Genomic DNA, 89,680 nt, shown 5'->3' with positions numbered 1-89,680 from the left:
CGTGAGGTGTCTGAGTGGCTGAAGGAGCACGCCTGGAAAGTGTGTATACGCGAAAGTGTATCGAGGGTTCGAACCCCTCTCTCACCGCCATATTCCAAGAGAAAGCCTGAACTTATGTTCAGGCTTTTTTGCTATATGCCCTACCGCACAGAGAGGGGTGAGAACCCTCGACTGGGTTCGACAAAACGCATTGCGTTTTGGACAGCCGCAGGCTGCCCGTAGGGTGAGCGCAGCGAATCAACCCCTCTCTCACCGCCATATTCCAAGAGAAAGCCTGAACTTATGTTCAGGCTTTTTTGCTATATGCCCCACCGCACAGAGAGGGGTGAGAACCCTCGACTGGGTTCGACAAAACGCATTGCGTTTTGGACAGCCGCAGGCTGCCCGTAGGGTGAGCGCAGCGAATCCCCCCCTCTCTCACCGCCATATTTCAAGAGAAAGCCTGGACTCACGTTCAGGCTTTTTTGCTTTATAGTCCGGCGTTAATGCCACGACGCCCAGACAGTCGCCACGGCTTTTTAGCGCTTAACCGCAACCACATCCTCATAACCGGCAAAAATCCACCTTCTGCCTGCAGTCAATCCTGTCCATACCGCAACAGTACTGTTCTGGTGAATAAAAACGCCCCGACAAAACCACACGCTGCGCCTTTGCAGCTTACCATTGACCCATATCTAGGAAACGCTGCAGCGGAAGGCGTATGCTGTGTTACAGCTTTTCGAGACGGACCTCATCTGGCCCGCCATTCCTTTCTTTTCTCAAAGTTGGTTTGCACCTTAGATGAAAACGCACGAAATTAACGGCATTCGGCCGTTCAGCGCACTGATTGACGCCTGTTGGCGAGAACCTTATAGCTTGCAACGCCTGCTGAAAGACGCCATTGCCGGCGTCACCGTCGGCATTATCGCCATCCCGCTGGCGATGGCGCTGGCCATTGCCAGCGGCGTACCACCGCAATACGGCCTGTATACCTCTGCCATCGCCGGGATCGTCATCGCCATCAGCGGTGGTTCGCGTTACAGCGTCTCCGGCCCCACCGCCGCCTTCGTGGTCATTCTGTACCCGGTTTCGCAACAATTTGGTTTGTCTGGCCTGCTGATCGCTACGCTGCTGTCCGGGATTTTTCTGGTCATGATGGGCTTGGCACGTTTTGGCCGCTTGATTGAATATATTCCGCTGTCGGTCACGCTCGGTTTTACCTCCGGCATCGCCATCACCATCGCGACGCTACAAATCAACGATTTCTTCGGTCTGCATATCGCCGATATGCCAGCGCATTACCTCGGTAAAATTTATGCTTTGCTACAGGCAATGCCAACGCTGAATATCGGCGACACGCTGATTGGCGCACTCACGCTGCTCACGCTGATTTACTGGCCGAAGCTTGGCCTGCGCGTTCCTGGCCATCTGCCGGCGCTGCTGGTCGGCACCGCGGTGATGGCATTGCTGAATGCGTTTGATCATCCGGTCGCCACCATCGGCTCACGCTTTGGCTATCTGCTGGCGGACGGTAGCCAAGGCCATGGCATACCGCCGATTCTGCCGCAGTGGGTATTGCCATGGCAGCTACCGGCAATCGACGGCAAACGGATGGTATTAAATTGGCAGACGCTGACCGCCCTGCTGCCGGCGGCGTTTTCCATGGCCATGCTGGGGGCCATTGAGTCCCTGCTTTGCGCTGTGGTACTGGATGGCATGACGGGCAAAAAGCACAATGCCAATAGCGAACTGATCGGCCAGGGAGCGGGTAATATCATCGCCCCCTTCTTTGGCGGCATCACCGCTACCGCCGCCATTGCGCGCTCGGCGGCTAACGTGCGGGCCGGTGCCACATCGCCGGTTTCCGCCATCATCCACGCCCTGCTGGTGCTATTGGCATTACTGGTGCTGGCGCCCTGGCTGTCCTATCTGCCGCTGGCGGCGATGGCATCGCTGTTATTGCTGGTGGCCTGGAATATGAGCGAAGCACATAAGGTGGTGTATCTGCTGCGCCGTGCGCCCAAAGACGACGTGGTGGTCATGCTACTGTGCATGTCGCTGACGGTACTGTTTGACATGGTAATCGCCATTACCGTCGGCATCGTATTGGCATCGCTGCTGTTTATGCGCCGTATCGCACGCATGACCAGACTGACTGAACTGAGCCGCGATAACGGGCGTCTGGTACTGCGGGTCAATGGACCGCTGTTTTTCGCCGCCGCCGAGCGCATCTTTAGCGACTTATTGACCGACAGCGAACCTTATCAGGACATCGTGCTGCAATGGGATGCCGTACCGGTGCTGGATGCCGGCGGCTTAAACGCCCTGCAACGTTTCATCGATGCCTTGCCGCAGGGAAAACGACTGATCGTCAGCGATATTCCCTTCCAACCGTTAAAAACGCTGGCCCGAGCGCGCGTGCAACCGATCGCCGGCCGGCTGCTGTTCTATTCGACACTGCCTGAAGCTCTGGCAGCGCTGGATGCGCAATAAAAAAAGCCCGACATGATGTCGGGCTAGCTTTGACCTGCCGGTGGGCTGGCAGGCTCAGTTGCTGGTATCCAGCTCCGGGAAGCTCTTGACCAGATCGTCAATCGCTTTCATTTGCACCAGGAACGGCTCCAGCTTATCCAGCGGCAACGCCGACGGGCCGTCGCATTTGGCGCTGTTTGGCTCCGGGTGCGCTTCGATAAACAGACCGGCCAGACCAACCGCCATGCCGGCACGCGCCAACTCGGCGACCTGTGCGCGACGGCCGCCGGAAGCAGCACCGAACGGATCGCGGGTTTGCAGGGCATGCGTGACGTCGAAAATCACCGGATGACCGCCGGTAACATTTTTCATCACGTTGATGCCCAGCATGTCGACCACCAGATTGTCATAGCCAAAGTTGCTGCCGCGATCGCACAAAATAACCTGATCGTTGCCGCCTTCCTTGAACTTATCGACAATGTTACCCATCTGGCCCGGGCTGACGAACTGCGGCTTCTTGACGTTGATCACCGCGCCGGTTTTGGCCATCGCTTCGACCAGATCGGTCTGACGCGCCAGGAAGGCTGGCAACTGAATGACATCAACCACTTCAGAAACCGGCTGCGCCTGAGCTGATTCATGCACATCGGTGATGATTTTTACGCCGAAGGTTTTTTTGATCTCTTCGAAAATGCGCATCCCTTCTTCCAAACCCGGCCCGCGGTACGAATGAATTGAAGAGCGATTGGCTTTATCAAAAGAAGCTTTGAAAACGTAGGGAATGCCCAGTTTTTGCGTCACGGTGACGTAGTGTTCGCAAATGCTCATCGCCAAATCGCGTGATTCCAGCACGTTCATGCCGCCGAACAGCACAAACGGCAGATCGTTCGCTACCTTGATGTCGCCAATGCTAACCACTTTCTGTTTCATGCTTACGCCTTTGTTAGTGATAAATCGAAGAAATTAATGCAGCGTAACCTGCTTCGGTTCAATCGCGTGGATCTGTACCTTGATCACTTCGCTGACCGGATCTTCAGGACACTGCTCGACAAAATAGTTCAGATCGGAAATGGCAATATGATTACATTCCAACTGTGCATAAATCAGCCCGCGATCGCGGATCTCGTACGGATCGTCGGGATCAAAGCACAGTACGGTCTCGCTGGCCCGCAGCGCCAGTTCCATCTGATTTTCCTCCATCAGCGAAGCCTTCAGCGTATCGAGCATTTTGCGTACCACCATGACATTTTCCGACTCTTCCAGATCGTCATCTTCCAATTCTGCGCCCAGGCCGAGATTGCCTTTGATCCACACTTCCAGCGTGTGTTCGTTCAACGTTTCACCATTGAGCGGATTAATCAGCCACATCTCTTCATCCATCCAGTCGGCCCGCAGAATCAACTGGGTCGGGAAAATCACCGGCATCAGCGGCAAATTCAACTGATGGGCGATATGCAAGAAAATGGTGCCAAGAGACACTGGCGTACCCTGACGGCCTTCCAGCACTTTATCCAGCCAGATAGCGTCGGACAGTCGGTAAATGCCGCTGGCGCCGCCGAATCCCCAGGTTTTATAGAACAGCTCAATCAGCGCCTCCAATTGCTGTTCCTGGCTGATATCACTCGGCACCGCCGCACGCGCTTCTTCGGTCAGTTGCTGCAACTGACGCGCCACGTCGGCGGCGGGATAATCACGGCGTACCGCCTGTGATACCAGCATCACGCCTTCGCTCAATGGCGAGGTGTTAAATTCAAACTCGGCAATACTACTCATAAATATCCCATCAAAAACGGTATTTTCGTCGTGGCAAGTTTAATTATCAGGTAGAGACAACCGAGCGCCAGAACAAATGCCAACGTGCGCAGGTTCCGGCTGCGGGTTTTCTTGCCCAATGCGACGTAGCCCAGCAGGATATAGATAATAACGCCAAACAGCTTCTCGGTCAGCCAAGAGTCCATACCCAGCAGTGGATAAAACTTGAACATCACCACCAGGGCAATCCCACTGAGAAACAGCACCGTATCATTAATGTGCGGCGCGATCTTCACCCAACGCCTGTGCTTCATCGGCGAATGGCGCCAATGCCAGAAAAAACGCAGGATGAACAACGTAATACTGATAGCGACCGTCAGTTGATGCAAATGCTTTAATGCGGCGTAGGCTGCCATACCGGTTCCCTTGTCCTGTCTGTGTCGTTATTTTTATGTCAAAGATATTGGCCGAGCGTCACGCGTAGATTGCCGCCATAATCGCGGCAACTCTCTATCGCGCTGAAGCCGGCCGCCGCCAGCATGGCGCGCACGCTTTCAGCCTGTTGCCAGCCGTGTTCCAGCAATAACCAGCCTTGCGGTTGCAAATAGCGCGGCGCCTGCTGCACGATGGCGCGTAAATCCGCCAGCCCATGCTCCTGCGCCACCAGCGCACTGCCGGGTTCAAAACGTACATCGCCCTGCGATAAATGCACATCGTCGCCGTCAATGTACGGCGGGTTGCTGGCGATCAGATCAAAACGACGACCAGCAACCGGCGTAAACCAGTCGCCCTGATGAAATTGCACATTGCCAATTGCCAGCTTTTGCGCATTATGCTGCGCCAGGGCGACCGCTTGCGGCTGTAAATCCACGCCGGTCACCATACAATCCGCGCGCTCGCTGGCCAACGCCAAGGCAATCGCCCCGGTGCCGGTACCCAAATCGAGGATCTCGCAGCGGTGTGCCGGCAGACGCGCCAACGCCTGTTCCACCAGGCATTCGGTGTCAGGACGCGGGATCAGCGTAGCGGGAGATACCGACAGCGGCAATGACCAGAACTCGCGTTCGCCAATCAGATAGGCCACCGGCTCGCCGCGTTCACGGCGCACCAGCAGTTGTTCCAGTTGTGCGCTTTCCTGCGTCGTCAGCAGGGTTTCGCCAAACGCCAGCAAAAAGGTTCTGGCACGGCCGGTGACAAACCCCAGCAGGATTTCCGCATCCCGCTTGGCGCTGTCACTGTGCGTCAAGCGCGCGGTCGCGGCCGCCAGCCAGCTGCAATAATCCATTACTCTTGCTCGGCAGACAGCGCGGCCAGCTGATCGGCCTGGTATTCCTGCACTATCGGCTGGATCAGCATATCCAGTTTACCTTCCATCACTTCGTCCAGACGGTACAGCGTCAGGTTGATGCGGTGATCGGTCACGCGCCCCTGTGGGAAGTTATAGGTACGGTTACGGTCAGAACGATCGCCGCTGCCCAACAGATTGCGACGGGTGGAGGCTTCCGCCTGCTGACGCTTGGCCATTTCTGCAGCGCGAATGCGCGCGCCAAGCACCGACATCGCCTTGGCCTTGTTTTTGTGCTGCGAACGTTCGTCCTGGCATTCCACCACGATGCCGGTCGGCAAGTGGGTAATACGAATCGCCGAGTCGGTGGTGTTGACGTGCTGGCCACCGGCGCCTGAGGAACGGAAGGTGTCGATCTTCAAATCCCCTGCATTAATCTCGGGGAGTTCGGCCTCCGGCACTTCCGGCATCACCGCCACGGTACAGGCTGAGGTGTGAATACGTCCTTGCGATTCGGTCTCCGGCACCCGCTGTACGCGATGCCCGCCGGATTCGAATTTGAGCTGGCCATACACCCCGTCGCCGGAAACCTTGGCGATCACTTCCTTGTAGCCGCCGTGCTCGCCTTCATTGGCGCTCATGACTTCTACCCGCCAGCGTCGCGCTTCGGCGTAGCGGCTGTACATACGGAACAGATCGCCGGCAAAAATCGCAGCCTCATCGCCGCCGGTGCCGGCACGCACTTCAAGGAAGCAGCTACGCTCGTCGTCCGGGTCTTTCGGCAACAGCAGCAACTGTAACTGCTGCTCCAGCGTTTCGGTGGTTTCTCTGGCCTGCTTTAGCTCTTCCTGCGCCATTTCGCGCATTTCCGGGTCGTCCAGCATCATCTCGGCGGTGGCAACATCATCTTGCACCTGGCGCCATTCCAGGAAACAACGGCTAACGTCGGTCAGCTGCGCATATTCGCGCGACAACGCGCGGAACCGATCCTGATCGGCAATAACGCCGGCATCGCCGAGCAGCGCCTGAACTTCTTCATGGCGCTCTTGTAACGCTTCCAGTTTGGCAACAATAGAAGGCTTCATGCGTGGTTATAAACCCTGTTAATAAGAGAAAACTAGTGCTGATCCAGCCCGAGGCTGTCGCGTAATATTTGCAACCGCTCCACGTCGCCGTCGCCGGCTGCCTGCTGGAGGGATTTGGTAGGGGCATGAATAAGGCGGTTGGTCAATTTGTGGGCCAGGTCGTGAATAACCTGCTCCACGTTGGCGCCCTGGGCTATGGCCGCCAAGGCTTTGGCTTCCATATCGGCACGGATTTGATCGGCCTGCGAACGGTAGTCGCGAATGGTTTCCACCGCCCCCTGCGAACGCAGCCAGGCCATAAAGTTGGTGCTTTCCTGCTGAACGATGGTTTCAGCCTGTACCGCTGCCGCCTTACGCTGCGCCAGATTGTGCTGGATAATCGCCTGCAGGTCGTCAACGCTGTACAGATAGGCGTTGGCCAACTTGCCGACTTCCGGTTCGATATCGCGCGGAACGGCGATATCCACCAGCAGCATAGGCTGATTGCGGCGCGCTTTCAGCGCCCGCTCCACCATCCCTTTACCGATGATCGGCAAGGGGCTGGCGGTAGAACTGATAATGATATCGGCATCTGCCAGACGCGCGTCGATCTCCGGCAGGGTGATCACCTCGGCACCGACTTCCTCCGCCAACAGCTGCGCGCGCTCGCGGGTGCGGTTGGCGATGATCATGTGTTTGACATTGTGTTCGCGCAGATGGCGTGCCACCAGCTCGATGGTTTCACCGGCGCCCACCAGCAGAACGTTCAGATCCGCCAGCGACTCAAAGATCTGGCGTGCCAGCGTACAGGCGGCGAAGGCCACCGAAACCGCGCTGGCGCCGATGTCGGTTTCGGTACGCACGCGTTTGGCGACGGAGAAGGATTTTTGGAACAGACGCTCAAGCTCGCCCGACAACGATTGGCCGCGTTGCGATTCGGCAAAGGCTTTCTTCACCTGGCCAAGGATCTGCGGTTCACCCAGCACCAGCGAATCCAGACCGCTGGCCACACGCATCAGATGGCTGACGGCGTCGTTGTCATGGTGCCAGTACAGGCTTTTGCTGACGTCTTCCGGGCGCAGCTTGTGGTATTCGCACAGCCAGGCGACCAGCTGTTCGTGAATATGTTCCTGTTGTTCAACGCTGAGATACAGCTCGGTGCGGTTACAGGTGGACAACACGACACCGCCCTGCACCAGCGGTTGCTGGAGCAAGCTGTTCAGCGCCTGATCGATTGACTCAGGGGAAAAAGTGACTTTTTCCCGCAAGGAAACCGGAGCGGTTTTGTGATTGATACCTAACGCCAGCAGGGTCATTGCTTCGAGTAATACTTATATTGGTACGGGTTCTCGTTGAACGGCATTCTACTTGATGCGCGGGATCAATAAAAGTAACAACCGCATCTTCCGTCCAATCGCTGTTATAGACGTTATAAATTGAGCAAAAAGTTCAATAAATGGCTAATATCATGATTAGACGACAAAAATACCGCAATAGCTCAACAATCACGCCGCCCATCTCTAACAGTCTAGTGGGTTTATCCGCCAATTGGGCACCGCGTGGCGATTATTGCGCATTTGCCTGGGGAAAGCGCCCGCGGTCTGGCCGCGTCTCCCGCATCGTCGGCCAACCGAACACCTACCCTCGCCTATTGACGCTACGCCATTCGCCCGCTAGCGTGGTGGCAGAATGGGTTGCATCACGTTAGCCCGCAAGGACAAAAGGACAAAAGTTATGCCAATCCGCAAAGTCAGTCTGCTCCGTCTGATTCCCCTGGCCAGCCTGGTATTGGCGGCCTGTACCACCACCCGACCTACCGGCCCGGCGACCAGTCCTACCTCGCCGCAGTGGCGCGCCCATGAACAGGCGGTCCAGCAGTTGAGTCAGTATCAGACCCGTGGCGCCTTTGCCTATATTTCCGATCGCAAGAAAGTCTACGCCCGCTTCTTCTGGCAACAGTATTCACCCGAACGTTACCGTCTGCTGCTGACCAATCCGCTGGGCAGTACCGAACTGGAACTGAACGTGCAGCAAAATGTGGTGCAACTGACGGATAACCAGGGTAAACGCTACGTCAGCGATAACGCCGAAGAGATGATCCGCAAATTGACCGGCATGTCGATCCCGCTGGATAACCTGCGTCAATGGATGCTTGGCCTGCCGGGTGAAGCCAGCGATTTTACGCTTGATGACCAGTATCGCCTGAGCAAGCTCAGCTATCAGCAAGGCGGCCAGAGTTGGAACGTCGACTATCAGGATTACAATAGCGACCTGAAACCTCAGTTGCCAAGCCGTCTGGAACTGCAACAGGGTGAGCAGCGCATCAAGTTGAAAATGGATAACTGGACGCTCAAATGATTCACCCGTGGCCCTCCCCGGCAAAACTCAACCTGTTTTTATATATCACCGGCCGTCGCCCCGACGGCTATCATCAATTACAGACGCTGTTCCAGTTTCTCGATTACGGCGACAGCCTGACCATCGTGCCGCGTCAGGATCAGCAGATCCGCTTGCTAACGCCGGTCGACGGCGTGCCGGATGAACAGAATCTGATCGTGCGTGCAGCACGTCTGCTGCAAGATTATTGCACCGAACAGGCGATTGACAGCGCACCGCGCGGCGCAGACATCAGCATCGATAAGGTATTGCCGATGGGGGGTGGGCTCGGCGGCGGCTCCTCCAACGCCGCCACGGTGCTGGTGGCGCTCAACAGCCTGTGGCAATGCGGCCTCAGCGATGAGCGTCTGGCGACGCTGGGTCTGACCCTGGGGGCCGATGTGCCGGTGTTCGTGCGGGGTCACGCCGCCTTCGCCGAGGGCATCGGCGAACGTTTGCAGCCGGCTGAACCGCAGGAAAAATGGTATCTGGTGGCGCATCCGGGGGTCAGTATTGCTACGCCGCTGATTTTTGGCGATGCCGAATTAAAAAGAGATACCCCGGTTCGCCCACTGGACGTACTATTACGGGCGCCGTACGCAAATGATTGCGAACCGATCGCAAGAAAACGTTTTCGCGAGGTTGAACAGCTTCTTTCATGGCTGTTACAATACGCGCCGTCACGCCTGACTGGCACCGGAGCTTGTGTGTTTGCCGAATTCGACACAGAGATCGCCGCCCGTCAGGTGTTAAGTCAAGCCCCGGAGTGGTTGCGTGGTTTTGTAGCGCGTGGCGTTAACGTCTCTCCACTACATCGTCGCCGTTCCGGGCAGTTTGAGTCGTAGCTCAACGTTTTGCTGTGCAGGGTCAGCCACACCTGACCCTGTCATCCCAGCGCTACCTACGCCTCATTGAGTTTTACACACCCGTATGTATATTGCGTCGGCGTCGCCAATTGCCCCTTGGCGAAGGCCGAATGACAATATCTTCTCTGGACGCAAGCCTGAGGTTCTTCTCGTGCCTGATATGAAGCTTTTTGCTGGTAACGCCACCCCGGAACTAGCACAACGTATTGCCAACCGTTTGTACACCAGCCTTGGTGACGCCGCTGTAGGTCGTTTTAGCGACGGCGAAGTGAGCGTGCAAATCAACGAAAATGTACGCGGTGGTGATATTTTCATCATCCAGTCCACCTGTGCTCCCACCAACGACAACCTGATGGAACTGGTTGTTATGGTCGATGCCCTGCGTCGCGCCTCCGCAGGTCGTATCACTGCCGTTATCCCCTATTTCGGTTACGCTCGTCAGGATCGCCGCGTGCGTTCTGCGCGTGTTCCGATCACTGCCAAAGTTGTTGCCGATTTCCTCTCCAGCGTAGGGGTTGACCGCGTATTGACAGTGGATCTGCATGCTGAACAGATTCAAGGCTTCTTTGATGTCCCGGTAGATAACGTGTTCGGTAGCCCGATCCTGCTGGAAGACATGTTGCAACAGAACCTGGTAAACCCAATCGTGGTTTCACCGGATATCGGTGGTGTAGTACGCGCCCGTGCTATCGCCAAACTGCTCAACGATACCGACATGGCTATCATCGACAAACGTCGCCCACGCGCCAACGTTTCTCAGGTGATGCATATTATTGGTGACGTCGCAGGCCGTGACTGTGTGCTGGTTGACGATATGATTGATACCGGTGGTACCTTGTGTAAAGCGGCTGAAGCGTTGAAAGAACGCGGTGCCAAGCGCGTATTTGCCTACGCGACGCACCCGATCTTCTCCGGTAATGCCGTGGACAACATCAAGAACTCGGTCATCGATGAAGTGATCGTCTGCGACACCATCCCGCTGTCGCCGGAAATCAAGGCACTGAAAAACGTCCGCACGCTTACGCTGTCCGGCATGTTGGCAGAAGCCATCCGCCGCATCAGCAACGAAGAATCAATTTCGGCCATGTTCGAACATTGATTCCTGGCTGGCACGCAACCCCCCGCGTGCCAGTATGGCGTTGACGCATAGCAGTAAAAGAAAAACCCGTTGAAGCGCAAGCGACAACGGGTTTTCTATTTAATGACGGACATGGCTCACAACCTGATTACACGGCATGATTCCCTTGCCGAACAAGCGCTTCCCTTTAGATTAATGTGAAGAACGGTGCTGATTACCGCGGCAGCGTTTATCAAAGTGCTTTACCCACCAGTAGCGATCCGCTACCTGTTCACGCCCGCCGACGCGTGCGCCAACCAGCCACAGCAGTGCGCCGACAAAGATGCTGAAGATTGCGCCGTGGGCAAAAAACTGCGGCAGATTCCAGCTCGATACTTCAGCCACAATGGAGTATCCAACCCCGCCGATCATCACTACCAGCCCCAGGCCCATCAGAACGTTGCTCATCAGCTGTGCATTTTTACGTTTCATATGTCACCTCCTCCATGCCAGAAAACCAAACGGGAGTAACAGATAAATTGTTAACCCTCTTTGATAAGTCAAGTATAGACACTACGCCAGCAAGGGTATTGAGTTGACGATCACAAATGAGCAATTAAGTCTGACAATTCTTTACTTTAAGGTAACTATTAGCGCTCAAATTGAATGATTACGCTAATGTATTATTCACTATTATAGGTAAATCAACCTGACGGGGCCGCTGGCAGCGCGCATTTTGTCATTCGGCGCGGCGGAAGGTAGACTAATGCCCTTTCCACTATTCTGAGCATAGCGAATCACTCCGTGAGCAGTATCAAATTGATTGTTGGCCTGGCGAACCCAGGCGCCGAGTACGCCCAAACGCGCCACAACGCCGGGGCGTGGTATGTAGACCTGCTGGCGCAGCGCCATAACCAGCCGTTGAAGGAAGAAAGCAAATTCTTTGGTTATACCGCGCGTCTGAATCTGGCTGGCCATGACGTCCGCCTGCTGGTACCCACCACCTTTATGAATCTCAGCGGCAAAGCGGTAGCGGCGATGGCGACCTTTTATCGTATCCAGGCCGATGAAATTCTGGTAGCGCATGACGAGCTGGATCTGCCGCCGGGCGTGGCCAAGCTGAAGCTGGGGGGCAGCAACGGCGGGCATAACGGCCTGAAAGACATTCAAAGCAAAATGGCCAACAACCCCAATTTTTACCGCCTGCGCATCGGCATTGGCCACCCGGGCGATCGTAATAAAGTGGTGGGCTTCGTGCTCGGTAAACCGCCTGCCAGCGAGCAGACGCTGATCGATGACGCCATTGACGAATCGCTGCGCTGTACCGAACTGTTGTTAAAAGAAGGCATGACCAAAGCCATGAACCGCCTGCACGCCTTCAAGGCCGGCAACTGATTGCTGCCCTTACCTGTCCGCCAGTCGGCAGGCCATGATATGGCGTGGCGAAGACTGCCCCATCACCGCCGCACGGCTGAAATTAAGTAACCGTTGCCCCGCCGACGCGGGGCATTGTTCAGGCCACTTAATCCGCAGCGACGCGGTAGGTCGGATCGTCCAGCTCGTGCACGCAGAACGGCCCGGCCTGGCGCAGCAGGCTGACGCAATCCTCGCTCAAATGGCGTAACCGCACCGTTTTGCCAGCGGCCAGATAGCGCGCCGTCAACTTGTCAATGGCTTCAACGCCGCTGGAATCCATAACCCGCGTCTGGGCAAAATCCAGTACGATCGATTGCGGGTCGCTGTTCGGCTGGAACAGTTCGCCGAAGGCTGCCGCCGAACCAAAGAACAGTGGCCCTTCCAGAGAGTAGATAACCGTGTCGGATTCCGTTTTTTTATCACGGATGGTGATACGAGCATGCTGCCAGGCAAACACCAGCGCCGATATGATCACACCGCTGATTACCGCCACCGCCAAATCGGCGAAAACGGTAATCAAGGTAACGGTCAGCAAGACAAAGGCGTCTTCTTTCGGCATACGCTTCAAACGACGCAATGAGCTCCATTCAAAGGTATTGTAACAAACCACCAACATGATACCCGCCAGCGCGGCGACCGGAATAACGCCAATATATGACGACAGGCTAACCACGAACAGAATCAGCAGCAACGCCCCCACCACGCCGGAAATGCGGCCACGGCCGCCTGAGGTGAAGTTGATGATCGACTGGCCAATCATCGCGCAGCCGGCGAAGCAGCCAAACAGACCGCAGATGGCGTTGCCCGCGCCCTGCGCCAGGCTTTCACGGTTGCCGTTGCCTTTTTTACCGCCCATTTCATCCAGCACCGTCATGGTCAGCAGCGATTCAATCAGGCCTACCAGGGCAATAATCAGCGCATACGGCAGCACCACTTTGAGCATCTCCAGGGTAAACGGCGCCATCGGCAGGCTGAAATGCGGCAGGCTGCCGGAGATGTCTGCCAGATCGCCTACGCGCAGCGTGTCGAGATTCAAGCCGACGGCCAGCGCCGATACCACCAGCAATGCCGCCAGCGATGCCGGAATGGCTCGGGTCAAACGCGGGAAAAACACCACCACCAGAATCGCCAGCAACACCAGCCCATACATCAATACCCCATGGCCGGCGATCATGTGCAACTGCGCCAGCATGATGACAATCGCCAGCCCGTTGACAAAACCGTGGATTGCCGGCAGCGGCACCAGCCGGATGAATTTGCCCAATCGGAACAGGCCGATCAGGATTTGAATAATCCCGGCGAATATCGTTGCCCAGAGTACATAGTCCATGCCGTGCTGAGCGGCAAGGCTCATCAATACCACTACAATCGATCCCGCCGCGCCGGAGACCATGCCCGGCTTGCCGCCGAACAGCGCGGTGGTCAAACCGATGATAAAGGCGGTATGCAGGCCGACAATCGGCGACAGGCCGCCCACCAGCGAAAAGCCGACCGCTTCCGGGATCATCGATACCGCCACAACAAAACCGGCCAGAACCTCATTCTTGACGTCCGCCAGCCTGAAATTGCTCAGGTTGAACATAAATTTTCCAGATAGTCTGATTTTGATAACTAACACGAATGCCCGATATGGGCAGCAGAAAACATCAACGCTGACGAGACGTCAGTGATGTAATAGGCAATTTAGTTGGCGGGAACACTCAGGGTGGACTAGGCAAGAAATACATCCGACACGTTTCCTGTTGGTTAACTATAACCACAAGTATGTTGAAATGTGAGCAGGATCTCAACACAAACCTTTGTCAGCCGCGTGCGCGTCGCGCAGTCAGCCCCCGACAACACGGCGGGATCGAGATAAATGTGCATTACGTGTATAATGGCGGCATTATTTTGCCCTTTATGCGGCCAGTTAAAGTTAACTGGCTGATAGTTAAGATATTTAAGGTGATAACAACATGGGATTCAAATGCGGTATCGTCGGTCTGCCAAACGTCGGCAAATCCACCCTGTTCAACGCGTTGACCAAAGCGGGCATCGAAGCAGCCAACTTCCCGTTCTGCACCATTGAACCGAACACCGGTGTGGTGCCGATGCCCGATCCGCGTCTGGATCAACTGGCCGAGATCGTGAAACCACAGCGCATCTTGCCGACCACCATGGAATTCGTTGATATCGCGGGCCTGGTAAAGGGTGCATCCAAAGGGGAAGGCCTGGGTAACCAGTTCCTGACCAACATCCGCGAAACCGAAGCCATTGGTCACGTGGTACGCTGCTTTGAAAACGACAACATCATTCACGTCAACAACAAGGTCGATCCTGCCGAAGATATTGATGTTATCAATACCGAGCTGGCGCTGTCGGATCTCGATACCTGTGAGCGCGCCATTCACCGCGTGCAGAAGAAAGCCAAAGGCGGTGACAAAGACGCCAAAGCCGAACTGGCTGCGCTGGAAAAATGCCTGCCGCATCTGGAAAACGCCGGTATGCTGCGCGCGCTGGATCTGAGCGACGAAGACAAGGCAGCCATCCGTTACCTGAGCTTCCTGACGCTGAAACCGACCATGTACATCGCCAACGTCAACGAAGACGGCTTTGAAAACAACCCGTACCTCGACACCGTGCGCGCAATCGCCGCGGGCGAAGGTTCGGTAGTGGTGGCAGTATGCGCCGCGGTTGAATCCGACATTGCCGAACTGGAAGACGAAGACCGCGACGAATTCATGGCCGAACTGGGTCTGGAAGAGCCAGGTCTGAACCGCGTGATCCGTGCCGGTTACCAGTTGCTGAATCTGCAAACCTACTTCACCGCTGGCGTGAAGGAAGTTCGTGCCTGGACTATCCCGGTTGGCGCAACCGCACCGCAGGCAGCCGGTAAAATCCATACCGATTTCGAAAAAGGCTTTATCCGTGCCCAGACCATCGCCTTTGACGACTTCATCACCTATAAAGGTGAGCAAGGCGCCAAGGAAGCCGGCAAGATGCGTTCAGAAGGCAAAGACTACGTGGTCAAAGACGGCGACGTGATGAACTTCCTGTTCAACGTCTAACGCAGCATGCCACAGCGCTAATGGCGCAACATTGGCGCACCACCATTATCAGCCCACGTTCCCGCGTGGGTTTTTTATTGCCCGCAGATCGCCCGTTGATGCCCGACCATCGCTCGGCGCGGGTCAACATAACGGCATTGATCGCCGATTGCAGCTGCACACTCGTGCCGCAATAACCTCGTCGCTTGCAGGCAACTAAAATTTTCACTCGCCGCATATCGCAACTGCCAACTCTCGCTACACTGTAAAAGGCGCGTGGTGCAAAAGCCGTCTCCCGATGCCGCTGAACCACGCGAATTATCACAACGCTCGTGGGTTGTGATGACAAAGTATCAATCGTTCCATACGGATGGTGCGGATAGCGATGAACAAATCACTTTCATGCCTGCTGTGTTATCTCCTGTTGTGTTATTCAAGCCTGTTGTGGAGCGCTGAACCACGCCAGACGCCCAGCGCGGCGGAGCAGGCGCGTACCCTGACGCTGCTCAACCAGCCGGTAGTGATGCTGCAGGCCAGGTTTGGCCTGACAACGCCGGAAGAACGGGTGCAACGCATCGTGCGCAACCTGCGCGCGCTCAACCAACAGGATCTGCAACAGCCGGTTGAGATCGTTACCATCACCCGCTACCAGCAGCAGGCAGTGGTATTTTCGGTCAATAAGAAACCGTTTATGCTATTGGCGCAAGGCGATCTGGATGAGGGTGACGATCTCAACCTGGCGCAGGCCAGCCAGTTGGTACTGCAACGGCTGGAAAACCTTCGCCACGCATTAATCGAACAGTATTCCCCGCACTATCTCCTGCTGTCCGCGCTGAAAAGCGTGGCGGGAGCCGCCGTGTTAGGGGCGGTGTGCTGGTTCGCCTACCGCTCTCTGGGGTATGTAAGACGGTATTACGCCGCCAGAAAACAACAAAACAAACCCGGTCTATTCCCACAGCTGCGCAGTTTCCTCGGCCAGTTTGAGGTACGACTCTACGCCTGGCTGATGGGTATCCTGTGCGTGCTGGGGTTTTATCTATGGATTAGCTGGGTATTGCGGCTGTTTCCCTATACGCGGATATGGGGGATGGAGTTGGGTGAATACACCCTGCAACTGTTCCAGCGCATTGGCCTGGTGATCCTGTCTGCCCTGCCCGGCCTATGCGTGGTGATCGCCATTTTTGTTATCACCGGTTTTATTGTCAAACTGATTAAAGTGGTATTGCTGCGGGTGGAACGCGGCACGCTGCATATTCCCGGCCTGCATCCACAAACCGTCGGCGTCACGCGGAAATTGATCAGCGTAGCGGTGTGGCTGTTTGCACTGTCCGCGGCCTATCCGTTTTTACCCGGCGCCAATTCGCTGGCCTTCAAAGGCATCAGCGTGTTTTTCGGCCTGATGTTGACACTCGGTTCAGCCGGCGTCATGAATCACGCCATGAGTGGCCTGGTACTGACCTATTCACGCGCGTTGCGTAAAGGCGACATTATTCGCGTTGCCGATAATGAAGGGGTGGTCAGCGAGGTCGGCATGCTGGCCACCAAGATCGTCACACGGGAAAACTACGAGGTCACCGTCCCCAATGCGGTGGTAGTCAGCGGCAGAATCATCAATCTCAGCACCCACGACGGTAACCCCGGCGTCAACATGACCACCAGCGTCACCATCGGTTACGATACGCCGTGGCGCCAGGTACATGCGATGCTGGAACTGGCCGCCAGTCGTACCCACGGACTGGATAACAGCCAGCCGCCGATCGTACGCCAGCTCAGCCTGATGGACTGGTATATTGCCTATGAGCTTCAGGTCAGACTGCAGGCCGGACAATCGCTGGCCGGAGTACGCAGCGAACTGCACGCGCATATTCAGGATGTGTTCAACGAGTTTGACGTACAGATTATGTCACCAAACTTTGTCAACCAGCCTGAACTGCCGGTACTGGTGAAAAAGGAACGCTGGTACAGCCCGCCGGCACAGCCCTGACGGGTCGGCATGCTCCTGCTATCGGGTTAGACTTGCCAACGGTCACGGCCGCCCTGTTTGGCGCGGTACAGCGCTGCATCGGCTTCTGCCAGCAGTTGCGCGTCGCTTTTATTCCCGCTCGAGGCGGCAAGCCCCATGCTGACGCTCACCACTTCGCCCACCTCTGACGCAGCGTGCGGCACGCCCTGACGGCGGATATTCTGCTGAATGCGCTCGGCCACCACCGTTGCACCGGCCAGCGACGCATCGAACAGCAACAGCAAGAACTCTTCACCGCCGTAACGCGCAACCACGTCCTCCGGTGAACGCACCGACGATTTCAAGATCGCGGCAATGTCACGCAAGCAGCGGTCACCTGCGGGGTGGCCGTAATGATCGTTGTAACGCTTGAAAAAGTCGACGTCGATCATGATCAGCGCAAAGGGGCGCTGGCGCTCGGCGGCAACGGCAAGATGGTGTTCCATTGCACGTCGATTGGCGGTTTCAGTCAACGCATCCTGATTGGCCATGGTTTCCAGACGGGAAATCAACAGTCGGTTATCCTGATATCGCTGCCAGTTTTCATTAAACCAATGCAGTAGAATGTAACGTCCGTACAGCAAAATGAACGCCAGCAACAGCCAGATAATCACAAAGCGCATATTCAGCCCGGCGTTGAGCTTTACGCTGGCCATCAGGCAGGTCAGCCAGATCGGCAGCAAAAACAGCAACAATCCCTTGGGGTAAAAATACAGCGCGCCAAGCGCCGTCAGCATTAAAATAATGGTCAATGGATAAGAAAACGGCAGTCGCCACACGGTGACGAAGTAAAAACAGCAAAAAGACCACAGACAGCTCAACGCAAACAGCAACAGCGCCAGCAACGTTTGCCAGGCGGGCGATAAGCGGGCTTCGGCGCGCATCAGGCTGCTCAGCATGCCCAGCGACATCACCACGATCGCCAGCATCAACGCATCGATCTCGTGCAGCATGTCGCTGCGCGTCGCCAGCGTTTGGTCAAAATGATCGAACAGCACATTACGAAACACGATAATCAGCGCAAAACTGATATTGACGAAGGCAAACCACGGTATGCTGCGCGCAAGCGCCTGGCTGACCATTTCTGCCCTGCTGCCCCAAACGGGCAGTGTTGAAGCGCTCGCTTTGCGTTGTTCGCGGGACATGGCTGACGGTTCCTTTTGCTACTGATAAGATATACAGCCGTATTATCAATCGGCTACGGCCATCGCAGCATGTACCAGAGGCGTAGTGGTTGCAAGCGTTCAACCGGGCAAACGTCGCCGCGACGGCAGCGATGTGTATGCCAGAGATGGCGTAAAATTTATAAATAAACAGTTTTATGCTGGCAGCGCGGCTGACTGTAAGGGTAAGTTTCCCGCAGTTTTACTTTACGGATACTTTCCTCATGTTCGCAGTCGTTAATACCCATCATGTCAAAAAAGTGCTGATTGCCACGCTGTTGCTGGCAGGATGCGCCAGCAACGCTAATCCGGTGGTCAGTGAAGTCAATGCCATCGCCTTTCCGGTGAACCTTGCGGCTAGCGGCAACAACGGCGACGCTGCCAGCTTGCAACCGCTGTACCGCGACAACAAACGCATCATTGACCAATTCAGCACTCAAATAAGAAAAACCTGTATCGACCCGATTAGCCAGGCGGAAGTATTGAATATACGCAGCCAGGCACGCCCGGCCTTCGACGCGCTGACCAAACTTGAACAGTTCGGCGAGTTGAACGAGATGTACCTTAAACAGCAGAATAAAGACGGTCTGATGCAAATCAATACGGCATTAAAACCGCTGATCCTCCCCCTTTCGTGATCTGCAAGGGTCCCCGGGCACCCAGCGTTGGGGCCGGGGGATCGTCGTGATGCATAATCCGAGCGCCTGCCTGTCGGTATGCGCCGGAATAAAATCCCGGTTTAGAACACCAGACTCACCGAGGTGTAAATGCCATCCGCCACGGTATTATTGCGGTGACCGTCTTTGCCTTTCATGTCGATATAACGATACCCAGCCTCTACCGCCATCAATGGGATCACCTGCCAACGCACGCCGGCATTGCCTTCGACATACTCCTCCACGCCGCTGGACAATGAATCCGGGGAATAGTAGGCATCGCCGAAGACGGTAACGTGCTCACCCAGCGGCAGTTGTGCACCGCCGCCCACCGCCAGCGCATAGCCTTCATCGCCATCGTCGGGGTTAAGGTACAATGCTTTACCACCCATGGTGAACAACACCGGCCCCAAGGGTAAATTCAGCCCCATTGCCAGCCCGGCGACGTCGCCGTCATCATCGCTGTGCGCCCAATTCGCACTGAAGGCCAGCCCGGGATCGCGAGTACCGAAATCAACGCCAACGTCAGTCCAGTTTTCACCGGCCCCGCCGTGTACGCCAACCGCCAAGGCCGACGCCGACATTAACATGCCCCCCAGTAAACACCCGGTTTTTATCCATTTCATAGTTATTCTCACCGTTGGCAAAATGCCTGTTACGAACGCAAAAAAAGCCCGACGGACAGCTCGGGCAATAATCAATAGTTTTATCTGACGTGTGGCTTAGGCCTGAGGTGCGTGCTGCCCGGCGATTTCAACCACTACCCGGCGGTCTGGCGCCAGGCAGTCGATGCGTTGGCTGCGCGCGCTGATACCATCACACTGGGTGCCCGTTACCGATTCGCTGGCACCACGCCCCTGAGCTTGCACATTGGCCGCCGGCATGCCCAAACCAATCAGTTCATCGGCCACCGCCTGAGCCCGACGGGACGACAGTTGCTGGTTATAGTCGGCGGACCCGATGCGATCGCTGTAGCCAATCACCATGGTGGTCTGGTTTTTGGCAGACTGGATTTCCGGACGGTTATAGAGATCTCGTACCGCGGCCTGCCCCTGCGGCGACAGTTCGGCGGAGTTATAACCGAACATCACGTCCGACTTCAGATTGAAACGCTGTGGTTCAGCCGGGCCGGCCACCGGCGCGGCGACAACCGCGGCGACCGGTGTCGCATGTTGACCGAAGCGATACACCACGCCCGCGGTCAGAGAACTGACGTCGGCGCTGACGCCAATCTGATTGACGTTGCCAACGTTGCTTACCCATTGATATTCGACGCGGCCTGCCCAGTTATCGTTAAAGGCATATTCCGTGCCCACCGCAGCCAACGGCCGAACGCCGGTTTCGAACGCGCTGTGGCCGGCATGCTCGGTTTCTGCCCGGTAGGCCATGGCCCCGGCACGACCATAAAGATCCCAGTTATCGGTCAGGCCGTAACTGGCTTTCATTGACAATTGCAGCCCCTGGCTGGCCAGTTTTGCGCCGGCAACGCCGTTATTGCCGTTGATCTGCATGTTACCGAGATAATCATAGCCACCTTCAACAGCCAACCATGAATTAATCTGGTAACCGGCAAATACGCCGCCGGTGGTGTTGTCTTTGTTAAAATCAAAGTCGGTGGCATGATCCAGATTATCGCTAAAGTCTTTATCCGCGCTGGCATCAAAATAATGTGACCAGCCAAGTTTCGCGCCACCGTACCAGGTGCCGGTATCCGCGGCGGCAAAAGCTGGAGTCACGGCGCAAGCATTTAATACAATGAGCGCGACAAGTGTTTTTTTCATAATATTTCCTGACTATAATTACGCTCGCCATCGATGAAATATTTACGGCGAGGTGGATTGTTAGCGGAAATAATAAAACACGCCCTGGAATGCCTCTATTATTTTATTGTTTAATTTTAAATTATCGGGAAAGAATAAACAGAAAATCACCTGAGCCCTGTGCAATAATGACCGCTCAACACCGGTCTGGCAACGTGTTCATATTCAACAGGTAGCCACCGCGCTTTATCTCGATGTGATGGTTGTTTTTCAGCTCTGTAATTACGTTCAATATACTGCTGCGCGAAAGCAACGTTCTGTCCTGCATATATTCTAATATCGAAATTCTCAAGCGCGTATCCAACGGCAACGTGATCAGTTCAAGCAGATGATCGCGAATGATCGAATAGGTACGCTGCTGCACCAGCAACGCATCGCGGTAAAACAGGTAGCTGGTGTAATAGGAAAGCAACACCGTGGCGTCCTGCCAGAGACCTTGCTCGGCAAATAATGCCTTGGCGTCATTGGCATTCAAGCGCAACAGGGTTGACGGCGTTTCCACCCGCAGAATGTGGCAGCGCAACGGCTGAATACTTTCCGCCAGGCCAAACAGCGTTTGTTCATAGGCCGTGGCGATCAGCAAACCGTCTGACGCCCGCAGTATCGACAGCTCACCACTCTTGAAGATGTAAAACTGTGACTCGCCCTTGTATTCCCAGTTCAGGCGCTTACGCGGCATCACGTTCATTGGCTTGGCCAGGGGTTCCAACGCGTCAAGCAAACGCTGGATCGACGCTTCGGGCCGAACAGGTTGCGTAATCATCACGGCTCCTCAGAAATATTGGGTTTAGTCTGCTTATCATGATTAAATTTATTGCTCACCGTTGTCCAGCGCTTTCGTTTGATCTTTAATCAGCTGGAATTTAATTTTAAACAATTTAACGCTGGCGCTGCGGGTTAATTGTATTTTGCTCTTGGTTATTACCGTCCTGGAGTTGGCGCTATGGCGGTCGGCAAAAATGCAGACCGAACGCCCCCCAAGAATGCCTGCAGGTAATTTCGGCGATAACCTGTGCGTACTGCCAGCCTCCTCAGGCCGTAACGCGGCGGATCTGGCGTGAAAAGTCTGCGTCAATCACCGCCTCAGGCGGGCGCACGATCAGGCTACGCTGCTTGAGTTGCTCAAACGGCAGCTCATTGTCCAACAGGCCAAGATCGTAGACGTAGCGATCGGCATAGCCGCTGACCAACACCCGCCAGTGGTAACGAATGGCCGGGGAAACGGCAGCGGCATGCCGCAGGATATTGCTGGTGCAATTGTTGGACAGCGTGTGATAAAACTCCGGCCGCTGGCTGAGTTGATCGATACGCCGCAGATACTCCAGCAACAGCTGACGCACGGTTGGCGCCGCGATCTGCACCGGGTAGAGATACACCTGTTCACGGCGCACGTCGGTTCTCACGCCGATCAGGTCGCGTTCATCGGCGACCACATATGTCAGCATGTAATAGTTGAAAAAGCCGCGCCAGGTGGAAAAATACTGGCCACGGCTACGGCGGGTTTCGATGGAGATCGCCAGATGGCGACCATCCTGAAAGCCAAAGCTCAAAAAAAGGTGGGCAATTGATTTTCCCGACCAATAGGATGCGATGACATCCACGGTGGCCGCCTGATTGAGATCGTATTCAGCGTCATACCAATCCGGCGAATAATCATCACGGGTGCGATAGGTGAAGTTACGCACGTTACGCAACGTCACCTTGCCCTGCTCCCCCCACTCCACCGTCGGCAATCTGGCATATTCCGTCAGCCAGTCGCGCGCGTTGCTTGGCTCTGCCGCCGGCCAGCGCCACAACGCCATTATTCCGCTCCCCCTTTACCGTCAGTCACCGGCTGCGCAGCAGTGGCATCGGGCTTCTCATCCCGCCATTGCTTGCGCAGCGAGAAGATTTTTCGCACCGCACGCTGCGCCGTGGTCAACCAGCCGGTAGGCCGCGGATCCGCCAGCATGCTGAGTGCGCGGGCATAATCCAGCGTCAGTCCTGGCGTCCAGGCCATGGTTTTTGCCCGCTTGCGGATCTGCACTGCTACCCAGAGTTCGGGGGTTGTCAGGATTTTGGTCAATGCGCGCCAATGCCTCTGCTGCCCCCAGATCTTGCCGACAACCCCTTCAAGTGCGGCCTCCAACCCGTTCGCCACGCTGCTAGAGCAGTTGCGGTGCGTCAGGTTATAGGTCTTGTCCTGGCGGTACACTTCCCAGAAGCGTTGCAGGCGGGCGGCGTCGTAATTGCGAATACGCACTCGCACCGTTGACGGACACCAGGCGCTGGACTCGGTCGGGTAATCCGGTTGGAACACCCCGGCGACGTTATTTTCCTCGGTGGCGCGCAACAGGCGGGTAAACTGCTCTGGAGAACGGTCAATGTCCTCGGCCGGGTACAGGCTGATATACACCCCTTCAGGCGCTTCCAGCGCGGCGTGTCCGGTGGAGATCACCCCGTCTTTATCTACTGCGGCAATATATCGGTCGATCACCGGGTGCGGGACCGTGGCGTTCTTTGACGAACCCACCGGCGTCCAGACGTGTACCGTCAGCGCCGGTTCATCATCGGCTGGCGGCCCATCCCAGGTGGTCAACTGCGGCCGGGTATTCGCACTGCTGGACTGTTCCGCCGCGTCATTGCCCTGTACCGCCGGGTTGATGTCCATGCGCCTGACGCGCATCGCCAACATCAGCATGTTCCAGCCGCCAAAAATCAGCCCCAGTCCGAGGCAATAGGGCACGGTGCCGACGTAATGCGTCGGATACGGCTGGTAGAAAAAGATTGCCAGCGCAATCTCTATCAAACCGCCCACTACCGCCAACTTCCAGTTTTTGTAACGCACCACCGTGGCGCTGATGGTCTGTAACAGGCCGTCGGCCAAAAACAGCGTGCCAAAGATCATCGACAGCACAAAATGGCCATGATGATGACCGGCCAGAATCAACACCGCCGCCAGCACAAAGGCTCCCCCCTTGACGTAGCGCAGCGTGCGCTGCCCGCCAATGCCGGTATGTGCCACCATCAGCGTGGCAATCCCCTCCAGCAGCAGCAGCCAGGCGAACGGGTTGAGCGGAAAATAGAGCGCATCGTCCAGCGCGTCGATGAAGATCACCATACCGGCCAGTATTCCCAGCCAGCCGATCACCATCAGACCGCGCCAGCGCGCACGTAGATAATCAACCCCCAACAGAATCATCACCAACTGAACCATCGCCCAGCATCCTCCACGTTAAAATGATCGTTAGCGCTGCGTTAAACGCCGCGACGCATATTTTTGAGGGCAAACAGCGTGAACACTGCACACATCAAGGCCGCCATCAACGGCAGGCCGTGGGTATTGAAGGCCATCGCTACGCCACCCAGCGTCGGACCAAGCAGCGCGCCCAGCCCCCAGGCCACCGACAGCAGCGAATAAATCCCCACCAGCTCGCCGCCGCTGAAACGTTCGCCAACCAGGGTAATCATCACGGTGTAAATCCCCACAAACACCCCGCCCCAGACGAACAGCAGCGTATAAGCCAGCCACGGATAGTTGAGCGACATCGGCCACAGCAACGCGCCCAGCGTTGACAACGCCGCCATTACCACGATCAACCGCTGGCGGTTGAAGCGGTCGGCCAACCAGCCAATCGGCAATTGCAGCAGGATGGCACCAATCATCAACACCGAAATCAGCGAGGTGGCGGATTGTTCATTCCAGCCCAAATTCATCGCATAAACAGAAAGCAGGTTCATGCCGGCCGACTCCAGGCCGGCATTCAATACCGTCGCCGCAACGGCAAGCGGCGCCAGGCGCAGATACATCATCGCCGGCTTGGACTGATGGGATTCTGCCGGTAAGGGTTTGATCGCCGAACAGGCCACCACGCTCGCCGCCAGCAGCGCAATCACCGCGCCAATAAAGAAGGCGATGGCACCATTGCTGCCCACGCTGGCCAAAATCAACGGCCCCAGCGCAAAACCACAGGATAGACTGGCGGTATAGGCGGCAAGCACCCGTGCACGTACCGCCTCTTCTGCCATAAAGTTCAGCCAGGTTTCGGTCACCACCAGCATGATTTCGCTCATTGCCCCCAGCAATAGCCGCAGCAAAAACCAGACGGCAATCGGCGTATAGGGAAACAGACACAGCACCAGCGCTGATATCAGCAACGCGCTCAGCATTAACGCCTTGGCGGAGTAGCGCCGACACAGCCGGGGCAGCAGTGGCGCGACAATAAACACCCCTACCGCATGCAGTGCCGCATTGATGCCGATAAAGGCTTCGCTGTAATTCATGTTCGCCAGTTTGATGGCGATCAGCGGCGCGCTCAGGCCATAGGTCAAACCAAAAATCATCGCCGCGAGCAGCACGCCGATTTTATTGCGAAGAAATGACACGGTGATTAACCCCTTGGCGTTTTTATGGTCGGAAACCCGCTGGCAGACGACGGATAACACGCGGGGTGAACGGCATTGGCCCCGCAGTAACGCACGGTGAGTCGCAGCAAATATCTTGCCCGGCGAAATCAGGTGAATTCAGCTAAAAATTAGCAGCTAATCCGTAATTTACCAGAAATCCGAGGCACGTTTTTGCGGGCACGCGTTCGGCAAGAACGCCGCCTGGCGAACCGTCGGCAAAATTGGCGCAATACATTACAACGGCTGCAGGGCTTGCTGGCGGGTTTATAGCGCTCGACAAATGCGGCCAACGACATTATATTCCCATATAAATAAAACAATGTTTCATTTTATCATTCAGCTCGAACACTACGAGGATTCAGCATGTTCACGTTCAAACAAGATACCCGGCTGGAGGATCTCGGCGGCGGCGTGTCACGGCGCATTCTGGCCCACGGCGGCACCATGATGGCGGTTGAGGTCAACTTCAGCGCCGGGGCGATCGGACCACTGCATAGCCACCCGCACGAACAGCTCACCTATGTGCTGTCCGGCCGTTTTGAATTCACCATCGGTGACCAAACCCATCAGGTAGCGGCAGGCGACACCCTGTATAAAAAACCCGACGTGGTACACGGTTGCGTCTGCCTGGAACCCGGTACCCTGCTGGATACTTTCACCCCACAGCGCGAAGACTTTCTGCCTTAGTTTGACCTCGGCGCCCTCCGCTATTTTCTCCGCGGCAGCAACGCCGCGGCTGATGCATTTGTTTTAACCTTCGTCACATTCCACAACAATTTTCGACCATTTTTTGCCCAACCCGATCACAAATCCCGTTGCCGCCAGTAGGCCAAAGAATCTGCCATGTTGTATACAAGTTGCAGCAAATGTTATCCATTTGTTTCAACCTCTGGTACTTACTATGAAAAATAGAAAAATCAAATTGTTAGCAGGTATCACTGCGGCCATCGCCGTAGTGGCGCTGGCTATCGCCGGCAAGGCGGAGAATGTCGACAAGACCTTTTTGTCAGTGGCTACCGCCTCTACCGGCGGCACCTACTACCCAATGGGCGTCGGACTGGCTAACGTCTGGAGCAACCGGCTGAAGCAGGACGGTATCCAGGTCACCGGACAGTCCTCGGCCGGCTCAATCGAAAACATCGATTTGTTGCAGAAAGATGAGGCGCAGTTGGCGATTCTGCAAAGCCTGATTGCCACCGAAGCCTATGAAGGCGTGCGTAATTTTGACCAGCGAGCCTACAAAGATCTGCGTTCCATTTCGATGCTGTGGCCCAACGTGGAACACTTCGTGATGCTGGAAAGCAAGGTGAAAGACGGCACCCTAAACGACATTGCCGGCAGCCGTTTTTCGGTGGGCCCACAGGCCAGCGGCACCGAGCAGTCCACGGTGGTGATCCTGCAAGGCATCAAGCTGAGCAAAAAATCCATTTCGCCTGAATACCTCGGCTATGGCGATACCGTTTCGGCGATGCGTGATGGCCGACTCGACGGCGGTGCATTGCCTGCCGGCGTACCGGCCGCCGCGGTCACCGACATGTACGCCAGCGGCGTTCCGTCGCGCATTCTGGACGTCACCGACCAGCAGTTGGCCAGTATCAATGCCATTGCCAATGCCTGGTTCCGCTTTGAAATAAAGCCGGACACCTATCCGCGGCAAAACAAGGCGGTCGCCACCATCGCCCAGCCGAACATTCTGGTTTCTATCCGGCAGATTGATGAAAAGATCGTTTATGACCTGACCAAAACCATGTTCGAAAACCTGCCTGAAGTGCATCAGGTGCACAGTTCTGCCAAATACATCTCGCTGGAAAATGCGCTAAAAGGCGTTTCCGTGCCGCTGCATCTGGGCGCCTATCGCTATTTCCGCGAAGTCGGCGTCAACATACCTGATTATCTGGTGCCGCCTGAAGCGGCAACCGCAGGCGATGCGTCTAAAAATACGGAGGCGTTATGAACGCTGAAAAACTGACACCCCCACCGGTGGTCGATCTGGATAAAGAAGCCGGCGCGGGCAGCCGACCGCTGGCTGGTATCGCCCTGCGACTGGCTACGCTGCTGGCGATAGCCATTTCGCTGTATGCCATTTATTCCAACGCGTTGGCCAATACCCAGGAATTCTATCGTAACACCACCTTTCTGAGTGGGATCCTGATCCTTGGCTTCATCCTGTTCCCGTTCTCCAAAAATCACGCCACCAGCGCGTTCAACCGCTGGGATTATCTGTTCATCACGCTAACGTTGGTGAGTTACGGCTATTTCTACTTTAACTATTTCGATCTGCACGTCGTGCGCAAAAGCATACCCAATACCACCGATTACCTGATGGCGGCACTGGGCATTGCGGTCTTATTCGAAGCCGCGCGGCGGACGACCGGCTATTTCATCCCCGGTCTGGCGACCTTTGCCATCGTCTATGCGCTGTTCGGGCAATATTTCATGGGCATATTCGGCCACGGCGGTTTTTCGGTGGAACGCTTGCTGTACCGGCTGTTTATGACCAGCGAAGGAATATTCGGAATTACCCTGTCCACCGCCTCAACCGCCATCGTGGTATTTATCCTGTTCGGCGCATTTCTCAGCGTCAGCGGCGCCACCCAGCTGTTTAACGATCTGGCACTGGCGATGGCCGGACGTCGCCGCGGCGGCCCGGCGCAGGTGGCGGTGATCTCATCGGCGCTGACCGGTTCGCTGAGCGGTAGCGCAGTGGCCAACGTCGCCACTACCGGCACTTTCACCATCCCCCTGATGAAAAGCATCGGTCTGTCACCGCGTTTCGCCGGCGCGGTTGAAGCCACCGCGTCGACCGGTGGCATGATCATGCCGCCGATTATGGGCGCAGCCGCGTTCATCATGGCCGGTTTCCTTGGCATCTCTTATACCACCATCGTGATTGCAGCCATCGTGCCGGCGTTGCTGTACTACGCGGCGCTGATCATGGCCATCGATCTGGAAGCGAAAAGACAGGGCCTGAAAGGTCTCAGCAAAGAGCATATTCCGCAGGTCAAAGCGGTGCTGAAGGCGCGCGGATTGTTGCTGCTGCCGCTGGTGATCGTCATCGGCACCCTGCTGATGGGTAAAACGCCGATTTATGCCGGCTTCCTGGGCATTGTTTCCATTATTGTCGCCAGTTGGATCACGCCGGACAGCACGGTGCGCATGACGCCGAAGAAAATCGCCGAAGCGCTGAACGAAGCGGCACGCGGTTCGATTCAGGTGACCATCGCCTGCGCCGCCATTGGCGTTATCATCTGCGTGGTGACCATGACCGGTATCGGTTCTACGCTGGCGTTCAATATCGTTTCAATGACCAATAACACCTTGTGGATGATACTGCTGGTGGTCATGCTGGTATGCATCGTGCTGAGCATGGGGCTGCCCTCAACCGCGCTGTATATCGTGGTGGCGGTTACCGTGTCGCCGATCCTGATCAAGGCCGGAGTGATGCCGCTGGCGGCACACTTCTTCGTGTTCTGGTTTGGCGCGCTGTCGAACATTACCCCGCCGGTGGCGCTGGCAAGCTATACCGCAGCCAGCATCGCCCGCGCCGATCCGATGCAAACCTCGTGGGATGCGGTGCGGCTGGCGCTGCCGGGCTTTATCATTCCGTTCATTCTGGTTTACAACCCGGCGCTGCTGATGCAGGGCGAGGATGTGGGCGTCTTTTCCATCATTCACATGATCGTCACCGCGCTGGTTGGCATTTATGCGCTGTCAATTGCCAGCGCCAACTTCTGGCTGATGAAAACCCATTGGCTGGAACGGCTGCTGTTTATCATTGCCGCCATCATGCTGATCAAGCCCGGCCTGTTGACCGACCTGGCCGGTGCAGCACTGATCGTCAGCGCTGGCGTGATGCACCTGCTGCGTTATAAACAACGTGCCCCGCTGGCCGCCAATTTACCGGAGAGCAATGAATGATTCACAAGGTTACCCGCCAGAAAGCATCGCATCAGGTTTTGGCTCAGTTAAAAGCCGGTATTAGTGACGGTACTTTTCCGGTGGGCGAAAAATTGCCCTCGGAAAATATCCTGGCCGACGCCTTTGGCGTCAGTCGGGTGCCGGTACGCGAAGCCCTCGGCGTGCTGGAAGTCAGCGGCATTATCTCCTCACGCCAGGGCGGTGGGCATCGGGTTGAGCAGCATTCGCTGCTGAGCAAGTACGAACCGTTAATGATGGAGATAGCCAACCGCGACGAAGTCGAAGCGCTACTGGAAATGCGGGAAGTCATCGAGCAACAGGCGGCCGGCATGGCCGCCGAGCGTCGCAGCGCAGAGGAATTGCAGGCCATCGAACAGGCATTTACCGCGTTTCGTGACGCCACGCTGCACGAAGAGCAGATCGGTTACCAGCAGGACTATCTGTTTCACCGCGCCATCATGCAGGCGTCACATAATCCGTTTTTCGTGCAGATACTCGACAACATGCATGAACTGTATCTGGGCGTGCTGGTTTATTCACTCAGCAAAAACCGTGGTCGCCTGGCGGAACGGCAACGGGTCATCGAGGAGCATCACCAGGTGTTGTTGGCGATCAAGGCCAGCGATCCGGCTGCGGCCATTCGCTGCATGCAACGTCACCTGAGCAACGTACGCGGCAAACTGCGCCGACTTGAAAATGAGAATATGGAATAAATCATGTATGACGTTATCGTGATTGGCGCCGGTCTGGTTGGGCTCGGCGTGGCCAATGCGCTGCAGGAAAGCAACCCGCAGCGGCGCATTCTGATTATTGACAAAGAAGCCGGCCCGGCAGCGCATCAAAGCGGCCACAACAGTAATGTAGTGCACTCCGGTATTTATTATACCCCAGGCAGCCTGAAGGCTCGGTTGGCTAAACAGGGCAATAAAACCCTGTTCGACTTCTGTCGCCAACACGACCTGTATCACGACCAGTGTGGCAAAGTGATTGTCGCCACCCAGTTGAACGAACTGGATGCACTGGAAAACATTTATCGGCGCGGACTGGAAAACGGCCTGGCGGTATCACGCCTGAGTCAGGCGGAACTCAAGCAGCGCGAGCCATACGTTAACGGCTTGGAAGCGCTGCTGGTGCCGGACGCTGGCATCGTCAACTATGCACAGGTGGCCGCCAAACTGGCGGAAATCATCCAGCAGCGCGGCGCAGAGATCGTCTACCGCCAGCGGGTCGAGGCCATCGAGGAATACAGCGACAGGGTCGAGGTGCGCACACCGAACGCCAGCTACCAAGGGAAATGGCTGGTAAACTGCGCCGGTTTGTTCAGCGACCGCATCGCCAAACTGGCGGGCTACCACACCGGTATGAAAATCGTGCCGTTTCGCGGCGAATATTACGTGTTGAACAGCGACAAAAACCACCTGGTCAACCATCTGGTGTATCCGGTGCCCAACCCGGACTTTCCGTTCCTCGGAGTGCACTTTACCCGCATGTATAACGGCAAACGTGATGTTGGCCCCAATGCGGTACTGGCGTTCAAACGCGAAGGTTATCGCAAACGTGACATCAATCTGAAAGACCTGGCTGAGGTGTTGAGCTACCGCGGCTTTTGGAAGATTGCCGGCAATTATCTCGGCGAGGGGGTGGCGGAGATCCGCCGCTCGCTGTCGCGCCGGCTGTTTACCGAAAACGCGCAGCGCCTGATCCCGGCGTTGCAGGCAAGTGACCTGCGCCCCGGGCCGGCCGGCGTACGCGCCCAGGCGCTGACCGTCGACGGCAAGTTGGTGGATGACTTCCATTTTGTCAAAGGCAGTCGTTCGCTGCATGTGTGCAACGCCCCCTCCCCGGCGGCAACCGCGTCGCTGGAGATCGGCCGCGAAATCGTGCGCCAGCACCTGTCGGCACTGTAACGGCGAACGGCATCGCCGAAGCCACCGCCATGCAATGCCATTCGCCGCTGCCGAATGGCATTTTCATCGTCAACGTTTATCCGCGGCCGTCATTACTTCACCACGTACTGCTGCCGATTGGCCGGGGTCACCAGTTCAAACGGGATCCAGTAATAAGGCTCCGTTTTCTCGCCCTTGATCATACGCTGCGCTACCGCCACCGCCGCCTTACCCTGGCCGATGGCGTCCTGGAACACCGTCACCTGCATTTTGCCGGACGCCATGGCTTGCAGACCGTCCGGGGTGGCATCGATGCCGCCAATCAACAGCTTGGCGTCCTTTTTACCGGCCTGCTGCAGCGCCATAATGGCGCCAATGGCCATTTCATCATTATTGGCCGCCACGATGTCGATCGACTCGCCGTTGGTTAGCCAGTTCATCATCAGATCCATACCTTCGCTGCGTGAATAGTTGGCGCTCTGTTTCTGCACGATTTTCATCTTTGGATACTTGGCCACCACCCGCTCGACGTCGCGAGTGCGTTGTAGCGCGCCGGCATCCGTCAGGTTGCCGATCATCACCGCCACATTGCCCTGGTAATTGGCCAATCGCGCCAGTTCCTCCATCTGCAAGGTGCCGGACTCTTTTTCATCCGAGCCGACAAACACCACACCGGGCGGTAACTGGCTGTCACCGGGAGTACGGTTGACATACACCAAGGGTATTGCCGCACGCGTCACCATTTTGCTGATCGCCGGGGTGCTGGCAGAATTGACCGGATCGACGATAATCGCATCAACGCCGGCGCTGATGAAGTTCTGCACCTGATCGGTCTGACGCCCGACGTCACCGCGCGCGTCTTCGAATTGCACGGTGATGCCGCGCGCCTTGGCCTCTTTATCAATCGAATGGCGAATAATGGTCAGGAAATTCTGGTCAAAATAGGCCATCGAAACGCCGATGGTTTCCGCCAGCAGCGGCGTAGAACAGCCCAATGCGGCAACCAGCAACAGGGTTTGCAATGATTTCATGATGGTTTCCCCACGCTAAAAAAAACCGCCGGCCAGACGGCATCGGCGGAAATTCACGGCAAAATCAGCTTTTCTTGCGATTACGGCGCATATCGATCGCCACTGCGGCAACGATAATGATGCCCTTGATAATGTCCTGGATGTAGGAGTCGACGCCGATAAAGGTGAAACCGCTCTTGATCAGCCCCAGGATCACCGCGCCAATCAGCGTGCCGGTGATCCGGCCGACGCCGCCCATCAGGCTGCTGCCACCGATAACCGCCGCGGCGATGGCGTCCAGTTCGTAAGACATCCCCATGCTCGACTGGCCGCTGCTGACACGCGCCGCCAATACCACGCCCGCCAATCCCGCCAGGCCACCGGCAATGGTATAGACGATCACCAGGTATTTATTGACGTTGATGCCGGACACTTTTGCCGACACCATGTTGCCGCCAATGGCATAGACATATTTACCGTAGCGGGTGTGCTTGAGCGCAATGTGGAACACCGCCGCAATCACCAGAAAGATAATCACCGGCATCGCGCCCTGACCGATGGCGGTAAAATCATCCGACAGGAAACTGATCGGATTGCCTTTGGTGTAATACTGTGCCAGGCCGCGTGCCGATACCATCATGCCCAGGGTGGCAATAAACGGCGGGATACCGGTGCGCGTAATCAAGAAGCCGTTGATAAACCCGCACAGTATGCCAATGCCGATCCCGGCACCGATCGGCACCGCCGCCGGCAAGTCCAGCAGCCCGGGATACATTGGCGAAATACTGTCGGCAGTTTGCGCCAGGCTGGCGGCCACCACCGCGCTCAGTGCGATCAGCGAACCGGAAGACAGATCGATGCCGGTAGTAATAATTACCTGAGTGACGCCAACGGCGATAATGCCGATGATAGCCACCTGCAACACGATCAGCAGCAGGCGGCTCGGGTTCATCAGAAACGACTGATCGCGGATATACCAGCCAAGCAGTTCAAAGATCAATGCAATGCCCAGCATGACGATGAAAATTCCCACGTCTTTGGGCATCTTGCCACTCAGGCTGGAAAACAGCGAGCCTTTGCGCGCCTGCTCGCCACTGAGCGTCTTTTCAATTTTTACGTTACTCATTGGGTTCACCTTTGCGTTATTCAGAGGCCAGCGCCATGATTTTTTCCTGATCGGCGTCGTCTTTATCCAGAATGCCGGTGATGCGCCCACCGTGCATCACCATTACCCGGTCGCTCATTCCGAGAATTTCCGGTAATTCCGAGGACACTAAAATGATGGCCACACCACGGTTGGCCAGTTCGCTAATCAAACGGTAGATCTCCGCCTTGGCGCCGACATCTATGCCGCGCGTTGGCTCATCGAGGATCAATATTTTTGGCTGTGCCAGCAGCCAGCGGGCAATTAATACTTTTTGCTGATTGCCGCCGCTAAGATTATTAATAATCTGATCCATGGTTGGCGTTTTGATGTTCAGCTTTTTGATTTGCTCCATACAGTCCTTGGCCATTTGCACATGACTGACGAAACCGTTTTTGCCGATGTAATTGGTGAGATTGACAATGCTCATGTTCTCCACCACCGACAACACCAGGAACAAACCGGATTTCTTGCGATCTTCGGTTAAAAAAGCCAGACCATGCTCAATCGCTCTGGAGGGGGAGTCGACCCGCACCGGCAGACCTTCGACATAGATTTCACCGCCATCAGCCGGGTGCATGCCGAACAGGCTTTCCATCACCTCACTGCGTCCGGCGCCCACCAGCCCGGCGACCCCGAGAATTTCACCGCGTTTTACGCTGAATGAAATGTCATCAAACCAGCCCTCGCGACGCAACCCGGCGACGCGCAGCACTTCCTCGCCGATATTGTTATTGAACTTGGGAAACATCTGCGTCAGTTCACGCCCGACCATCATGGTGATCAACGACTGTTTGGTCAGGTTGCTGGTGTTGTCGCTGGCGATAAACTTGCCGTCGCGGAAAATACTCACCTCATCGGTAATGGAAAATATTTCATCCATTTTATGGCTGATATAAATAATACCTTTACCCTGGTCACGCAGTTCACGAATAATGGCGAACAGGTGGCCCACCTCGCCTTCGGTCAATGCCGATGTGGGTTCGTCCATAATCAGCACGTCGGCGTTGTAAGACACCGCCTTGGCAATTTCTACCATTTGCTGGCTGGCGATACTTAATTCCCCGACCATCATGCCCGGTTGCAATTTGATATTGAGTCGCGTTAACAAGGCCTGGGTTTGTTTATTCAGTTCATCGTGATTAACGAACCCCAGCCGGGCCGGTTCACGCCCCAACCAGATATTTTCCGCGACCGTCATATGCGGTACCAGATTCAACTCCTGGTGTATCATCGAAATACCGGCATGCAACGCTTCGAGCGTATCGCCGAAGCTCACCGGCTGGCCTTTGATTTTTATCGAGCCCTGATCCGGGTGGTAGATGCCTATCAGGCATTTCATCAGGGTTGACTTGCCGGCGCCGTTTTCCCCCATCAAGGCGTGTACGCTGCCCGGCCTGATTTTAATCGACACGTTATCCAGCGCTTTGACGCCGGGGAACTGCTTGCTGATGCCTTCGGCCTCAAGAACATAGGGATACATACTGATAACCTCCGCTGCCGTCCTGCGGCCTGACGCCGGCGTATGCACGACGTCAGGCGAGCGATGACGCTGTGTTTACTTTTTGTTCTTATCGGCAAACTGCTGATAGTTATCCTTGGTAATCAACTGGTAAGGGATCAGCACGCTGCTGTCGACCTTTTCCCCCTTCACCAGCTGAATCGCCGTCTGTACCGCACCTTCTCCTTGCCCCTTGGCATCCTGGAACACGCTGACGCTCAAATCGCCCTTTTTGATGAACTCCAGCGCGTCCGGCGTACCGTCAATGCCCGCCACCAGCACCCCGCTTTTCTTCGATTGTTTCAGCGCCAGGATCGCGCCAATCGCCATTTCATCGTTATTGGAGGCGATGGCATCGATTTGCTGGCCGGACAGGATCCAGTCGGTGGTGACGTCAACCGCTTCCTTGCGGAAGAACTTGGCGGTTTGCTTGTCGATAATCTTGATGTCCGGATATTTGGCTGCAACCTCTTCCACTCCACGGGTACGATCACGCGTCGCCTCGCTGGACAACTCGCCCATCAGGATCATCACGTTGCCTTTGCCGTTCATCAGCTTGGCCAGCTCTTCCATTTGCAGTTTGCCAGCCAGCTTGGAATCTGAACCGACGTAAGCCATGCCGGCCGGCAACGTCACTTCCGGTCGACGGTTAACAAACACCAGCGGGATCTTGGCGTTTTCCGCCAGCTTGATCATCGGCTTGACACCCTGGGTATCGACCGGGTTAAGGATGATGGCATCCACGCCCTGGCTGACGAAGTTTTCAACCTGTTGTACCTGTTGCGCGATATCCCCTTTGGCGTCTTCGAACTGGCCGCTGACGTTGCCGTCCTGTTTCATTTTGTTCTGCATCGACTGGCGGAGGATAGTGAGGAAGTTGTCATCAAAGTAAGCCATGGAAACGCCGATTTTTATGTCCTTGGCCAGCGCACTGGCCGGCAACATGCACACTAACAGCGACGAGACGATCAGTTTCTTCAGCTTCATGTTCTGTACCCTTTAATCGTTAGAATGAAGAGGCCTGTTGATTTGACAGCTAATGAAAAATATTTTTTACATTCAAACAACAATCCGTCCGGTGTTATTCCTTTGAAACCACTGAATTACTGTTTTTCGGACAGTATTTCTGGGTGTTAAAAAGATTGATCAAAGTCTCAAAATAGAGATAAAACAACGCATTGAAATAAACCCTTGCTTTGCAATCCAAATGCGCATGGCAATTATTAAATGTTTATTTCAAAATTTAGATTATTGAAACTTTTACATCCAAACAAGCGGAACATGCATTTTGGAATGACGGATTAACAGAAACATGACACGGATCTAACAAATGGCGAAAAATACGCCAAAACACCGGCGCGTTTCGTGCGGCGTTTCGCCTTGTTGCCCCGCCCATCGTCGCTAATACTGTTAGGGTAACTTTCTGACGGGAGCGACGGCATGCACAACAGCGCCAAAGTACGGATGAACCGATTGTTTAACCACGGCAAATGCCTGGACGTGGCCATCGATCACGGCATCGCCAATGAGCCGGATTTTCTGCACGGGCTGGAAGATATCGAACGGGTGATGCACAACCTTATCGATGCGCACCCGGACGCCATCCAGGTCAATTATGGTCAGGCCGACCTGCTGCAACGAAGCACGCAACGCGACAAACCTGCGCTGGTGATGCGCACCGACGTCGGCAATGCCTACAATGCCGAGCGTCATCGCGAAATGTGGGCGCTGCTGCATAATCCGCAGGCGCCGATCCTCGGAGCATTGCAGATGGACGCCGCCGCGGTGGTGGTGAATCTGTATATGATCCCGAACGAACCCGGTATTTTTCGTCAGTGCGTGGATAACATCGGTCGCTTGCGCCACGCCTGCGATAAATACGCCATGCCGTTGATGATTGAGCCGCTGGTGATGGCACCAGCCGGACAAGGCGTGGCCTACGGTTCGTTGGGAGACGTGGAAAAAATGGTGCCGCTGGTGCGGCTGGCGCGTGAGCTGGGTGCGGATATCATCAAGGCCGATCCCACCGAACATATTGACGATTTCCACCGTATCGTAGAAGCCGCACGCTGCCCGACCCTGGTACGCGGCGGCGGCAAAGGTGAACTTGGCGCCGTGCTGGAAAAATCAGCCGCGCTGATGGCGCAAGGTGCCAGCGGTATGGTGTATGGGCGTAACGTTTATCAGCATGCCAATCCGTCACGGGTGGTCAGCGCATTGATGGCAATTATTCATGCTGGCGCCAGCGGCGAACAGGCGCTGGCGATTTATCAGCAGGAGTAAACCGGGCTTTTGTAACTAAAGTAAGCCGCAAAACCGGCGGCGGCCTGTGGTAATCTGCTGCCGGTGCCCCACCCCCGAGTTCCTCGTTCGACTAGCGCGTCACCCTAACACCATCCGGAGAACCCTCATGCCCAGACAACGGCTGCCGCTGAAGCTCAGCACTTCGCTTATCCTGATGGTTTCCGCCATCATCGCCTCGGTGTTGCTGGTGGTTTACGCGCTATTTTTCGTGCAGATGAACCACGAGGGGCAGGATCAGCTGCGGCAAAAAGCCATGGCGATTGCCGAGACGCTGGCACTGTCAAACACGGTGATCGACGGTTTGCAGCAGCAGGATCGCAGCGGGGTGATCCAGCACTTTGCCGAACGGGTACGCAGTAAAAACGAACTGCTGTTCGTGGTGGTGCTGGATATGAAAGGTATTCGTTATTCCCATCCCAAGCCGTGGCTGATCGGTAAACATTTTATCGGCACCGATCTGGCGCCGGCATTGCTGGGCAAAACGAACAGCGCGATTAATCGCGGCGCGCTGGCACCTGCGCTGCGAGTGTTTGTGCCAGTGTACGATGCGCAACGGCAACAGATCGGCGTCGTCGCGCTGGGTATAGCACTGGATACCGTGCAACGGGTAATTGGCGAAAGCCGCTGGATTATTTACTGGACGCTGGCCTTTGCCGCGCTGGTCGGCACGCTGGGAACCTTCTTCCTGGTGAAGGCGCTCAAACGTATCATGCTCGGCTTTGAGCCTTATGAAATTTCCAACCTGTTTGAACAGCGCAACGCCATGCTGCAATCGATCAAGGAAGGAGTGATCGCCGTTGACCACCAATCACGCATTACCATCGTCAATGACGAAGCGAAGCGCCTGCTGCGGCAAAGCGGGCCATTTGAAAATCTGTTGCAGGATGCCGCCAGCAAGCATTGGCCGGCACAGCTGCATCTGGCCGACGTGCTGGCCAGCGGCAAACCGCTGCGCGACCGGCAAATTACCTTCAACGGCAGTGAACTGCTGACCAACACCGTACCGGTGATCGTCAACGGCCAGGTGATTGGCGCGATCGCTACTTTTCGTGACAAGACCGAAGTCAGCCGACTGCTGCAGCGCTTGAGCGGAATGGCGCAATATGCCGACGCGCTACGGGTACAGTCGCATGAGTTTATGAACAAACTGCACGTGATCCTGGGCATGCTGCACATGAAGGCTTACCAACAGTTGGAAAACTACGTCATCAATACCGCCAGCAACTATCAGGAAGAAATCGGCACGCTGCTGCGAATGATTAAATCCCCCGAAGTGGCCGGTTTTTTCATTGCCAAAATTAACCGCGCACACGAGGCTGGCATTGAATTGACGCTCGACGAAACCAGCATGCTGCCAGAAACCGACGATGCCGAAGCCATCCACGTGTTGATCAGCGTACTGGGCAATTTGATAGAAAATGCCTTCGATGCCATCGACGGCGCCGAAGGACATGAAATTACCCTAAGCTTTCATCATCATGATAATCACTTACACTGTATCGTCAGCGATGACGGCCCCGGTATCGATCCTGCGATCGGTACGCGGATATTCGAACAGGGATTTTCAACCAAAGGGCCAGGCCGTGGTATTGGGCTGGCGCTGATCCGCAGTCGCCTGGAAAAACTCGGCGGCAGCATTGATTTTGACTCTGAACCGGGTGAAATGACCCAGTTTTATGTACGCATTCCCTATCAGGCCAAGAGCTGAACACATGATTAACGTATTGATTGTCGATGACGACCCGATGGTGGCAGAACTCAATAAATATTACCTGAGCCAGGTAAGCGGGTTTCATTGCCAGGCCACGGTGGCCACGCTGGCGCAGGCGCGCGCGTTGCTGACTGACGCCAGCACCAGCATTGATCTGGTGCTGCTGGACATCTATATGCAGCAGGAAAACGGACTTGATTTACTGCCGGCCCTGCGTGAATTGGGCGAAAAAACCGACGTCATCATCATCTCCTCCGCCAGCGACGTCGATACGGTGCAAAAAGCGCTGCATTACGGCGTGGTGGATTACCTGATTAAACCTTTTCAATTTACCCGTTTCAAACAGGCACTGAGCAATTATCAGCAGCAATCGCAGATTTTGGCGCAGCGTGAATTCTGTGCCCAGGCGGATGTCGATAATCTGCTGCGCCGCCAACCAGGCAGCGTTGAAAGCAAGAAATTGCCGAAGGGGTTGACCAACATCACCCTCAGCACGGTATGTGAATGGATCGATCAACAGCACGACGGCGAGTTTTCCACCGACAACCTGGCCAATGCCATTGGCATCTCACGAGTTTCATGCCGCAAGTATCTGATTTATCTAGCAGAAAGTGGCATCCTTGCTACACGTATTCTCTACGGTACCACCGGACGTCCGGTGTATTTATATCAGCTTAAAGCGGATGCCCACGCGCTGCTGCAAGCCTATTGTCGTTAGTTGCTTTCCCGGTCGGCAAAGCGTCTTCTTTGCCGACACCTGCCTCCCACCATCACGGGTAACCCTGCCCAAAGGCGATATTCCCAGCCATAAGTAGCGTCATGGCAACAAATTCCAGAACTTATGACCATTTAATTTTTTTGTCATAATTAATTAGTTTTTTAACACTAATAACTGCATGTATATAGAAGTAATCCTAAAAAAATCACTCATCGGACAAGTCTCAAATCAATATATTTTGTTGATTTAAATAAACTAAATTTAAAAATGCTTTATTACCCTCTATGTGTGCGTGGTTTTGATACTTAATTAAACTTTGATTATAACCGTGATCAGGTTCTAACTTTATTGGCGAAGGATGAACCTCTTGGGCTGGGAAGCACACTCTGTAACTTCAACAATCTGGCAAGATTTCAGGAGTAAATATGGCTAATAATATCGTGAAAGACGTAGTGGGCAGCGTGAGCGATTTTGTCGATTCCACCGTAGACAGCGGCACTGAAGCAATCGGCGGCGTCGTTGACGCAGTGACTTCCGGTACCGGCGGCTTTTGGGGTGTATTGACCGGCATTGCGGGCAGCATCGGCGATCTGGCTGGCGATCTGGCCAAGTCGGTACTGGGCCTGGTCAGTGATATTAGCGGCACCGTTGGCGATCTGGCCGGTAACGTCACCGATTTTGTCACCGGCGTACTGGACAAAATCGGCGACGTAACCGATGTCGTTGACCATGTCACCGATAGCGCAACCGACACCGTGACCGACGCCACCGATGCGTTGATCGCAGCCCTGCAACATACCGGCGGCGACACTCAGGCAGCCGCAGCACCCGTGGCGGTGGAAGTCAACGGCGTTGCCGGCGCTGCCGATGCTGCAGTACACCACGTTGCTTAATGCCAATTAAATAATACCTCCCTGCTAGCCTGGCTAGCAGTAATAAAACTATTGGATAGCAACAGAATATCTTCGCCAGGGATTCGCTTTGCCATGTTTGTTAGTCAGCGTTATTTACTGTGTTTTTATGGGGGTGGGAAATGAAACCGGAAACAGAAATTGTTCGCGTCGGTGAATGGCAGGTTTACGTAGAGCGTTATATTTACCCTGGCGTAACCGAGTCGGTAATCTGCGTCAACGGCGCATTATCGACAACGCTAGCCTTTCGTAACTGCGTAAAGAACTTTAAGAACCGCGTCAACGTTATCTTGTTTGACTTGCCGTTCATCGGTAAATCAAGACCACATAACCGACTGAGCCGTCCTTTGCCAAAAAGCGAAGAGGTGGTGATCTTGCACACCCTGATCGAACAATATCAGCCATCGTATATTCTTTCGGTCTCCTGGGGTGGCCTGGCCGCGCTGATGGCGCTGTCAGCACGCCCTTCGTCAATCCGCAAAGCGGTCGTCGCTTCTTTCTCAACCCGCATTACGCCAGCAATGCAGAATTATATCGAGCGAGCCAAAATGCTCCTTGATGAAGGACGCAATCACGACGTCGCCACCTTGCTCAATGACGAAGTCGGCAAATATTTGCCTGGTTTGCTCAAGCAAGCCAACCATGAACATATCAAAAACCTCGATCATGAAACCTATCGTCAGGCCAGTTTCCATATAGGGCAAATTTCCTCATTGCGTCATGAAGATTACGTTGAAATTTTCCGTAAGATAGAAACACCGATCATGTTTGTTAATGGCGAACGCGATGAATACACCACCGCGCAGGATATTCGCGAAATCGGCAATTATATTCGCGATTGCGACTTTATTACCGTGCCAGAAGCCGGCCACTTCCTTGATATGGAAAGCCGCCCGGCGGCACAATGCGTCAGCAACGTGCTGAACGACTATTTCTTTGTAGAAAAAGCGCTGGCCTCCTGACGTCAGTCCCCCATACCACTCGCCGGTCGCCCCCGCGGCCGGCTGTTTGCCCCACTCCCCGGCTCCATACGTCATTCCCGCTATACTTGGCATGTCCGTGCGCGTTACAGCATGGATTTCACGCCTATTCACTATGGAGAGCAAAATGAACAAGCCAAATATCGTATTGGTTCATGGGGCCTGGGGCGACGGCTCGCATTGGCGTCAGGTGATTGCCAAACTGCAGGCCAAAGGCTATCCGGTGATTGCAGTGCAAAATCCGCTGACGTCATTGGAAGACGATATCCGGCGCACCGTGCAAGTGGCCGGCGATCTGAAAGGCCCAACATTGCTGGTCGGACATTCCTACGGCGGCATGGTGATCACCGGGGCCGGCAATGTGGAGAACGTGATCGGGCTGGTATACATCGCCGCCTTTGCGCCAGACGAAGGCGAAGACCCGGCCGGATTGTTCGCTCTGCGCGAGCCGCCATCGGGCGCGGCGGCAATTCACCCCGATGGTCATGGTTTCCTGTGGCTGGATAACGCGCTGTACCATGAAGCCTTTTGCCAGGATCTGGACAAACAGGAGTCCGCAATTTTGGCCGCGACGCAAAAACCAATCGCCGCACGCTGCTTTACCGATCAATCCGGCCCCGCCGCGTGGAAAAACAAACCCAGCTGGTATCAGATTTCTACCCAGGATCGCATGATCCCGCCGGAGACCCAGCGCTGGTTTGCCGAACGCATGCAACCGAAGAAAACCCTGGTGCTGGACGCCAGCCATGCCTCATTGGCCAGCCACGCCGATGACATCGTGACGCTGATTGACGAAGCCGCCAATTATTGATCGCCATGCTGCAAGAAGGCTGCGCGACGGGCAAGCAACGCTAAGCTCTGCCACCGCTTTCTTGCAGCAGCCAGTGTTCAAACGCTTTCATCGCCGGCGTTATCGCGCGCGACTTCAGGCTGGTGAGCCAATAAGCGCCAAGATTTACTTCAATGTCAAACGGACGCACCAGCCGTGCCTCCCGCAACGCCTGGCTAAACATCGCCGCCGGTGCCAACGCCACGCCGCCGCCGTTTATCGCGGCTTCCACCATTAACTGCGACGAATCAAACACCGGGCCATTGATGCGCCAAGGTGTCACTCCTGCCACCGCCAGCCAACGGTCCCATTCATCGCGGCGGTAAGAACGTAGCAAGCGCTGATGACGCAACGATGCCGGCGTGGTGAGCCGTGCTGCCAACTGCGGTGGGCACAACGCCGTTAGCGGCGCGTCCAGCAGTTTGACGCTGCGCGTGGCAGGCCAGGCGCCGTCGCCGAAACAGATGGCGAAATCCAGCCCTTCTGCTGCCAGATTGATCACATTGTTGTGGGTCATCACCCGTAAATCGATAAACGGATACTTGCGCTGGAATTCGCCCAGACGCGGCATCAGCCAACCGACAGCAAAGGTTCCCACCGCCGCCACCGTCAATACTTCGTGAAAATGCCCGCCGTCAAACTGCTGCAACACCGATTCAATACGATCAAACGACTCGGTCAGCACCGGCAGTAAGGCCAGCCCTTCGTCGGTGAGATCCAGCCCGCGTGGTAGTCGCTTGAACAGCTGAATATTTAACCGCTCCTCCAGCATGCGTACCTGCTGACTGACCGCCGCCTGCGTGACGTTCAGTTCGCGCGCTGCACGGGTAAAATTAAGGTGGCGAGCGGAAGATTCAAACGCCCGCAGCGCGTTGAGGGGTAACCAGTCACGCATTGATTTCAGCCATTAGTTTTTCTTTATGCTCGATGAAAAATTTATCGATTGTCAGTACAAGTATAATAACGATAAATTGCGCATCTGAATTGTATGAAAGCAAAAAAACCGCCGCATGAGGTTAAGTTCAGGGATGATGATATTTTCGCTCGTGCCCTCATCCCCTAATAAAACTGTTGTCAAATTCCATAATTACCCCTAACGATGCTAACCGGATGAGATATGTATGTTAATTAAACGCCTGGCTTTACTTTCGCTGTGCCTGACTACGCTGCCCGCTTTTGCTGATGCCAGCGACACTCAGGCAGTCGACCAAATCGTGCAGCCCTTGATGCAAAAATATGCCGTGCCGGGAATGGCGATCGCCGTATCGGTTGACGGCAAAACGCATTTTTATAACTATGGCGTAGCCTCAAAACAGAACAAGCAGCCCATTACCAACCAGACGCTATTCGAGATCGGCTCATTGAGCAAGACGTTCACCGCCACGCTGGCGGCCTATGCGCAAAACGCCGGCAAATTCACGCTGGCCGATCCCGCCAGCCGCTATTTGCCACAGCTACGCGGCAGCGCATTTGATCGGGTGACATTGCAAAATCTGGCGACCCACACCTCCGGCCTGCCGCTGTTTGTTCCGGACAACGTCACCAATACTGCACAGCTGATGGATTATTACAAAAACTGGACGCCGACGCAGACGGTAGGCAGTTACCGCATCTATTCCAACCTGGGTATCGGCATGCTGGGTATGATCGCCGCCAACAGCCTCAACCAGCCGTTTGCCGATGCGATGGAGCAACGCCTGCTGGCCGGATTGGGCATGAAGCACAGCTTTGTCAACGTGCCACCGCGCGCGATGGCGGATTACGCCCAGGGTTATAACAAAGAAGACCAGCCGGTGCGCGTGACCCCCGGCCCGCTTGACGCCGAGTCATACGGCTTGAAGTCCAGCTCTGGCGATCTGATCCGCTATCTGAATGCCAACATGGGGTTGGGTAAGGTCGACCCGAGCTGGCAGCAGGCGCTTAACGACAGCCACAAAGGCTATTACCACGCCAGCGAGTTCACACAGAACATGATGTGGGAAAGTTACCCCTACCCGGTCACGCTGGAAAAACTGCTGGCAGGCAATGATGGCAAGGTGATCCTGAACGGCGTGCCGGCAAAGGCGATTACCCCACCGCAGCCGCCGGTACAGCAGGCCTGGTATAACAAAACCGGTTCCACCAACGGCTTCTCGACCTATGCGGTATTTATTCCCGCGCAGAAGATTGCGGTGGTGATGCTGGCCAACAAATCATTCCCCAACGACCAACGCGTGACCGCGGTATATAACATTGTACAAACGCTGAAAAAATAATTGCTTGGCAGCATCAGTAACAAGCCCACTGCGCTGGGCTTGTTCGCCTAGCGCTGCCTTTCGGCACGCTTAATCATGCGGTCATTCGGCGATTGCGTTTTGACCGACAAAGGGGCAACGAACTCTTTCCACTGTTTATCGGCCGACGTGTCGGCAGCAGACGCGTCATCCAGCGTATAGTTATCGTCATGGCTACCACAGCCGGCAAGCGCAATCACGCTAAGGGCAATCAATAGTGTCTTTGGCATCGCTATATCCTTATAGGCAGTAATTGGCCAAATGATAACAAATCTCGCTTACTACGCCAAAGGCCGTAGCCGGCATTATAGGATACGTTGAGACGGGGCGGAGCAACGGACAGCTTTCGCCTGGAGAACGGCACCTAAACCACAAAAGTCAGGCCAGTGCGGCTGGAAGAAATTGAGGGCTGACGTTGGTAACGTGGATAAGGAATTCACTTATAAATCAACAAGACAAAAAAAGACCGACTACGATTCCTTTAACCGCAATCGAATAATTTAATCCTTAAAAATCAAATTATTATAAAAATAAAGAACAAAAAACATTCTTAAAAACCTTCGTTTTACGTCTTTTAGTTTCAAATACTTATCATTATTCTCGTTTCAATTCGGAAAAAGTTCGATTGAATTTTGTGGCAATCCACACCAAAAAGATGGCCAGTCATCATTATTTTTCTCGCGCACCAGAGTGGCGGCATCCCTCAAAACCCCTTTGTGGAGCGTGTTACCGACAAATCCACGATGTTTTGGCGGCTCACTTCCATGCCATTTGCGATTAACTCAACGACAGCAGCGCCGATCTCATTTGCGATAAACATCGCTCTTTCATCATCAATTTCCATACCATAACCTTTGAAGTATGATTTTTGAACAGACCATCATGTCGGTCAAATATTGAAACATCCCCCGAGGTCCGTTATGTTACAACAATGCCGATTGACAAGGAAAATTGATGGATACTGTTGAGGAATTAGGCGGGACGTATTTCTACGCTGGAAGGTACAACCTGAGGGCCAGTGAGCTGTTTTTCATGATCTTCTGCGAAGAAACGGCCACTCAGTTAGGTATTGAGGATATAGCCGCCGTAGCCTTTATCCATGCGGGGAGAAATATTTCACCAACACGAGGGAAATTTAGAACGGCGATACCTGATACCTCCTTGGCATCCCGACAGGCTAGAAAGGTGTTTGGAAATAGAATGTTTCCCCTTGGGTTGAAAATGCCGTCGGTAATCGGAGGCTACCCCCCCTCAACACTAAGACTGCGCATGGTAAGAAAGATGGGTACATTTGTAGGCCGCGCTGTCCCTGTTCTTGGGTGGGTCATCCTTGCAAAAGACATAACAGAGATTTCGTTCAGATCTACAGTTAAGTACAACAACATAGCGCGAGGTGCCGACAAGTTATGGTAGATAAAATTGAAGCGCGCATTTTTGAACTGGTGGATCCTTATAACGGGCGCTCTTGGCTAACGTTTAAGAAGCCGATTCTTACTGGTGATAGTTCGTTGAATCACACCATGAAAATGGATGAGCAGGAAGCTATGGATCTTTTGGATGAAATTTTCACAGAATTTCACCTTGAACACGACGCCTTGGACTTCAGTACCTACTTTCCCGGCAGTAAAACACAATCAAAACCACTCACTATCAATATGCTAATAGAATCAGCCAAAGCTGGGCGCTGGCTGTATTAAGCCTGGTTTCCCCGGCATTTTACATTACGATTCACCAACAGGCTCTGTGGGCACATTCGCTGGTGTCGCCTCCATTTCCTCACGTGCCGGTTTCAGCCTGTTTCAGGGCAAACGCCACCTGTTCTTCGGTATAACGTGTCTTTTTCATGTCAGATGACCTCTTTTTTCACGAGAAGAAAGGCCGAAAACTCTATTTTACGCCGGTACTGAACAAAGGGAAGAGGTCAACCCTGATGGCTTGACGGAAAAATTTGTCGCGGCGCGGCGTTCGACAGGAATAGAATTTGCAGATAGTCCGCCGACGTTCCATGAGATCCGGAGCCTGGCCGGCCGGCTGTATGAGCGGGAAAAGGGAAAGGAATTTGCGCAGAAATTATTGGGGCACAAATCCGAGGCAATGACGGGGAAATACCTGAATTCGCGGGGGAAAGAATACGTGATGCTATAAAAGACCGAATACAGAAATTCGAGTAATATTCGAGTTTTTTCGAGTCGGCGAAAATAAATCATTTAAAATCAAGAAGACAAAAAAAGACCGAATACGATTCCTATATTCGGTCTAGGGAAATGGCTCTTGGGAGAGAGCCGTGCGCTAAAAGTTGGCATTTAATGCAGGGCTTGTTCAGCCATGCACTTTAAGAGTAGCTTACAGCGCTATTTTTGCCAGCCATGCACACGGCAAGTGATAGTTCACCGCAGAAACCATTTCTGTGCCTGCTGCCCCCCGGGGTTAACCTATTGATAAGATGGCAGCCGCAGGCGAATCAACGGGCGCAAAGCGTTTCAGCGCGAGCACGAAAAGGCGCGACGCTCATCTTGTGACCAGGGTTGGCGGCGTCATCCAGCAATATCACCTCCAGCGGCTGTGCGCGTTGCTGGCCTGATTTCACCTGCGCCTCTGCCACATCGTTGAGTGGATACTGCATCAAGGTGCTATTGTTGAGTACAAACAGCGCCCCGCCCTTGCGGCACTGCAATGTCACCTCTTCTTTGGTAAACGCCCACTGTTTGCCGAACTCCAGCTTGGTGACGTTTTCCAGCCCTTCCGACGCCAGCGCGCCTGTAACGCTGCTCAGCAGCATGATGCCAAGTAATGCACGTTTCATAATATGACCCTAAGGTGATGCTTTGAGGCAATTTTCCCGCAATTCGGGGGCCTGCCGCAAGCGACAATCTCAACTCGGCGCATAGGTTGCAAACAAACTGACCAGCCACAGCACCATGCCACCCAAGACAATCTCGCTCCAACAGGCCAGTAGCAAACCGCGTTGCGCCAGCTTCGGCACGCGACTCATCGCCGGCACCACCGCATAGCGGTTGGCCAGCGCGACCACCACCATCAGCGCCACCAGCGCAATTTTAAACAGCAGCAGGCGCTGATACGGCGATGCCAGATCCAGCGGCCAACCGCCAAGAATAATCAGGCTGTTGATCACGCCGGTGACGAGCACCACAATCACCGCGAGGTGCCCCCAGCGGGAGAAGCGAATCAGGGTGACAATGGCGTCCACCCGCCATTGTGGTTGTTGCAGATAACGCAGGCACAGCAAGAGCGGCAGCAGGCTGCCGAACCAATAGCCGGCTGCCAATAAATGCAGTACGTGATTGAAACGATGCAATAGCCCTAGCGCACCGTCGTGCATCGCGGCGTGGCCAATCAACGCCATGCTGGCCAGCAGCAACACACTGAGAACGCTACAGGCCGTATTGCGCCGCCTGACCGGCAGCCACAGCGCCACCAGCGCCAGCAATGCCAAACCGATATGCCAGCGCCATACATCGCCGAAGGTGGTGCCAAGCACCGCCAACCAGACATCGGGCCGGTAGGTATCTGCCCAACCGTCGCCCATCTGCCCGGCCTGCACCGCCACCATCGCCAGCGCCGAAAGCGCGGCAGTGAGCGTCGAGACGATCAACAGTGGGCGTACATCGCGGGAAAGTAATGGAGCAAGGCGCTGCGGCGACAACAAGGCGGTGAATAGGCTGATACCAAACATCAGCATCACCGCCACAAAGTGCACCAAGCGACACAGGACAAACAGAGTCGCTAATGTCATCGGTTATTTTACGGTGAAGCTGTATTGACCTTTGGTTTTGTGACCATCAACCGACACCACGTGCCAGCTGACCTGATATTTCCCGGCCGACAGCTGGCCTTCGATTGGCACGTTGAGCTGGGTGTTATTGTTGGGGTCAAGACTCAGCTTACCGGTTTTCACTTCACCGTTATCTGGCCCGGTGATTTTCACACCGCTAAAGTTGGGTTCAATGCCCTCAGAGAAACTGAGGGTCAGCGCCTGTGGCGCCGGGCTGACGGCGGCGTCTGCGGCCGGCGTTTGCACTTTCAGATGCGCATGAGCCAATGCCTGCTGCGATGACAAACCGACAAACAGCACCAACAATGTGGAAAGCAGGCGATAAGAGGAGCGAATTTTACCGATCATAACGGCGTCCTTAATGTAAATGATAAGGTAATCAGGGTCAGAACCGAGGCCATCCCTGTAACATAGCGGGACAAATGATAACCATGCCCCCGCGGCAAGTCGAGCGCATCACTGCCATTTTGCGATCGCGTAGCACGTATCGCTGGGTAACCCGGCTAAATGCAGGGTATAAAAAAACCGCGTTCTGCAAACAGAAACGCGGTTTTTGACGGGCTGACCAATCAGCCCTGGCCGTGATTGCCTTCAGCCGCCGCGCCCATTTTCTTCAGGTCTTTATCGATGAAGAACAGCGCCTTGCCACTGTTACCCACCAGAGCCAGTTTATCCAGCACCGATTTGAACAGTTTCTCTTCTTCGTGCTGTTCGGCGACATACCATTGCAGGAAGTTGAAGGTAGAGTAATCGCGGGTGGTCATTGCCACGTGCGCCAGTTCATTGATCTGACGGGTGATCAGCTGTTCGTGCTCATAGGTTTGCTGGAATACGTCGGCCAGCGATGCAAACTCAATCGGTGGCGCCGCAATGGTGCCCAGCAATGGCAGCGAACCGGTATCGCTCAGGTAATCAAACAGACGCTGCATATGCTGCATCTCTTCCTGAGAATGCTCCTTCAAAAAGGCCGCTGCACCTTCGAAGCCTTTGTCGCTGCACCATGCGCTCATTTGCAAATACAGGTTGGCAGAATAAAACTCCAGATTGAGTTGTTCATTTAACTGTTTTGCCATCTCTTGCGTCAGCATAAGTTTTCCTTTTAATTTTTGCAGGCCATTATTTAAATTTTCCGCATTATGCCCCGGGAAGAACAAAATAAAAACAGTTGATTTACATCTCAGGACAATTAATTTTTAAATACTTAAATATCAATAACATAAAATAAAAATTCTGACAGCCATGAAAATAAATATGATAACCATTTACATCTCTAGAAATAATTAAAAGCGAATCATTCTTATTTAAATTAATAAATACATTCCGGTAATCCGATGACAAGAATAACGGCAGTGTATGAATGCCGTGACTCTCCATGGTTTTCGAGGCTTGCCAAGCGCCCTGGAGTGGATTACCTTCTGCGCTGTTTGCATGCGGTAACGGTAAGGAGAACAGCGTGGGATACAATCTGGCAGAGCTTTCCAAAGATGAAATGGATAAGGTGAACGTGGATTTGGCCGCCTCTGGCGTGGCATTTAAAGAACGCTACAATATGCCGGTGATCCCTGAGGTGGTGGAACGCGAGCAGCCGGCACATTTGCGTGATTACTTCCGCGAGCGCGTGGCGCACTACCGTATGGAGTCACACAAGTTTTCTCGTCTGCCCTATGAACCGAAAATGAAATAGCGGCAAATGACGGGCGCGTTATACGCCGCCCGTTGCTTCACCGCCGGTGGCCAGGCATTACGTGCCGGCAAAGTTGTCGGTTGCCAGCATCAACTGATGCAATATGCCTGGCTCATCAAATGAGTGACCCGCTCCTTCGACAATATGCAGTTGCGCCTCTGGCCAGGCTTTGGCCAGGTCCCAGGCGTTTTGTACCTGACAGGCCATATCATAGCGCCCGTGGACAATCACCGCCGGAATATGGCGAATCAATGACACGTCGCGCAATAGCTGATCGTCACTGTCGAGGAAACCAAGATGGGTGAAATAGTGATTTTCGATGCGTGCAAATGCCAACGCGAAATCGTCCTCGCCAAACGACGCGGATTCTTTGCTTGGCAGCAGAGTAACGGTTTCCCCTTCCCATACGCTCCACAGCTTGGCGGCTTCCAGCTGCACCTCAGGATCCGATGAGGTCAACCGTTGACGGTAGGCGGCGATCACGTCCTTGCGCTCTTCCTCGGACAAGATCGACAGCACTCGCTCCCATTTTTCCGGGAAGAAACGTGACGCCCCGTCCTGGTAGTACCACAGCAGCTCTTGGCGACGCAGCGTGAAGATGCCGCGCAGCACCATTTCGCTGACGCGCTGCGGATGCCGTTGAGCATAGGCCAGCGCCAGGGTTGAACCCCATGAACCGCCGAACACCAGCCACTGCTCCACGCCGGCCATTTCACGCAGACGCTCGATATCGGCCACCAGGTGCCAGGTGGTGTTGTTGTCCAGGCTAGCATGAGGACGGGAACGGCCGCAGCCACGCTGATCGAACAACAGCACTTTATAACGTTGCGGATCGAACAGCTGACGATGATGGGGAGAAATGCCACCACCCGGGCCGCCGTGGATAAACACTGCCGGCTTGCCGTTGGGATTACCGCTTAATTCCCAGTAGATCCGGTGGCCATCCCCAGTATCCAGCCAACCGCTGTCATACGCTGCCAACGGTGGGTACAAACCTCGTAATTGTTCCATGGCGCTTCCGTCTCTTGGTGAGTTATGACTCCATCAAAGCCCAAGCGCTGCATCAGGTCAACGGCAAAACCCGAAAACTCCCACCGTTACCGGGTCCGGCGCGTTCGATTGCTTAAAATCAATACGACTTGCTTTACTTTACGCCACTGAGTGACGCTCAGACGCGGTAAAAGGTGATTGGCAGCGCTGCTGGCTGCCGTTAAGCTAGTGGGGATAATTTCGCGAGGACAGCATGACGTTACGAGTAATAGATACCGAAACCTGCGGGTTGGACGGCGGTATTGTCGAGGTGGCCTCGATAGATATCATCGATGGCCAGCTCGCCAATCCGATGAGCGATCTGGTGTGCCCAGACCGGCCAATCGGCATCGAAGCGATGGCGATTCACCATATCACCGAAGCGATGGTGGAAGACAAGCCACGTATCGCCGTCGCTATCGGCCGTTATATGGGGAGCGAATATTACGTGGCGCATAATGCCGCCTTCGATCGCGGCGTTTTGCCGGAAATGAACGGCCGCTGGATCTGTACCGTCAAGCTGGCGCGTGCGCTCTACCCCGGTATCAAATACGGTAATCAATATTTGCGTTATGCACTGAATCTCGAGGTACAGCTGCCGCAGGACACCACGCTGTATCCGCATCGCGCGCTGTATGACTGCTACGTCACCGCCGCACTGTTGCAGCGCATCATCAAGGACTCAGGCTGGTCAGCGGAAGAAATGGCCAACATTACCGAACAGCCGGTGCTGTTAAAAACCTTCAAGTTCGGTAAGTATCGCGGCCAGCCGATCGATCGCATCGCCCAGGAAGATCCTGGCTATCTGCGCTGGATGCTGAAGTCGATTACCGACCTCAGCCCAGACATGAAGCACACGCTGAAGTACTATCTGGTAGGATAACTATGCGGGCAACCCTTGCTGCCCGCATTGACGTTACTCCGCCAGCGACAGGATAAAAGCATACTCCAGCGCAATGTCTTCGTAGGCTTTGAAACGGCCGGATTTCCCACCATGCCCGGAATCCATATCGGTGTGCAGCAATAGCTGGCGGTCATCGGTTTTCAGATCGCGCAGTTTTGCCACCCACTTGGCCGGCTCCCAATACTGCACCTGTGAATCATGCAAACCGGTGGTGACCAGCATATGCGGGTAATCCTGCGCGCTGACGCGATCGTAGGGGCTGTACTGTTTAATGTAATCGTAATACGGCTTTTGGTTGGGGTTGCCCCATTCGTCGTATTCACCGGTGGTCAGTGGAATGGATTCATCAAGCATGGTGGTCACCACGTCGACGAAGGGAACCTGCGCCACGATACCATGGTATAGCGTCGGTGCCTGATTGATCACCGCGCCCATCAGCAGACCACCGGCGCTGCCGCCCATGGCAAATACCCGCTTGGCATCACCATAACCCTGCTCTATCAGGCTGTGGGTGACGTCAATAAAATCATTGAAGGTGTTCTGCTTGTTGAACAGCTTGCCATCTTCATACCACAGTTGCCCCAATTCACCGCCGCCGCGAATGTGCGCCAGCGCAAAGACAAAACCGCGATCCAGCAGGCTCAGGCGACTGCCGCTGAACGCCGGATCCATGCTGCTGCCGTACGAGCCGTAGCCGTAAACCAGCAGCGGATTGCCAGCACGGGCAAATTTGTCAGCGCGATACACCAGCGATACCGGCACCTCAACCCCGTCACGCGCCGTTACCCACACCCGCTCGCTGCGGTAATTTTCCGGCGTGAAGTTCTTCACTTCCTGCTGTTTGAGCATCACCCGTTCGCCGCTGTCGAGATCCAGTTGATACAAGGTCGTCGGCGTGGTCATCGACGAATAGCCATAGCGCAGCAGCGCGGTTTCCGGCTCCGGATTATAAGCCAGCCAGGTGACATAAGTGGGATCGTCGAACGCAATGCGTTTTTCTTCGCCGCTGTTCCAATGAATCTGTCGCAGTTGGGTCAAGCCAGCCGCTCGCTCCTCCACCACCAGCCAGTCGCGGAACAGGTTAAAGCCCTCCAGCATCACCTCGCTGCGCGGCGCGATCAGCGTTTGCCACTGCGCTTCGTCGGGCTGGATGCTTTGATACAGGCCGAAGTTCTTGCCGTCCTTATTGGAACGAATATAGAAATGCTGGTGATAGTGATCGAGACCGTATTCATGATCCTTGCGACGCGGGACAAACAGCTGCGGCATCGTTTCGGCGCTGTCGGCGTCCAGCAGCAGAATCTCTGATGTGGTAGTACTGCTGAGGTGGATCAGGATATAGCGTTCGGAAGTGGTCTTTTCCAGGCTGACGTAGAAAGTGTCGTCGGTTTCTTCGTAAACCAGCACGTCCAGCAACGGGTCGCTGCCGATCACATGGCGGTAAACCTGATATGGCAGCAGCGTCTTGGCATGCTTGCGTACGTAATAGACGCTGGCAGAATCGTTGGCCCATTCAAAGCTGCCAGAGGTGTTTTCCAACACCTCTTCGGCCCAACGCTGCTCTTGCAGATATTTGAATCGAATATCATATTGCCGGCGTGACAAAAAGTCCTCCGCCAACGCCATGACTTGATTGTTCGGGCTGACTTCCAGCCCACCCAGGGTATAAAACTCGCGCCCTTCTGCTCGCTGGTTGCAATCCAGCAGCGTCTCCCACTGCTCGGTTTCAGCCGCCGGCTGGCGCATGTACAGCGCATATTCGTTACCCGGCTCGTAACGGGTCTGGTAACGATAGCCATGGCGTACGTGCGGCACCGAATGCTCCTGCTGCGGGATCCGTGCCACCATTTCTTCGTATAGCGCTTCACGCAACGCCTGCTGCGGTTGTAACGTGGCCTCGGTGAATGCATTCTCCGCCTGCAGGTAGTCCAGCACCTGCGGATCGGTGCGTTCGTCGTCGCGTAGCCAATAGTAGTCGTCAACACGGGTATCGCCGTGCGTGGTGATAGGATACGGCCGTTTCTCGGCTTTTGGAGGTGTCATCATTACTAAATCATCCGCTTACAAACATTACTGTAAGGGTGGCACGTTTTCTTCAGGATAAAAAGCGGTACGGTTAGGCCAATTCGCGCTTTTTCTGGTTCACGTCGCTTTCGATGCCCTGCTTGACGTCCGCCGGGATTTTCAGCGACTGCGCCAGCGCATCCAGATAGCCGCGCTCCATAAAATGATCGACGTCGATAACCATGCAACTCAGGTAGTACACTTCCAACGCTTCATCTTCGTTTTTGACGCTTTGAGCGATCAGATCCGGATTCAGCGGTTGGTCGATCGCCTGTTGCACCCAGGTCTGCGCTTCTTCCCCTACCTGCAGCTGTTCCAGGCTATGGTCGATGGCGCGGCGTTCTTCAGCATCAATATGGCCATCGCTCTTGGCGGCGAACACCAATGCCTGCACCAGGCGCTTGGCACGTTGGTCAACCGGAGTAATCTGGTTGCCGAACTGCGGCTCATCCTGGTGGGTTTCCTTGACTCGCGCCTTGTATTTGTTCCAAATCACCGCGCCCACAGCGGCGCTCCCCCCGATAATCAGCGCGTTTTTGCCAAACTTGCCCACCAGTTTGCGTGACGACTTGTTAGCCAGCAGTACGCCAACCAAACCGCCCAGCGCGGTAGGTGCCAGCAGCTTGCCGATGCCTTCACTTCCGCCAGCGGCCCCGGCTTTCTGCCCCAACATCGATTGAATCTGCTGCATCCAGTTGTTTTTCATTGTCGCTCCTCACCAGTATGTCGACGCGCAACGGCATTGCCAGGCCGCGCGCAGTTAGCCACCAGATTAGGGGATCTTTTGTCAACTTACGTATGGGGATGAAAACTTGTGTTGAGCAGCCGGAGATTGGCTCGGTTAACTCGAGGGTAAAGTGCGGTCATCATCAGGGCGCACATGGCGCCCTTGGCAGAGCGGTTACGATAACCGGAGGAAGTTACTCCGCGACGCTGTAAGCGATTTCGCCCTGGTTGCAGTTGAGCGTTACGTTGTAGATTTTGTCCGTCTTGCTGCCACGCACCGTCAGCGGCACCTGCCAGACATTATCTTTGCCGACGATGGCGTCCGGACTGACCCAGACAATCGGCGTTGCGGTGCCCAGTTGCTTCTTGTCAGCATCCCAGCGCGTAATGCGGTTTTGCAAGAAATCGCGTTTTACCTGCGCCGCTACGTCCGCCGCCTGCAGGCCGCTGCATTGCGCAACCTTGGCGCTACGCAGTTGTTGCGCCTGTGCCGTACCGGTCAATCCAGCTACCGCCACCAGTGCGACCACCCATGACCATCCCGTTTTGTTCATATGTCCTCCCGTTGTGGTTATCACTATCCGGGGGGCAGCCCCGCTGCGAACAACGGGTCGGGCCGTGGGCTAGCGTTTGATAAAGGCAATCACAAACAGTTCGTCCAGCCCCGGATAGATTTCCTTGATAACCTGCTTCAGCTCGCCAAGCGGCATGTTTTCCTGTTTGGCGTGTTGTTCGGTCAACGCCTCCAGACGGATTGGCGTCACCGACAGCACTTCAATCAGGCAGAAAAACACGCCGTCCTCATGACGGCTGACGCGCAAGACATCCCCGGGCTGGAAGTGTGACTCACTGGCGTCCCGTAGAGTAATGGTTTTGCGCCCAGCCAGGATATCCGGCTCAAAGCGGCTGAAGAAAGTTATTCCGCGGCTCATTCTAGACCCTTTTTCATTACAATGCTGCAACATAAACCGCTACGCCGCCTGCTTTTCTGCCTGCGACTGGGGATTTTTGCTCGCGGCCGGCTTGTCGCCCTTGGCCTTGGCCGGTTTTTGGCTCACCGCCTGCGGCGCTGCACCACGCAGAATTTGCGTCAGCGCCTCTTTATGTTCTGCCAGATAGAAGCTCAGGGCTTCGCGTTGCTCTTCCTCCAGCGTTAGTGGCGCCTGTTGTAGCCACTCGCCAAGACTGTCGGCCAGATCGAGCATTTTGTCGTAGGCATCGGCTTCTTTCTTGCTTGCGAACGTCATTTTTTCCTCACCGTTTCTGACCACCAGGTATTTTACTTCAACTGCCATCTGTGTATTCCTCAAAGGTTGAAACACTGTATTTATATACAGTATAAGGCGTTATAGTGCGGGGGTTCAAGCGCCCCCGCCTGTTATTATTTCAGCAGCCGCGCCTTGCAGCTTTTGCCTTTGATCTTGCCCTGCTGCAATTGTTGCAACGCCTTGCGCGCGCTGGCCTTGCGGATAGCCACGTAGGCGTGCACCGGGAACATATCGATTTTACCGACCTCGGCCGCGGTCAGACCCGCCTCTCCGGTCAACGCCCCGAGAATATCGCCGGGGCGAATCTTCGCCTTGCGGCCGCCGTCAATGCACAGCGTGGCCATTTCCGCTTCCAGCGGTGCCGTTGACGCACCGCTCAATTCACTGACTGACGCCCATTGCAACTTGCGGTCCAGATACTCTTCCAGCGCGTGGGCGCGTGTCATTTCCTGCGGCGCACACAGGCTAATGGCCAGCCCGCTCATGCCGGCACGGCCGGTACGGCCAATGCGGTGCACATGCACTTCCGGGTCGAACGACAGTTCGTAATTGACCACCAGTTCAAGATCCTTGATATCCAGACCGCGTGCGGCGACGTCGGTCGCTACCAGCACGCGACAGCTGCGGTTGGCAAAACGCACCAGCACCTGATCGCGATCGCGCTGCTCCAGATCGCCATGCAGTGCCAGCACGCTGATGCCGCGTGCCTCCAATGCTTCAAACACGCTCTGACAATCGCGTTTGGTATTGCAGAACACCACGCAAGACGTTGGCTGAAAATGGCGAATGGCGGCCACCAACAACGCCGGACGCTGATCGCGGGTGGTTTCGTAAAAGCGCTGAGCGATGGTGGTTGGCGCGTCGCCGTCGTCGACTTCCACGCTCAACGGCGCGCGTTGCACCCGGTCGCTGATGCGCTCGATGCCCGCGGGATAGGTCGCGGAAAACAGCAGCGTTTGGCGCTGCGGCGGCGTGTAGCTGATTACCTGGTCAATGTCGTCGGCAAAGCCCATGTCGAGCATGCGGTCGGCTTCGTCCAGCACCAGCACTTTCACCTCATCCAGCACCAGAGTCTTCTTACGCAGGTGTTCCTGGATACGGCCCGGCGTTCCCACCACGATATGCGGCGCATGCACCAGCGAATCCAGCTGAGCGCCCATCGGCTGACCGCCACACAGGGTAAGGATTTTGATGTTTTGCGTGAAACGCGCCAAGCGGCGCAGCTCTTTGCTGACCTGATCGGCCAGCTCACGCGTTGGACACAAAATCAGCGCCTGGGTCGCCACCTGGCTGACGTTGATTTTGTCCAGCAGGCCAATACCGAACGCCGCCGTCTTGCCGCTGCCGGTTTTTGCCTTGGCGCGCACGTCTTGCCCGTTGAGGATGGCAGGCAGCGCGGCAGCCTGTACCGGTGTCATTTCGGCATACCCCAGTTCATTGAGGTTGGCCAACTGTTCGGCTGGCAGCGGCAGGGAAGAAAAGGAAACTGTGCTCACGGCGATAACTCTTATATGGCAGATGGAAAGGCGGCGCGACCGGCTGGCCAGCACCGTAATAAGGCGTGATGATAACAGAGATAGCGAACTTTCTGGATTGCAGCCATAAAAAAACCCGCCGGAAGCGGGTTTTTTGGCAGCGACGTTGCGTTAGATGGCAACAACGTTGGCTGCGGCTGGGCCACGTTGGCTGTCCTGGATGGAGAATTCAACCTGCTGACCTTCTGCCAGAGTTTTGAAACCATCGCTGACGATAGCGGAAAAATGCACGAAAACATCTTTCGAGCCATCGGCTGGAGTGATAAAGCCGAAGCCTTTGCTTTCGTTGAACCATTTTACGTGACCGGTAATCTTAGTCATTTGACTTTCCTTTACTTGATAAACCTGCCTTGACGGCACTTACGGCGCGAAGGCCCTGCGTTCTGTAGGTCTTCTTTCGCCGCCAGTTATTAACGCATAATCGTCGTGACAGGGCAAATTTTTTCGTTCCTTATTAAAACAGCAGGTTACAGGACTAATTTTGCAAAATGGCCTGCGCGCTTTCGCCGGAAGGATGTCGGCGCAATCGTTTTCGTATATACTGCGCGCCTGTTTTTAGCCCCGTCAATTTTCACATCAGGGACCAGACTATGTTTACTATTGGAACCGCACTGTGCCCCTCCGCCACCCGTGTCATGCTGCTCGGCTCCGGCGAACTGGGTAAAGAGGTGGCAATCGAATGCCAGCGTCTTGGGTTGGAAGTGATTGCCGTCGATCGCTATGCCAATGCCCCGGCAATGCACGTCGCGCATCGCAGCCACGTGATTAACATGCTGGACGGCCAGGCGTTGAAGACGCTGATCGAGCAGGAGCGTCCTGACTACATCGTACCGGAAATTGAAGCCATCGCCACCGACATGCTGGTGCAACTGGAGCAACAGGGCCACCATGTCGTGCCCTGCGCCGAAGCGACTCGCCTGACCATGAACCGCGAAGGCATTCGCCGTCTGGCGGCAGAGAATCTTGCCCTGCCGACCTCCAGCTACCGCTTTGCCGATAGCCAGGACGCCTTTTATCAGGCGGTCGACGACATAGGCTACCCCTGTATTATCAAACCGGTGATGAGCTCATCCGGCAAAGGCCAGAGCCTGATCCGTGACGCCTCGCAGTTGGCGGCAGCCTGGGAATATGCGCAACAGGGCGGTCGCGCCGGCGGTGGACGGGTGATTGTCGAAGGACTGGTCAAGTTTGATGTTGAAATTACCTTGCTGACCATCAGCGCGGTGGACGGCGTACATTTTTGCGCGCCGATCGGTCACCGTCAGGAAGATGGCGATTACCGTGAATCCTGGCAGCCGCAATGCATATCGCCGCTAGCGTTGCAACGCGCCCAGGCGATAGCCGAGCGGGTGGTCACTGCGCTGGGTGGTTACGGGTTGTTTGGCGTTGAGCTATTCGTTTGCGGCGATGAGGTCATTTTCAGCGAAGTCTCCCCTCGCCCGCACGATACTGGCATGGTGACGCTGATTTCACAGGATCTGTCGGAGTTTGCCCTGCACGTTCGCGCTTTCCTGGGTCTGCCGATCGGCGCTATTCGCCAGTTCGGTCCGGCGGCATCGGCGGTTATCCTGCCGGAGCTGACCAGCAGCGACCTGCGCTTTGGCGGATTGGATCAGGCATTGCAGGGGCACAACCAGCTGCGGCTGTTCGCCAAGCCTGACATCAGCGGCAAACGCCGTCTGGGCGTGGCGCTGGCCTGTGCACCGACCACCGAGCAGGCGGTTGAAATCGCCACTCAGGCTGCCGCGGCGGTAATGGTGCAAGGGTGATGGACAGGTAAAATAGCCAAAGCCCGGGTTACCCGGGCTTTGGTTTGATGAACAGGCGGAACCTGTTCAACGCTTAATAATCGTCTTCGTCTTCGTCATCTTGCGGCTCGGCATCCGGTTGCATACCCGGCGCATCCTCGTCTTCCTCGTCAAACATGACGGCAACCCGGGCACCCTGATGCTGTTCGCGGATCTGCTGCGCAACCACGGCAATCGCTTCACCGCTGCTCATGCCCTGCTCCATCAATTGACGGATGCGATCCGCAGCTTCCTGCTGCTCCAGATGATTCAGTGACGGCATACCTGCAAGCATGTGTTTATCTCCAGCTGATTGGAGGGGGATTATACCCTGCCTACGTTACGCCGCAACCGCGTCACCCGGTTATTATTGTGCGGCCGGTTTGGTACTGTGCCCATCAAATCGCCACTGTTTCAGCCGCGAGCGCCATAACAAGACGTGCCAGGCCTGTTTCAGGCCGCGCGCGTTGGCGGTCATCAATCGGTCGATGCCGCGACGGTAGAACTCGCGGGTAATCTGCTGTTGCGCCACCGACTCCGGCTCACGGCGAATACTGTGGCAAATACCCAGCGCTTCACGGGCGATCTGCCAATGAAACGCCGGTCGCAGCCTAATCTTGTCGGCATAGCGGCGGTTAAGCGCCACCAGCATCTCGACGATCTTCATATAATGACGCTGATATTCGACGTTGGCCGCGCCGGTGCGACGCCGATTGCTGATCGAGCGGTCATGCACCCGCTGCCGATACAACGGCGTACTGAGATATTGTACCCGTTGGGCATTAAACATCACTTCGGTGGTCCAGGGAATATCCTGATGGTGCAGACCGGGTTCAAAATAGAGCCGATGCTGCTTAATAAAATCAAGCCGATATATTGCCAGCCACACCACATGAATAAATTTTCGCGTTTTCAAGGCGCGCTCAAACCATTGCACGCCGCTAATTACCCCGGTCGATGACAGACGCGCAGCAGGAATAATTTCTTTTAATTCATTCTGCTGGGTGAAATAACGTTCACCGTTGCACTGCATGACATCCAACAGATTATTTTCAGCCATTTCGATCAACGTGGAATACATTTCCGGCGCCAGCAGATCGTCGGCGTCGGGAAAGGCGACATATTTGCCGCTCGCCACCGCCAGACCGGCGTTGCGGGCGACCGAAACGCCGGCATTAATCTGGTCGATAATCGTAATATGCGAATAACGCCCAGCGTAACGGCGAGCTATCTCAGCTGACCCATCGGTCGAACCGTCATTAATAATAATCACTTCCAACCGGCGTTCATCTTGTGCCAGCAGCGATTGTAAAAACGGTTCCAATAATTCGCCCGCATTGTGCATTGGGACGATCACGCTCAACATTAAAGACATAATCTACGTTTTCCTTACCTGTCGCCAGGAAAAGAATGTTTAAAAAAATGGCGTATGTTGCTAACCAGCGAAACGCCGGAATAATGACGGCCGAAAGCCCACGACGATCGCGTTTAACAAGGTTGCGTAAAAGAAAACTAATTTTTGCATGTTTGTATGCAACGAACGTCGCAAAAAATGCTTAGCTCGCTTATTATTGACTTGCCACATGAAGCGAGTTCGCATGCGCCGCCGCACGGAATATGGCAGAATATCCCTCAGGAACAGCCGCCCCGTAAGCCAGGTTTATTGCAATCCATGACTCAATCCGTACCAAACCTCAAATCGTTGCCGTACCATCGCCACGCCGTGCTGGAGCAGTTTGCTCCGCTGGCGTCTCAACCCTGGGCCATGCTGCTGCATTCGGGGTTCGCCGAGCATTCGCACAATCGATTCGATATTTTGGTCGCCGATCCACGCGTCACGCTGACCACCCGCGGCGAACGTACGCAGATTATCGCAGGTTCCAGCGTCGTTGAGTCGCCGGACGATCCCTTTACCTTACTGCAACGGCAGCTGGCCGCGCTGACGTTTGCCCCCACGGCGCGAGCCGATCTGCCGTTTCAAGGCGGCGCGCTGGGCCTGTTTGGCTACGATCTGGGTCGCCGGGTGGAGACCCTGCCGCAGGTGGCGCAGGCCGATATCGCCCTGCCGGACATGGCGGTAGGAATTTATGACTGGGCGCTGATTGCCGACCACCATCTGCAAACCTTGACCTTGCTGAGCCATGATGATGTAGAGCAGCGCTGGCAGTGGCTAACGCAGCAATCATCGCCGGCAGCCAGACCATTTACCCTGACCAGTCACTGGCAAGCCAACATGACCCGGGCGCAGTACGGTGAAAAGTTTCGCCAGATCCAGCATTACCTGCGCAGCGGGGATTGCTATCAAATCAATTTGGCTCAGCGCTTTTCGGCTTCGTATCAAGGTGATGAATGGCAAGCGTTCCTGCAACTGAGCGCCAGCAATCGCGCGCCATTTTCCGCCTTCCTGCGGCTGCCGGACAACGCGGTATTGAGCGTTTCACCCGAGCGTTTCCTCTGGTTGGAAAATCAACAGATTCAAACCCGGCCGATCAAAGGCACGCTGCCGCGACTGGCCGATGCCGAACAGGACGCAGCTCAGGCACAACGGCTGTCAACCTCGGCGAAAGATCGAGCCGAAAACCTGATGATCGTCGATTTGCTGCGTAACGATATCGGCCGCGTGGCTCACCCCGGCAGCGTACGGGTGCCGGAACTGTTCGTGGTCGAACCCTTTCCGGCAGTGCATCATCTGGTCAGTACCGTGACCGCAACGCTGCCCAGCACGACGCCGGCCAGCGCGCTGCTGCGTGCCTGTTTCCCCGGCGGTTCGATCACCGGCGCTCCCAAGGTGCGAGCGATGCAGATTATTGAAGAACTTGAACCGCAGCGACGTAATGCCTACTGCGGCAGCATCGGCTATCTCAGCGCCTGCGGCACCATGGATACCAACATCACCATCCGCACACTGATCGCCGAACAGGGTCGCCTGTATTGTTCGGCTGGCGGCGGCATCGTCGCAGACAGCCAGGAACAGGCGGAATATCAGGAAACCTTTGATAAGCTGGGGCGTATCTTGCCACAACTGGGGGAGTTTACCGTTTCGTGAGCCAACCGACCTACCCGGCCTCGCTGGCTGACTTTATCAGCCGCTTCCAATTGCAGTTGCCACAGGCATCGCGGATCTCACATAACGTGCGGCCAGCGGCGGTATTAGTTCCGATTATCTGTCGGCCAGAGCCGACGCTGCTGTTAACGCGCCGTGCCGATACGTTGCGCAAACATGCCGGCCAGGTGGCCTTTCCCGGTGGTAAAACCGATGCCAGCGACGCTTCAGCCACCTTCACCGCGCTGCGCGAGGCGCAAGAAGAAGTTGCCATCCCGCCGGCGGCGGTCACCGTACTTGGCCAGATGGCTCCGCTCGACAGCAGCACCGGCTTCCAGGTCACGCCGATCGTTGGCCTGATCGCGCCGGATGTGCAGTTCCATGCCAATGAAGACGAAGTGGCAGACGTGTTCGAAATGCCATTACATGAAGCATTGACGCTGTCGCGCTACTACCCGCTGGATATTCACCGCGCCGGACATGCGCATCGGGTCTATCTGTCCTGGTATCAGAGCCAGTTTGTCTGGGGCCTCACCGCCGCCATCATCCGCCGTCTGGCGCAACAGGTGAGCCTCTGACGCCACCAACCAGTGACCGCGGTCACATCCTGTCGGGGGTATTTTGCGACTTTCGACGGTAAAGCGATCGCCATCACTTCATCAGTTTGCTTTTTCGACTACCTTCCACGCTATCGGGCTTTTAAAAAAACTGTAAACCCGCTCTTCAACCTTACGAAATAACTGTAAAATACGCTTGCCTGGTATAAACCACTGTAAAAACAGGGTCAGCGCCAACGGCAATTGGTAGCAAAAAAAGTAACACCAAGGATTATTTTATTTCATGCGAAAAAGGCAACCGAACCCGTACGGCCCTTTTACAATATCGCTGTTCCCTGCGTGGTTTTTAACCGCCGCAGCCATAACAACATGCCTCTTTAAGGAGTTTTAGCGTGATTAGCGTTTTCGACATGTTTAAGATCGGCATCGGCCCGTCCAGCTCTCATACGGTTGGACCGATGAAAGCCGGCAAACAGTTTGTCGACGATCTGGTAAATAAAGGCCTGATGCCTTCTATCACGCGTGTTGCCGTAGACGTTTACGGCTCACTCTCATTAACCGGTAAGGGCCACCATACCGATATCGCCATTATCCTCGGCCTGGCCGGCAATATGCCGGATACCGTGGATATCGACAGCATTCCCGGATTTATTCGCGATGTAGAACAACGTCAACGCCTGATGCTGGCCAGCGGCATGCATGAGGTCGATTTCCCGCGTGACGGCGGCATGGTGTTTCGCAGCGACAACCTGCCACTGCATGAAAACGGCATGCAAATTCACGCCTATGCCGGTGAAAAGCCGGTGTACAGCAAAACCTATTACTCGATCGGCGGTGGCTTTATCGTCGACGAAGAACACTTCGGCAAGGCTGACGCCAACGAAGTCACCGTACCGTATCCATTCCATTCCGCCCGCGAAATGCTCGATCACTGCCGTGACACCGGCATGTCATTGTCCGGTATGGTGATGCAAAATGAACTGGCATTGCATAGCAAACAAGAGATCGATACCTATTTTGGCGATATCTGGCAGACCATGCGCGCCTGTATCGATCGGGGTCTGAATACCGAAGGCGTACTGCCGGGTCCGTTGCGCGTACCACGCCGTGCTTCCGCGCTGCGACGCATGCTGGTGTCTTCCGACAAGCTGTCCAGCGATCCGATGAACGTGATTGACTGGGTGAACATGTTCGCGCTGGCGGTCAACGAAGAAAACGCCGCCGGTGGCCGCGTGGTCACCGCACCAACCAATGGCGCCTGCGGCATCGTGCCGGCAGTGCTGGCCTATTACGATCACTTTATCGAATCGGTCAGCCCGGATATCTACATTCGTTACTTCCTGGCGTCAGGTGCCATCGGCACACTGTACAAGATGAACGCGTCGATTTCCGGCGCGGAAGTCGGCTGTCAGGGCGAAGTCGGCGTGGCCTGTTCAATGGCGGCAGCCGGTCTGGCGGAGCTGCTGGGTGGCAGCCCGGAACAGGTATGCGTGGCGGCGGAAATCGGCATGGAACACAATCTGGGTCTGACCTGCGATCCGGTCGCTGGCCAGGTTCAGGTGCCGTGCATCGAACGCAACGCCATTGCTTCGGTCAAGGCGATCAACTCCGCTCGTATGGCGCTGCGCCGCACCAGTGAACCACGCGTATCGCTGGATAAGGTCATTGAGACCATGTACGAAACCGGCAAGGACATGAATGCCAAATACCGCGAAACCTCGCGCGGCGGACTGGCCATCAAGGTACAGTGCGACTGATCCTCAACCCCGCCACACGGCGGGGTTTTTTATTTCAAAATCAATAAAATAACCCACGCATTAGTGACGCCGTCACTTATCACCTAACCGTTTTGGCCGCGCTTTATCCGTCATTAAACCGCAGAAATACCCTTCTGTTCCGGTAAACTGAAATATATTATTGCGTTATCATCAATTGTTGACCCGTGACAGGCTAGAATTAGCCAAGAATCATTAAGGGGAATAGAGTCTGATGGTGGCATCGGGCTGGCTTAGCGAACAAGGATTTAGCCGATGTTGATGTCCCAACTTGCCGTCACGAAATATCGCCATTACCGCTGGCTGCTCGCCGGTGCGGTTGGGTTGGCGGTGCTGATGGTGTCGCTGTGCATTCGCTATTATCAACAGGTTAAAAGCATCGAGCGTGATCAACAGGTCTTTGCCGCCCGCATTGTCAACAAACTGGATAACCTGCTGAACCCCGCAACGCAACAGGCGCTGCGTATTATGCCGCTGATTGGCCAGACCTGTGAAAAATCGATCCCCACGCTACGTTATCGCATGGCGCAAAACCAGGCGTTGCGCTCATTGCTGCTGGTGCAAAACGGCAATATCTACTGTTCCAGCCTGTTTGGCCAACGCAATTACCAGTTCAGCGCCATTTTCCCGCATATTGATGCCCATGCCGGCCCGCAACTGGCTTTACGCCCTTCGATCGCCGTTTCGCGCGGACTGCCGTCGCTGGTACTGTGGTTGCCGCAGCCTGACAGCCAGCTCAGCGGCGTATTGTACGTCTACAATATCGAAATGCTGGCCAGTTTCCTGCTGGAGCCACAGACGCCTTATGCCCAACGGGTGGTGCTGAACGTCAATGGCAACAGTCTGGGCTACGGCGACCGCGAAATCTTGCGTAGCGAAACGCTGACCCAGGACCTGCGCTATACCGCCACCTCAAGCCGCTATCCGTACTCCATTTCGCTGTATAGCCCTGACAGCGCTTCGCTGGCATTAGCCGCCCTACCGGGCCACGTGCCGTTGGCATTGCTGATAAGCCTGTTGGCCGCCTATGTCGTGTATCTGATGACCGCCAACCGCATGAGCCTGGCGTATCACATCAGCCATGCCATCACCCATCGCGAATTCCGCGTGTATTGCCAGCCGATCATCAACGGGGAAACCGGGCGCTGCGTGGGTGTTGAAACCCTGCTGCGCTGGAAGAACAAACGGCAAGGCTGGGTATCGCCGGACGTGTTTATTCCGCTGGCGGAACAGCATGGTCTGATCGTTACGCTGACCCGATTTTTAATGACCACGGTGGTCGATAACCTGCGGCTGTTCCCGCCGCGTCCCTCGTTTTACATCAGCATTAACGTCGCCGCCGAGCATTTCAATTCGCAATGTATTATTGATGATATCCGGCGCATATGGCTGCCGGCCAATCCAATGCCTTCCCTGATGCTCGAACTCACGGAGCGCTCGGCGCTGTCTGACATTCAAGACGATCAGATCAAGGCGTTGAAAGCCTTGGGCATCATGCTGGCGATCGATGATTTCGGCACCGGGCACAGCTCGTTGAGTTATCTGAAAACCCTCAGTCCCGATGTGCTGAAAATCGATCGCGGTTTCACCGCCGCCATTGGTACCGATGCGATTAACGCCACCGTGACTGATACGATAATTACGCTGGCGCATCGTCTGAAGCTGAAACTGGTGGCCGAAGGGGTAGAAAGCGCCGAACAGGCGGCCTATCTGTGCTCGCGCCAGGTGAACGCCATGCAGGGGTATTACTTTGCCAAGCCAATGCCGATAAACGTTTTTCCGCTATGGTTAGCGCGTTATGAGACACGTCAGCGAGTATTGCATCAGCGGGAGGAACGACAGAAAAGGAGTAATAAGCCGGAGGCATGAGCCCCCGGCTGTGGCGTTACTGTTGTTGTTCGAAGGAGGTGGGGACTTTACTGATGCGCACCAGTTCGATGCGATAATCCGTCGCTTCGAGAATTTCAAAACGCAGATGATTGAGTTCCACCACGGCACCCACCGGTGGCATCTGGCCGTAATGGGCCAGCAGGAATCCCGCCAGCGAGGCGTAGTCCGCCGTTGGGCTCACCAGATCGTCACAGTTCAGCGCCTGCTCCAGCGAGTGTACGTCGGCGCCGCCCTGCACCAGCCAGCTGTCGCCCTCCGCCACGATATCTGGCGTTTCATCTTCGTCGGGGAATTCACCGGCAATCGCTTCCAGCACATCCAGTGGCGTAACCAGCCCCTGGACCACGCCGAACTCGTTGGACACCACCACCAGACGACCTTTGGCCCGGCGCAGCACCGACAGCAGATTGATCACGTCCATGGTGTCCGGCACCACGATCGGCGGCGTGCGCGCAGCAAACTCGGCGATGTCCTCGCCCTGCTCCAGCGCGATCAACAGGTCTTTGGCACGCACTACGCCAACGATTTCATCCAGCTCGTCACGGCAAACCGGGAACAGGCTGTGCGGCGTGTCCAGTAACTGGGCGCGCACCTCCTCTAACGAGCGATCGCAATCGACCCACGAGATCTCGGTACGCGGCGTCATCACGCTGCGAATCGAACGCGATGCCAGCGTCAATACGCCGCTGATCATATAGCGCTCTTCCTCGGCAAAGGTTTCATCCACCGGTTGCGGCGCATCTTCCGCCGTCTGTTGCTGCGCACGCTGCTGGCCCATCAGGCGCATGATCGCCTCTGCAGTACGTTCACGCATCGGACGTCGCGCCTGGTGCTTGATAAAATTGCGTCGTGCAATCTGGTTAAACAGCTCGATCAGGATCGAGAAGCCAATCGCCGCATACAAGTAACCTTTAGGAATGTGCAGACCAAATCCTTCGGCAATCAGGCTCAGGCCGATCATCAGCAGGAAGCTCAGGCACAGCACCACAATGGTCGGGTGGGCATTGACGAAGTTGGTTAGCGGCTTGGATGCCAGCAGCATTACCAGCATGGCAATCACGACCGCCGTCATCATTACCGGCAGATCGTTCACCATGCCAACGGCGGTAATCACCGCGTCAAGCGAGAACACCGCATCAAGGATGACAATCTGCACCACTACCGCCCAGAACTTGGCATAGCCGCGGTTGCCGCCATCCTGGTGGGTTTGCCCTTCCAGGCGCTCATGCAGCTCCATGGTGGCCTTGAACAACAGGAACACGCCACCAAACAGCAAAATCAGGTCGCGTCCCGAAAAACTGAATTCCCCCACGCTGAACAGCGGCGTGGTCAGCGTCACCATCCACGAGATCACTGACAACAGGCCCAGGCGCATGATCAGCGCCAGCGACAGACCGAGAATGCGCGCTTTGTCACGCTGCTTCGGCGGCAGTTTATCGGCCAGGATGGCGATAAACACCAGGTTGTCGATGCCCAACACGATTTCCAAAACGACTAACGTCAGTAACCCAGCCCAGATTGAGGGGTCCATTAAAAATTCCATTATCAGACTCCGGAAAAAAGACAGGTTCGCTGAGCCGCACGCAGGCGCAACGCATCGCACGCAGGGCGTGAGATAACAAACACAGCAAGAGATCGGGATGGTACTACCGGGAGATGGCCGAGCGGCCGCGAGAAAGCATTAACGCCAACCGGTGGCGGGTAAAGCCGTGGAAAACAGTAACTTCGGTGACAGTCCATAGGGTGGGCTGAGGCCCTTCACTCCTTGGTTATAAAAGAAGAAATTACTTTATCAGGAATTTTATTACCGTCAACGCGCTTTTTTTACCAGCACGTCGCGCTGTCATACGGTTGCTGTTTAATTCCTCAAACGCGTATTGAGTGAACGTTTAACGCGTAATAGCTGAGCGACGTCACATAATTTATTTTTTCACTCACTAAAATAAATGGCGAAAACGTGCATTGCCGCATCCAGGCTTTTGATACTGCGTGACAAAGGTTCCGGGTGCGTTGGTTAATTTCTACCATAATGGATCTGAACATCGAGGGTGACTGCCAGGAAGGTGGCAAACAATGACACATTCCGTGTCAGAGGTTTAATGAGGAGGTAGCGAGTGGCAATAGCTATTATCATCGGCACACACGGGAGCGCGGCGGAACAGCTGCTGAAAACCGCGGAAATGCTATTGGGCGAACAGGATAACGTCGCCTTTATCGATTTCGTTCCCGGAGAAAACGCCGAAACATTAATTGAGAAATATAAATTAAAAATCAGTGAATTAGACACCAGCGGCGGCGTCCTGTTCCTGGTCGATACCTGGGGTGGCAGCCCGTTCAATGCGGCAAGTCGCCTGGCGCTCGACAAGGCGGATTATGAAGTGATCACCGGCGTCAACATTCCAATGCTGGTTGAGACTTTCATGGCACGTGATGATGACCCCGGTTTTGCCGAGCTGGTCGCACTGGCGCTGGAAACCGGCCGCGAAGGCGTCAGAGCGCTGAACAAACCCGACGAAGAACCCGTCAAGCCCGCGGCCAAAAGTGCCCCAGCGCCGGCTGCCGCAGCGCCACAGGCGCCCCTTGGCCCAGACGATCACATGAAGATCGGCCTGGCGCGTATCGATGACCGCCTGATTCATGGCCAGGTCGCCACTCGCTGGACCAAGGAAACCAACGTCAGCCGCATCATCGTCATCAGTGACGAAGTTGCAGCCGATAACCTGCGTAAGACTCTGTTGACACAGGTTGCGCCACCGGGTGTTACAGCCCACGTGGTTGACGTCGCCAAGGCGATTCGCGTGTGGAACAACCCCAAGTATGCCAATGACCGCGTCATGCTGCTGTTTACCAATCCAACCGATGTCTGGCGTCTGGTGGAAGCCGGCGTGGATATCACCTCGGTGAATATCGGCGGCATGGCGTTCCGACAGGGTAAAACCCAGGTCAATAACGCGGTTTCCGTTGATGAAAAAGACATCGAAGCGTTTAAGAAATTAAACGATCGCGGTATCGAATTGGAAGTTCGCAAAGTCTCGTCCGACAGCCGTTTAAAAATGATGGACCTGATAAACAAACTTAATTAATGGCGATTGCCAATAATTATTCTTACTCAGAGCTCTTGGTCATAGGAGAAGTACAATGGAGATTACCACTCTTCAGATTGTGCTGATATTTATCGTCGCATGTATTGCCGGGATGGGTTCCGTTCTGGACGAGTTCCAGTTCCACCGCCCATTGGTCGCCTGTACGCTGATCGGCTTTATCCTCGGTGATATCAAGACCGGCATCATTATCGGCGGTACGCTGGAAATGATCGCCCTCGGCTGGATGAATATCGGTGCTGCCGTTGCGCCAGACGCCGCGCTGGCGTCGATAATTTCCACCATTCTGGTGGTGGCCGGCGGCCAAAGCGTCGGTGCCGGGATCGCACTGGCCATACCGTTGGCCGCAGCCGGTCAGGTACTGACCATTATCGTTCGTACCCTGACCGTGGCCTTCCAGCACGCGGCAGACAGCGCGGCCGAACGTGGCAGCCTGCGCGCCATCACCTGGCTGCACGTTTCCGCCCTGCTGTTGCAGGCGATGCGTATTGCCATTCCAGCGGTTATCGTTGCCGTTTCGGTGGGCACCGCCGGCGTACACGCGTTGTTGAATTCCATTCCTGAAGTGGTCACCACCGGTCTGAACATCGCCGGCGGCATGATCGTGGTGGTCGGTTACGCGATGGTCATCAACATGATGCGTGCCGGTTACCTGATGCCGTTCTTCTATGCCGGTTTCGTTACCGCCGCCTTCACCAACTTCAACCTGGTGGCATTGGGGGTGATTGGCGTCGTCATGGCCGTGCTGTACATCCAGCTCAGCCCGAAATACAACAAGCCGCAGGTTGTTCAGGGTGGCCCTGCTCAGCCGAACGATCTTGATAACGAACTGGACTAGGAATAGGTGAGAGAAATGGTTGATACAACTGCTGCTCAAAAGAAACTGACGCCGGCGGATATCCGCGGTGTGTTCCTGCGATCGAACCTGTTCCAGGGTTCCTGGAACTTCGAACGTATGCAGGCGCTGGGTTTCTGTTTTTCGATGGTACCGGCGATCCGTCGCCTGTATCCGGAAAACAACGACGATCGCAAACAGGCGATCAAGCGCCATCTGGAATTCTTCAATACCCACCCTTATGTCGCCGCGCCAATCCTTGGCGTCACCCTGGCGATGGAAGAACAACGTGCCAACGGCGCGCCGATTGACGATGCGGCGATCAACGGCATCAAGGTCGGCCTGATGGGGCCACTGGCCGGCGTGGGCGACCCGATCTTCTGGGGCACCATGCGCCCGGTATTTGCCGCGCTGGGTGCCGGCATCGCCTTGACCGGCAGCCTGCTCGGGCCGATTCTGTTTTTTGTGCTGTTTAACCTGGTGCGTCTGCTGGTGCGCTACTATGGCGTGGCCTATGGCTATCGCAAAGGGGCCGATATCGTCAACGATATGGGCGGTGGCTTCCTGCAAAAACTGACGGAAGGGGCGTCGATTCTCGGCCTGTTTGTCATGGGGGCGCTGGTTAACAAGTGGACCCACGTCAACATCCCGTTGGTGGTGTCGAAAATTACCGACCAGACCGGCCATACCACGGTTACGACGGTGCAAACCATCCTTGACCAGTTGATGCCGGGGCTGATCCCGCTGTTGCTGACCTTCGGCTGTATGTGGCTGTTGCGGCGTAAGGTCAACGCGCTGTGGATCATTCTGGGCTTCTTCGTGATCGGTATTTTTGGTTACTGGATTGGCCTGCTGGGCGTGTAACGCCGTTTGACCGCCGGGGGCTCCCCCGGCTTTTTTTATCTGTGGAGCTGTAAGATGTCGCTGACGGACCTTGCCATCATGGTATTTATCGTACTGTTGCTGCTGTATGCGCTGTATGACGAGTTCGGCATGGATAAAATGCGCGGCGCGACGCTGCTCAAGGTGCAACTCAAGCGTAGCAACCGCATCGACTGTCTGATTTTTGTGGTCCTGCTGGGCATTCTGGTGTACCGAAATATTGCTGACCACGGTGCACCACTGACAACATGGTTATTAATATCTCTGGCGTTGGTTGCGGTTTATATTTCTTATATTCGCTGGCCAAAATTGTTATTCAAAGCGCAGGGTTTTTATTATGCCAACGCCTTTATTGAATACCGGCGAATTAACGCCATGAATTTGTCCGAGGATGGCGTTTTAGCCATCGATTTGGAGAAGCGACGCTTATTGATACAGGTTACCCAGTTAGATGACCTGGAGCGTATTTACCATTTTTTTGTTGAAAATCAGTCAATAAAAACCTGACTCATTGCAACGCAACCTTCCTGACGGTAGCATGATGGTTTAATCCATCAGTAACGCTGCCGTTTTTTTGTTTATTATTTCCACAATAACATTGTCACTACCGCTTATATTTCTGGCGCAACAACACTAATGAAAACAATTCTCAATTTCATTAAACCAGTACATTGCAATTAATGGTTGTATCCGGGAAAAATAATATGCTAAGGTTGCGCCCGTCATTGGGGAGTAGCCGGTTTCTGGATAATATTGACCAGAAACGCCCGTATCAACATACTCGTTTTGCAGTCTGAAACGTGGTGCGGGCAGCCAGGTAAGGTTGGCGAGACCATAGACACGTAACTCCGTCGTTTGGTTGGGGGTGGGTTACGTGTATATGGAGCCGCCCGGCCGAGGCTATTTCACATGAATCTTTCCGCAACACTCATTCTGGCTTTTGGCATGTCCATGGACGCGTTTGCTGCGTCAATCGGCAAAGGTGCCAGCCTGCATCAACCGCGTTTTCGCGAAGCACTCCGCACCGGACTCATTTTTGGCGTTATCGAAGCCATTACCCCGCTTATCGGCTGGTCGCTGGGTCTGTTTGCCAGTCAGTACATCATGGAATGGGATCACTGGGTTGCCTTCAGCCTGCTGTTTATTCTCGGCATGCGCATGATTATTGAGGGAGTGCGTAACCGTCAACAGGAAACCGTCAAGGTGAAGCAGCACGGTTTCTGGCTACTGGTTGCCACCGCCATTGCCACCAGCCTGGACGCGATGGCCATCGGCGTAGGCCTGGCCTTCCTGCAGGTGAATATCGTTCATACCGCCATGGCGATTGGCTGTGCAACGATGATCATGGCCACCCTCGGCATGATGCTTGGTCGCTTTATCGGTCCACTGCTCGGCAAACGCGCGGAGATTATCGGCGGCGTGGTGCTGATTGGCATCGGCGGCAATATTCTGCTGGAGCACCTTGGTTACCTCGCCTAGTCGGCGTTGGGGACAAAAAAACCTGCCGCTGGCAGGTTTTTTTTGTCTCAACCATGACGGCGATACACGCGGATGGCAAAGTCGGTCTCACAGGCGAAACTGGCGCTGGCCGTCAGTTGCCGTTGCGTCTCTGCCGAGGCTCGCCAGGCAAAAGGCGTCATTTGCAGCAGATTTGCCGCCTGTTCCCCCGATAACTGCAGCGGATAGGCCAGTGATTCACTCCGCGCCGTCTCAAAACCAGGCAATTGCTCATCCTGTTCAGCATGTAACTGAACTTCTTGATAAATAAGTTCTTTTAGCTGATATAAATGACGCGGCCCTGGTGACACTGTCACAACAACCCCACCTGGCCTCACTACCCTGGCCAATTCCTGCCCCTTGCAAGGCGCATAGATGCGCAATACCGCGTCCAGCGACGCGTCGGCGAAAGGTAGCCGATGGCTGGATGCCACGCAGAACGATACCGCCGGATAGCGTTTGGCAGCATAACGGACCGCCACCTTGGCCACGTCCAGACCATAGATACGCATTTCTCGCGCCTGATTGAGCCTCTGCGCCACCGCAGCGGTGTAATAGCCCTCACCACAGCCGATATCCAGCAAGGCCTGTGCATCACTGTCGAGCGCGTTATCCAGCAGTTCGGCGACCCGCTGCTGCAATGGCTGATAAAAACCACCGTCGAGAAACGCACGGCGCGCCTGCATCATTTCAACGCTGTCGCCGGGCTGTTTCGAGCGTTTATGCTGCACCGGCAGTAGATTGACGTAACCTTCCCTTGCACAATCGAACTGATGGTTATTCTCACAGCGCCACTGCGGGGCGGTGAAGTGGAGATGCTGATGGCATAAGGGGCAAACATAAGACATGTGTTGAATTCCAGAGAGATGCGGCGCGGCTAGTCTAAATAAGCCGGCGGGCCGATGCAAGGCGCATCCCCAGCGCCTACCTGCGCGACGACGGCGATGCTGGCAGTATGGCATCGACCAAGACGAATTCATCATCCAATTACCGGCAAGAGCCGTGTCAGCGGCAATGGCAGGGTATACACTGTCAGCTTCGCCCCAACACAGGTTAATCATCGGTTATGACTGACTATTCTGCCTTACTCAGCACCATTCCTGCCATTCGGCACGGTTTTGGCAATAAAAGCGCCTTGCTACCGACGGACTTACAACACTACCGGGACACTCAGCCGGAAAAAAAACAGGTGCATGGCACACGCATCGTTGATGTTAGCCACCCTGCCCAGCCCTGCGGCGACGCCGACGGCGTGTATACCACTCAACCTGGCATTCTGCTCAGCGTACTTACCGCCGATTGCCTGCCGGTGATCTTCAGCCGGCGCGACGGTAGCGCCATTGCTGCCGTACATGCCGGTTGGCGAGGATTGCTGGACGGTATGCTCGAACGCATGGCGGCGCGTATCGAGCAGGACGATTCGACCGCCAACTGGGTGGCGGCGATTGGCCCGGCGGCAGGCGCCTGTTGTTATCAAGTCAATCAAGAGCTGGTTGAGCTATTTCAGCAGCGCTTGTCGTTGCCGGCAGAGTTGATCAGCCCACATACCCGCCACCTTGATTTAACGGCAATAGCCAAAGGTCAACTGCACAACCTTGGGTTTGCCGCGGTCGACGACGCCGGCAGTTGCACCATCTGTACGTTAAATCGCGATCCTCAGCAGCCTCAGCGCTTCAAATACACCAGTTTTCGCCGCAATAGCCAACGTAGAGCGCAGGATCCGGCGCATCCTGGTATCAAAGGGCGCAATCAATACGCCGGGATTATCATTACCGGCTGAGCGGAAACGAAAAAGCCCGCACGAAGGCGGGCTTTTTGTACAGCTGACGCTGATTAGATAGCAGTAACGTTTACTGCTGATGGGCCTTTCTGGCCATCTTGGATTTCGAACTCAACGTTCTGGCCTTCAGCCAGGGTTTTGAAGCCGTTACCCTGGATTGCAGAGAAGTGTACGAACACGTCTTTGCTGCCGTCAGCCGGGGTGATGAAACCGAAACCTTTAGACTCGTTGAACCACTTAACTTGACCTTTGATCTTTGCCATCTTGAGTATTTCCTTTGGATTGTTTAAACCGCCCGTAGGCGTTACATAGACAAACTAGAGTCGTTACTGCTTGAGGCACTAAGATAAGGATCGGCAGAGAAGCGGTATTCAACGCTAACGTCTTTACTCAGAACTTCTTTACTGAAAATGCCACACATATACAGAACTGTACCTCGTTTTACCCAGATGCGTTATCACATACTCTGTATTCGATGGCAAGCCATTTTTAATCACCGGTGGACGTGTCGCACATAATTGAAACGGTCGAGAGCAACAAGCGCATAAATAGACTAAAATCTGTTGAAGCTCTCTCTATTTTCTGCTTTGTAAAGACGCCGCGCTACACTCCGCGCCCTGCCTGAAATTTAACAAAACTTTCAACCGCTCGACGCCGATCCGCAGTGACATATAGCGTCTTTCTGCGCGTGAACCGTTAAAATTTTTGAATCTTTATGAAATTTGATATGCATCATTTGTATAACGATGAACGGGTAAAGAAAATCATCGCCGCACAGCCGACTGACTATCACATTGATGCTACATGCGTGTTGCATCGCCATGACGGCCGGTGAGCCTGCGCCTTGTTCGCTGCATTGTAGTGCAGGCGACGGCCGCTCGATGAAAAATTGCACCATCAACGCGCAGGCAAGCTCGAATTAAGGCAACGCAGCGCAACGGCTAATTTAATTAGCCCCTTTGGTGAGTGATAATATATTTCCGCTTATCCTTTAATAAAAATAATATTATTAATACGCGGCGCATCCAATGGTCGCGCTATATTATCCAGGCCAGGTCCCAATCAACGCGGCTGCCCACTGCATGCGTCGATACAGACGATTGATGCGCCACACCACCTGTCGCGCACTGACAGTGAAAGCCCCGGTTACCGGGGGTGCCTGTTGACAAGCGCCCGGTTTCACCGCGAGCTGATTAATCGCCCAATTCGATACGTTGGCCAATCTTGAGCGGCTCAAATTGGTGCTGCCGTATTCCGGCCTGGCTCAAGGCCAATGCCAGCTGCTGTGGAGGATCATCCAGCGATTCATCGGCTAATTCAAATACGCCCCAATGAATGGGAATAACCCGAGGCTGTTTTAATTGTTGATACAGTTTTACCGATTGTTGTGGATCCATATGTTGCTCTTGCATGAACCAACGTGGTGCATAGGCGCCAATCGGCAGCGCGGCGACATCGAACGGCCCTAACCGGTCACCGATCTCTGCCAACCGCTCTGAATAGCCGCTGTCGCCAGAGAAATAAAACCGCAGTGACGGATGATGGATCACCCAGCCGCACCACAATGAGCGGTTACGATCCCACAGCGAACGCATGCTCCAATGGCGGGCAGGCGTCGCATGAAATGTCATTTCGCCCACCGACAGGCTATCCCACCAATCCAGCTCCTCTACCCGCGCAAAACGATAGCGGCGAAACCAGTTTTTCAGCCCCAACGGCACAATGAAGGTTGCCTGTGGAAAACGCCGTGCCAGCTGACGCACCGTGCGGCGGTCCAGGTGGTCATAGTGGTTATGCGATATCAGCACCACATCCACCGCGGGCAATTGTCTCACCGTCAACGGCGGCGGGGTACGGCGTTTGGGTCCATAGAAGCTCAGCGGTGAAGCACGCGGTGACAGCACCGGATCGATCAGCACATAGCGCCCGTCCAGACGCAACAATATGCTGGCATGCCCCAACCACCAGATACAATCCTGTTCGCCACCGAGATCGGCTTGCTGCCACCAGTTGGCAGTGAACTGCTGATAGCCGTCGCTCGGTGGCTTTGGCAGACCCTGTTTTTTGCGCTCATCCTGCCAGCGGCGCAGATCGCCCTCCTGACGCTGCGACGGCTCCGGATTGCGAAACCCCTGCGGCGTATGGTGCGCCTTGCTAGCATCATAATAACGATTGGTGTTTTTGTTCATGCTGTTTGAGCAACCTCACACGGAAACCATTCTCACCCTATCAAGTTAGACGTTTTGACGCGTGGAAAACAGTGCTCAGCCGAGCTGACCTTTTCGATTATCGCGTTGTCTGAGTCTCTGTGGGAAAGCAACGGCCGCTAAGAGCCCGTTAAGCATCTCTTAAGAACTTTATGTTTTACTTGTCAGGACAATCAATAAAGGAGGAGTTATGGGCCGTTCTACATCACGCAAATCGCGCGTCCGTTTGGGTCGTATTCGCAGCGCGATGCTGGCGCAAGTCCAGTATTGGAAAATGTACGCGACGATGAAGCTGCGTCGTCTGCGCGTACCGGCGCCATTGGCGGTACTGTTCGCAGCGATGGTGAGTTTTTTTGTTCTGGGGTTGCTGATGCTCAGCGTGGTGGCCATTGACATCGTCACCACCCTGTTCCTGCTGTGCAGGAAGATGCTGGGCCGCGATCGAGCGGACAGCGGCAACGCCTTTATGCCGCGCGGCTAGACCAACAAGGAGGCGCAAGCGCGCCTCCCCATACCGATTTAACGCCTACGCTGCAGCCGATTGCCGGTTTTGCGCCGCGTCAGCGTGAACCCGAGCCACAACAGCCCGATCCATACCGGGATCAGCAACACCGAAATACGGATACCGTCGGTGAGATACATGATGACCAGTATCATCGCCAGAAACGCCAGGCACAGGTAGTTGCCGAAGGGGTACCAAAAAGCCTTGAAATGCGGGATAACGCCCTGCCGATTCTTTGCCGCACGGAACTTCAGGTGCGCCAGACAGATCATCACCCAATTGATCACCAGCGTTGAAACCACCAGCGCCATCAGCAATTCAAACGCCTTGCCGGGCATCACATAGTTGATCAGCACGCCAATCGAGGTCACCAGCGCCGATAACGCGATTGACAATACCGGTACGCCGCGTGGGTTGACGCGCGTCAGCACCTTTGGCGCATTGCCTTGCGTCGCCAGGCCAAACAGCATACGGCTATTGGCATACACCCCGCTGTTATAGACCGACAGGGCCGCCGTCAGCACGACCACATTAAGCAGGGTCGCCACCAGGTTGCTGTTCAGCGCGTGGAAAATCATCACGAACGGGCTGCCGCCCTCCACCACTTTGCCCCAGGGATACAACGACAGCAGCACGGTCAGCGAGCCAATATAGAAAATCAGTATGCGATACACCACCTGATTGGTGGCCTTGGGAATGCTATGGCGCGGATCGGCAGCTTCAGCAGCGGTAATGCCCACCATTTCCAACCCGCCGAACGAAAACATGATCACGGCCATCGCCATGACCAATCCCATGACCCCATGCGGGAAAAACCCACCCTGCGCCCACAGATTGCTGATATCGGCTTCCGGACCACCGCTGCCGCTGGCCAGCAGATAGGCGCCGAACACAATCATGCCCATGATGGCCGCCACCTTGATTATGGCAAACCAGAATTCGGTTTCACCATAGATGCGCACGTTGACCAGATTGATCAGATTGATCAGCACGAAGAACGCTGCGGCCGACGCCCAGGTTGGAATTTCCGGCCACCAGTACTGAATATAGATGCCTACCGCCGTCAGCTCCGCCATACCGACCAGGATAAACATCGCCCAGTAGTTCCAGCCGGACAGGAACCCGGCGAAGTCACCCCAGTATTTATAGGCAAAGTGGCTGAATGAACCGGCAACCGGCTCTTCCACCACCATCTCCCCCAACTGACGCATGATCAAAAAGGCAATAAAGCCGCCAATAGCATAACCCAGCAATACCGAAGGTCCCGCCATTTTAATGGTCTGGGCAATGCCGAGAAATAGCCCGGTGCCAATGGCGCCTCCCAGGGCGATAAGTTGTATATGTCTGTTTTTCAAGCCGCGTTTTAGCGGGGTATCCTGCTGCTGGTCGCCCATCTTGTCCTCGTATGGCAAAAGGCCTTGCCATTACTGCACAAGATTTCGCCAATCAAAAAATGTATCTGCGGGCGGCTTTTTAACACTTAACCCCGCGAGCATCAAGGATTAGCACCGGGCAGGCTATGCTCCCGGCGCAGGCATGGGCAGGAATTGCTGAAACGTTGGGCGGCTATCGACCAGGCAGGTCGCACAGTTTACTCAGATTACGGGCACCGATCATCAGGGTTGCCACATAAGACTGGCGGCGGGTCACCACTTCAACCGCCACTCGGTCATTTTGATATTTGACCAGATAGGTCGAGGGCCAGCCCTGACGGCGCTGACCGAAACTTTCGGCGTGACGGTCAATTGCCGCATGGGCAACCACCAGATGAGACAGGTTTTTATCACCTTTGATAATGCGCTTCATAAACAGGCTCCGCCAAAGACAGTTCCGTTGTCAGATTATGGAAAACATTAATCGATCATCAGTAATGGAGACTTAACGCGAGGTTTCCTGATTTTGCTGACTGAGCAGAAAACAGATCATCGCCGCACGCAACGGACTGCTGCTGTCGGCCAGCCATTCACCACGCGGAGAGGAGATCCGCGCTTGCCATTGCGGGCTGTCGCCGTGGCTATCGGGGTTCAGACTGATTTTATTGGCGCAGATAATCGGCCAGGCATCGGAGGGATTCTTGCAATAATCTTTACCCTTAACGCCGCCGTACGGGTACCATTTGTCCGGATTTTCTCCGGTAATCAGGGCAATACTGCGGTTCACTTCGGCGTCGCTTTCTTCATACCATTTAATCATCAGCTCTATCCATCTTTCGTTATGTTCGCGCTACATTACGATGCCAATACGACAGTTTTATGACGGCCAGAGCGGTTTTTGTATTATCTTCACTAATGTTTTATCGCGTTACCTTTACCCATCGTTCGATTACACTGCGTCTTTATGGTTGCCATTCTGGAGTCCCCATGCTTAGCGGTCTTAATCATCTGACGCTCGCGGTGCGCGACGTGGAACGCAGTCTCGAATTTTACCGGCAAACGTTGGGCTTTCACCTGCATGCGCGCTGGCAGCAAGGTGCCTATCTCACGCTGGGGGAGCTATGGTTGTGCCTGTCGCTAGATGATACGCGTGCAGCCTGCGCGCCGCGCGACTACACCCATTATGCGTTCAGCATTACTTCGGCAGACTTTCCTGCGATGGTCGAACGCCTGCAACAGGCCGGCGTTCGCCAGTGGAAAAGCAACCGTAGCGAAGGTGAATCACTGTATTTTCTCGATCCGGACGGACACCAACTGGAAATTCATAGCGGCGATTTGGCCAGCCGCCTGGCGGCCTGCCGAGCCGCGCCGTATCAGGGAATGGCGTTTTCTGAAGACCTGAAGTGAGAAGCCGCACGCGCGATAACCTGCCAATCCGTGGCTCTCTCACGGTAGCGGAACCTGATTAGCGTTCGGGAATAAATCCTTTGAAATCCAACGCCGGGTTGAGATCGTCATCATCGTCCAACGGCGTCTGGTCACCGCGAGCGTTGCCAACCAGGCGTTGCAGCAATGCGGTTTGCTGGCGCTGCTGATCGGCGATTTCCTGCAACAGGCGCACCTGTTCGTTGGCACGCACGCTGGCGCGATTGATCAAAAACCATACCCACAGCCCCACCAGCAGCGCAATCGGCACCATCACCAGTGCCAGCAGCCCCGACGAGCCAAAAACTGAATCTAACATGAACTATCCTACTCACTGCCAAAACGGGTATCCATCTTAACACTGCAAAGATGGGCGCGAACATCCTTGTCTCTGATTGCGCCATCTTCTACGTCACCACGGAACAAAGCGCGTGATCGAACAGATCCCCAACGCAAAGCTCTCGCCCTGATCGCAATAACTGTCGAGAGCAAGCAGATAAAAAATCAGGCATGCCACCACGGTCGCAACGATCACCAGGATTTTGTTTCGCAACAAACTTAGCAGCCTCATTGTTACCTTGTTAACCGAACCACAGATTATCACACGAAACTTAAACAAACTTTAACCGGTCGTTTAGATTTCTGTCTGCGACGTCGTTTTCAGAATAATGGCGTTGCTCAGGGTGACGCATCATGGCTAGAGTGCAGCAACAGGATGCTACGAGGGAATAGAATGGGTAAGTTAATCAAATTGGTAGTGGCGGTCGCCGTGGCGTATGGCGTGCTGCTTTTTTCAGGTTACGGCGTATTGATTGGCAGTAATCAAAACGTTGGCGGGTTGGGATTGCAGTGCCAATATCTGACGGCACGCAACGTGGTGACGGCGCAGTATATTCATGGTGACAATGGCGTTATCGGTGTTTCTGACTGCCCGCTGTTCAAAAAGATTGAAACGGTGGTGGATTAACCGCACCACCGTCTGGCCGCCGGCGACGGCGGCCTCGCTTAATCGCGGCTGAACTTCAGCTCGATCAGCGCTATCGCTTTTTCAATTGCCCGCTTGGTGATCGGATCGGCACCCGCAGGATGCGTTGAAAAATCAATATTCTTCAGTTGGCTGGCCATTTTGTCTCGCACCTCGGTCGGCGCAATTACATCAATAACATCCAGAATCTGTTTTATCACCAGTTGGCAGGCCACCAGATCGGAAACCAGTTCCTGATCGTTGCTTAATGCATTGGACATAATCATTTCCTCTTTATTCAAACGCCGCACAGAATATCACGCCGTCAGACGCTTTGCCGCTTGCTAACGGCGATCGCGCTGAATTTACGGCGCTATTGGGCATGGGAGGTTAAAACCAGCAGTACATTTGGCCTATACTGGTGTTAACCCCAGCCAAAACCGCACAGGAGATGAGTTATGGCCAATCACAACGTTAAATCTTGGGCGACGGTGCGTGAAACCTCCGTCGAGATAGCCGAGGCGATTTTTGAACTTGCCGGGAACGATGAAGCGCTGGCGCAGAAAATCTGGGAGGAAGGCAGTGACGAAGCGCTGCAAATGGCCTTTGCCAAAACCGAGGCCGACCGGCTGTATTGGGGCGAAGAAATGGTAGAACGCAAAAACGTCTAAGCAGCAGGACAACAAAAAGCCCGGGTACCAAACCCTGGCTTTTTCGCCGATGCTTCAATGCGCAATGGATACCGCTCTCACTGGTCTTCACCTCCCGCACTTTCCGCTTTATTCACCCTCATCGCCGGGACGGCCATAAACACGGCAACCCCCACGACGACAACCAGAGTAATAATCACTGTCATTAACATGCGATCACCTCATCAACGTCAAGTTGCTACGGCGGATTCTCGGTCGTTTGTGTGTTGTACGGCTTGAATGCCCTGATGTTAGCGGCAGTATGCAGATTAGCCGTTTTGACCTGCGGCTGACAAGCTGGCTGATAGATTAAAATTCACAGCCGCGCGGTGGTTTTTGTCGAAGACGGCAAGTTGTGTATACTTCGCTTATGTCGTTCTCACACAGATGCACTGATGATACAACAACATCACCTCTCATTGGTCTGCGCCCTCAGCAAATGGGTTGAAACTCATCTCGGACGCGTGATCCATCTGGAAGAGCTGGCCGAGTATTCCGGTTACTCCCTCTGGCACATGCAGAAGTTATTCAAGGAAGCGACAGGGATCTCGCTCGGCAAATACATTCGCGAACGCCGGCTGGCGGGCGCGGTTTACCAATTGCGCAGTAGCGATGCCACGATTTTTGACATCGCACTGGATTTTGGCTTTGGCTCGCAGTCCCACTTTACTTATATGTTCCGCAAGCGTTTCAACATAACGCCTTATGATTTCCGCCAGGATCTAAGCGTAGATTTGCATATCGACCCGCCGCTGCACGTCATCCATCAAAAGCTGGCCTAGTCACTCCCTATAGCCGTGGACGGCTCAATGCGCGGCCAGCACCGCCAGCATGGCAATCAACGCCGGCAGGCCCTGCACCCACAGGATTTTGCGGTTGGCGGTCAGCCCACCATACAGCCCGGCGATCAGCACACACCCCAGGAAAAACAGCTGCCATACCGGCTGCGACAGCCACCAACTCCAGGTCAGCCCGGCGGCGAGAAAGCCGTTATACAGCCCCTGGTTGGCCGCCAGCGTACGCGTTGCGCTGGCAAATTCCCGCGTAGTACCAAACGCGCGCATACCGACAGGATGCTGCCAGAGGAACATTTCCAGCAGCAGAATATAAATATGCAGCGCAGCGACGGCGAGCAGCAAGATATCAGCGATAATTACCATTATTTTTTATGTGGCTAATAGCAATGAAAGGTAATTAAGTATATACCGTAACCGACATTGGCCAATTACGCGGTATAAAAAAACCCGCGATGCGGGTTTTTAGAGTGGCCTAGGTTTAAGGTTAGATGAAAGCAACGAACAACAGGGCTGCTATTGAGACCCAAAACGCCGCCGTTGCAATAACAACATGGGATAATCTTGCACGATAGAGTATTTGGCTCATGATGACCTCTCTTGCTTCTTACTAACGGGAGTTGCAGTATTCCTATAGGAAAGATATTAACTTTTACCCGTCATTAATAATTTGCTGTGGATCACTTTTTTTTATTGAAGCTATATTCGATCAAAAACATGGAATTTTGATCACATTAATTAAACCTTGATAGAGCAATTTTTATAAAAAAGGACAAATGATATAGCCTTCAGGTATCAATCTACCCGCCAGGGCAGGTCTGGCGCGGTCATCCGCGGCCCGGCATAGCCTTTGACCTGCGGAAAACGCGCGTTTCCTTGTTGCCAATCTCGCTGTGCCGCCGCGATCTCCTGCTTGCTATGAGCAACAAAATTCCACCAGATGGTTATCGGTTGTTTAATCGGCTCGCCGCCAATCAATAACGCCTTACTGCCCTTTTCCGCCGTTAAGCGCAGCTTGTTAAGATTCATTCCCAAATAGGCAAATTCACCCGATGAAATTTTTTCATCATTAACCTCAAATGCACCAATAAGGGGCAAAAGACCTATTTCAAAATCGCTGCGTAATGGTAATTCCAAATGACCGTCGGCGTCCCATTGTAAGTCCAGTGCGATAAGCGGTGAGACGGTAAATACCGGCGAACGATATTGCTCAAATTGGCCAATGAGTAATGTCTGGGTTACCGCGCCCTTTTTCCAACGCGGCAGATCGGGGTAATGGTCAAAACGCGGAGCCATTTGCGCATGTTCTGCCGGTAAAGCAATCCATAACTGCGCAGCGTGCAATTGGCGAGGGTGACCGGTGGTCTGTTCGGTATGGGCAATGCCATGGCCGGCGGTCATCAGATTAACCTGGCCAGGGCGGATAATCTGCTCGCTGCCGAGGCTATCGCGATGCAGCACTTCGCCTTCGATCATCCAGGTGAACGTTTGCAGGCCAATATGCGGGTGTGGCCCGACATCCATACCTTCAGAGGAGCCATTGAACACCGCCGGCCCGGCATGATCGAGAAAACACCAGGCACCGACCGTACGACGTTCGCGGGTCGGCAAGGCGCGTTGAATGGCAATGCCGCCAACGTCGGCATGACGCACCGCAATGCGTTGCATCGAATGGCGACCGGAACACGCAGAGGAAGAGCTATCGAACGAATCAGGATCATGCATACAAACGCCTCCAGACGATGAATTTAACCTACCTGTGCCCAGCTTAGCACAGCAGCGGCAAGGGGGTTCATCGCCACGAAGGCGGAGCGTCGCGCTAAGGCGTCTTGAAGTAGCAGTTTTTGGTATCGACGGGATCGTTGGCGTGTTTGAGATCGGAAAGATAGGTTACGCCAAACAGTACCGATACCACCAGCAACGCCGAAACCAGCAGGCCGATGATGGCAATCAGTTTGGTTTCATGGTGGAGATTATGCTCCATTGTCTCTCCTGTTGTTAAAGGGTCACATCAGCCACAACGTGACCGCAAGCGTAAAGAATAGCAACGAACCTGACGCGATCGCCAACACCAAAATGGCGAACTGTGCATCACCGAGGGTTTCACGGTATTTTTTATCGTGCGAGGTATTACGCTGTTCTTTCACAAAATCTGTCTTAGTTCATCAGGTCTGAAAGTTGCCGTACTGGATGATTACCGCCGTGGCGCAACGGACTGAAGATTCTGCAGAAACAACCATTCAAACCTCGAATGTCGCTGACGCTATCAACTTTCACACATAGGGTCAACATCAGGCTGGCCGGAGAACCGGTGCCAGTATAAAACATTCATAAGTATTATGAAAAACAAACTGAAATTAGCATGACTTATATTCGACAATAAAAAAGGCCCGGTAACACACCGGGCCTCCGTCAGAAAGGGGACATTACTGCGGTATACGCAATACCTGCCCCGGGTAGATTTTATCCGGGCTGGACAGCATCGGCTTGTTAGCCTCGAAAATCTTGTTGTACTGATTGGCGTCGCCATACACTTGTTTGGAAATGGCGCTCAGCGTATCGCCCTTTTTCACGGTATGGAATTTGCTCTCGGTACCGCCCTGTGCGACGGTGACTTTATCTTCAACGCCGCTGATGCCGGCAACGTTGCCGACCGCGACCAGAATCTTCTCTTTCAGCTCCTGGCTGATGCCGTCGCCAGTGACGACCGCTTTGCCGTCAACCACCTGCACATCCACTTTATCGGTGTCTGGCAAACCGCTGTTGTTGAGGTGCTCTTTCAATTTGGCGCTTTGCTCGGCAGCATTCGCATTGCCAGCCACTGCGTCCCACAGTTTTTCGCCCGCTTCTTTGACGAAGTTAAACAATCCCATATTCACTCCCGTTTGATGCTTGTCTATGAAAGGTAACCACTTGTGTTGATAAGTCCTGTTAAGCTTAGCAGCGTCAGACAGATATTCAATTGGTCAGCACAATTGAGTCGTTACCGTCTGGCAAAACTGTCACGCTCGCTTGCCGCTGCGCAGCCAAAAGAAGATTAACGCGGAAAATCGTGCCAGAATGGTTACACTGAGCGGGCAAGCAATGGCCGTGGAGGATGCTGATTTTATGTATGCACTGGTGATGTTTGTTTGTTATCTGGACGGAGGCTGCGTCGATATCATGGTGGACATCCTGCGCGATGAACAACAATGTCTGGTGGCGATGAAGGAACAGAATCTCCGTCACGCCGGTTGCTATCCGGTAGAAGATTTTATCGATGGTTTCTGGCTCCCTGCCAGTGAATATGCGCCGTTCTGATACCGTCAGGGCGCTAATACGCTGCTGTTCGCCGGTGATAACAAACAGGCAGGGCTCGCGCCCTGCCTGGTGCTCCCTCTTCCCGACACAGGACAGAGAGTAATCGACCCGTCGATTAGAAACGGTAGGTCAGGCTGACGGCCACGATGTCGTCATTGCTCAGTTTCAGCTTGTTATCGTCGCTCAACTGGTTGATCTGATAATCAACATAGGTGTACATGTTTTTATTGAAGTAATAGGTGGCGCCGATATCAACGTATTTCACCAGATCGGCATCGCCGATACCTTCGATATCTTTACCCTTCGACTGTACATACCCCAATGACGGACGCAGACCGTTTTCGAACTGATACTGCGCAACCAGCTCAAAGTTCTGCGTTTTATTGGCAAAACCTTTCACGCTGTCGACGGTGATTGGCGTCATGTTGCGCGTTTCGGCGTACATGGCGGCCAGATAAACCTGGTTCGCATCGTATTTAACCGCGGTGGTCCAGGCGCTGGCACTGTCGCCTTTGCCATAGGTAGCCTGCTTTTGAGCGCTGGTACGGTTGGAATCAGAATACGCCGCAGCGAAGCCAATGCCGCTACCGCCGATGTCCTGATAGTCCAGTGACAGACCGTAACCGTCGCCGTTCTGACGCGTCAGCTCGCGGCCTTCGTTTTTGCCCTGATACTGAATTGCAATATTCAGCCCCTCAACCAGACCAAAGAAGTCACGGTTGCGGTAAGTCGCCAAACCGGTGGAACGGCCGGTCATAAAGTTGTCGGTGTTGCTGTAAGAGTCACCGCCGAATTCCGGCAGCATATCGGTATAGGCTTCCGCGTCGTAGACCACACCGTAGTTGCGGCCATAGTCAAAGGAGCCGTAATCGCCAAATTTCAGGCCGGCAAAGCCCAGGCGCGTTTTGGTGTTCGCCGTTGCATCTGCGCCTTCCGAGTTGTTTGCCTGAATGTTGTACTCCCACTGGCCAAACCCGGTCAGGCTATCGTTGATCTGGGTTTCCCCTTTGAAGCCTAAACGCACGTAGGATTTGTCGCCGTCGGACGTGCTGTTGTGGACAAAGTAATGTTTGGCATTCACTCGGCCATAAAGATCGAGTTTATTGCCATCCTTATTATAAATTTCTGCCGCGTTGGCAAAAGAGGAGATTGCGCCAAGCGCTACCGCCAAAGCTAATACACTGCGTTTCATCATTTATTTTCCTAGATATTTTAATTAAAGCCTGCCCATCACGCCCAATTTATCTTTTGGGCTGTGACCTTTATCATTTAATGTTTTATGAGCGCCCCTAATAAAGGGCCATGTGACATTAGCATCATGAATCCAAAGTGCAAATAAAAAAGTTCAGAAAACAACGTGGAGAATCCATGCTTAATTGTAACAAAATGATTCAGAAAAACACCAACACAACCCATTGATTTGGTTTATCTTATAAGGAAATTCTTATCACCAATAAGGTGCATTGCACCAAACAAGTGCAATGGCACTCTTCATCGTAGATTTATTGAGCAGTTGAAAGTTAACATTAAAATTAGCATGGTTATTAATAACGTTATTTATTTCACATTTTTAACTTACTAAAGTGATTTACCTGCTTTGGTGGGCCAAAGATGAATTGTTACGCTTATTAGCGGCAGATCCACACTGGAAGTATTGATAAAATAAAATATAAGGCGTCGTTTTATCGATAATAAAAATGCTTTAACGATAAACAGCGCTATTGGTTTTACCCTGGAGTCAGGCAGGCTGAACCGCCGCGGCAATATCGGCGGTTACAGAGAACAGATTAAAATAAACAATCGCGGGGAACTTCGCTCAGCAGCATACCGGCACGCAGGCCAACGGCTACCTGGGGGTTGGGGAATAATATCCATTGCTGCGCATGTTGCACACGGTATTGCTCCCCCGCCTGTTCACACACCAGCGTTCCCTGCGGCAAAACGGTAAAATTGGCGGTATCGTCAGCCAAATGCAGCCGGAAATCTTCGCTGCGTTTGATCAGCGATTTTTCAACCTGGAAAATACGCATTGCCGCACCGCTGCGCGCAGGCAACGCTTCACCGCTGACCAGACTCTGCAAGGCGCGGTTAATGGCGGAAAACTGCTGTAAATCGTTGTCGCCAAACGGCCGTGCCTTGCCCAGCTCCAGCGTGCAACTGGCCGCCGTCGCCTGTTCGCTGGAAAAGTGGCTGAAGGTGCCGCCCGGCGCCCGGTGTATCACCAGTGCATCCAGTTCGGCGGCGTCCAGCAGCGCCAACTGCGACGGGTCGTATGGCCGCTGCTGAAACGGCAGAATGCCAAAGCGCGGCAAGCATGACTCGCGTATGGCGGTATGCAGATCGTAATGAGCGCGCGCTGCCGATTCCAGCTCGAAGAACTCGACCACCCGTTGCTCCAGTTGCAAGGCGCGTGCCGTTTCGCCACTGGCCGGGAAGTCACGATGACGGTCGCCGAACATGCGGTTCATATCGCTGTGCAGATAACGTTTGCCGGCGCGCATCGCCGCCGGATTCCCCAGGATCACCAAAAGTCGGACTGCCAGACGGCGGCTGCCGGCCAGCAGATCGACAACCAGCTGATTGAGCAGCTCAATCGGTGCCGTTTCATTACCATGAATACCGGCTGACAGCACCACCGCGCGTTGGTAGCCCTGCTGCGGCGTTATTTCCAGCAATCCTTCTCCCAGCCAGCGCCAGCGCAACTGCGCGTTTTCACCCTGCTGGTTGGCGGGCACCTGTCCCGCCAGCGTCAGTGCCAATAGATCCACCCTGCCATCCTCTATTATTGCTGGAACGGGTAAATAGACCCCAGCCCCATGATTGACGTCAATGCATCCAGCGCTTCGCGCCCTTCGCGCAGCAGTTGCGGATCGGCCAAATCGTCGGCGGTCAACCGATCGCGATAGAAGCGATCGACCCAGGCGTTTAACGAGGTGAACAGCGTATCGTTCATCATCACCCGTGGGTTGACTGCCCGCAGCTCATCGCCGTTCAGCGCCACTCGCAGCCGCAAACAGGCCGGGCCACCGCCGTTGCGCATGCTTTCACGCAGATCGAACACCTTGATTTCGTCGATCGGCCCGCCGCCAGCGACCATTTCGTTCAGATATCCCCATACTCCGGGGTGCTGGCGCGACTCTTCCGGCACTACAATCATCATTTTGCCATCGGGTTTAGTCAGTATCTGACTGTTGAATAAATAGGTCGCGACAGCATCCGCCACCGAAACACGTGCCGAGGGCACTTCTATCGCCACCAGCTCCGCGTCCAGCCTGGCCATTTTGCGCCGCAGCTCCTCCAATGCCTGCTGCTGATGCAAAAAGGCTTGTTGATGATGGAACAACACCTGCTGATTGCTTACCGCAATCACGTCATTATGGAACACCCCCTGATCGATCACCGCCGGGTGCTGCTGGATGAACACCGTGTGGCGCTCATCCAGTTGATGCAGCCGGGCGATGGCTTCGCTGGCTTCGCGCGTCTGGCGTGCTGGATAGCGCGACGGGCCGACCTCACCGCCGAACTCCTGACGCCCGTATACGAACACCTGCACGCTGCGCTTGCCATAATCGCCCCCCAGTCGGTTATGGTTGGCCGCGCCTTCATCGCCAAACAGCGCCACCTGCGGCAAGGCCGGGTGGTGCATAAAATGGCGATCGTCGTTGAAGATCGCCTGCAGTGCGGCGCGAGTGGTCGGCGCCTCAATGGCGCGGTGGAATTTATTGTTCAGATTGGCGGCGGTGAAATGCACCTTGCCGTCAGCGCTGTCTG

At 54.8% G+C, this 89,680-nt stretch carries 96 protein-coding genes, 1 other RNA gene, 1 pseudogene and 1 riboswitch (1 of these 99 cut by a window edge); of the genes and pseudogenes, 43 read left to right on the top strand and 55 right to left on the bottom strand.

All coding sequences use genetic code 11. The features are described from left to right. The first annotated feature begins 136 nt into the window (after positions 1 to 136). Together ACCC84_RS09775 and dauA are read left to right on the top strand one after the other, a co-directional pair. A non-coding RNA gene (locus ACCC84_RS09775) (RtT sRNA) lies at positions 137 to 258 on the top strand. Between the two features lie 522 nt (positions 259 to 780). Beyond that, positions 781 to 2,472, top strand: a complete 1,692-nt coding sequence (gene dauA / locus ACCC84_RS09770) for a C4-dicarboxylic acid transporter DauA (protein ID WP_004962030.1) — start codon at positions 781 to 783, stop codon at positions 2,470 to 2,472. Positions 2,473 to 2,526: 54 nt separating this feature from the next. On the opposite strand, the gene kdsA is transcribed toward dauA, so the two are convergent. From kdsA to hemA, 6 genes are read right to left on the bottom strand one after another with little or no spacing between them, the layout of a single operon-like run. Next, positions 2,527 to 3,381, bottom strand: coding sequence for a 3-deoxy-8-phosphooctulonate synthase (kdsA, locus tag ACCC84_RS09765; protein WP_004962026.1), 855 nt, complete (start codon positions 3,379 to 3,381; stop codon positions 2,527 to 2,529). A gap of 33 nt (positions 3,382 to 3,414) precedes the next feature. Continuing rightward, positions 3,415 to 4,224 carry an invasion regulator SirB1 gene (sirB1, locus tag ACCC84_RS09760; protein ID WP_004962025.1) on the bottom strand — a complete coding sequence of 270 codons (810 nt, stop codon included), beginning with the start codon at positions 4,222 to 4,224 and terminating at the stop codon, positions 3,415 to 3,417. Further along, positions 4,221 to 4,619, bottom strand: coding sequence for a SirB2 family protein (locus ACCC84_RS09755; protein ID WP_371901798.1), 399 nt, complete (start codon positions 4,617 to 4,619; stop codon positions 4,221 to 4,223). Before ACCC84_RS09755 ends, sirB1 begins: the two co-directional genes overlap by 4 nt. Positions 4,620 to 4,657: 38 nt before the next feature. Beyond that, positions 4,658 to 5,488: a peptide chain release factor N(5)-glutamine methyltransferase gene (gene prmC / locus ACCC84_RS09750; protein WP_198772867.1), complete on the bottom strand. Its 831-nt coding sequence runs from the start codon at positions 5,486 to 5,488 to the stop codon at positions 4,658 to 4,660. Beyond that, positions 5,488 to 6,573: a peptide chain release factor 1 gene (gene prfA / locus ACCC84_RS09745; protein ID WP_004962017.1), complete on the bottom strand. Its 1,086-nt coding sequence runs from the start codon at positions 6,571 to 6,573 to the stop codon at positions 5,488 to 5,490. Before prfA ends, prmC begins: the two co-directional genes overlap by 1 nt. A gap of 32 nt (positions 6,574 to 6,605) precedes the next feature. After that, a complete protein-coding gene (gene hemA / locus ACCC84_RS09740) occupies positions 6,606 to 7,868 on the bottom strand; it encodes a glutamyl-tRNA reductase (RefSeq protein ID WP_004962014.1) in 1,263 nt (420 codons plus the stop codon). A gap of 418 nt (positions 7,869 to 8,286) precedes the next feature. Between hemA and lolB the strand changes: the two genes are divergently transcribed. From lolB to prs, 3 genes are all read left to right on the top strand, one after another. After that, positions 8,287 to 8,910 (top strand): lipoprotein insertase outer membrane protein LolB, encoded by a 624-nt coding sequence (gene lolB, locus ACCC84_RS09735; protein WP_039992028.1) that lies wholly within the window; start codon positions 8,287 to 8,289, stop codon positions 8,908 to 8,910. Next, positions 8,907 to 9,773: a 4-(cytidine 5'-diphospho)-2-C-methyl-D-erythritol kinase gene (gene ispE, locus ACCC84_RS09730; RefSeq protein ID WP_004962008.1), complete on the top strand. Its 867-nt coding sequence runs from the start codon at positions 8,907 to 8,909 to the stop codon at positions 9,771 to 9,773. Before lolB ends, ispE begins: the two co-directional genes overlap by 4 nt. A gap of 172 nt (positions 9,774 to 9,945) precedes the next feature. Next, positions 9,946 to 10,893 (top strand): ribose-phosphate diphosphokinase, encoded by a 948-nt coding sequence (prs, locus tag ACCC84_RS09725; protein WP_039992027.1) that lies wholly within the window; start codon positions 9,946 to 9,948, stop codon positions 10,891 to 10,893. A 171-nt stretch (positions 10,894 to 11,064) separates the two neighbouring features. Here prs and ychH read toward each other — a convergent pair whose 3' ends face one another. Next, positions 11,065 to 11,343: a stress-induced protein YchH gene (ychH, locus tag ACCC84_RS09720; RefSeq protein WP_004962002.1), complete on the bottom strand. Its 279-nt coding sequence runs from the start codon at positions 11,341 to 11,343 to the stop codon at positions 11,065 to 11,067. A 312-nt stretch (positions 11,344 to 11,655) separates the two neighbouring features. On the opposite strand from ychH, the gene pth reads away from it, so the two are divergent. Then, a complete protein-coding gene (pth, locus tag ACCC84_RS09715) occupies positions 11,656 to 12,246 on the top strand; it encodes an aminoacyl-tRNA hydrolase (RefSeq protein WP_004962000.1) in 591 nt (196 codons plus the stop codon). Positions 12,247 to 12,373: 127 nt separating this feature from the next. Here pth and ACCC84_RS09710 read toward each other — a convergent pair whose 3' ends face one another. After that, positions 12,374 to 13,849: a SulP family inorganic anion transporter gene (locus ACCC84_RS09710; RefSeq protein WP_273869863.1), complete on the bottom strand. Its 1,476-nt coding sequence runs from the start codon at positions 13,847 to 13,849 to the stop codon at positions 12,374 to 12,376. A 373-nt stretch (positions 13,850 to 14,222) separates the two neighbouring features. On the opposite strand from ACCC84_RS09710, the gene ychF reads away from it, so the two are divergent. Both ychF and ACCC84_RS09700 read left to right on the top strand, forming a co-directional pair. After that, positions 14,223 to 15,314 (top strand): redox-regulated ATPase YchF, encoded by a 1,092-nt coding sequence (gene ychF, locus ACCC84_RS09705; protein ID WP_004961991.1) that lies wholly within the window; start codon positions 14,223 to 14,225, stop codon positions 15,312 to 15,314. Positions 15,315 to 15,678: 364 nt separating this feature from the next. Beyond that, a complete protein-coding gene (locus ACCC84_RS09700) occupies positions 15,679 to 17,277 on the top strand; it encodes a mechanosensitive ion channel family protein (protein WP_371901797.1) in 1,599 nt (532 codons plus the stop codon). Between the two features lie 26 nt (positions 17,278 to 17,303). Here the strand turns inward: ACCC84_RS09700 and ACCC84_RS09695 are convergent, their stop codons facing one another. Next, entirely contained in the window at positions 17,304 to 18,440 is a 1,137-nt protein-coding gene (locus ACCC84_RS09695) for a GGDEF domain-containing protein (protein ID WP_004961984.1), read from the bottom strand. A gap of 242 nt (positions 18,441 to 18,682) precedes the next feature. On the opposite strand from ACCC84_RS09695, the gene ACCC84_RS09690 reads away from it, so the two are divergent. Then, the gene (locus ACCC84_RS09690) at positions 18,683 to 19,096 is read left to right on the top strand and encodes a KPN_03583 family lipoprotein (protein WP_039992026.1); all 414 of its coding nucleotides are present in this window, start codon (positions 18,683 to 18,685) and stop codon (positions 19,094 to 19,096) included. A 101-nt stretch (positions 19,097 to 19,197) separates the two neighbouring features. Here ACCC84_RS09690 and ACCC84_RS09685 read toward each other — a convergent pair whose 3' ends face one another. The 6 genes from ACCC84_RS09685 to ACCC84_RS09660 all read right to left on the bottom strand — a co-directional run bounded on the left by ACCC84_RS09685 (position 19,198) and on the right by ACCC84_RS09660 (position 25,299). Then, positions 19,198 to 19,740 carry a YfaZ family outer membrane protein gene (locus ACCC84_RS09685; RefSeq protein WP_004961977.1) on the bottom strand — a complete coding sequence of 181 codons (543 nt, stop codon included), beginning with the start codon at positions 19,738 to 19,740 and terminating at the stop codon, positions 19,198 to 19,200. A 96-nt stretch (positions 19,741 to 19,836) separates the two neighbouring features. Next, entirely contained in the window at positions 19,837 to 20,895 is a 1,059-nt protein-coding gene (gene ompA / locus ACCC84_RS09680; protein WP_004961974.1) for a porin OmpA, read from the bottom strand. 175 nt (positions 20,896 to 21,070) lie between these two features. Next, positions 21,071 to 21,697: a helix-turn-helix domain-containing protein gene (locus ACCC84_RS09675; protein ID WP_004961971.1), complete on the bottom strand. Its 627-nt coding sequence runs from the start codon at positions 21,695 to 21,697 to the stop codon at positions 21,071 to 21,073. Between the two features lie 268 nt (positions 21,698 to 21,965). Further along, entirely contained in the window at positions 21,966 to 22,736 is a 771-nt protein-coding gene (locus tag ACCC84_RS09670; protein ID WP_004961966.1) for an Lnb N-terminal periplasmic domain-containing protein, read from the bottom strand. After that, positions 22,736 to 24,130, bottom strand: coding sequence for an HdeD family acid-resistance protein (locus ACCC84_RS09665; RefSeq protein WP_004961963.1), 1,395 nt, complete (start codon positions 24,128 to 24,130; stop codon positions 22,736 to 22,738). Before ACCC84_RS09665 ends, ACCC84_RS09670 begins: the two co-directional genes overlap by 1 nt. A 41-nt stretch (positions 24,131 to 24,171) precedes the next feature. After that, positions 24,172 to 25,299, bottom strand: a complete 1,128-nt coding sequence (locus tag ACCC84_RS09660) for an MFS transporter (RefSeq protein ID WP_371901796.1) — start codon at positions 25,297 to 25,299, stop codon at positions 24,172 to 24,174. Between the two features lie 384 nt (positions 25,300 to 25,683). Between ACCC84_RS09660 and ACCC84_RS09655 the strand changes: the two genes are divergently transcribed. The 5 genes from ACCC84_RS09655 (at position 25,684) to lhgD (ending at position 31,145) form a co-directional block, all read left to right on the top strand. After that, positions 25,684 to 26,007: a cupin domain-containing protein gene (locus ACCC84_RS09655; protein ID WP_004961957.1), complete on the top strand. Its 324-nt coding sequence runs from the start codon at positions 25,684 to 25,686 to the stop codon at positions 26,005 to 26,007. Positions 26,008 to 26,221: 214 nt separating this feature from the next. Beyond that, the gene (locus ACCC84_RS09650) at positions 26,222 to 27,274 is read left to right on the top strand and encodes a TAXI family TRAP transporter solute-binding subunit (RefSeq protein WP_371901795.1); all 1,053 of its coding nucleotides are present in this window, start codon (positions 26,222 to 26,224) and stop codon (positions 27,272 to 27,274) included. Further along, on the top strand, positions 27,271 to 29,238 hold the full coding sequence (locus ACCC84_RS09645) for a TRAP transporter permease (RefSeq protein ID WP_371901794.1): 1,968 nt from the start codon (positions 27,271 to 27,273) through the stop codon (positions 29,236 to 29,238). The genes ACCC84_RS09650 and ACCC84_RS09645 overlap by 4 nt, the downstream gene beginning before the upstream one ends. Further along, a complete protein-coding gene (locus tag ACCC84_RS09640) occupies positions 29,235 to 29,951 on the top strand; it encodes a FadR/GntR family transcriptional regulator (protein WP_371901793.1) in 717 nt (238 codons plus the stop codon). Before ACCC84_RS09645 ends, ACCC84_RS09640 begins: the two co-directional genes overlap by 4 nt. A 3-nt stretch (positions 29,952 to 29,954) precedes the next feature. Beyond that, positions 29,955 to 31,145: an L-2-hydroxyglutarate dehydrogenase gene (gene lhgD, locus ACCC84_RS09635; RefSeq protein WP_004961947.1), complete on the top strand. Its 1,191-nt coding sequence runs from the start codon at positions 29,955 to 29,957 to the stop codon at positions 31,143 to 31,145. A 92-nt stretch (positions 31,146 to 31,237) separates the two neighbouring features. Here lhgD and ACCC84_RS09630 read toward each other — a convergent pair whose 3' ends face one another. From ACCC84_RS09630 to ACCC84_RS09615, 4 genes are all read right to left on the bottom strand, one after another. Beyond that, the gene (locus ACCC84_RS09630) at positions 31,238 to 32,155 is read right to left on the bottom strand and encodes a sugar ABC transporter substrate-binding protein (protein WP_371901792.1); all 918 of its coding nucleotides are present in this window, start codon (positions 32,153 to 32,155) and stop codon (positions 31,238 to 31,240) included. Positions 32,156 to 32,219: 64 nt separating this feature from the next. Beyond that, entirely contained in the window at positions 32,220 to 33,260 is a 1,041-nt protein-coding gene (locus ACCC84_RS09625) for an ABC transporter permease (protein WP_004961942.1), read from the bottom strand. 16 nt (positions 33,261 to 33,276) lie between these two features. Then, a complete protein-coding gene (locus ACCC84_RS09620) occupies positions 33,277 to 34,761 on the bottom strand; it encodes a sugar ABC transporter ATP-binding protein (protein ID WP_004961938.1) in 1,485 nt (494 codons plus the stop codon). Positions 34,762 to 34,836: 75 nt separating this feature from the next. Beyond that, positions 34,837 to 35,766 (bottom strand): sugar ABC transporter substrate-binding protein, encoded by a 930-nt coding sequence (locus tag ACCC84_RS09615; RefSeq protein ID WP_004961936.1) that lies wholly within the window; start codon positions 35,764 to 35,766, stop codon positions 34,837 to 34,839. A gap of 453 nt (positions 35,767 to 36,219) precedes the next feature. On the opposite strand from ACCC84_RS09615, the gene ACCC84_RS09610 reads away from it, so the two are divergent. The 6 genes from ACCC84_RS09610 (at position 36,220) to ACCC84_RS09585 (ending at position 42,214) form a co-directional block, all read left to right on the top strand. Beyond that, positions 36,220 to 37,062 (top strand): class I fructose-bisphosphate aldolase, encoded by an 843-nt coding sequence (locus ACCC84_RS09610; RefSeq protein ID WP_004961929.1) that lies wholly within the window; start codon positions 36,220 to 36,222, stop codon positions 37,060 to 37,062. A gap of 127 nt (positions 37,063 to 37,189) precedes the next feature. Further along, entirely contained in the window at positions 37,190 to 38,791 is a 1,602-nt protein-coding gene (locus ACCC84_RS09605) for a sensor histidine kinase (RefSeq protein WP_004961927.1), read from the top strand. Positions 38,792 to 38,795: 4 nt separating this feature from the next. Continuing rightward, positions 38,796 to 39,512, top strand: a complete 717-nt coding sequence (dcuR, locus tag ACCC84_RS09600) for a two-component system response regulator DcuR (protein ID WP_273869896.1) — start codon at positions 38,796 to 38,798, stop codon at positions 39,510 to 39,512. Between the two features lie 425 nt (positions 39,513 to 39,937). Further along, positions 39,938 to 40,405: a hypothetical protein gene (locus ACCC84_RS09595; RefSeq protein WP_273869897.1), complete on the top strand. Its 468-nt coding sequence runs from the start codon at positions 39,938 to 39,940 to the stop codon at positions 40,403 to 40,405. A gap of 140 nt (positions 40,406 to 40,545) precedes the next feature. Further along, the gene (locus tag ACCC84_RS09590) at positions 40,546 to 41,385 is read left to right on the top strand and encodes an alpha/beta fold hydrolase (protein WP_004961918.1); all 840 of its coding nucleotides are present in this window, start codon (positions 40,546 to 40,548) and stop codon (positions 41,383 to 41,385) included. Between the two features lie 145 nt (positions 41,386 to 41,530). Next, positions 41,531 to 42,214 carry an alpha/beta hydrolase gene (locus ACCC84_RS09585; protein WP_102991016.1) on the top strand — a complete coding sequence of 228 codons (684 nt, stop codon included), beginning with the start codon at positions 41,531 to 41,533 and terminating at the stop codon, positions 42,212 to 42,214. Between the two features lie 40 nt (positions 42,215 to 42,254). On the opposite strand, the gene ACCC84_RS09580 is transcribed toward ACCC84_RS09585, so the two are convergent. After that, positions 42,255 to 43,127: a LysR family transcriptional regulator gene (locus ACCC84_RS09580; RefSeq protein WP_004961910.1), complete on the bottom strand. Its 873-nt coding sequence runs from the start codon at positions 43,125 to 43,127 to the stop codon at positions 42,255 to 42,257. 226 nt (positions 43,128 to 43,353) lie between these two features. Here ACCC84_RS09580 and ampC point away from each other — a divergent pair, with 226 nt between their 5' ends. Next, the gene (ampC, locus tag ACCC84_RS09575; protein WP_198772878.1) at positions 43,354 to 44,487 is read left to right on the top strand and encodes a class C beta-lactamase; all 1,134 of its coding nucleotides are present in this window, start codon (positions 43,354 to 43,356) and stop codon (positions 44,485 to 44,487) included. 47 nt (positions 44,488 to 44,534) lie between these two features. Here ampC and ACCC84_RS09570 read toward each other — a convergent pair whose 3' ends face one another. Next, positions 44,535 to 44,735, bottom strand: a complete 201-nt coding sequence (locus tag ACCC84_RS09570) for a hypothetical protein (RefSeq protein ID WP_198772879.1) — start codon at positions 44,733 to 44,735, stop codon at positions 44,535 to 44,537. A gap of 473 nt (positions 44,736 to 45,208) precedes the next feature. Beyond that, complete coding sequence (locus tag ACCC84_RS09565) at positions 45,209 to 45,349, bottom strand: hypothetical protein (protein ID WP_371901791.1); 141 nt, start codon at positions 45,347 to 45,349, stop codon at positions 45,209 to 45,211. A gap of 110 nt (positions 45,350 to 45,459) precedes the next feature. Between ACCC84_RS09565 and ACCC84_RS09560 the strand changes: the two genes are divergently transcribed. The 3 genes and pseudogenes from ACCC84_RS09560 to ACCC84_RS09550 all read left to right on the top strand — a co-directional run. Further along, complete coding sequence (locus tag ACCC84_RS09560) at positions 45,460 to 45,918, top strand: STM2901 family protein (RefSeq protein WP_004961899.1); 459 nt, start codon at positions 45,460 to 45,462, stop codon at positions 45,916 to 45,918. Beyond that, positions 45,912 to 46,202: a DUF1493 family protein gene (locus ACCC84_RS09555; protein ID WP_198772880.1), complete on the top strand. Its 291-nt coding sequence runs from the start codon at positions 45,912 to 45,914 to the stop codon at positions 46,200 to 46,202. The genes ACCC84_RS09560 and ACCC84_RS09555 overlap by 7 nt, the downstream gene beginning before the upstream one ends. A 187-nt stretch (positions 46,203 to 46,389) precedes the next feature. Beyond that, positions 46,390 to 46,650: pseudogene (locus ACCC84_RS09550) on the top strand (tyrosine-type recombinase/integrase); the annotation flags it as partial. 316 nt (positions 46,651 to 46,966) lie between these two features. Here ACCC84_RS09550 and ACCC84_RS09545 read toward each other — a convergent pair. The 4 genes from ACCC84_RS09545 to ftnA form a co-directional block, all read right to left on the bottom strand. Then, positions 46,967 to 47,308: a YebY family protein gene (locus ACCC84_RS09545; RefSeq protein WP_004961891.1), complete on the bottom strand. Its 342-nt coding sequence runs from the start codon at positions 47,306 to 47,308 to the stop codon at positions 46,967 to 46,969. A 69-nt stretch (positions 47,309 to 47,377) separates the two neighbouring features. Continuing rightward, the gene (gene copD, locus ACCC84_RS09540) at positions 47,378 to 48,259 is read right to left on the bottom strand and encodes a copper homeostasis membrane protein CopD (protein WP_371901790.1); all 882 of its coding nucleotides are present in this window, start codon (positions 48,257 to 48,259) and stop codon (positions 47,378 to 47,380) included. Positions 48,260 to 48,262: 3 nt separating this feature from the next. Beyond that, positions 48,263 to 48,646: a CopC domain-containing protein YobA gene (gene yobA / locus ACCC84_RS09535; protein WP_004961886.1), complete on the bottom strand. Its 384-nt coding sequence runs from the start codon at positions 48,644 to 48,646 to the stop codon at positions 48,263 to 48,265. Positions 48,647 to 48,867: 221 nt separating this feature from the next. After that, entirely contained in the window at positions 48,868 to 49,386 is a 519-nt protein-coding gene (gene ftnA / locus ACCC84_RS09530) for a non-heme ferritin (protein WP_004961883.1), read from the bottom strand. Positions 49,387 to 49,751: 365 nt separating this feature from the next. Here ftnA and ACCC84_RS09525 point away from each other — a divergent pair, with 365 nt between their 5' ends. Beyond that, the gene (locus ACCC84_RS09525; protein WP_039992023.1) at positions 49,752 to 49,982 is read left to right on the top strand and encodes a DNA polymerase III subunit theta; all 231 of its coding nucleotides are present in this window, start codon (positions 49,752 to 49,754) and stop codon (positions 49,980 to 49,982) included. 57 nt (positions 49,983 to 50,039) lie between these two features. On the opposite strand, the gene pip is transcribed toward ACCC84_RS09525, so the two are convergent. Further along, positions 50,040 to 50,993 carry a prolyl aminopeptidase gene (pip, locus tag ACCC84_RS09520; RefSeq protein ID WP_198772884.1) on the bottom strand — a complete coding sequence of 318 codons (954 nt, stop codon included), beginning with the start codon at positions 50,991 to 50,993 and terminating at the stop codon, positions 50,040 to 50,042. A gap of 232 nt (positions 50,994 to 51,225) precedes the next feature. On the opposite strand from pip, the gene exoX reads away from it, so the two are divergent. Further along, a complete protein-coding gene (gene exoX, locus ACCC84_RS09515; protein WP_371901789.1) occupies positions 51,226 to 51,894 on the top strand; it encodes an exodeoxyribonuclease X in 669 nt (222 codons plus the stop codon). Positions 51,895 to 51,927: 33 nt separating this feature from the next. Here exoX and ACCC84_RS09510 read toward each other — a convergent pair whose 3' ends face one another. The 7 genes from ACCC84_RS09510 to cspE (ACCC84_RS09480) form a co-directional block, all read right to left on the bottom strand. Further along, positions 51,928 to 53,961 (bottom strand): S9 family peptidase, encoded by a 2,034-nt coding sequence (locus tag ACCC84_RS09510; RefSeq protein WP_004961871.1) that lies wholly within the window; start codon positions 53,959 to 53,961, stop codon positions 51,928 to 51,930. Between the two features lie 70 nt (positions 53,962 to 54,031). Further along, the gene (locus ACCC84_RS09505; protein WP_004961868.1) at positions 54,032 to 54,685 is read right to left on the bottom strand and encodes a tellurite resistance TerB family protein; all 654 of its coding nucleotides are present in this window, start codon (positions 54,683 to 54,685) and stop codon (positions 54,032 to 54,034) included. A gap of 214 nt (positions 54,686 to 54,899) precedes the next feature. Then, the gene (gene yebF / locus ACCC84_RS09500; protein WP_004961866.1) at positions 54,900 to 55,259 is read right to left on the bottom strand and encodes a protein YebF; all 360 of its coding nucleotides are present in this window, start codon (positions 55,257 to 55,259) and stop codon (positions 54,900 to 54,902) included. 69 nt (positions 55,260 to 55,328) lie between these two features. Continuing rightward, positions 55,329 to 55,637, bottom strand: coding sequence for a N(4)-acetylcytidine aminohydrolase (gene yqfB / locus ACCC84_RS09495; RefSeq protein WP_004961863.1), 309 nt, complete (start codon positions 55,635 to 55,637; stop codon positions 55,329 to 55,331). Positions 55,638 to 55,676: 39 nt separating this feature from the next. Beyond that, positions 55,677 to 56,000 carry a YebG family protein gene (locus ACCC84_RS09490; RefSeq protein WP_004961861.1) on the bottom strand — a complete coding sequence of 108 codons (324 nt, stop codon included), beginning with the start codon at positions 55,998 to 56,000 and terminating at the stop codon, positions 55,677 to 55,679. Between the two features lie 86 nt (positions 56,001 to 56,086). Beyond that, the gene (gene dbpA / locus ACCC84_RS09485) at positions 56,087 to 57,469 is read right to left on the bottom strand and encodes an ATP-dependent RNA helicase DbpA (protein ID WP_371901788.1); all 1,383 of its coding nucleotides are present in this window, start codon (positions 57,467 to 57,469) and stop codon (positions 56,087 to 56,089) included. A 150-nt stretch (positions 57,470 to 57,619) separates the two neighbouring features. Next, on the bottom strand, positions 57,620 to 57,829 hold the full coding sequence (gene cspE, locus ACCC84_RS09480) for a transcription antiterminator/RNA stability regulator CspE (protein ID WP_004961856.1): 210 nt from the start codon (positions 57,827 to 57,829) through the stop codon (positions 57,620 to 57,622). A gap of 269 nt (positions 57,830 to 58,098) precedes the next feature. On the opposite strand from cspE (ACCC84_RS09480), the gene purT reads away from it, so the two are divergent. Beyond that, positions 58,099 to 59,277 (top strand): formate-dependent phosphoribosylglycinamide formyltransferase, encoded by a 1,179-nt coding sequence (gene purT / locus ACCC84_RS09475; protein ID WP_039992021.1) that lies wholly within the window; start codon positions 58,099 to 58,101, stop codon positions 59,275 to 59,277. A 73-nt stretch (positions 59,278 to 59,350) separates the two neighbouring features. Here the strand turns inward: purT and ACCC84_RS09470 are convergent, their stop codons facing one another. Continuing rightward, positions 59,351 to 59,590, bottom strand: coding sequence for a YoaH family protein (locus ACCC84_RS09470; protein ID WP_004961849.1), 240 nt, complete (start codon positions 59,588 to 59,590; stop codon positions 59,351 to 59,353). A gap of 72 nt (positions 59,591 to 59,662) precedes the next feature. Further along, positions 59,663 to 60,670 (bottom strand): glycosyltransferase, encoded by a 1,008-nt coding sequence (locus ACCC84_RS09465; protein ID WP_371901787.1) that lies wholly within the window; start codon positions 60,668 to 60,670, stop codon positions 59,663 to 59,665. Positions 60,671 to 60,967: 297 nt separating this feature from the next. On the opposite strand from ACCC84_RS09465, the gene pabB reads away from it, so the two are divergent. From pabB to ACCC84_RS09445, 4 genes are all read left to right on the top strand, one after another. After that, positions 60,968 to 62,341: an aminodeoxychorismate synthase component 1 gene (gene pabB, locus ACCC84_RS09460; RefSeq protein ID WP_371901786.1), complete on the top strand. Its 1,374-nt coding sequence runs from the start codon at positions 60,968 to 60,970 to the stop codon at positions 62,339 to 62,341. After that, entirely contained in the window at positions 62,338 to 62,916 is a 579-nt protein-coding gene (locus ACCC84_RS09455; protein WP_004961842.1) for a CoA pyrophosphatase, read from the top strand. Before pabB ends, ACCC84_RS09455 begins: the two co-directional genes overlap by 4 nt. A 371-nt stretch (positions 62,917 to 63,287) precedes the next feature. Next, a complete protein-coding gene (gene sdaA / locus ACCC84_RS09450) occupies positions 63,288 to 64,652 on the top strand; it encodes an L-serine ammonia-lyase (protein ID WP_039992017.1) in 1,365 nt (454 codons plus the stop codon). A gap of 273 nt (positions 64,653 to 64,925) precedes the next feature. Continuing rightward, positions 64,926 to 66,539, top strand: a complete 1,614-nt coding sequence (locus ACCC84_RS09445; RefSeq protein ID WP_371901784.1) for an EAL domain-containing protein — start codon at positions 64,926 to 64,928, stop codon at positions 66,537 to 66,539. Positions 66,540 to 66,555: 16 nt separating this feature from the next. Here ACCC84_RS09445 and ACCC84_RS09440 read toward each other — a convergent pair whose 3' ends face one another. After that, complete coding sequence (locus tag ACCC84_RS09440; protein WP_004961831.1) at positions 66,556 to 68,103, bottom strand: TerC family protein; 1,548 nt, start codon at positions 68,101 to 68,103, stop codon at positions 66,556 to 66,558. A 571-nt stretch (positions 68,104 to 68,674) separates the two neighbouring features. Between ACCC84_RS09440 and manX the strand changes: the two genes are divergently transcribed. The 5 genes from manX to mntP all read left to right on the top strand — a co-directional run bounded on the left by manX (position 68,675) and on the right by mntP (position 72,857). Further along, the gene (gene manX / locus ACCC84_RS09435) at positions 68,675 to 69,643 is read left to right on the top strand and encodes a PTS mannose transporter subunit IIAB (RefSeq protein WP_198772888.1); all 969 of its coding nucleotides are present in this window, start codon (positions 68,675 to 68,677) and stop codon (positions 69,641 to 69,643) included. Positions 69,644 to 69,698: 55 nt separating this feature from the next. Next, positions 69,699 to 70,499: a PTS mannose/fructose/sorbose transporter subunit IIC gene (locus tag ACCC84_RS09430; protein WP_004961823.1), complete on the top strand. Its 801-nt coding sequence runs from the start codon at positions 69,699 to 69,701 to the stop codon at positions 70,497 to 70,499. A gap of 15 nt (positions 70,500 to 70,514) precedes the next feature. Further along, complete coding sequence (locus ACCC84_RS09425) at positions 70,515 to 71,360, top strand: PTS mannose transporter subunit IID (protein ID WP_004961819.1); 846 nt, start codon at positions 70,515 to 70,517, stop codon at positions 71,358 to 71,360. 54 nt (positions 71,361 to 71,414) lie between these two features. Next, the gene (locus tag ACCC84_RS09420; RefSeq protein WP_004961817.1) at positions 71,415 to 71,885 is read left to right on the top strand and encodes a DUF986 family protein; all 471 of its coding nucleotides are present in this window, start codon (positions 71,415 to 71,417) and stop codon (positions 71,883 to 71,885) included. Between the two features lie 208 nt (positions 71,886 to 72,093). Then, positions 72,094 to 72,276, top strand: a riboswitch (yybP-ykoY riboswitch). Positions 72,277 to 72,287: 11 nt separating this feature from the next. Then, complete coding sequence (gene mntP, locus ACCC84_RS09415) at positions 72,288 to 72,857, top strand: manganese efflux pump MntP (RefSeq protein ID WP_004961814.1); 570 nt, start codon at positions 72,288 to 72,290, stop codon at positions 72,855 to 72,857. A gap of 47 nt (positions 72,858 to 72,904) precedes the next feature. Here the strand turns inward: mntP and rlmA are convergent, their stop codons facing one another. Further along, positions 72,905 to 73,723 (bottom strand): 23S rRNA (guanine(745)-N(1))-methyltransferase, encoded by an 819-nt coding sequence (rlmA, locus tag ACCC84_RS09410; protein ID WP_004961812.1) that lies wholly within the window; start codon positions 73,721 to 73,723, stop codon positions 72,905 to 72,907. Between the two features lie 218 nt (positions 73,724 to 73,941). On the opposite strand from rlmA, the gene ACCC84_RS09405 reads away from it, so the two are divergent. Beyond that, positions 73,942 to 74,655: a purine nucleoside phosphorylase YfiH/LACC1 family protein gene (locus tag ACCC84_RS09405; protein ID WP_198772890.1), complete on the top strand. Its 714-nt coding sequence runs from the start codon at positions 73,942 to 73,944 to the stop codon at positions 74,653 to 74,655. Between the two features lie 53 nt (positions 74,656 to 74,708). Here the strand turns inward: ACCC84_RS09405 and cspE (ACCC84_RS09400) are convergent, their stop codons facing one another. From cspE (ACCC84_RS09400) to ACCC84_RS09390, 3 genes are all read right to left on the bottom strand, one after another. Further along, positions 74,709 to 74,918: a transcription antiterminator/RNA stability regulator CspE gene (gene cspE, locus ACCC84_RS09400; protein ID WP_002221949.1), complete on the bottom strand. Its 210-nt coding sequence runs from the start codon at positions 74,916 to 74,918 to the stop codon at positions 74,709 to 74,711. A gap of 41 nt (positions 74,919 to 74,959) precedes the next feature. Continuing rightward, positions 74,960 to 75,076 carry a DUF2627 domain-containing protein gene (locus ACCC84_RS09395; RefSeq protein WP_002211058.1) on the bottom strand — a complete coding sequence of 39 codons (117 nt, stop codon included), beginning with the start codon at positions 75,074 to 75,076 and terminating at the stop codon, positions 74,960 to 74,962. Between the two features lie 772 nt (positions 75,077 to 75,848). Beyond that, positions 75,849 to 76,844 (bottom strand): MBL fold metallo-hydrolase, encoded by a 996-nt coding sequence (locus ACCC84_RS09390; RefSeq protein ID WP_273869944.1) that lies wholly within the window; start codon positions 76,842 to 76,844, stop codon positions 75,849 to 75,851. Positions 76,845 to 77,052: 208 nt separating this feature from the next. Between ACCC84_RS09390 and ACCC84_RS09385 the strand changes: the two genes are divergently transcribed. After that, positions 77,053 to 77,343 (top strand): hypothetical protein, encoded by a 291-nt coding sequence (locus ACCC84_RS09385; RefSeq protein WP_039991997.1) that lies wholly within the window; start codon positions 77,053 to 77,055, stop codon positions 77,341 to 77,343. Between the two features lie 38 nt (positions 77,344 to 77,381). On the opposite strand, the gene ACCC84_RS09380 is transcribed toward ACCC84_RS09385, so the two are convergent. The 3 genes from ACCC84_RS09380 to ACCC84_RS09370 all read right to left on the bottom strand — a co-directional run bounded on the left by ACCC84_RS09380 (position 77,382) and on the right by ACCC84_RS09370 (position 79,557). After that, the gene (locus ACCC84_RS09380; RefSeq protein WP_004961799.1) at positions 77,382 to 78,758 is read right to left on the bottom strand and encodes an amino acid permease; all 1,377 of its coding nucleotides are present in this window, start codon (positions 78,756 to 78,758) and stop codon (positions 77,382 to 77,384) included. Positions 78,759 to 78,930: 172 nt separating this feature from the next. Next, positions 78,931 to 79,170 (bottom strand): DUF4060 family protein, encoded by a 240-nt coding sequence (locus tag ACCC84_RS09375; protein WP_004961798.1) that lies wholly within the window; start codon positions 79,168 to 79,170, stop codon positions 78,931 to 78,933. A 72-nt stretch (positions 79,171 to 79,242) separates the two neighbouring features. Continuing rightward, positions 79,243 to 79,557, bottom strand: coding sequence for a phage protein NinX family protein (locus ACCC84_RS09370; RefSeq protein ID WP_004961794.1), 315 nt, complete (start codon positions 79,555 to 79,557; stop codon positions 79,243 to 79,245). Positions 79,558 to 79,724: 167 nt separating this feature from the next. Between ACCC84_RS09370 and fos the strand changes: the two genes are divergently transcribed. After that, complete coding sequence (gene fos, locus ACCC84_RS09365; protein WP_273869952.1) at positions 79,725 to 80,144, top strand: fosfomycin resistance glutathione transferase; 420 nt, start codon at positions 79,725 to 79,727, stop codon at positions 80,142 to 80,144. Positions 80,145 to 80,202: 58 nt separating this feature from the next. Here fos and ACCC84_RS09360 read toward each other — a convergent pair whose 3' ends face one another. Both ACCC84_RS09360 and mgrB read right to left on the bottom strand, forming a co-directional pair. After that, entirely contained in the window at positions 80,203 to 80,481 is a 279-nt protein-coding gene (locus tag ACCC84_RS09360; protein ID WP_004961789.1) for a YebO family protein, read from the bottom strand. Positions 80,482 to 80,574: 93 nt separating this feature from the next. After that, positions 80,575 to 80,718, bottom strand: coding sequence for a PhoP/PhoQ regulatory lipoprotein MgrB (gene mgrB / locus ACCC84_RS09355; RefSeq protein WP_039991996.1), 144 nt, complete (start codon positions 80,716 to 80,718; stop codon positions 80,575 to 80,577). Positions 80,719 to 80,895: 177 nt separating this feature from the next. Between mgrB and ACCC84_RS09350 the strand changes: the two genes are divergently transcribed. Beyond that, the gene (locus ACCC84_RS09350) at positions 80,896 to 81,129 is read left to right on the top strand and encodes a YobH family protein (protein ID WP_004961775.1); all 234 of its coding nucleotides are present in this window, start codon (positions 80,896 to 80,898) and stop codon (positions 81,127 to 81,129) included. Between the two features lie 38 nt (positions 81,130 to 81,167). Here the strand turns inward: ACCC84_RS09350 and ACCC84_RS09345 are convergent, their stop codons facing one another. Beyond that, complete coding sequence (locus ACCC84_RS09345; RefSeq protein WP_039991995.1) at positions 81,168 to 81,407, bottom strand: DUF2766 family protein; 240 nt, start codon at positions 81,405 to 81,407, stop codon at positions 81,168 to 81,170. 177 nt (positions 81,408 to 81,584) lie between these two features. Here ACCC84_RS09345 and ACCC84_RS09340 point away from each other — a divergent pair, with 177 nt between their 5' ends. Both ACCC84_RS09340 and ACCC84_RS09335 read left to right on the top strand, forming a co-directional pair. Further along, a complete protein-coding gene (locus tag ACCC84_RS09340) occupies positions 81,585 to 81,797 on the top strand; it encodes a YccJ family protein (RefSeq protein WP_004961770.1) in 213 nt (70 codons plus the stop codon). 413 nt (positions 81,798 to 82,210) lie between these two features. Continuing rightward, positions 82,211 to 82,597, top strand: a complete 387-nt coding sequence (locus ACCC84_RS09335; protein WP_004961768.1) for a helix-turn-helix domain-containing protein — start codon at positions 82,211 to 82,213, stop codon at positions 82,595 to 82,597. A gap of 24 nt (positions 82,598 to 82,621) precedes the next feature. On the opposite strand, the gene ACCC84_RS09330 is transcribed toward ACCC84_RS09335, so the two are convergent. The 5 genes from ACCC84_RS09330 to lysM form a co-directional block, all read right to left on the bottom strand. Next, a complete protein-coding gene (locus ACCC84_RS09330) occupies positions 82,622 to 82,969 on the bottom strand; it encodes a DUF1304 domain-containing protein (RefSeq protein ID WP_227745728.1) in 348 nt (115 codons plus the stop codon). Positions 82,970 to 83,404: 435 nt separating this feature from the next. Continuing rightward, the gene (locus ACCC84_RS09325) at positions 83,405 to 84,334 is read right to left on the bottom strand and encodes a pirin family protein (protein ID WP_039991992.1); all 930 of its coding nucleotides are present in this window, start codon (positions 84,332 to 84,334) and stop codon (positions 83,405 to 83,407) included. A 94-nt stretch (positions 84,335 to 84,428) separates the two neighbouring features. Further along, positions 84,429 to 84,593 (bottom strand): hypothetical protein, encoded by a 165-nt coding sequence (locus ACCC84_RS09320; protein WP_004961762.1) that lies wholly within the window; start codon positions 84,591 to 84,593, stop codon positions 84,429 to 84,431. Positions 84,594 to 84,615: 22 nt separating this feature from the next. Next, positions 84,616 to 84,756 (bottom strand): hypothetical protein, encoded by a 141-nt coding sequence (locus ACCC84_RS09315; protein ID WP_004961758.1) that lies wholly within the window; start codon positions 84,754 to 84,756, stop codon positions 84,616 to 84,618. A 279-nt stretch (positions 84,757 to 85,035) separates the two neighbouring features. Continuing rightward, positions 85,036 to 85,482, bottom strand: a complete 447-nt coding sequence (gene lysM / locus ACCC84_RS09310; protein ID WP_004961750.1) for a peptidoglycan-binding protein LysM — start codon at positions 85,480 to 85,482, stop codon at positions 85,036 to 85,038. A 235-nt stretch (positions 85,483 to 85,717) separates the two neighbouring features. Between lysM and ACCC84_RS09305 the strand changes: the two genes are divergently transcribed. Then, positions 85,718 to 85,909, top strand: a complete 192-nt coding sequence (locus ACCC84_RS09305; RefSeq protein WP_039992698.1) for a YdfD/YebW family protein — start codon at positions 85,718 to 85,720, stop codon at positions 85,907 to 85,909. Positions 85,910 to 86,024: 115 nt separating this feature from the next. Here ACCC84_RS09305 and ACCC84_RS09300 read toward each other — a convergent pair whose 3' ends face one another. The 3 genes from ACCC84_RS09300 to astB form a co-directional block, all read right to left on the bottom strand. Beyond that, complete coding sequence (locus ACCC84_RS09300; protein ID WP_004961740.1) at positions 86,025 to 87,104, bottom strand: porin OmpC; 1,080 nt, start codon at positions 87,102 to 87,104, stop codon at positions 86,025 to 86,027. Positions 87,105 to 87,696: 592 nt separating this feature from the next. Next, a complete protein-coding gene (gene astE / locus ACCC84_RS09295; RefSeq protein ID WP_371901781.1) occupies positions 87,697 to 88,677 on the bottom strand; it encodes a succinylglutamate desuccinylase in 981 nt (326 codons plus the stop codon). 14 nt (positions 88,678 to 88,691) lie between these two features. Next, positions 88,692 to 89,680, bottom strand: partial view of an N-succinylarginine dihydrolase gene (astB, locus tag ACCC84_RS09290; protein ID WP_004961735.1) — the 3' portion only. It continues 352 nt past the right edge of the window; the window shows 989 of its 1,341 coding nt (coding positions 353-1,341); its start codon lies beyond the right edge, outside the window; its stop codon occupies positions 88,692 to 88,694.

The organism is Serratia odorifera, from assembly GCF_041448735.1.
GTDB classification, from domain to species: Bacteria; Pseudomonadota; Gammaproteobacteria; order Enterobacterales; family Enterobacteriaceae; genus Serratia_F; species Serratia_F odorifera.
The sequence above is the reverse complement of the archived record's forward strand: the minus strand, read 5'-3'. Positions and strand labels throughout refer to the sequence as shown.

Coding starts and splice junctions, on each gene's coding strand:
- dauA (WP_004962030.1), top strand. CDS start 781: ATGAAAACGCACGAAATTAACGGCATTCGGCCGTTCAGCGCACTGATT.
- kdsA (WP_004962026.1), bottom strand. CDS start 3,381: ATGAAACAGAAAGTGGTTAGCATTGGCGACATCAAGGTAGCGAACGAT.
- sirB1 (WP_004962025.1), bottom strand. CDS start 4,224: ATGAGTAGTATTGCCGAGTTTGAATTTAACACCTCGCCATTGAGCGAA.
- ACCC84_RS09755 (WP_371901798.1), bottom strand. CDS start 4,619: ATGGCAGCCTACGCCGCATTAAAGCATTTGCATCAACTGACGGTCGCT.
- prmC (WP_198772867.1), bottom strand. CDS start 5,488: ATGGATTATTGCAGCTGGCTGGCGGCCGCGACCGCGCGCTTGACGCAC.
- prfA (WP_004962017.1), bottom strand. CDS start 6,573: ATGAAGCCTTCTATTGTTGCCAAACTGGAAGCGTTACAAGAGCGCCAT.
- hemA (WP_004962014.1), bottom strand. CDS start 7,868: ATGACCCTGCTGGCGTTAGGTATCAATCACAAAACCGCTCCGGTTTCC.
- lolB (WP_039992028.1), top strand. CDS start 8,287: ATGCCAATCCGCAAAGTCAGTCTGCTCCGTCTGATTCCCCTGGCCAGC.
- ispE (WP_004962008.1), top strand. CDS start 8,907: ATGATTCACCCGTGGCCCTCCCCGGCAAAACTCAACCTGTTTTTATAT.
- ychH (WP_004962002.1), bottom strand. CDS start 11,343: ATGAAACGTAAAAATGCACAGCTGATGAGCAACGTTCTGATGGGCCTG.
- ACCC84_RS09710 (WP_273869863.1), bottom strand. CDS start 13,849: ATGTTCAACCTGAGCAATTTCAGGCTGGCGGACGTCAAGAATGAGGTT.
- ychF (WP_004961991.1), top strand. CDS start 14,223: ATGGGATTCAAATGCGGTATCGTCGGTCTGCCAAACGTCGGCAAATCC.
- ACCC84_RS09700 (WP_371901797.1), top strand. CDS start 15,679: ATGAACAAATCACTTTCATGCCTGCTGTGTTATCTCCTGTTGTGTTAT.
- ACCC84_RS09695 (WP_004961984.1), bottom strand. CDS start 18,440: ATGTCCCGCGAACAACGCAAAGCGAGCGCTTCAACACTGCCCGTTTGG.
- ACCC84_RS09690 (WP_039992026.1), top strand. CDS start 18,683: ATGTTCGCAGTCGTTAATACCCATCATGTCAAAAAAGTGCTGATTGCC.
- ACCC84_RS09685 (WP_004961977.1), bottom strand. CDS start 19,740: ATGAAATGGATAAAAACCGGGTGTTTACTGGGGGGCATGTTAATGTCG.
- ompA (WP_004961974.1), bottom strand. CDS start 20,895: ATGAAAAAAACACTTGTCGCGCTCATTGTATTAAATGCTTGCGCCGTG.
- ACCC84_RS09675 (WP_004961971.1), bottom strand. CDS start 21,697: ATGATTACGCAACCTGTTCGGCCCGAAGCGTCGATCCAGCGTTTGCTT.
- ACCC84_RS09670 (WP_004961966.1), bottom strand. CDS start 22,736: ATGGCGTTGTGGCGCTGGCCGGCGGCAGAGCCAAGCAACGCGCGCGAC.
- ACCC84_RS09665 (WP_004961963.1), bottom strand. CDS start 24,130: ATGGTTCAGTTGGTGATGATTCTGTTGGGGGTTGATTATCTACGTGCG.
- ACCC84_RS09655 (WP_004961957.1), top strand. CDS start 25,684: ATGTTCACGTTCAAACAAGATACCCGGCTGGAGGATCTCGGCGGCGGC.
- ACCC84_RS09650 (WP_371901795.1), top strand. CDS start 26,222: ATGAAAAATAGAAAAATCAAATTGTTAGCAGGTATCACTGCGGCCATC.
- ACCC84_RS09645 (WP_371901794.1), top strand. CDS start 27,271: ATGAACGCTGAAAAACTGACACCCCCACCGGTGGTCGATCTGGATAAA.
- ACCC84_RS09640 (WP_371901793.1), top strand. CDS start 29,235: ATGATTCACAAGGTTACCCGCCAGAAAGCATCGCATCAGGTTTTGGCT.
- lhgD (WP_004961947.1), top strand. CDS start 29,955: ATGTATGACGTTATCGTGATTGGCGCCGGTCTGGTTGGGCTCGGCGTG.
- ACCC84_RS09630 (WP_371901792.1), bottom strand. CDS start 32,155: ATGAAATCATTGCAAACCCTGTTGCTGGTTGCCGCATTGGGCTGTTCT.
- ACCC84_RS09625 (WP_004961942.1), bottom strand. CDS start 33,260: ATGAGTAACGTAAAAATTGAAAAGACGCTCAGTGGCGAGCAGGCGCGC.
- ACCC84_RS09620 (WP_004961938.1), bottom strand. CDS start 34,761: ATGTATCCCTATGTTCTTGAGGCCGAAGGCATCAGCAAGCAGTTCCCC.
- ACCC84_RS09615 (WP_004961936.1), bottom strand. CDS start 35,766: ATGAAGCTGAAGAAACTGATCGTCTCGTCGCTGTTAGTGTGCATGTTG.
- ACCC84_RS09610 (WP_004961929.1), top strand. CDS start 36,220: ATGCACAACAGCGCCAAAGTACGGATGAACCGATTGTTTAACCACGGC.
- ACCC84_RS09605 (WP_004961927.1), top strand. CDS start 37,190: ATGCCCAGACAACGGCTGCCGCTGAAGCTCAGCACTTCGCTTATCCTG.
- dcuR (WP_273869896.1), top strand. CDS start 38,796: ATGATTAACGTATTGATTGTCGATGACGACCCGATGGTGGCAGAACTC.
- ACCC84_RS09595 (WP_273869897.1), top strand. CDS start 39,938: ATGGCTAATAATATCGTGAAAGACGTAGTGGGCAGCGTGAGCGATTTT.
- ACCC84_RS09590 (WP_004961918.1), top strand. CDS start 40,546: ATGAAACCGGAAACAGAAATTGTTCGCGTCGGTGAATGGCAGGTTTAC.
- ACCC84_RS09585 (WP_102991016.1), top strand. CDS start 41,531: ATGAACAAGCCAAATATCGTATTGGTTCATGGGGCCTGGGGCGACGGC.
- ACCC84_RS09580 (WP_004961910.1), bottom strand. CDS start 43,127: ATGCGTGACTGGTTACCCCTCAACGCGCTGCGGGCGTTTGAATCTTCC.
- ampC (WP_198772878.1), top strand. CDS start 43,354: ATGTTAATTAAACGCCTGGCTTTACTTTCGCTGTGCCTGACTACGCTG.
- ACCC84_RS09570 (WP_198772879.1), bottom strand. CDS start 44,735: ATGCCAAAGACACTATTGATTGCCCTTAGCGTGATTGCGCTTGCCGGC.
- ACCC84_RS09565 (WP_371901791.1), bottom strand. CDS start 45,349: ATGGAAATTGATGATGAAAGAGCGATGTTTATCGCAAATGAGATCGGC.
- ACCC84_RS09560 (WP_004961899.1), top strand. CDS start 45,460: ATGGATACTGTTGAGGAATTAGGCGGGACGTATTTCTACGCTGGAAGG.
- ACCC84_RS09555 (WP_198772880.1), top strand. CDS start 45,912: ATGGTAGATAAAATTGAAGCGCGCATTTTTGAACTGGTGGATCCTTAT.
- ACCC84_RS09545 (WP_004961891.1), bottom strand. CDS start 47,308: ATGAAACGTGCATTACTTGGCATCATGCTGCTGAGCAGCGTTACAGGC.
- copD (WP_371901790.1), bottom strand. CDS start 48,259: ATGACATTAGCGACTCTGTTTGTCCTGTGTCGCTTGGTGCACTTTGTG.
- yobA (WP_004961886.1), bottom strand. CDS start 48,646: ATGATCGGTAAAATTCGCTCCTCTTATCGCCTGCTTTCCACATTGTTG.
- ftnA (WP_004961883.1), bottom strand. CDS start 49,386: ATGCTGACGCAAGAGATGGCAAAACAGTTAAATGAACAACTCAATCTG.
- pip (WP_198772884.1), bottom strand. CDS start 50,993: ATGGAACAATTACGAGGTTTGTACCCACCGTTGGCAGCGTATGACAGC.
- exoX (WP_371901789.1), top strand. CDS start 51,226: ATGACGTTACGAGTAATAGATACCGAAACCTGCGGGTTGGACGGCGGT.
- ACCC84_RS09510 (WP_004961871.1), bottom strand. CDS start 53,961: ATGATGACACCTCCAAAAGCCGAGAAACGGCCGTATCCTATCACCACG.
- ACCC84_RS09505 (WP_004961868.1), bottom strand. CDS start 54,685: ATGAAAAACAACTGGATGCAGCAGATTCAATCGATGTTGGGGCAGAAA.
- yebF (WP_004961866.1), bottom strand. CDS start 55,259: ATGAACAAAACGGGATGGTCATGGGTGGTCGCACTGGTGGCGGTAGCT.
- yqfB (WP_004961863.1), bottom strand. CDS start 55,637: ATGAGCCGCGGAATAACTTTCTTCAGCCGCTTTGAGCCGGATATCCTG.
- ACCC84_RS09490 (WP_004961861.1), bottom strand. CDS start 56,000: ATGGCAGTTGAAGTAAAATACCTGGTGGTCAGAAACGGTGAGGAAAAA.
- cspE (WP_004961856.1), bottom strand. CDS start 57,829: ATGACTAAGATTACCGGTCACGTAAAATGGTTCAACGAAAGCAAAGGC.
- purT (WP_039992021.1), top strand. CDS start 58,099: ATGTTTACTATTGGAACCGCACTGTGCCCCTCCGCCACCCGTGTCATG.
- ACCC84_RS09470 (WP_004961849.1), bottom strand. CDS start 59,590: ATGCTTGCAGGTATGCCGTCACTGAATCATCTGGAGCAGCAGGAAGCT.
- ACCC84_RS09465 (WP_371901787.1), bottom strand. CDS start 60,670: ATGTCTTTAATGTTGAGCGTGATCGTCCCAATGCACAATGCGGGCGAA.
- pabB (WP_371901786.1), top strand. CDS start 60,968: ATGACTCAATCCGTACCAAACCTCAAATCGTTGCCGTACCATCGCCAC.
- ACCC84_RS09445 (WP_371901784.1), top strand. CDS start 64,926: ATGTTGATGTCCCAACTTGCCGTCACGAAATATCGCCATTACCGCTGG.
- ACCC84_RS09440 (WP_004961831.1), bottom strand. CDS start 68,103: ATGGAATTTTTAATGGACCCCTCAATCTGGGCTGGGTTACTGACGTTA.
- ACCC84_RS09430 (WP_004961823.1), top strand. CDS start 69,699: ATGGAGATTACCACTCTTCAGATTGTGCTGATATTTATCGTCGCATGT.
- ACCC84_RS09425 (WP_004961819.1), top strand. CDS start 70,515: ATGGTTGATACAACTGCTGCTCAAAAGAAACTGACGCCGGCGGATATC.
- ACCC84_RS09420 (WP_004961817.1), top strand. CDS start 71,415: ATGTCGCTGACGGACCTTGCCATCATGGTATTTATCGTACTGTTGCTG.
- mntP (WP_004961814.1), top strand. CDS start 72,288: ATGAATCTTTCCGCAACACTCATTCTGGCTTTTGGCATGTCCATGGAC.
- rlmA (WP_004961812.1), bottom strand. CDS start 73,723: ATGTCTTATGTTTGCCCCTTATGCCATCAGCATCTCCACTTCACCGCC.
- ACCC84_RS09405 (WP_198772890.1), top strand. CDS start 73,942: ATGACTGACTATTCTGCCTTACTCAGCACCATTCCTGCCATTCGGCAC.
- cspE (WP_002221949.1), bottom strand. CDS start 74,918: ATGGCAAAGATCAAAGGTCAAGTTAAGTGGTTCAACGAGTCTAAAGGT.
- ACCC84_RS09395 (WP_002211058.1), bottom strand. CDS start 75,076: ATGTGTGGCATTTTCAGTAAAGAAGTTCTGAGTAAAGACGTTAGCGTT.
- ACCC84_RS09390 (WP_273869944.1), bottom strand. CDS start 76,844: ATGAACAAAAACACCAATCGTTATTATGATGCTAGCAAGGCGCACCAT.
- ACCC84_RS09385 (WP_039991997.1), top strand. CDS start 77,053: ATGGGCCGTTCTACATCACGCAAATCGCGCGTCCGTTTGGGTCGTATT.
- ACCC84_RS09380 (WP_004961799.1), bottom strand. CDS start 78,758: ATGGGCGACCAGCAGCAGGATACCCCGCTAAAACGCGGCTTGAAAAAC.
- ACCC84_RS09375 (WP_004961798.1), bottom strand. CDS start 79,170: ATGAAGCGCATTATCAAAGGTGATAAAAACCTGTCTCATCTGGTGGTT.
- ACCC84_RS09370 (WP_004961794.1), bottom strand. CDS start 79,557: ATGATTAAATGGTATGAAGAAAGCGACGCCGAAGTGAACCGCAGTATT.
- fos (WP_273869952.1), top strand. CDS start 79,725: ATGCTTAGCGGTCTTAATCATCTGACGCTCGCGGTGCGCGACGTGGAA.
- ACCC84_RS09360 (WP_004961789.1), bottom strand. CDS start 80,481: ATGTTAGATTCAGTTTTTGGCTCGTCGGGGCTGCTGGCACTGGTGATG.
- ACCC84_RS09350 (WP_004961775.1), top strand. CDS start 80,896: ATGGGTAAGTTAATCAAATTGGTAGTGGCGGTCGCCGTGGCGTATGGC.
- ACCC84_RS09345 (WP_039991995.1), bottom strand. CDS start 81,407: ATGTCCAATGCATTAAGCAACGATCAGGAACTGGTTTCCGATCTGGTG.
- ACCC84_RS09340 (WP_004961770.1), top strand. CDS start 81,585: ATGGCCAATCACAACGTTAAATCTTGGGCGACGGTGCGTGAAACCTCC.
- ACCC84_RS09335 (WP_004961768.1), top strand. CDS start 82,211: ATGATACAACAACATCACCTCTCATTGGTCTGCGCCCTCAGCAAATGG.
- ACCC84_RS09325 (WP_039991992.1), bottom strand. CDS start 84,334: ATGCATGATCCTGATTCGTTCGATAGCTCTTCCTCTGCGTGTTCCGGT.
- ACCC84_RS09320 (WP_004961762.1), bottom strand. CDS start 84,593: ATGGAGCATAATCTCCACCATGAAACCAAACTGATTGCCATCATCGGC.
- lysM (WP_004961750.1), bottom strand. CDS start 85,482: ATGGGATTGTTTAACTTCGTCAAAGAAGCGGGCGAAAAACTGTGGGAC.
- ACCC84_RS09305 (WP_039992698.1), top strand. CDS start 85,718: ATGTATGCACTGGTGATGTTTGTTTGTTATCTGGACGGAGGCTGCGTC.
- ACCC84_RS09300 (WP_004961740.1), bottom strand. CDS start 87,104: ATGATGAAACGCAGTGTATTAGCTTTGGCGGTAGCGCTTGGCGCAATC.